This window comes from Xanthomonas sp. WHRI 1810A, assembly GCF_040202885.1.
Lineage (GTDB): Bacteria > Pseudomonadota > Gammaproteobacteria > Pseudomonadales > Pseudomonadaceae > Aquipseudomonas.
In genome coordinates this window covers 115,343-228,231 of the sequence record NZ_JBEGED010000009.1, presented here as the reverse complement: position 1 = coordinate 228,231, position 112,889 = coordinate 115,343, and the positions used below count along the sequence as shown (strand labels likewise).

Below are 112,889 nucleotides of genomic sequence, written 5' to 3'. Positions count from 1 at the left end.
GCTGACCGATCAACGCCCGGGCGGCGGCGACCCTTTGTTGCTGGCCGATGGACAATGAATCGGCGCGTCGAACCAGCATGTCCGGATCTTTCAAACCCAGATGCGCGAGCAGCGTCGTGGCGGCGTTATCGACACTGCCGTGGCGCTGCGTCGCCCGTTGCTGGCGCAGCTTTGAAAAGTGGCAGGGCAGTTCGACGTTCTCGCGCACCGACAGAAACGGCAGCAGGTTGAACTGCTGGAAGATGTAGCCGGTGTGATCGACACGGAAACGGTCGCGGGCGCTGGCGGACAGCTGCGTGAGTGCTTGCCCCAGCAAGCGGATGCTTCCGCGATTGGGCGTCTGTACACCGCCGAGCAAGCCCAGCAGCGTGGTCTTGCCGCTGCCGCTCGGGCCTTTGAGAAACAGCGTCTCACCCGGTTCAAGGCGAAACGCCGGAATGTCCAGCAGCGGCGGGTGACCGGGCCAGCTGAAGCCCAGGTCAGACAGTTCGATGAGTGGTTGAGTCATGGCGGTTCAGAACTTGACCACCGGATTGCTGGCGCGGACTTCGGCGCCCACTTGTCCTTTGGGGGTGATCAGTTGCGCCTGAATCTTCTGGGTCGCGGGGAAGGTCTTGAAGATCTGCGTCAGGTCCAGTCGGGTCAGTACGGCCGGGACGTTGCAGGTGAACTGGTAGTTGCCGTGGATTTCGCTGTGCTCGTGGTCGTGATCATCGCCGTGCTCGTCCGCATCGCCGTCTTCATCCTTGTCGCCAAACAGCGGGCTGGTGATCTTTTGCGAAGTCACGGAACACTGAGCGGCTTCGGGAATGCTGAACAGGCCGTGGGGCTTGAGCAGGGCGGCGCGGGCGTCGGCCAGTTTGGCCTTGTCGGCATCGCTGGTGGCGGCGTGCTCGAAACCGACGATGTTCATGGCCGGGCTGTTGAAGTCCAGCTCCAGCGTCGTGCCTTCCTGAGCGACGTCCAGCCGTGCAACCCCGTGTTCGTGAGCGCCGAGGCTGCCATGCTCATGATCGTGGTCATGCTCATCCGCCGCGTGGGCGATGGTGAAAGGCAGCAGCGCGAGGGGCAGGGCAAGTAGCAGACGACGCATGGGGGAGGGCTCCGGGGTGAGGGTGTTGTTATGTGATCTTATAACAATGCGTCAACGTGGTTCTTAACTTTTTATATTGTAGGAGCGCGCTTGCCCGCGATTGCGGTGGATCAAACACATCACTGGTGTCTGGCACACCGCAATCGCGGGCAAGCGCGCTCCTACAGGATCGCGTTCATCAATATTTTTGTGGGACCATCTCCTGCCGCCCATCAGAGGAAACCAATCATGCTACGCATCCGTGGAACCGTCGGTGATCTGCCGGTGGATTTGACCCTTGAACTGGACGAGGGCGACTGGGCGCACTTGAGTGCTCAGCTTCAGGCGGCGAAGCCGGCGGCTGAAGAAGTGAGCGCGACGCCAGTGCGCCAGGACGACAAGATGTGGGAGATCGCCCTGGAGCTGCTGCAAAAAGCCGGACAGGTCAGCGGACCGGATCTGCTGGAGCAACTGGAAGGACTGACCGGCAGCTCGGCGGCCGGCAAACGCCTATTGGTACGGTTGCGGCATAACCCGAAGGTCAAAGTCGAGAGCGGGGCGGATACGCCGATTTATTGCTGGGTGGGGTGAGGTCGCGGGAGCGCTGATTGCTCCCATTGTAGGAGCGCGCTTGCCCGCGATTGCTATAGACGCCGTAATGGGCGACTGACAAAACGCTATCGCGGGCAAGCGCGCTCCTACAAGAGCGTGGCGATCAATACAACGCAGCAAACAACTTGCGGCGGTAGGTGGTCACCAGCGCGTGGTCGTTACCCAGCAGATCGAATACCTGCAGCAGCGTCTTGTGCGGCTGGCCTTCGTTGTAGCTGCGATTGCGAATGAACAGCTTGAGCAAACCTTCCAGCGCCGCTTCGTACTGCTGGCGCGACAACTGATGCAGCGCCAACTGATGCGCGGCTTCGTCGTCCTGCGGGTTCTGCGCCAGACGGGTCTTCAGGTCCGCGACATCCGGCAGGGCAGCGGCTTCGGCCAGAAAGGTCAACTGCGCCTTGGCGGCTGCGAGGGCGACCTTGTGATCGTCGCTCTTGACCGCATCCAGCACCGTGCCCGCTTCTACCAGTTCGCCACGCTCGGCCAGGCAGCGTGCGTACAGAATCAGCGCCGCCGCGTTGGTATTGTCTTCGGCCAGCAGGGTTTTCAAGATCGCTTCAGCGTCGGCAAAACGGCTCTCAGCAAACAGCGACTGGGCGGTTTCCAACGGATCGGCCTCTGCGTCGATCGGCTCGGGCATTTGCACGTGCGGCTCGAGCAGCGCGCGGATCTGCGGCTCAGGCTGAGCGCCGGAGAAACCGTCCACCGGCTGGCCGTCCTTGAACAACACCACCGTCGGCAGGCTGCGAATGCCGAAGCGCGCCACGATCTCTTCGTTGGCATCGCAGTCGACCTTGGCCAGCAGCAGCTCGCCCTGATACTCCTCGGCGATCTTCTGCAGGATGGGCATCAGCACTTTGCACGGCGCGCACCACTCCGCCCAGAAATCCACCAGCACAGGCTTGTGGAACGAGTTCTCGATCACCAGCTGATCAAAGTCGGCAGTGGTTGCATCGAAGATGTAGGGGGTGTCCTGGCTCATCGCTAGTCTCGGAATTTCCTGAATGGGGCAACTATAAAGCGCTGGGGGGATTGTCGGAAGCGGGGTGTGTTGGATGTAGGACGATTACCTGTAGGCGCGCGCTTGCCCGCGATGGCGTTGTGTCAGACGCCGATGAGGCAACTGATCCAACGCCATCGCGGGCAAGCGCGCCTACATAAGCCCTCAGGGCGCAGTGACGAACTGCATCTGCCCCAGCGCCTGGGTTTCCGGCGTCTGGATCAGCACCGACGGCAAATGCAGGATCAACTGGCCGGACTGGCTGGCGCGGCCACGTAACTCGACCCGGGCGCCCACCGGAAAGGCTTCCGGGTTGAAACGCAACTGAAAGGGCAGCGACTTGCTGTTGCCGACCAGTTTGGTGCTCGCCAGCAGCTTTTGCGGACGATTACGGTCATCGATCACCAGCAGCGCCAGTTCGACTTCCGCACCGGCCGGCACGCCCAGCAACTGACCGCTCAGCTCGCGCTGGTAGGGCAGCAAGGGGCCTGGGCCTTCCGGCAATTTGAGCGGTGCGGTTTTGGTGGCGGTGGCCGCTGGCGCAGGCGTCGGCGGTTCAGTGCTGCTACAGGCGGCCAGCAGGCCGGCAAAGCTGAATACGGCGAGCAATCGTAGCGTCATGAACAACTCCGGCAGAAACAAATACGTGGGGGCGGGCGTGAGGGTACGCAGTATCGCCGACGGCGGCCGCTTTAGCAGCGCCTGATGCGCGTCTGTATACCGCAAACCCCGAGACTTGTCTTGCGGGCGGGATGCGCTACCATGGCCCTCCCTTTTATTGTTGCCTGCCACCATGCACTGTCCCTTTTGCGGTGCCAACGACACCAAAGTCATTGACTCACGCCTGGTTGCCGAGGGCGATCAAGTCCGTCGCCGCCGCGAATGCGTGGCCTGCGGCGAGCGTTTCACGACCTTCGAGACCGCTGAACTGGTCCTCCCCCGGTTGATCAAGCAAGACGGCAGCCGCCAACCGTTCGACGAAGACAAGCTGCGCGCCGGCATGCAGCGTGCGCTGGAAAAGCGCCCCGTCAGCGTTGAACGCCTTGAAGCCGCCATCGCTCATATCAAAAGCAAGCTGCGCGCCACCGGTGAACGCGAGGTCAAGTCATTGATCGTCGGCGAACTGGTGATGGGCGAGCTGCAAAAACTCGACGAAGTGGCGTACATCCGCTTTGCTTCCGTCTATCGGCGGTTCCAGGACCTCAACGAGTTCCGCGAAGAAATCGATCGACTGGCGCGCGAGCCGGTTAAAGAGTGAGCATGTCTTCGACTGAACAAGCAACGCTGGACGCTTTTTACATGGCCCGTGCGCTGGAACTGGCGCGCAAGGGCGTGTACTCGACCCACCCCAATCCTCGGGTCGGGTGCGTCATTGTGCGTGACGGCGTAGTGATCGGTGAAGGCTGGCACGTCCGCGCCGGCGAGCCCCATGCCGAAGTGCATGCCCTGCGTCATGCGGGCGAAAAAGCCCGGGGCGCCACCGCCTACGTCACCCTCGAACCGTGCAGCCATCATGGCCGGACCCCGCCCTGCGCGGACGCCTTGCTTGAAGCGGGCGTCTCGCGGGTGGTGGCCGCCATGCAGGACCCCAACCCTGACGTGGGCGGTCGCGGGCTGTTGCGGCTGATGAACGCTGGGGTCAACGTGCAGAGCGGCGTGCTGCAAAGCGAAGCGCGGGCGATCAACAAGGGCTTTCTCAAGCGCATGGAACACGGCCTTCCGTACGTGCGCGTCAAAATGGCCATGAGTCTGGATGGCCGCACGTCCATGGCCAGCGGCGAAAGCAAGTGGATCACCGGGCCTGACGCCCGTTCAGCCGTGCAGCGATTGCGCGCGCAGTCCAGTGTGGTGCTGACCGGCGCCGACACCGTGCTGTCCGATGATGCCCGCCTGACCGTGCGCCCCGACGAATTGGGCCTGAGTGCCGAACTGACCGCGCTGGCCATGACACGCCCGCCCTTGCGTGTGCTGATTGATGGCCGTTTGCGCGTCCCGCTGGATGCGCCGTTTTTCAAGGCCGGCAGCGCGCTGGTGGTGACCTGCGCCGCCGCTTCGGCCCGCGAGCGATACCACGCCGAAGGCCACGACATGCTGGCGCTGCCCAGCAGTGGCGGGCATGTTGACTTGCGCAAGCTGCTGGTCGAACTGGCGGCGCGCGGCGTCAACGACGTACTGGTCGAAGCAGGCCCGAAACTGGCGGGTGCGTTTACGCGAATGGGCCTGGTCGATGAGTTTCAGATTTTTGTCGCCGGCAAGTTCATGGGCTCAAGTGCCCGCCCGTTGCTGGATCTGCCGCTCGCGCAAATGAGCGAAGCGTTCGAATTGAAGATCGTCGAGATGCGCGCCGTCGGCAATGACTGGAGAGTCATTGCGATACCTGTGCCGCACCCCGGCGTATAATTTCCGGCCACTGCTTAACGCTGGCCCTGTTCTCCTGGAGGACCCATGTTTACCGGCATTATCGAATCCATCGGCAGCATCCGCGCCCTGACCCCTAAAGGCGGCGACGTCCGCGTTTATGTAGAGACCGGCAAACTCGACCTCAGCGACGTCAAGCTCGGCGACAGCATCGCGGTCAATGGCGTCTGCCTGACGGCAGTGGAGTTGCCCGGCGATGGTTTCTGGGCTGACGTCAGCCGCGAAACCCTGGACGTCACGGCGTTTGTCGATCTCAAGGCCGGCAGCCGGGTCAACCTGGAAAAAGCCCTGACACCCACCACTCGCCTGGGCGGTCACCTGGTCAGCGGCCACGTGGATGGCGTCGGCGAGGTCGTGTCCCGGGAAGAAAACGCCCGCGCAATCCAGTTCCGCATGCGCGCCCCGCGTGAGCTGGCCAAGTACATTTCCCACAAGGGCTCGATCACCGTCGACGGCACCAGCCTGACGGTCAACGCAGTCAACGGCGCCGAGTTCGAACTGACCATCGTCCCGCATACCCTGGCTGAAACCATCATGGGCGACTACCGCCCGGGCCGTAAGATCAACCTCGAAGTCGACTTGCTGGCGCGCTACCTCGAGCGTCTGCTGCTGGGCGACAAGGCCGCCGACCCGACGCCCGCCCAGGGCGGCACCATCACCGAAGGCTTTCTCGCCGCCAACGGCTACCTCAAATCCTGATTAAGGGGGTGCCGCGTGGCGCTCAATAGCATCGAAGAACTGGTCGAAGACATTCGCCAAGGCAAGATGGTCATCCTGATGGATGACGAAGACCGCGAGAACGAAGGCGATCTGATCATGGCCTCCGAGTGCGTGCAGGCCGAGCACATCAACTTCATGGCGCGTTGTGCCCGTGGCCTGATCTGCATGCCCATGACCCGCGAGCGCTGCGAAACCCTGAAGCTGCCGCTGATGGCGGCCCGCAACGGTTCTGGTTTCGGCACCAAGTTCACCGTCTCCATCGAAGCCGCAGAAGGCGTGACTACCGGTATTTCCGCTGCCGACCGCGCGCGCACCGTCCAGGCGGCCGCCGCGAAAAACGCTCGCGCCGACGACATTGTCAGCCCCGGCCACATCTTCCCGCTGATGGCGCAAGCCGGTGGCACCCTGTCCCGTGCCGGTCATACCGAGGCGGCGTGCGATCTGGCGCGCATGGCCGGGTTCGAGCCCACCGGGGTGATCTGCGAAGTGATGAACGACGACGGCACCATGTCCCGGCGCGCTGAACTCGAAGCCTTTGCCGCCGAGCACAACATCAAGATCGGCACCATCGCCGACCTGATTCACTACCGCATGATCCACGAGCGTACCGTTCAGCGGATTGCCGAGCAGCCCATGGACAGCGAACTGGGCCAGTTCAATCTGGTGACCTACCGCGATTCGGTCGAAGGCGACGTGCACCTGGCGCTGACGCTGGGCAAGATCTGCGCTGACGAACCGACGCTGGTTCGTGTCCACAACATGGACCCGTTGCGCGACCTGTTGATGGTCAGGCAGCCCGGCCGCTGGAGTCTGCGCGCGGCCATGAAGGCTGTGGCCGACGCGGGCAGCGGCGTGGTGTTGCTGTTGGGGCACCCCCTGGATGGCGACGTGCTGCTGGCGCATATCCGCGACACGGCAGAGCACACCACCATCAAGTCGCCCACCACTTACAGCACCGTGGGCGCCGGCTCGCAGATCCTTCGCGACCTGGGCGTACGCAAAATGCGCCTGATGAGTTCGCCAATGAAGTTCAACGCGATATCCGGTTTCGATCTGGAAGTTGTAGAATACGTGCCCTCCGAATAAAGACCGGCAGAGCGATGCGCGCGGCACCCGTTGTTTCGCGCATTTGCCGCTACCGTCCCGATTCGTGGCCTAACATTCCTGGAAGCGCGCGCCTGATGCGCGCTTGCCTGCTCTTTATACGAGAATACGAGACTCAGCCGAATGACCCTGAAGACCATCGAAGGTACCTTCATCGCCCCGCAAGGCCGCTACGCCCTAGTGGTTGGCCGCTTCAACAGCTTCGTCGTGGAAAGCCTGGTGAGCGGTGCCGTTGATGCCCTGGTTCGCCATGGCGTGAGCGAAGACGACATCACCATCATCCGCGCGCCGGGTGCTTTCGAAATTCCACTGGTCGTGCAGAAGGTCGCTCAACGCAGCGAATTCGCCGCGATCATCGCCCTGGGCGCCGTCATCCGTGGCGGCACCCCGCACTTCGAATACGTCGCGGGCGAATGCGTCAAGGGCCTGTCCCAGGTCTCCATGGAGTTCGGTGTCCCGGTGGCCTTCGGCGTATTGACCGTCGATTCCATTGAACAAGCCATCGAGCGTTCCGGCACCAAAGCCGGCAACAAAGGTGCTGAGGCCGCGCTGTCCGCCGTTGAAATGGTCAGCCTGCTGGCGCAGTTGGAGGCCAAGTGATTAACGACGAAAGCGACCAGTTCAACCCGCGTGATCCACGTGCGGCAGACGCTGGCAAACCCTCTAAGAGCGAAAAACGTCGTGCTGCCCGCCAGATGGCGACGCAAGCCCTGTACCAGCGCCACATGGCCGGTCAGTCGCTGAACGAGATCGAGGCCCAATTTCGCGTCGACAACGACTTCACCGCCGTTGATGCCAGCTATTTCCACGACATCCTGCACGGTGTCCCGGAACAGCAGGACAAGATTGACGCGGCGCTGGCGCCTTGTCTGGACCTGGCCATCGCCGAGCTGGACCCGGTTGAATTGGCTGTTCTGCGTCTGTCGACCTGGGAATTGCTTGAGCGCATCGACGTCCCTTACCGCGTCGTCATCAACGAAGGCATCGAGCTGGCTAAGGTCTACGGGTCCACCGATGGCCACAAGTTCGTCAACGGCGTACTCGACAAACTGGCTCCGCGTCTGCGCGAAGTCGAAGTGAAGGCCCACAAGCGCTAAGGGCCTCCGGGCTTCCCGGGACCTAGTGTTTGACGCCATGGGCGAATTCGAGCTGATCCGCACTTACTTCGCCGCTGCGCCCTGCGCACAGCCGGGCGAAGGTGTTGCGCTGGGGATCGGCGACGATTGCGCCCTGTTGTCGGTGCCGCCCGGCGAACAGCTGGCGATTTCCACCGACACGCTGGTGGTCGGGGTGCATTTCCCCGACGCCTGCGACCCTTTCCTGCTGGGCCAGCGCGCTCTCGGCGTTTCGGCCAGCGATCTGGCGGCCATGGGCGCCACGCCGCTCGCTTTTACCCTTGCTCTGACCTTGCCGGACGTGTCCGCCGACTGGCTGCAGGCGTTCGCCCAGGGTTTGAACCAGATGGCGCAACGCTGCTCGATGCGCTTGATTGGCGGCGACACAACGCGCGGACCGCTGAGCATCACGGTCACGGTGTTCGGCCGTGTGCCCTGCGGTGCGGCCTTGACCCGTAGCGGTGCGAAGGTCGGTGACCTGCTGTGTGTCGGCGGCGATCTGGGCGATGGCGCCGGGGCCTTGCCCCTGGTGTTGAACCCGAGCGGCACCCAGACGTCTACCTCACAGGCATTGCTGGCGCGTTACTGGTCTCCGCAGCCGCAACTGGGGCTGGGACAGGCATTGCGGGGAAGGGCCTCGTCGGCGCTGGATATTTCCGACGGCCTGCTCGCTGATTGCGGGCACATCGCGATGGCCTCCGGCGTTCGGCTGTTGGTGGAGCGGGACAAGGTGCCGATGTCCGACGCCCTGCAGGCCAGTTTCGGACACGATGCGGCGTTACAGGCCGCGCTCAGTGGCGGCGATGACTATATTCTCGCCTTCACACTGCCGTCGTCGTTGTTACCCGAACTGCAGGCCGAGGGTTGGCCCATTACCGTTATCGGTCGAGCAGTAGAAGGGCAGGGCGTATCGCTCGTCTATGGCCAAGGCCAGGACGTCACTCCGATCACTCGGGGCTATCAACATTTTCGGGAGTCACGGTGACAGATCATCCTAATCAGGTTCCGGCGGAAAACGTTCCGCCCTCAGTCTGGACCAATCCCTGGCACTTCCTGGCCTTCGGCTTCGGCTCCGGCACGCTGCCAAAAGCGCCAGGCACCTGGGGCTCCATCGTGGCAGTGCCGTTCATTCCGTTGTGGCAGATGCTGCCGGACTGGGGTTACTGGCTGATGCTCGGCATCACCATGCTGTTCGGTTTCTGGCTGTGCGGCAAAGTGGCCGATGACCTGCGCGTCCACGACCACGAAGGCATCGTCTGGGATGAGATGGTGGGCATGTGGATCACTTTGTGGCTGGTGCCCGAAGGTTGGGGCTGGCTGCTGGTGGGGTTTTTGGTGTTTCGCTTCTTCGACATTCTCAAGCCATGGCCAATTCACTGGATCGACAAGCACGTGCACGGCGGCGTCGGCATCATGCTCGACGACGTTCTGGCCGGGGTCTTTGCCTGGCTGGCGATGCAGGGGCTGGTGTGGGGCTGGGCGAAAATGTGGGCGATGGGGTTTTTCTGAGACACTCAACGCCTCTTTAGGAGCGAATTTATTCGCGAAGCGGTGATATGGCCGGGCGCTTCGCGAATGAATTCGCTCCTGCAGGAATTGCATTGTCCGGAGCGCTCCCATCAAACATCCCGATCTGTTTACGCCACAATTCAGCCTAAGCGTCTGCTGAAAGCTGCTGTTACAATGCCGCCTTTGAATCTCCAGTCGCCATATTGATCAGGAGCACACGGTGCCCGTCGTCTTTGTCGCCGCTTCCAAGCTGCCTACCCCTTTTGCGCAATTCACCATGAACGGTTTCCTCGAAGAGGAAAACGGTCGTGAGCACGTGGTGCTTACCCTCGGCAATGTGTCGGATGGCGCGCCGGTGCTGGGTCGGGTGCATTCGGAATGCCTGACCGGTGATGCGCTGTTCAGTCAGCGCTGTGATTGTGGCTCCCAGCTCGAAGCGGCCCTGCGCGCAATCGCCGCCGAGGGGCGCGGGGTATTGTTGTACCTGCGTCAGGAAGGCCGAGGCATCGGCCTGATGAACAAGATCCGCGCCTATGAATTGCAGGACGGCGGCGCCGACACCGTTGAAGCCAACGAGCGGCTTGGGTTTGCCGCCGATCAACGCGATTACGGCATTTGCCTGCCAATGCTGGATCATCTGGGCATTCATTCGCTGCGCTTGATGACCAACAACCCGCGCAAGGTCAAGGCGCTGACCGAGATGGGCATCACCATCGCCGAGCGCGTGCCGTTGCATACCGGTCACAACCCCCACAACAAGCTGTATCTGGCGACCAAGGCCGGCAAACTCGGCCACATGATGGGCAACGAGCACCAGAGTGAGGTTGATCCCGCGTGACACGGGGCAACGTGTGTCGGCGCCTGGCGATAGCCTGGTGGTGGCAACTGTTGCTGACGTTGGCCCCGCTGTTTGTGGTCAGCGTCTTTTTCGGCACCAACACCCCGGTGATTCCTACGCTGGCCATGCCGTTTTTCATCGCCGGTATCGCGTCGATGTTCGTCAGCCTCAAGCCTTTCGGCGTTTACAAGCGCTCACTGATCGCCACCGAGGCCGCGCTCAACACCCCCGAAGAACCTGCTGCGTGGATCAAGCTGGCGGCTGATCGTCGCGCCGCCTTTCTCGCCGCCGGGTTACCCGCGTGGATTGCCGCGGTATCGGTATTCGTGGGGTTGGAGCCGGTGGCCCAGGCACTGCTGGCCTTGTCGAGCGTGATCCTGCTGTACCTTTACCGCATTCCCCGTCAGCTGGCCTGATCCACCGAAACCGTGAAGTTGCGGCGGATCCCCGTGGGTTTGCGTCAGACCGGCTGAATCTTCTGCAGGCGCTTGCTGATCGAAGCCTCGATTCCTGCCGCATCAAGCCCGCACTCAGCCAGCATTTGCGCAGGCTTGGCATGTTCGACGTACATGTCCGGCAAGCCCAGGTGCAGCACTGACTTGAGAATGTCTTCCCGCGCAAGGAATTCGCTGACGGCGGCACCGGCGCCACCCATGATGGCGTTCTCTTCGAGGGTCACCAGCAGGTCGTGGCCGGCGGCCATTTCCCGAACCAGTGCTTCATCCATCGGTTTGACGAAGCGCATGTCGACGACCGTCGCGTCGAGCTTCTCGGCCACGGTCAGCGCCTCGGCCATTTGCACGCCGAACACCAGCATGGCGACCTTGCTGCCCTGACGGCGCACGATGCCCTTGCCGATTTCCAGCGGCTCGAGGCTGCTGTCGATCACGGCGTTGGGGCCTGTGCCGCGGGGGTAACGCACGGCGGCCGGGCCGTTGAACAGGTGGCCGGTGCTGAGCATCTTGCGCAACTCGTTTTCGTCGCTCGGCGTCATCACCAGCATGCCGGGGATGCAGCGCAGGAAGGACAGGTCAAAACTGCCCGCGTGCGTCGGGCCGTCTTCGCCCACGAGGCCTGCGCGGTCGATGGCGAACAAGACGTCGAGGTTTTGCACCGCGACGTCATGAATCAACTGATCGTAGCCACGCTGCAGGAACGTCGAATAGATCGCCACCACCGGCTTGGCACCCTCGCAGGCCATGCCGGCCGCCAGTGTCACGGCGTGCTGCTCGGCAATCGCCACGTCAAAGTAGCGGTCCGGGAAGCGCTCGCTGAACTCAACCAGGTCCGAGCCTTCTTTCATGGCCGGCGTAATGCCCACCAGACGCGAATCGGCGTCGGCCATGTCGCACAGCCACTGGCCGAACACACCGGAATACTTCGGCCCACTGACGGTTTTTGCGACGGCAGCCGGTGCATCCAGCGGGTCGAGCTTGGTGATGGCGTGATAGCCGATCGGATCGACCTCGGCGGGCGCGAAGCCCTTGCCCTTCTTGGTCACGACGTGCAGAAACTGCGGGCCCTTGAGGTCCCGCATGTTGCGCAAGGTGGCGACCAGTGTCGGCAGGTCGTGGCCGTCGATAGGCCCGATGTAGTTCCAGCCCAGCTCCTCGAACAGGGTGCCGGGGACCAACATGCCTTTGGCGTATTCCTCGGTGCGGCGGGCGATTTCCCACGCGCCCGGCAGACGCGACAGCACTTTCTTGCTGCCCTCGCGCATGCTGGTGTAGGTGCGGCTGGAGAGAATCTTGGCCAGGTAGTTCGACAGCCCGCCCACGTTGCGCGAGATCGACATGTCGTTGTCGTTGAGGATCACGAGCATGTCGGCGGCGACTTCGGGTGCGTGGTTCAACGCTTCGAAGGCCATGCCAGCAGTCAGTGCGCCGTCGCCAATCACAGCGATGGCCTTGCGGTCGCTGCCTTGCAGACGCGAGGCGATGGCCATGCCCAGCGCGGCACTGATCGAAGTGCTGGAGTGGCCGACGCCGAAGGTGTCGTACTCGCTCTCGCTGCGGCGGGGGAAGGCCGCAACGCCGCCCTTCTGGCGCAGCGTCGACATCTTCTGGCGACGTCCGGTGAGGATTTTGTGGGGATACGCTTGATGGCCGACGTCCCAGACCAGCCGGTCGTCGGGGGTATCAAAGACGTAATGCAGGGCGATGGTCAGCTCGATGACGCCAAGACCGGCGCCAAAATGGCCACCCGTCTGGCCAACGGTGTAGAGCAGCTCCAGACGCAGTTCGTCAGCCAGGGCTTCGAGCTCGGCTTCACCTAACCGGCGCAGGCCATCCGGCGTCGCTGCACTGTCGAGCAGAGGCGTGGACGGGCGCTCGCGGGGAATATCTTTGAACGTCGTGGGCATCAGGCGAATCGTTATAAGTAAAAGAGGCGGCAGTTTACCTGATGCATCGCATGCTGCACATGAACTGCAAGCGATGGATGCTCAGATTGAAAAAGCAAGGCATGACACTCGGAGTGTCGAATGCGCAATCGGTTCGACTATTTGAATCTGCAGGAGCCAACTTGTTGGCGAAGCACCGCAATCTGTAGGAGCCAACTTGTTGGCGAATCCCCTCATCAGATGAGAAAGATGGATCGATCGGGTAAACGATCCGCGAACAAGTTCGCTCCTACAGGTCAATCGATCCTCAGCTACGCCGCTCAACGATGTAACGCGCCAGCGCCCGCAGCGGTTCGGCGGCATCGTCGAACCGCTGCAACGCGTCGAGCGCCTGGTCACGCAGTTCAAGGGCGTAATGTTTGGCCTCTTCCAGCCCCAGCAGCGCGGGGTAGGTGGGCTTGTCGCGGGCAATGTCGGCGCCCTGTCGCTTGCCCAACGTCGCGGTGTCGCTCTCGACGTCGAGAATGTCGTCCTGCACCTGAAACGCCAGACCGATGGCGCGGGCGTAGGTTTGCAGGGCGTCGAGCGAATCCTGACTGGCCTTGCCGCTGGCCAGTGCACCGAGCCGAACACTGGCCTCGATCAACGCGCCGGTCTTGTGCCGATGCATGAACGCCAGCGCGGTCTGGTCGAGCTTGAGACCTACCGAGCCCAAGTCGATGGCTTGACCGCCTACCATGCCGGCCGGGCCTGCCGCCTGGGCAAGCGTGCTGACCATGGTCAGGCGGGTGTCGGCGGACTGCGGCGTCAGGCGCGCATCGGTCAGCACGCTGAACGCCAGGCTTTGCAGGCCGTCACCGGCCAGAATGGCGCAGGCTTCGTCGAAGGCTTTGTGGGTGGTGGGCTGGCCGCGACGCAGATCATCGTCGTCCATGGCAGGCAGATCGTCATGCACCAACGAATAAGCATGAATCAACTCAACTGCGCAGGCCGCACCATTGGCTTGGTCGGCAGCACCGCGCAGGGCTTCGCAGGCGGCGTAGACCAGCAGCGGGCGCACACGCTTGCCGCCGTTCATTACGCTGTAGCGCATGGCGTCATAGAGGCGAGTGAGTTCGGGGCTGGGTGCGACAAACAGACTGTCCAGCGCCGCATTGACGCGTGCCGAACTCAGGGCCTGGTAGTCGGAAATCATTCGGGCTGTTCCGCGTCGAAGGGTTCCTCGGCCAGTTCACCGTCGCGTTCGAGCAACACTTGAACCTTCTGTTCGGCCTGGGCCAGCGCGCTTTGGCACTCGCGCGTCAGGCGGATGCCTTGTTCAAAGGCGGTCAACGAATCTTCCAGCGACAGCTCGCCGTTCTCGAGACGCTCAACCAGCGTTTGCAAATCCGTGAGGGACTGTTCGAAATCCAGTGCAGCTTTTTTGCGGGCCATGGCGGCAATCCCGGTAGACGTTAAACGGGCGCGACACTAGCAGAGCGTCGGCAATGGGGCAATGAGAGGCGCTGACCGGCCTGACGCAGGACAGCCCTGCGGGCGTGCGCTTGCCGCGATAACGGTGTGCCAGGCGATAGATTTATCGCAGACGTATCGCAATCGCGGGCAAGCGCGCTCTTACAGGTATTGCGGTCCTGATTTAAGCATCAGAAGCCCTCAAGCACGATCTTGCCCTTGGCCTGATGGCTTTCGATCACCGCGTGTGCGCGACGCAAGTTGGCAGCGTTGATCGTGCCGAAGTGCTCGCCCAGGGTGGTCTTCAGCACCCCTTCGTCGATCAGGTCGGCCACGCGGTTCAGCAGTTCGTGCTGCTTGATCATGTCCGGCGTTTCGAACAGCGAACGGGTGAACATCAGCTCCCAATGCAGCGACAGCGCCTTGCGTTTCATCGGCACCACGTCGAGGGTTTTCGGGTCGTCGATCAACGCCAGTTTGCCTTGTGGGCGCAGCGCTTCGATCAGTTGCGCGAAGTGGCTGTCGGTGTGGGTCAGGCTGGCGACATGGCTCACCTGGCCCACACCGATCTGCTCCAGTTGCTCGACCAGCGGCTTGCTGTGGTCGATCACGTGGTGCGCGCCCAGTTGCTGGACCCAATCCCGGGTTTCAGGACGAGAAGCGGTGCCGATCACGGTCAGCTTGGTCAGTTGACGGGCCAGTTGCACAAGGATCGAGCCGACCCCGCCGGCAGCGCCGACGATCAACAAACTGTCGCCTTCACCGCCGCCTTCCTCAACGCCCAGGCGGTCAAAGAGCAATTCCCAGGCCGTGATCGAGGTCAGCGGTAGCGCAGCAGCATGGCCGGCATCCAGCGATTTCGGCTTGTGACCGACGATGCGCTCGTCCACCAGATGAAACTCGCTGTAGGAACCCGGGCGGACGATAGAGCCGGCGTAGAACACTTCATCGCCCGGTTGAAACAGGGTCACTTCAGGGCCGACTTCACGCACGGTGCCGACGGCGTCCCAACCCACGACCTTCGGTTCGGTGGCGGCGGAACCGGCGCGGATCTTGGTGTCGACCGGGTTCACCGACACCGCGCGAATTTCTACCAGCAGGTCACGCGGACCTGGGGTCGGCTTGGGCAGGTCCATGTCCATCAGCGCCTTCGGGTCGTCGATGGGCAGGCCGTGTTGGGTAAATGCAATGGCTTTCATGGTGGCCTCTTAAAGGTTCAAGACGATTGAATACTCATAACGAGCATTCATTCAAACAGTGACCGCACCGTCGTCACTCAGGGAAATCCGCACCCTCGCTGACGCTGGCCCAGTCCTCGAAATTTTTGCTCAGGGTTTTGAGTTTGCCCTGGGCAACGCCCACCGCGATCTTGCCCAGCAACAGGCGCAACGGCGGGTTGTCCGCGTTCACGGTATCGACGATGGCGGCCGCCGCGCGTTTCGGGTCGCCCGGTTGGTTGCCGCTGTAGCCACGGGTCGCTTCGGTGCGTTTGCCGGACGTTTCCTGATAATCGGCAATCGTATTGCTCGCTTGATTGGCAGAACGACCCGCCCAGTCTGTACGAAACGGGCCAGGCTCTACCAGCAGGACTTTGATGCCCAACGGCTCCACTTCCTGGGAGAGCGATTCGGACAGCGCCTCCACGGCGAACTTGGACGCGTTATAAAAACTCAGCGACGGAAATGCCGCTAGCCCGCCCACGGAGGAAATATTCACCACCGTGCCGGCACGACGCTGACGCATGCCCGGCAAGACGGCCCGGGTCATCTCGGTCAGGCCCCAGACATTGATTTCGAACATCTGGCGCACGTCGCCGATGTCGCTTTCCTCGAACGCGCCGAAGTAGCCTACCCCTGCGTTATTGACCAGCACATCGATCTGGCCGAAACGCTCGGTCGCCGCTTTCACCGCGGCGTTCACTTGCGCCGTGTCAGTGACATCGAGTTTGAGCACCAGCGCGTTGCTTTCGTGGCCCTTGACGATGTCCTCGACCTGCTGCGGATTGCGCGCGGTGACCACGGTCGGGTAACCCAGGCTGAGGGTGTGCAAAGCCAGCTCGCGACCGAAGCCGGTGGAGCAGCCAGTGATGAACCAGACGGGTTTTTGAGTCGATGAAGTCATGCCGGATTTCCTCATTCAGAAGTGAGCTCCAGGGTGCAACGTTACTGAATGCGACAGCCGAACCTGCGCGTGGTGCCCGCTGCCATCGCCCAACGCGATGGCAGGCTCGCCAATGGCTGATATGCCGGTTCAACCCTCACGCCTAACATCGGTCGCAGAAGACCTTCGTTCGCCACGTTTGAGGACTGCACATGAAAAACTTTCGAATCGGCCAAATCGTTCCCAGCTCCAACACCACCATGGAAACCGAAATCCCGGCGATGCTGACCGCGCGGTATTCGCTCTTCCCGGACGAGCGTTTCACGTTTCACTCCTCGCGTATGCGGATGATGAAGGTCAGCCCCGAAGAGCTGAAAAAGATGGACATCGACAGTGACCGCTGCGCGCTGGAACTGAGCGATGCGCGGGTCGATGTCATGGCCTACGCCTGCCTGGTAGCCATCATGTGTCAGGGCGCCGGCTACCACAAAGTCTCCCAGGACCGCCTGAGCAAAACCGTGCAGGACAACCAGGCGCCGACGCCTGTGCTCAGCTCCGCCGGTGCGTTGATCGACAGCTTGAACCTGATGAACTACAAGAAAGTTTCGATCATCACCCCGTACATGAAGCCACTGACGCAACAGGTCATCGACTACATCGAAGCGGCCGGTATCGAGGTGGTGGATTCCATCAGCCTGGAAGTCTCCGACAACCTCGCAGTCGGTCGTCTGGACCCGATGGATCTGGTGGCCCACGCCGACCGGTTGAACATCGGACAGGCCGACGGCGTTGTGCTGTCGTGCTGCGTGCAGATGCCGTCATTGCCCGCGATTCAGGTGGTGCAGGATCGTCTCGACAAGCCCGTGCTGTCGGCCTCGGTGGCGACCGTGTATCAGATCCTCAAAACCCTGGGCCTTGTAGCCAAAGTGCCGAACGCCGGGCATCTCCTGTCAGGCCAGTACTAGCCGCTGACTTGCTCCTACAGGCGAGGGGGGGCGCGGCATGCCAAGGCTGGCGATTCGCGAACACGTTCGCTGCTACAGGGTTGCGACGTTTTTGACGTACTCGGTTAGCCTGATGTAACAGGTCGCCAGGTGGTAAGGCGTGGTGGACGGCATGTCGCTGCGGCTGACCTGGCCGTCGCTCTCCAGGCATTCATTCCACCCGGTGGCGTGCAGAAAGCGCTGTTGCAGCGCAGTCAGCTGTCGAGCCAGCAATGCCTCGCTGTCCGGTCGCAAGGTGAGGGCGCGCAAGTACTCGGCCTGCGCCCAGATCCGCTGCGTGCCGTCCTTCATCGAACCGTCCACTTCCAGCATGGCCGCCACGGCGCCGGTGACGGGGTCGACCCCTTGTGCCTGCGCGTGAACAAACGCGGTGGTCAGCGAGCGATGGAGCGGGCTGCCGCGCAGATGCGCCGACGATTCCAGCAAGTAAAACCATTCGAACTGATGGCCGGGTTCGGACCAGTTATCCACAGCATCCAACGGTTTCTCCAGCATCACCCCGTGCTCGACATCGACGAAGCGCCGTTGCATGCCGTCGATCAAGACCGTTAGCGCGGCCAGGGTGGGGGCGTCATCACGCACCTCCACGGTGACCAGAAACGCCTCGGCCAGGTGCATCAACGGGTTCTGCAGCGGCCCGGCGTCCAGCGATGACCAGTCTTCGCCCAGCACCGCCTCATACAAGCCGTCACCGTCGGCAAAGCGCTCGGCGATCACGTTGAGCGCGGCATTGAGCACCGACTCCACCAGCGGCTCCCGGACCTTGGCCCAGTAATGGGCGCAGGCGAAGACGATGAAGGCGTGGGTGTAGAGGTCTTTGCGCCGATCGAGCGGCGCGCCTTGCGGGTCGATGCTGTAAAACCAGCCGCCGTGCTCGGCATCGTGGAAATGCTGCTGCAGCGAGCGAAACAGTTCGGCGGCGCGGGCACTGGCCTGCGGCACGGAAGGGTCATCGATAAGGCTGGAGAACAGAAACAGTTGTCGCGCACAGGCCATTGCCCGGTAGCGCTGGGGTGGCAGCGGCTGATGATTCGCGTCGACGGCTTCGTAAGGCAGGGCCAGCTCGGCGTTCCAGCCCGAACGCAGCCACATCGGCACGATCACCTGCATGAAATGCTGGCGCACGGCGGTGAACACGGCGTTCAGGGTCGACTTGGCGGAGGGGGAGGCGTCAGGCATTGAGTAGGCGTCACGGCAGCGGCAAATTGCGCGACATGGTAGCAGGCGGCGGGATTTGGAGTCAGATGCAAATCTGGAGTCGACTCCGCCTTCGCTTTTGTAGGAGCTGACGAGCTGCCGAAGGCTGCGATTGCGGTGCGTCAGATGTATCGCATCGCAGCCTTCGGCAGCTCGTCAGCTCCTACAGGATGGTGGTATTCAGCCCGCAAACAACCAGACACCGGTCGCGGCAGCCAGGGCGCCTGCAACGCGGACCACGGGCGCGGCGGCCGCTGGCAGGAAACGGACAACCGCGTAGCCCGCCGCATGCAGCGCAGCCGTAGCGCCGACGAACCCTGCCGCGTAACCCCACGGGCTGGACATGTCAGGCAGTTCCAAACCATGCGCCACGCCGTGGAACATCGAAAACAGCGCCGTCGCTGCCACCGCCATGAACAGCGGAGGACGTACCGCCAGTGCCACCGCCAGTCCCAAGGCAAACACCGACGCCGCGATGCCGCTTTCAAGGCCCGGCAACGCCAGCCCCTCGAAACCCAGCAGGCCGCCGATCAGCATGACACCCACGAACGTGCACGGCAGGGCCCAGCGCGCGGCGCCTTTCTGTTGTGCCGCCCACAACCCGACGGCAATCATCGCCAGCAAGTGATCGAGGCCGCCCAGCGGGTGACTGATACCGGCTACCAAGCCACTTTCATCGTGACCCGGGTGAGCAAAGGCCAGTGCCGGCACCAGCAGCAGGGCCAGGACGCTGGCCGCTTTTTTGTAGTTCATGAAACGCTCCTTGAGGTGGATGATTCAGGCGGCTTCGGTCAGCAGACCCTGACGCTCGATGAAGGCAATGATGGCTTCCAGACCCTGTCCGGTTTTTTGATTGCTGAACACGAACGGCTTTTCGCCGCGCATCTTTCTGGTGTCGCGGTCCATCATCTCCAGCGACGCGCCCACCAGCGGTGCGAGGTCGATTTTGTTGATCACCAGCAAGTCGGATTTGCAGATGCCCGGACCGCCCTTGCGCGGCAGTTTGTCGCCGGCGGAGACGTCGATCACGTAGATGGTCAGGTCCGACAACTCCGGGCTGAACGTCGCGGACAAGTTGTCGCCGCCCGATTCCACAATGATCACGTCCAGACCGGCGAATCGGCGATTGAGTTGGTCAACGGCTTCCAGATTGATCGAAGCGTCTTCACGAATCGCCGTGTGCGGGCAGCCGCCGGTTTCCACGCCGATGATGCGTTCCGGCGCCAGGGCCTCGTTGCGCACCAGAAAATCGGCGTCCTCGCGGGTGTAGATGTCGTTGGTGACCACGGCCAGGTTGTAGCGGTCGCGCAGGGCCAGGCACAGCGCCAGGGTCAGGGCGGTCTTGCCCGACCCGACCGGGCCGCCGATACCGATGCGCAAAGGTTGGCTGTTCATTGTGTGTTCTCCATTGATCTTGTCTGTACGCTGATTGTCTTGGCCATACCGTCAGGACCGAAACAGTCGGCTGTATTGGCGTTCGTGGGCCATGCTCGCCAGAATCAGGCCGAACGGGGCGCTGCCGATGTCGCGCGCATCCTGCGCCGTGGCCTGTTGCTGCGCCCGTTGCAGCAGCGGGACCAGTTCACTGGTGAGCCGTTGTGCCGCCTGCTGACCCAGCGGCAGGGTCTTCATCAGCACCGCCAACTGGTTTTCCAGCCAGCTCCAGAGCCAGGCGGCCAGCGCGTCTTGCGGATTGATGTGCCAGGCATGTGCGGCCAGCGACCAGCACAGGGCCAGATGCGGCTCGTCCGTTTGTTCGAGAAACAGCCGGGCGGACTCATCGAGTTCCGCGAGCCCCAGCAGCAATTGCTTGAGCGAATAGCCCATCTGCCGGCTTTCCAGGTGCAGCTCTCGGGTTTCGCGGCTGGCGCGGTGTTCTTCGCTTAGCTGCAGCAGCGTCGCCCAATCGTCCTCGGCGGCCGCTGTGCAGTGAGCCAGCAGCAGCGGCGCTTCAAAGCGCGCCAGGTTGAGCAGCAGTTGATCACCGATCCAGCGCCCGGCACTCGCTGGGTCGGTGACGATGGCTTGCTCCACCGCCATTTCCAGTCCTTGGGAATAGCTGTAGCCGCCAATGGGCAGCTGCGGGCTGGCCAGGCGCAATAGCGCCCAGGCGCTGTTCATAAGCGCACGCCGAAATGATGAATCTTGGGCGCGTAGTTGAAATCCTCTTCGCCTGCACGGGAGTGATGATGCCCGCCGCCATAGGCCCCGTGTTCAGGGGAGAAGGGCGCGTCGATGGACTGCGTGGTGGCGCCCAGTTGGTCGAGCATCGCCTTGAGCACGTAGTCGTCGAGCAGCCGCAGCCAGCCGTCACCCACTTGCAGCGCTACGTGGCGGTTGCCCAAGTGATAGGCGGCGCGGGTCAGTTCGTAGGCGCTGGCGCAGGTGACGTGCATCAGCGCCTCGGGGCGGGCGCAGACACGGACCACACGGCCGTCTTCGGCCTGCAGGAAATCGCCATCGCGCAACGGCGGTTGGCCACGTTCGAGAAACAACCCGACGTCCTCGCCTTCTGCACTGAAGCAGCGCAGGCGCGTCTTGCTCCGGGCTTCGAAATTCAAATGCAGCTCGGCGGCCCATTCGGCGTGAGGTTCGACTTTTTTGTGAATCACCAGCATCAGGAAGCTTCCAGCCAAGTGCGATGCAATAGCCAGAGCAAGGGGCTTGCCAACAGGGGAGGCTGTAGGAAACTGCCTACATTCGGTGCGTTATGACAAACCTGAGCGCGAACTCGTGATCGGTATTGGTGCGTCATCTGGCAATGCGCACAATGTCAGAGCGCCGAAGAATTTGTAGGAGCGAATTCATTCGCGAAAGGTCATCACGGTTTATACATCTGTAGCGGTTTAACAATCCCGTTCGCGAATAAATTCGCTCCTACAGAAGGTCGCCTGCGTTTATTCCGTACTCCCTAACCCCTGCCAGCGTTTGGCACCGATGAAGATAAAACGTAGCTGCTGCGTAATCTTCGCCCGGGGTGTGAGGTGTTCGGCCAGGGTCGGCGGTGGCGGGTCGATCAATTCCGGGAGCATGGCGAACACACTCTTGACCACCAGGTCCGCCATGACCGCCAGATCGTTGGTGTTGAGGTGACGAAATTTGGGCATCGACGCCAGGTCAGTGGTCAAGTCAGCAATGATCGCTTCGCGCAGTGCCCCCAGCGCCTGACGCACCTTCAGCGAGCCGCCGTATTGCTCGCGGGCCAGAAACAGAAACTGTGAGCGATTGGCCGCCACGTCATCGAGGAAGATGCGCACCGACGCATCAATGATGCCGGTCGCCAGGGAGTCGGTGCGTCTGACCCGGCGAATGGTCTGGCGGAAGGTCTGACCCACTTCGCTGACCAGCGCCAGGCCCAGGTGGTCCATGTCATCGAAGTGACGATAGAAGCCGGTAGGAACGATGCCCGCCGTTTTCGCCACTTCCCGCAGGCTCAGGCTGCCGAACCCTCGGCCGCTGTCCATCAAGCCTCTGGCTGCGTCGAGCAAGGCGTGGCGGGTTTGCTGTTTTTGTTCGGCGCGGGGCAGCATGGGGCGGGTAGCGTTCTGGCTGAGCATTGCGCTGCACTCTAACAAATGCGCTCGCGCTGCGTCGAACCCGGTTTACTGGCCGCGCAAGAGTGAAAGCGCCAAGGGTCAACATGTAAAAGCCCGGCGCAAGGGCCGGGCTTCGTGGAGAAAAACAGCGGGATCAAGACACCCGCTGATATTGCTGAATGACGCGATCTGGCCCGTTGTCGGCCACACGCTGGTATTGCTGAATCAATTTGCCGTCCTGAGCGAGGGTGGGCAGTTCCGCTCGCTGACTGGCTTTCATCTCGCCGAGAAGCGTCTGCTCGTTGGCAGGCATGGCGAACGCGCTCGTGGCGAGGAGGGAAAGTGTCAGGCTAAGCAGCAGTTGGCGTTTCATGAGGGGTACTCCCCGGAAGGGCATTTAAAGAACATGAAGCGAATAATACAGGCGCATTTCCCCTATAAAACTTCATCGTCTTGATGGTCACAATCGACCGAAATGATTCTGCAAGTGGAAAACTTGCAACATCAATCAAACCCCCGGGACATTTGTCAGTCGAAGCGCTTAAGACGTTGCGACGCGCCTCGGACAGCGCGTCGGTATTTGGGGAGAACACGCAATGACGCGTAGCCGTAAGATTTTTGCCTGGACGGGCGCCATTCTGGTGCTGTTGATTGCCATCCTGATCATTGTGATCGCCACCTTCGACTGGAACCGGATCAAGCCGACGCTAAACGAAAAAGTCTCTGAAGCGCTGCATCGGCCCTTTGCAATCAACGGCAATCTGGCGGTGCACTGGAGCCGTGAACCCGATGAAGGCGGCTGGCGGGCCTGGGTGCCATGGCCGCACATGTCGGCTGAAGACATCGCCTTGGGCAACCCGGAGTGGTCGAAGACGCCGCAAATGGTCACCCTCAAACGTGTCGAATTCCGACTCTCGCCTCTGCCGCTGCTGACGCAGACCATCTCCATCCCGCGCATCGACCTGACTGAACCCAATGCCAGGCTCGAGCGCCTGGCAGACGGTCGCGCCAACTGGGTGTTTGATCTGCCGAAAAGCGATCCCAATGCCGAGCCATCCAAATGGGTCATGGACATTGGCTCCATCGGGTTCGATAAAGGTTTGGTGAGCTACAACGACCAGAAGATCAATACCCAGGTCGATGTAGTCATCGATCCACTGGGCAAGCCGATTCCTTTCAGCGACATCGCCGGCAGCGGCGAAGCGAAGAAGGTGCAGGACAAAGGCGGCTCAGCACAGGACTACGCGTTTGGCTTCACGGCCAAGGGTCAGTATCACGGCGAGAAGCTCAATGGCAGCGGCAAGGTCGGTGGTTTGCTCGCACTCAAGGACGCCTCCCAGCCGTTTCCGGTGCAGGCCGACGTCAGCGCCGGCAAAACCCGCGTTGCGATTGCCGGGACAGTCACCGATCCACAGAACCTGGGCGAGCTTGATCTGCACCTGAAACTGGCGGGCGACAGCTTGAGCAATCTCTACCCGCTGACCGGCGTAACGCTGCCGGATTCGCCGCCTTACTCCACCGACGGCCGTCTGATCGCGCATCTGCATGATTCTTCTGGAGCGTCGTTCAAGTATGAAGGCTTCAACGGCAAGATCGGCAACAGTGACATCCACGGTGACTTGAGCTTTGTCGCCAGCCAGCCGCGTCCCAAATTGTCTGGTGCGCTGGTCTCCAACCAATTGCTGATGGCTGACCTCAAGCCGTTGATCGGCGCTGACTCCAATGCCGAGCAAAAGAGCCGTGGCGGCGAAAGCAAACAGCCTGCGGACAAGGTCTTGCCGGTGGAAGAGTTCAAGACTGATCGCTGGAGCGCGATGGACGCCGACGTGGAGTTCACCGGCAAGAAAATCGTCCAGAGCGCCGAGCTGCCGTTTACCGATCTGTACACCCACGTGGTGCTCGACGATGGCCAGCTCAGTTTGCAGCCGCTTCGTTTCGGCGTGGCCGGCGGCAAGCTGGACGCCGACATCCGCTTGAACGGGCACAGCCAGCCCTTGGAAGGGCGAGCGAAGTTGAGCGCGCGTAACTTCAAGCTCAAGCAACTGTTCCCGACCTTCGAGCCGATGAAAACCAGCTTCGGTGAGTTGAACGGCGATGCCGATATCAGCGGCAAGGGCAACTCCATTGCGGCGCTGTTGGGCACGTCCAACGGCGAATTGAAGATGCTGGTCAACGACGGCGCCATCAGCCGCGGCCTGATGGAAATCGCCGGGCTGAACGTTGGTAACTACGTAGTGGGCCGGCTGTTCGGCGACAAGGATGTGAAGATCAACTGTGCGGCGACTGCGCTTGAGATCAAGAACGGCCTGGCAAGCACCAAGCTGTCGGTGTTCGATACCGAGAACGCGATCATCTATATCGACGGCACAGCCAACTTCAAGACTGAACAGCTGGACATGAAGATCACCCCTGAATCCAAGGGCTTCCGCGTGTTTTCGCTGCGTTCGCCGTTGTATGTGCGTGGTCCGTTCGCCAAGCCGGGCGCCGGGGTGCAATCGGGCCCCTTGCTGTTGCGTGGCGCTGGGATGGTGTTGCTGGGTGCGGTGGCCGGGCCTGCGGCCGGGTTGCTGGCCCTGGTGGCGCCAAGCGGCGGTGATGATCAGAACCAGTGCGGGCCCTTGCTGGAACAGATGCGCTCGGGCAAGGCGCCGAAGACGGTCCAGTAACCGCGCTAATGATCGTTCCCCACGCGGAGTGAGGGAACGATCAGCACAAAAAACGCACACAAAAAAAGCCAGGACTCAGGTCCTGGCTTTTTACGTAACGGCGAAGGGGATCAGATGCCGTCGAGCAGGTCAGCCATGTCGTCGGCGTGCTCTTCTTCCTGTTCCAGGATTTCTTCGAATATACGGCGGGTTGTCGGGTCTTTGTCGCCGATGTACTGAATGATTTCACGGTAGCTGTCGATGGCGATGCGCTCGGCCACCAGGTCTTCAGTCACCATCTCTTTCAGCGTGTTGCCTGCCACGTACTGCGCGTGGGAGTTCTTCGACAGCAGGTCCGGGTTGAATTCCGGCGCGCCGCCCAATTGCACGATGCGCTCTGCCAGTTTGTCGGCGTGTTGCGCTTCCTGGGTGGCATGCTCAAGAAATTCTTCAGCCGCGACGTGGGCTTTAACACCCTTGGCCATGAAGTAGTGGCGCTTGTAGCGCAGCACGCAGACCAGTTCCGTGGCCAGCGATTCGTTGAGCAGACGGATAACGGTGTCGATGTCGGCGCTGTAGGACTCGGTCACAGCCCCGTCTTCCACGTTACGACGTGCGCGTTCGCGCAGTTCAGCCACACTCGATAGTTCGGTCATCATCATTCTCCAGGGCTAATCCGGTTTATCCCGTCGCGCTCTGTATGCGTCAGTCGTGGGTGATGACTGACACTCGGCATGATCGGGTCTTAACGTGTGAGTAGCGCGGGAACTGAAAAGTTTTATTCGATTTAACAATGGCGGCGAACGGTGCAGAAAGACGAAACCCGCAGCGTGCGTTGCGGTCCCAGACTTGAGACTGAAAAAATCAATGGAGAGAACCAATGCTGAAGTTTCTTGGTGGCACCGTCGGAATCATTTTCATCATCGGCCTGATCGTGGTTATCGCCCTGTTCAAGCTGGTGTTCTGAATACACCGGATTAACGCCCATGAAAAAGCCCGAGCGATTCGGGCTTTTTTATGCCTGCCGTTCGAGCGTATTACATGGCGCGTTCGTTGGTGTCACGTTGCTCGCAAGTCATGAAGCCCTTGCTGTTGACGCGGCCGTTGTTGTCGAACGTGATGTAGTAAGGCTGCTGATGGCCTTCGCGGTTAAGCACGTAGTTGTTGCACGTGCCAGGGTGCGCTTTGCGCTGCACGGTAGTCGACGGTGTGCCGCCGATGGTCAGGACCTGCTCTTTGGTCATGCCTTCTTCGACTTGCTTGACCAGTGGCTGATTGCGGTAGGTCACGTAGTCCACAGGGTTGGCGGGCGTAGTCGATGAACAACCCGCCAACGCGGCTACCACACACGCTACTGCAAAGGATTGCTTGAACATAAGGTCACTCCAGGGAAAGGGCCATTGATTGGCCCGATGCTGTTATGAGCATCGGAGATATGAAAGAGTTCTACTCAATTGATGGCGATGGGGCATTACGTGTGTTTTCACGTCACACCAAAATTCAGCGGTTGGAACGCGAACAATTGTTGGAGAGAGGCTTGCCCGCGAAGAAGCCGGTGCATCCACCCCAATCCTGCGTCGCAAATAACCCTTCGCGGGCAAGCCTCGCTCCAACAAACGACTTATGAGGAGCCTGTCCATGACCCAGGATCAAGCCACGCGTTACCCCATTGTGCTGGTCCCCGGGCTGTTGGGTTTTGTGAAGCTGGTGGTGTACCCCTATTGGCCCGGTATCGTGCCGGCCTTGCGCAAGACGGGCGCCACGGTGATTCCGGTGATGGTCTCGGCCATGAACTCCTCGGAGGTCCGCGGCGAGCAACTCCTGGCCCGCATCGAGGACATCCGGCGGCAGACCGGTGCGGCGAAGGTCAATCTCATCGGCCACAGCCAGGGCGCGTTGACCATCCGCTATGCCGCCGCCATGCGCCCGGACCTGGTGGCGTCGGTGACTTCCGTTCCCGGGCCCAATCACGGCTCGGAGCTGGCGGACTTTCTGGAATCGCGCTTTCCCCGCCACACCGCACGCGGTCGTCTGCTCAACGCCGCGATGCTGTTGATCGGCTGGACGATGCACCGGCTCGACACCGGTTATCGCGGCACGCGCCTGCCAACCGACCTGGACGCCGCGCATCGTTCGCTGACCACCCAGGGCGTCGCCCGCTTCAACCTCAAATACCCGCAGGGTCTGCCCTCGACCTGGGGCGGTCAGGGGCCGGAACTGGTCAACGGCGTGCGCTATTACTCTTGGTCCGGAACCGTGCAAAAAGGTCGAACTAATCGCGGTGTAAACCTTCTCGACGTTACCAACGTGACCTGTCGAATATTCGCTCGCACGTTCACAAAAGAGCGAGGTCAATCTGATGGCATGGTCGGGCGATTCAGTTCACACCTGGGCACTGTCATCGGTGATGACTACCCGCTCGACCATCTTGATATCGTCAACCAGCGCCTCGGCCTGGTCGGCAAGGGAGCTAATCCTGTCGGGCTGTTCCTTGAACATGCCGAGCGCCTCAAAGCCGCCGGCCTTTAACTTTATAAGCCGAATGTCGTAGTCAGTCGGCGCCAAGATGGTCGTTGAGGAAGTGATGCGATGAGCGATAAAGAACTGTATGAAATCGAGTACACCCTGGCCGGTGAACACCATGTGGACCTGATCGAAGATCTGGATGTACCGATCATCGAAGTGGTCCACGGTCTCGCGCTCAAGCACAACGTGGCCGTGGACGACGATCCACTGGCCTCAGGCTCGCTGCATCTGGACCTGCCGCATGTCGCGGGCATTACCGATGTATCGATCCACAGCGTCGAAGAGTCCGGCAACGCCTGATGTTGCACCTGGTCACACCGGTGCGGACGGTCGCAACGGTGTGGTCCAGCGTTCCGCCAGGATCACGCCCAGCAACGTCAGCGCCCCACCCAGCAGGTGATACATCGCCAACCGCTCACCCAGGGCCAGCGAGGCAATCACCGCCGTCAGCAGCGGAAGCAGGTTGAAAAACAGCGTCGTGCGGCTCGGGCCCAAGAGGCTGATGGATTTCATCCACAGCAAAGGCGCCAGCATCGAAGTCGGAATGCAGGCGTAGAGCACCAGCGGGATGTTGCTCAGCGTGAGCCCGGTTTTCGGCGAATGCAGAAACAGCGGCAGCAACACCACGATGGCCACCAGAATCTGCAGGTACAGTAACTGCAGCGGCGGGATCCCCAGTTTCCATTTCTTCAGCAGCGTGCTGTAGGTCGCGTACGCCACCGTAGCGATCAGCATCATCGCGTCACCCAGGTTCACGCCGTGTGCCATCAGCACCGTCAGGCTGCCCTGCGATACCACGAACAACACCCCCACGAACGATAGAATCGCGCCCAGCAACGCGCCGATGGTCAGGCGATTGCCCAGGGTCAGGATGGACATCGCCAGCGTCACGATCGGCACCAGCGATAGAATGATGCCCATGTTGGTGGCGGTGGTGATGGTCGCGGCGAAGTACGCCAAGCTCTGATAAATGACCATGCCCAGCACGCCGAGGAGCACGACCTTGCCCAGATTGGGCTTGATGATCGGCCAATTGTTGAGCACCGGGCGCAGCAGAAACGGCGTGAACAGCAGGCCGGCCAGCAACCAGCGGTAGAAACCGATCTCGGCGGGAAAGATCCGGCCCGAAGCGGCCTTGGTGATGACGTTGTTGCCCGCCCAGATGAACACGGTCAACAAAGGGTAGAAATACTGCATGGGGGCTGCCGCTGGGAGATGAGCGCGCATTATCCGCTTGTCGCGGTTGGCGTCCATACAACGTTTGGAGTGGCCGTTTGTAGGAGCGCGCTTGCCCGCGATTGCGGTGTGTCAATCGCCACTGATGTTGCGGACAAATCCCAATCGCGGGCAAGCGCGCTCCTACAGTTGAGCGGGCGAAATATGGCGCAACAAATTGTTGACTACACTGGACCGAAAGCCGCCCTCTGAGCGGCGATCCCGGAGATGAGTCGATGAAGATGCTGCGTGTTCCCCTGTTGGTCGTGGGTCTGCTGATGTGCGCCCAAGGTTTTGCCGCCACCGCGCAGCAAAACAAAATGACCACCTGCAACGCCGATGCGAGCGCCAAGTCCCTTAAAGGCGATGAGCGCAAAACCTTCATGAGCACCTGTCTAAAGGCTGCCCCCGCACCGGCCGCGACCCAGCAGGAGAAGATGAAAACCTGCAACGCCACCGCCAGCACCCAGGCCCTCAAAGGCGATGCGCGCAAAACGTTCATGAGTGATTGCCTGAAGAAAAAATAGATTCAGCGCGCCCGTCCTGGCGTCGAAAACCCGAAAGCGGCGGCGTGCTGGCCGCAATGGTTGCCGCTGTTTCGGGGCGCGGTCGTGGCGTCCTGACACGGAACGCGCAATGGCCTTGCGGACTGCTGGTTCTCCACCCGGAACGCTGGCAGACTGCCCACCTCTTAGGGCCGCTCGTTTTGAGGCTGTATGCCAACGTTTTCGCCACGTCACGTTTTCCTGGCCAGCTGGATTCTCGTCTTCGGCGGCTTGTTGCTGGTCCTTCCGCTCAACCTTCTGCCCAGTTTGCTCGCCGGTCTGCTGGTGTACGAACTGGTCGACATGCTCACGCCGCAGCTTCAGCGGCTGATCGCGGGAGAGCGTGCGCGTTGGCTGGCCGTGGCCTTGCTGGGGACGCTGGTGGTGACGGTGCTGGCGCTGCTGTTCGCTGGCGCCATCAGCTTTTTGCTGCACGAAGCCGAAAACCCAGGTGCCTCGCTGGACAAGTTCATGATCCTGGTGGACCGTGCGCGAGGCCAGCTGCCGCCGTTCATCGACAGCTACCTCCCCGCCAGCGCCACCGAGTTTCGCGTTTCGCTGGGGGCCTGGCTGACCAAGCACGTCGGCGAGCTGCAATTGCTGGGCAAAGGCGCGGCGCACATGTTCGTCACCTTGCTGATCGGCATGGTGCTCGGCGCCATCATCGCCCTGCAGCGGGTGCCCGATGTCACCAAGCGCAAACCGCTGGCAGCCGCCCTGTTCGAGCGTCTGCACCTGCTCAGCCAGGCCTTCCGCAACATCGTCTTCGCCCAGATCAAGATTTCCCTGCTCAACACGGCGTTCACCTCGATCTTCCTGGCCGTGGTCCTGCCATTGTGTGGCGTGCACCTGCCGCTGACCAAGACGCTGATCGTCCTGACGTTCCTGCTGGGCCTGTTGCCGGTGGTGGGGAATTTGATGTCGAACACGCTGATCTTCATCGTCGGCATGTCGCTGTCAATCTGGGTGGCGCTGGCGGCGCTGGGTTATCTGATCGTGATCCACAAGGTCGAGTATTTCCTCAACGCGCGGATCGTCGGCGGGCAGATCAGCGCCAAGTCGTGGGAGTTGCTGCTGGCGATGCTGATTTTCGAAGCCGCGTTCGGCCTGCCGGGGGTGGTGGCGGGGCCGATTTATTATGCGTATCTGAAAAGCGAACTGCGGCGGGCTGATTTGGTGTGACCGGCAGATTGGCCTGCCGGCTTTTGGTTCTGGCCGGAGGCCGTGGGAGCTTGGCTTGCCAGCGATGGGCTGCGAAGCAGCCCTGAAGGCAACTACCCGGTTACGTCAGGCAAATTGTATTTAGATGTTTTGCTGCCGGTGCCCGGCAGATCGTCAGCAAGCTGGACTCCCACGCCCTCCGGGCAGAAGCGGAACTTCAAACCTCAGCCATACCGCTTCTTCGCTTCAATCGCCAACCCGCTGCCGATGCTGCCGAAGATGTTGCCTTCCACGTGACGGGCGTTGGGCAGCATGGCGGCGATGCCGTTGCGCAGGGCCGGGATGCCGCTGGAACCGCCAGTGAAAAACACCGTGTCCACGTCGGTTACCGCCGCGCCCGCATCCTTGAGCAGCGCGGTCACGCTGTTGCGCACGCGTTCGAGCAATGCGTCGATGGACGACTCGAACAGTGCCCGCGTCAGGTCGACGCTCAAGCCCGACTCGACCCGATCCATTTCCACCACCCGGTTCTCGGCGTGGGTCAGCAGGATCTTGGTTTCTTCCACTTCCATCGCCAGCCAGTGCCCGGCGCGCTGGTCGATCAGCTTGAACAGCCGGTCAATGCCCTGGGTGTCTTCGACGTCATAGCGCATGCTGCCCAGTGCCAGCTGAGACTTTTGCGAATACACCGAGTTGATGGTGTGCCAGGTGGCCAGGTTGATGTGGGTGCTGGTGGGCATGTAGGCGCCGCTTTTCATCCGGCTGCCATAGCCGAACAGCGGCATCACGCCCTGCAGGCTCAGCTGTTTGTCGAAGTCGGTACCGCCGATGTGCACGCCGCCGGTGGCGAGGATGTCCTCGTGCCGGTCGTCGTAGAAGCGTCGATCCGGCGACAGTCGCACCAGCGAGAAGTCCGAGGTACCGCCGCCGATGTCGACGATCAGCACCAGCTCTTCGCGCGCCAGGGTCGACTCGTAGTCGAACGCCGCCGCGATGGGTTCGTACTGGAATGACACGTCCTTGAAGCCGATCTTGCGCGCTACTTCGGCCAGGGTGTCTTCGGCGTCCTGGTCGGCCATGATGTCGTCGTCGACAAAATGCACCGGACGGCCCAGCACTACTTCTTCAAACTCGCGACCGGCGATGGTTTCGGCGCGCTTTTTCAGCTCACCGATGAACAGCGCCAGCAGGTCCTTGAACGGCATGGCCGTGCCCAGCACGCTGGTGTCATGCTTGATCAGCTTGGAACCCAGCAGGCTCTTGAGCGAGCGCATCAGGCGGCCTTCGTAGCCTTCCAGGTATTCGTGCAGCGCCTGACGACCGTACACCGGGCGACGCTCTTCCATATTGAAGAACACCACGGATGGCAGGGTGATTTTGTCGTCCTCCAGCGCGATCATGGTTTCCATCCCCGGTCGCAACCAGCCGACGGTGGAGTTGGATGTGCCGAAGTCGATACCGCAGGCACGTGCTGGAGTTTGCTTGCTCATGTTCTTTACGTTCCAGTCAAAAAACGGCCGCGCAGTGTATGCGAGTGTGGGAAGGATGCGTAGCGCGGAACGTCGGTTTATACACCGTTACGCGTCTATTTGACCCCTTTGGCTTGAACTGCCGGGATCCGCCCCCATTCTCGTTGGTAATTCTTCCTGTGCACGACCGCTCTGAGCGATGCTTAAAGCCCGTGAGTTCGTGTGCCGATACTATTGCAACATCCAGCGCGCCAGGCGTTCTCAACGCAAAACGCTGCTCGGAACGGGACTGGATAATCCGAATGGGTGATCGTTAGATGGATTTCAAAGACTATTACAAGATTCTTGGCGTCGAGCCGACCGCTGACGACAAGGAACTCAAGACCGCCTACCGCAAGCTGGCGCGCAAGTATCATCCTGACGTCAGTAAAGAGGAGGGCGCCGAGGACAAATTCAAAGAGGCGAACGAAGCCTACGAAGTGCTCAGCAGCCCTGAAAAGCGCGCCGAGTACGACGACATTCGCAAGTACGGCCAGCAAGGCCGTCCGTTCCAGGGACCTCCGGGCTGGCAAAGCCGTGGCGGCGCCGGGGGCGGTGACGCGGGTTTCGACGCCAACGGTGATTTTTCCGAATTCTTCAGCTCGATTTTCGGTGGTCGGGCTCAGCAGGGCGGGCGCGGCTACAGCAGTGGTCGTCGAGGGCAAGACGTGGAAATGGAGCTGCCGGTATTCCTGGAAGAGACCTTGTCGACCGAATCCAAGCAGGTCAGCTTCAAGGGCCCGCAACACAACGCCAGTGGCCAGCGCATGGCCGACATCACCAAGACGCTGAACGTGAAAATCCCGGCCGGTGTCGTCGACGGCGAACGCATTCGCCTCAAGGGCCAGGGCGCGCCGGGTATTGCGGGCGGTGAAAATGGTGACCTGTACCTGACCCTGCGTCTGGCGCCGCATCCGAAGTTCGACGTCGAAGGCCATGATCTGATCATCACCCTGCCGCTGGCCCCGTGGGAAGCAGCGCTGGGCGCGAAAATCGCGGTACCGACCCTGACCGGCAAGATCAACCTGACGATTCGCCCGGACAGTCAGACCGGGCAGCGGCTGCGGGTCAAGGGCAACGGCCTGATGAACAAGCAGGGGCAACGTGGCGATTTGTATGCTCAACTCAAAATTGTCATGCCCAAGTCAACTGATGACGCCGCCAAGGCCCTGTGGGAAAAGCTGGCTGAAACCGCCGCTTTCGACCCGAGGGCCCAATGGAGTAATTGATCATGAGCACCCTGGTTGTAGAGCTGGATATGAAGGAATTCTGTCAGGTGGTCGATATGCCGGCCGCCTACGTGATCAAGATCGTCGAGCACGGCATTCTCGAACCGCAGGGGAAAAAGCCCGACGAATGGCTGTTTGATACCTATTCGTTATCGGTGGCCAAGCGCGCGGCCAAGTTGCATCACGAACTGGCGCTGGAATGGGACGGCGTCGCCCTGGCGCTGGACCTGCTGGATGAACTGGACCACGTGCGCGCAGAAAACCGCATGCTCAAGCAGCGGTTGGGGCGGTTTTTGCTGGAATAAGACGCGCACGGACAACTGTGTAACGTCGGGCATCACCCTTGTGGGAGCGGACCTGTCCGCGAAGACGATGGCTCCGGCGATACATTTTCAGCGGATTTACGAATGCCTTCGCGGACAGGTCCGCTCCCACGAGGAGGAGATCACTCGTGTTTGGGCAACACCACCGTAAACGTCGTGCCATCCCCGAAGTTCGACGTCACCGTTACGCTGCCGCCATGGGCGTTGACCACTTCTTTGACGATGAACAGCCCAAGGCCCAGGCTGGTGGACGGGTTGTGATTGCCGACTTCTTCGTTGGTTCTTCTTACCAGCGGATCGAAGATGCTGCCGATCGCTTCCTCTGCGATGGGCTCACCGTCGTTGTGGACTGACAGCGTCACGTAGTGGTCCCCACCAGACAGCGTCACCTTGATCTGATGCGTCGCAGCGCCGTGCTGCAGCGCGTTGCCGATCAGGTTGCGCAGCAGCTGGTCGATGCGGTTGCGGTCCCATTCGCCCTGAGTGTTGCCGGAAGTGCTAAACATCGCGTTGCACTGGGGGTGGCCCGCCGTAGCCTCTTCGATGGCGTCGCGGCAAGCGCTGGTCATTTCCATCGGCTGACGCACCACCGGCAGCGAGACACCCAGGCGGCTGCGCACGAACTCCAACAGATCCCCGACCATCGTGGCCATCTGCCGGCTGCTGCTGTGGATCCTCTCGGCATAAGCCAGCGAGGCCGCGTCCAGGCCTGTTTTGCGCATCAACACTTCCGACGACATGCTCACCGCTTGCAATGGCGCTCGCAGGTCATGCCCCAGGATCGCGAGGAAAATATCCCGCGAACGGGCGGCGCGCTCGGCGTAGGCGGCCGTGGACTCGGCCAGCGCCTCATCGATGGCTTCGTTAAAGCGAATCATGTCTTGAAACGAGGCCAGGTCGGGCGAATCCAGGCTCTCGACCCAGAAGCGGATCACCGTGGCCCGCAAGTGCCGGAACTCGGAGGTCATCTGCACCAGGTCGAAACCCACGGTGTGCCGCAGCTCGCCATGGCTGGCGGCGGCTTCATCGAGGGTCGGGGTTTTGTTGAGCTCTGCGCCCTGGGCCTTGGCGATTTCCTCGGCTTTGGTCTGCGCTTTGTTCATATCGCTTGCAGCGGCCAGCAGAATGGATTTGGCGTGATCGCGCAGCTCCACGGAGCCCAGCGTGTCGGCGGCAGGGGTCAGCGTACTGGCGAATTTCTCCCACTCATCGACGATGCGGTCGACTTGCTGAACGATGAAGTCGGAAAGACGCATGGACAATTACCTTGCTGGCGCAGCTGTGGGGAGACGCGCATCTTAACGCTTGAAGGTTTTTTTAGGGGAGTACATTTCTATGCAGTGTCAATTGTAGGAGCGCGCTTGCCCGCGATTACGGTATGTCAGCCGATGAAACATTGACAGACACACCGCACATCGCGGGCAAGCGCGCTCCTACAAGGCGTTGTCTTCAGAACAGGAAATACCGCTGCGCCATCGGCAGCTCTTCCGCCGGCTCGCACCACAGCAGCACGCCGTCGGCCTTGACCTGGTAAGTCTGGGGATCGACATCGATGTGGGGCAGGTAGTCGTTGTGGATCAAGTCGGCCTTGGTCACGTTGCGGCAGCCTTTGACCACGGCGATCTGCTTTTTCAGCCCCAGTTGTTCCGGCACGCCGGCGTCCATCGCCGCCTGGCTGATGAAGGTCAGGCTGCTGGCGTGCAACGAGCTGCCGTAGCTGGCAAACATCGGGCGGTAGTGGACCGGTTGCGGAGTCGGGATCGAGGCGTTGGCGTCACCCATCAGGCTGGCGGCGATGGAGCCACCCTTGAGGATAAGCGTCGGTTTCACGCCAAAGAACGCCGGGCGCCAGAGCACCAGGTCCGCCCATTTGCCGACTTCGATGGAGCCCACTTCGTGGCTGATGCCGTGGGTGATTGCCGGGTTGATGGTGTATTTGGCGATGTAGCGCTTGGCGCGGAAGTTATCGTTGCCTTCGCCGTCTTCCGGCAGCGGGCCGCGTTGCTTCTTCATTTTGTCGGCGGTCTGCCAGGTGCGGATGATCACCTCGCCCACGCGGCCCATGGCCTGGCTGTCGGAGCTGAGCATGGAGAACGCCCCCAGGTCATGCAGGATGTCTTCGGCGGCGATGGTCTCGCGGCGGATGCGGCTCTCAGCGAAGGCCACGTCTTCGGCGATGCTCGGGTCCAGGTGATGGCAGACCATCAACATGTCCAGGTGCTCGTCGATGGTGTTGCGGGTGAACGGCCGCGTCGGGTTGGTCGAGCTGGGCAGCACGTTGGGGAAGCCGCAGGCCTTGATGATGTCCGGCGCGTGACCGCCACCGGCACCTTCCGTGTGGTAGGTGTGGATCGTGCGGTTCTTGAACGCGGCCAGCGTGGTTTCGACGAAGCCGGACTCGTTGAGCGTGTCGGTGTGAATCGCCACCTGCACGTCGTATTGGTCGGCGACGTTCAGGCAGTTGTCGATGGCGGCCGGGGTCGTGCCCCAGTCTTCGTGGAGCTTTAAACCGATGGCGCCGGCCTTGACCTGCTCGATCAGCGGCTCCGGCAGGCTGACGTTGCCCTTGCCGGTAAAGCCGATGTTCATCGGGAACGCTTCGGCCGCCTGAAGCATGCGCGCCATGTGCCACGGACCGGGCGTGACGGTGGTGGCATTGGTGCCGGTGGCCGGGCCGGTGCCGCCGCCGATCATGGTGGTCACGCCACTCATCAGCGCTTCTTCGATCTGCTGCGGGCAGATGAAGTGAATGTGGGTGTCGACGCCGCCGGCGGTGAGGATCATGCCTTCGCCGGCGATGATTTCGGTGGCCGCGCCGATGGCGATGGTCACGTCGGGCTGGATGTCCGGGTTGCCCGCCTTGCCGATGGCGGCGATGCGGCCGTTCTTGATGCCGACGTCGGCTTTGACGATGCCCCAGTGATCGACGATCAACGCGTTGGTGATCAACGTGTCGACCACTTCGGCGGCGACGCCCTGGCCCTGGCCCATGCCGTCACGAATGACCTTGCCGCCACCGAACTTCACTTCTTCACCGTAGGTGGTGAAGTCCTTCTCGACCTCGATCCACAGCTCGGTGTCCGCCAGACGCACACGGTCGCCGACGGTGGGGCCGAACATGTCGGCGTAGGCTTGTCTGGAGATCTTCATGGGGATTCCTTGAACTGAAAATAATGTCGTGGGCAACGGCGGACCTGTAGGAGCGCGCTTGCCCGCGATTGCGGTTTGACTGCGCCATCGATAGCGTCTGGCACACCGATATCGCGGGCGGCGCGCTCCTACAAGGAACTCAAGTAGGTCTCGCGCTCAAAGATCACCCATCACCCGCCCGGCAAACCCAAACACCCGACGATTACCCGCCAGGTCCACCAGTTCCACGTCCCGCGACTGCCCCGGCTCGAAGCGCACGGCGGTGCCGGCCGGGATGTTCAGGCGCATGCCTCCGCTGGCGGCGCGGTCGAAGGTCAGGGCGTCGTTGGTTTCGAAAAAGTGATAGTGCGAGCCCACCTGAATCGGCCGGTCGCCGCTGTTGGCGACGTTGAGCGTGACGGTGCGGCGGCCGGCGTTGAGTTCGATGTCGCCGGGCTGGATCTGGTACTGGCCAGGGATCATGCGGTCTTCCTCGACAATAATTTGAAGTAGATGGCGGTGGCTCGGTACTCACCGTCGGGGTTGCAGGCGTAGTCCGGCAGTGTTCCGCAGAGCTGATACCCCAGGGCGCGATAGAAATGCTCGGCGTCCGAGCCGTCCAGCGTGTCCAGGTACAACAGGCCGCGCTTGAGCTGACTGGCCGCCAGTTCCACCGTTTGCATCAGCTGCGACGCCAGGCCGCGACGACGTGCGTCCTGCAGGACCAGCAACTTCTGCACCTCGGCGCGGTTCAAGCCATTGGCCTTCTGACACAGCGCCAACTGCACGGTGGCGAGCACTTGCTCGTCCTCCACCACAACCCACAGCATCAGTTGGCCCTGTTCGATTTCGCCCTTGACGCCGTCACTCCAGGCCAGCGCCTGATCCATGTCCACATCCGCCATGAAGCCCACCGAAGCGCCGTGATGAACCGCGTCCAGCAGCAACCGGGCAAGGCCCTCGCGGTAGTGCGCGAAGCTTTCATTGGTGACGCGGCGAATCTGGGCGGTGTTCATGGTTGGGGCGTCCTTTCAGAAAGTGAAACTCAAGCCGTGTGTGATGCAGCGGGGGCCTGTGACGGCGGGGCACTCGCGCCCGGCGACAGGTCGAGCTGCATGAAAGTCAGGTCCAGCCAGCGACCGAACTTGGTGCCCACCTGCGGCATTTGCCCGGTGATGCTGAAGCCCAGCTTCTGGTGCAGATGAATGGACGCCGCGTTTCCGCTCTCGATGGCGGCGACCATGATGTGTTTGTCGCAGGCCAGCGCCCGCTCCATCAGCGCCGTCATCAGGCGCGGACCCAGGCCGTTGCCGCGCTGGTCGGCACGCACGTACACCGAATGTTCCACGGTGTGGCGGAAGCCTTCGAACGGGCGCCAGTCGCCGAACGAGGCATAACCCACCACCTCGTCAGCGGCATCGACGGCCACCAGAATCGGGTAGCCCTGCGCCGCCCGGGCGTCAAACCACGCCTCTCGGTTGGCGAGGTCCACGGGCTGTTCGTTCCAGATCGCGGTGGTGTTGAGCACCGCGTCGTTGTAGATGGCGAGCACTGCAGGCATGTCGGCCGGCAGTGCGTCACGAATCGAGTCAGTCATGTTCGGTCGGTCTTCTCAGGTGTCAGGCAATCGGCTGATGCACGGTCACAAGCTTGGTGCCGTCGGGGAACGTGGCCTCGACCTGGATTTCAGGGATCATTTCCGGGATGCCGTCCATCACCTGCTCACGGGTCAGCAGCGTGGTGCCGAAATGCATCAGCTCGGCGACCGTGCGGCCATCGCGCGCGCCTTCCAGCAGCGCGGCGGAGATAAACGCCATGGCTTCCGGGTAATTGAGTTTCAAGCCGCGAGCCAGGCGCCGCTCGGCCACCAGGCCTGCGGTGAAGATCAGCATCTTGTCTTTTTCGCGTGGGGTCAGGTCCATGTTCGGGTCCGTTGAATCAATCAAATTATCGGTTCGATGCAGATCCTGTAGGAGCGCGCTTGCCCGCGATATCGGTATGTCTGCGACATCGGGGCGACTGACACACCGATATCGCGGGCAAGCGCGCTCCTACAAAGATCAACAGCGCTAGGTACTCCAAATCCTCGGCGCCACCGCTTCTCGGCCCAACAGCGCCGGGCGCAGCAGCTTCCATAAAGCGATCAGCCAGGCTCGCGCATGCAGCGCTTCTACGGCCAGGCAGCGCGCCACCACCAGGCCCGGCAATTGAGTGACGTCCCCGCGCACCGGCGAATGCTCAGCCAGGGTGCGGCAGGTTTCCATCAGTTGCGCGTCGATTTCGCCGGTGATGATCAGCGTGGCAAATACCGGTTTGCCGTCCAGGCCAATGGGCGAATCCAGCAAACCGTCGCTGCCGACAATGCGCTGCCGCTCGTGCCAGAGCAATTCCCCGTCGCGGCGAATATCCAGATGCGACTGAAAATGCCCGCGCTCAAACCGTTCGCCACTGGCCGGACGACCCAGCGCGACCACGTCCCAATAAAGCAGACGCGCGTCGCCCTGCAACTCGATGGCGGTGCTGAGCTCGGCCCTGGCGTCGCTGAACACGATCGTTTCCTGAGGCAGCCATTCCAGCGTAGCGCCCGGCGCGACCTTCATCGTCAGTTGCTGAAACGCTGGGCCTGCGGCGCGGTACCACTTGGCCGCGCCGGGGCTGGTCAATTGCGCCCAGGCATCCGGACCGACGTGGACGTCGATGTCCAGACGGTCGCCGCCGGCAATGCCACCGGGCGGGTGAACGATGATGTGCTGGCAGACTTGCGGGCCTTCGGGGTACAGGTGTTTCTGTACCCGCAGCGGGCCTTTGTGACGGCGTTCGGTCGGGCGCGTGCTGTCGCCGAAACGCCCATAGCCCAGCGCCAGCTCGGCGTGCCAGCTGGGGGTGAACAGGGCGGTGTGGGCAGGAAGATTCATAGCGCTCTTTTATCGGTTTTCAAGCTGGGCACCTTACCGGATTCGCGTCTCAAATGGTCACCAGACCCCGGACACCCTCGGCTTCCATGTTCTCGCCACGGCCCTGCTGCACGATCTCGCCACGGGACATCACGATGTACTGATCGGCCAGTTCGGCGGCGAAGTCGTAGAACTGCTCGACCAGCAGAATCGCCATGTCACCCCGCGCGGCCAGCTTCTTGATGACCGCGCCGATTTCCTTGATCACCGACGGCTGAATGCCCTCGGTGGGTTCGTCGAGAATCAGCAGGCGAGGGCGGCTGGCCAGCGCGCGGCCGATGGCCAATTGTTGCTGCTGGCCACCGGACAAGTCGCCGCCACGGCGTTGCTTCATTTGCAGCAGCACCGGGAACAGCTCGTAGATGAAAGCCGGGACCTCCCTGGCTTCGGAACCGGGAAATCGCGACAGGCCCATGAGCAGGTTTTCTTCCACCGTCAGACGCCCGAAAATCTCCCGGCCCTGGGGCACGTAAGCGATGCCGGCGTGAACACGCTGATGGGTCTTGAACGTGGTGATCGCCTTGCCTTCCCACTGCACCGCGCCTTCTTTGGAAGGCAGCAGCCCCATGAGCACTTTGAGCAACGTGGTTTTGCCCACGCCGTTACGGCCCAGCAGGCACGTGACTTCGCCGACCTTCACATCAAAAGACAGGCCCCGCAGAATGTGGCTGCCGCCGTAGAACTGGTGAAGCTTTTCGACTTGGAGCATGTTCAGATCCCAGGCAAATAAGTGGTCAACCTGTAGGAGCGAATTTATTCGCGAAGCGGTGTGTCAGGTGCACCGCGTTGTTCGGTTCGCCAACAAGTTGGCTCTTACAGGGGCTGTTTCAGCGCCCCAAATACACCTCAATCACTCTTTCATCCATCTGCACATCTTCCAGCGACCCTTCGGCCAGCACGCTGCCCTGATGCAGCACGGTGACGTGGTCGGCGATGGAGCCGACGAAGCCCATGTCGTGCTCGACCACCATCAGCGAATGCTTGCCCGCCAGGCCCTTGAACAGCTCGGCGGTGAATTCGGTTTCGGCGTCGGTCATGCCCGCTACCGGCTCGTCCAGCAGCAGCAACTGCGGGTCCTGTACCAGCAACATGCCGATCTCCAGAAACTGCTTCTGCCCGTGGGACAACAGCCCGGCCGGGCGCTGCATCGAGCCGGTCAGGCGAATGGTCTCCAGCACGTCGTCGATGCGGTCGCGCTGCTCGCCGTTGAGTCTGGCCCGCAGGCTGGCCCACACCGATTTGTCGGTTTTCTGCGCCAGCTCAAGGTTCTCGAACACGCTCAGCGCCTCGAACACCGTGGGCTTCTGGAACTTGCGACCGATGCCCGCCTGGGCGATCTGCACTTCGCTCATCTGTGTCAGGTCCAGCGTCTCGCCGAACCAGGCCTTGCCGTGGCTGGGGCGAGTCTTGCCGGTGATCACATCCATCAGCGTCGTCTTGCCCGCGCCATTGGGGCCGATGATGCAGCGCAGCTCGCCGACGCTGATGTACAGGTTCAAATTGTTCAGCGCCTTGAAGCCATCGAAACTGACGCTGATGTCTTCCAGCGTCAGGATCGTACCGTGCCGGGTATTGAGCCCCGTGCCCGCCACCTGGCCCAGGCCGATGGCGTCGCGGCTGGTGCCGGCGTCGCTGTTGGGGTCCAGACCGGGCTCCAGCGTCGGATCAAAGGCTGGTGTAGGCGTGACTTTCATTGTTCGCCCCTTTTCTTCAGCAGGCCGATCACGCCCTTGGGCAGGTACAACGTGACCACGATGAACAGCGCGCCCAGAAAGAACAGCCAGTATTCCGGAAACGCCACGGTGAACCAGCTCTTCATGCCATTGACCACGCCTGCGCCCAGCAGCGGGCCGATCAACGTGCCGCGCCCGCCGAGGGCCACCCACACGGCAGCTTCGATGGAGTTGGTCGGGGACATCTCGCTGGGGTTGATGATGCCGACCTGCGGCACATAAAGCGCCCCGGCCAGTCCGCACAGCACCGCACTCAAGACCCAGACAAACAGCTTGAAGCCGCGCGGGTCGTAGCCGCAGAACATCAGGCGGTTCTCGGCGTCGCGCAATGCGGTCAGCACCCGGCCGAACTTGCTTTGCGCCAGACGCCAGCCCACGTACAGGCTGCCCACCAGCAATACCACCGTCAGCAGAAACAGCACCGCGCGAGTGCCCTGCGAGGTGATGCTGAAGCCCAGAATACTGCGGAAGTTGGTGAAGCCGTTGTTGCCGCCGAACCCGGTCTCGTTGCGGAAGAACAGCAGCATCCCGGCGAAGGTCAGGGCCTGGGTCATGATCGAGAAATAAACGCCTTTGATCCGCGAGCGGAAGGCGAAGAACCCGAACACCAGCGCCAGCAAGCCCGGCGCCAACACCACCAGGCACATGGCCCAGAGGAAATGCTGCGTGCCGGCCCAGTACCACGGAATTTCAGTCCAGGACAGGAAGGTCATGAAGGCGGGCAAGCCATCGCCTGCGGCCTCACGCATCAGGTACATGCCCATGGCGTAGCCGCCGAGTGCGAAAAACAGGCCGTGGCCCAGGGACAGCAAACCGGCGTAACCCCACACCAGGTCCAGCGCCAGCGCGACGATGGCGTAACAGAGAATCTTGCCCACCAGGGTCAACGTGTACGCCGAGACCTGCAGGCCGTTGCTTTCCGGCAGCAGCGACAACAGCGGCAGCGCAATCAACACGGCCAGGATGACGACGCCGGCCGAGACCGTGATTCGGGTGCCGACGCGTTGCGCGGCGGTGACCAGCAATGGTTGATTCATCAGTCGATCCCCCGTCCTTTAAGTGCAAAGAGCCCTTGCGGACGTTTCTGGATAAACAGAATGATCAGCGCCAGGATCAGGATCTTGCCCAGTACCGCCCCGATCTGTGGCTCGAGAATCTTGTTGGCGATGCCCAGCCCGAAGGCCGCCATCACGCTGCCGGCCAACTGACCGACACCGCCGAGCACCACCACCAGGAAGGAGTCGATGATGTAGCTCTGGCCCAGGTCGGGTCCGACGTTGCCGATCTGGCTCAGGGCTACGCCGCCGAGCCCGGCAATGCCGGAACCCAGCCCGAAGGCCATCATGTCGATGCGTCCGGTGGGCACGCCGCAGCAGGCGGCCATGTTGCGGTTCTGGGTCACGGCTCGCACGTTCAGGCCCAGACGGGTCTTGTTCAGCAGCAGCCAGGTCAGCACCACCACGAACAGCGCGAAGGCAATGATAAAAATCCGGTTGTAGGGCAGGACCAGATTGGGCAGGACCTGAATGCCGCCGGACAGCCATTCGGGGTTGGCGACTTCAACGTTTTGTGCGCCGAACACCACCCGGATCAACTGGATCAACATCAGGCTGATGCCCCAGGTCGCCAGCAGGGTTTCCAGCGGGCGGCCATACAAATGTCGAATGATCGTGCGCTCCAGCGCCATGCCGATGCAGGCGGTGACGAAGAAGGCGACCGGCAGCGCGATGAGCGGGTAGTACTCGATGGCGCCGGGGGCGTAGCGCTGAAACATCAATTGGACGACGTAGGTCGAGTAGGCGCCGAGCATCAGCATTTCGCCGTGGGCCATGTTGATCACGCCCAGCAAACCGAAGGTGATGGCCAGGCCCAGCGCAGCCAGCAGCAGGATCGAACCCAGCGACATGCCGCTGAAGGCCTGCCCGAGGATTTCACCGACCATCAGTTTGCGTTTTACCTGGGCCAGGCTGGTTTCAGCGGCCAGGCGCACGGTGGCATCGGTTTCTACGGCCGGCTCGAGCAGGGTTTCCAGGCGAGTGCGGGCCAGCGGGTCGCCGGTTTCACCCAGCAAGCGCACGGCGGCCAGGCGCACGGTGGGGCTGGTGTCCACCAGCTGCAGGTTGGCCAGGGCCAGGGTCAGCGCCGAACGCACGGTCTCGTTTTTCTCGCTGGCCAGTTGTTGGGTCAGCAGCGGCAGTTGCGCCGGGCGTGCGCTCTTTTGCAGCTGTTGGGCGGCGGCCAGACGCAGTTTTTCGTCGGCGGCCAGCAATTGGTGACTGGCGAAGGCGGTGTCGACCAGGCCGCGCAGTCGGTTGTTCAGGCGCAGTTTGCGCGGTTCGTCAGGGGCAGGGGCATCGGCAGCGGCAGGTGCGTCGGGGTCCACCGCGACGTAGGTGCCACCGGTTTCGATGAACGCTCGTTTGCTGCTGTCGCCTGCGATACGGCCCTCTTGCAGGGCAATGATCAGCTCGACACGGGCCGGCTCGGGCTTGGCGGCCCAGCCTTCCAGCAGATCGGCCTGTCTGGCGGAGCTGGCCGCCACGAAGTCACCGGCATCGCTGGCGTGTGCCGCAAACGGCAGCAGCAGGGCGATGGCAACAATGAAGCGGTACAAAGATGTGGGCATGTGGGTGTCCTGAAAAACCTGATGCTGATCGTTCCCACGCTTTGCGTGGGAACGCTTTGCTGGACGCTCCGCGTCCGCCGTTGGTGACGCGGAGCGTCACGAGATGCATTCCCACGCGGAGCGTGGGAACGATCAACGTGCAGCGATCAGTTTCTGGCTTAGTTACTCTTCACCGGCGTATCAGGCTTTTTGTCGTTGCCAGGGATATACGGGCTCCACGGTTGAGCGCGGATCGGTTCCTTGGTCTGCCACACGACGTTGAACTGACCGTCGTCCTGGATTTCACCGATCATCACCGGCTTGTGCAGGTGGTGGTTGGTTTTGTCCATGGTCAGGGTGAAGCCCGACGGCGCGGCGAAGGTCTGGCCGGCCAGTGCGTCACGCACTTTATCGACGTCGGTCGACTTGGCTTTTTCAGCAGCCTGCGCCCACATGTGGATGCCGACGTACGTGGCTTCCATCGGGTCGTTGGTCACGGCCTTGTCGGCGCCCGGCAGGTTGTGTTTCTTGGCGTAGGCTTTCCAGTCAGCGACGAACTTGGTGTTGACCGGGTTCTCGACGGACTGGAAGTAGTTCCAGGCGGCCAGGTTGCCCACCAGCGGTTTGGTGTCGATGCCGCGCAGCTCTTCTTCACCGACCGAGAACGCGACAACCGGCACGTCCGTGGCCTTCAGGCCCTGGTTCGCCAGCTCTTTATAAAACGGCACGTTGGAGTCGCCGTTGACGGTGGAGATCACAGCCGTCTTGCCACCGGCGGAGAACTTCTTGATGTTGGCCACGATGGTTTGATAGTCGGCGTGACCGAACGGGGTGTAGACCTCTTCGATGTCGCTGTCCTTCACGCCTTTGGAATGCAGGAACGAGCGCAGAATCTTGTTGGTGGTGCGTGGGTACACGTAGTCGGTGCCCAGCAGGAAGAAGCGCTTGGCCGCGCCGCCGTCTTCGCTCATCAGGTACTCGACCGCAGGAATCGCCTGCTGGTTGGGCGCCGCGCCGGTGTAGAAAACGTTCGGCGACATCTCTTCACCTTCGTACTGCACCGGGTAGAACAGCAGGCCATTCAATTCTTCAAAGACCGGCAACACCGACTTACGCGACACCGAGGTCCAGCAACCGAACACCACGGCGACTTTGTCCTGGGTCAGCAACTGACGGCCTTTCTCGGCGAACAGCGGCCAGTTCGACGCAGGGTCCACGACCACAGGCTCCAGCATTTTGCCGTTGACGCCGCCCTTGGCGTTGATTTCGTCGATGGTCATCAGCGCCATGTCCTTGAGCGACGTCTCGGAGATAGCCATGGTGCCGGACAAAGAATGCAGAATGCCGACCTTGATGGTCTCAGCGGCCTGGACGGTCCAGGTCAGGCCCATGGCGGCGATCGATGCGGACAGGGTGAACGCTTTAATCAAACTGCGACGCTTCATTTGGCTAGCTCCATTTTTTGATTTTTTTAAATGACGGCTGTGTCGGTGCAGGCTTTGCTCTGCTTAGGCTTTAGCAAAGGCTGGGCCAAACGCCGGAAACGCTGCGCGTTGGAAGGAATCCACCGCACGCCGGCCCCCGGGCGCACCATGCTGGCCCGCTCCCCGCAGGTGCGTGCAGGGCGCGCGCCAAGACAGTGCGCCTGAAATATTCGCCGTGGAGTGTGCGGCGGGATTCCTGACCTATCGGTTAGCCCTGATAGAGCGAAGCGCGCGTATAGCGCTCGCCGGTGTAGACGTCGAATATCTCGCCGGCTGCATGGCTTGGGGCGTCGAAGTAAACGAACAGCTTGTCATTTTGAACCTTGAACGCCTGCAATTGCAGCGGCGTGTCCGGGGGCACGCAGACATGATCACCAAGGAACTCGCAAAACAGGTTCTTTTTTTGAATCGACGGCCCAAAGACGAAGAACACAGGTTTGTTGGTCGCTGATGCATGCTGGGAGACGAAGGTTTCCTGGCTCCACTGCTGAGCGTTCATCCGGCTCATCGACGCCGACTGCAGGCCTCTGTCGACAAAGACCGTTCCCAGGTCGCGTTGCAGCATCGGCCAGCAGACATTGCTGACGTGGGTCGCCCGGAACGCTACGCCGCTCCAGTCCCTGAGCTGGAAGAACTCGTTGAGCAACCGGCGTGTCTTCAAATTACTGGCCCCGGCGCGCAGCCATGCGTTGACCTCAGCCGACCCGCCCTCCACGTAACTGAGCACTTCGCCGAACAGCTCGGCGTTAGAGGCCTTGGCCAGCGCCAGGTATTGGGATTGCATGATGCTGCGTTCGGCGCCTGTCAGCAGTGCCACTGAAGTCGGCCAGCCCAGTATCAGTTGGGTCAATTCGGCGCTGGCCCGGCGCTTGAACGCAGGGCCGAGCTTCACGAGGCATGTGCTGACGACCTTCCAGAGATTGTCTTTGCCGCGCACCACGTAGTCGTCTTCATGGATCAGCAGGTTTTCGTCCGAAGGCGCGCGGCGATACAGACGGGACCGTCCAAACATGTTCAATCGGCGCTCGACATAGCCGGCGCTTGTCTCGCCATCGACTTGCACCGCCTTGAAGCGATCGGCATCCCACTGCGCGACTGCGCTGGGCTCCGGCCAATATGGGGCGGTGGCCGGCGACATCAGGTAGCCGATTTGCTGTTCACCGTCGCGACCCAGCCGGCGCACCAGGTGCGCCCGTCTTACCGGCGCCACAGCGGCCGCTCCTGCCTCGGCAGAGGTCGCAAGCGCGCCGATACCGGCGACTGCCAGATAGCCTAGAGCGCTCTGCAATTCGCGGGCAGCGCCTGCCAGGTCACCCTCGTCGATCTTTTGAAAACCGTCCCAGGCTTTGCACAGACTGGCGCCTAACGCCAAGGGGATGGTGATCGGTGGCGGCAGGAACCACAGGGCAATACTGGCGACGAAGTCAAACGCATCGCTGCGATCCTTCGCCGCGCGCGCGGCTGCAAGGCGAGCTTTGATATCGTCGATCAACTGTGCGCTCCTGATCTCCCAGCAGCCGTCGAACAGGTTGGCCTCCTGCACGCAATACGTCACCGGATGAAAGATAAAGTCGGCGATCGGCAAAGGCGTTGGCAGGTACTCGACGATCTTGGGCATGCGCCAATACCTGAGCAAGGCGTTGTACTCCAGCATGCCCCACGCCTGCGCACGTCTGGAGGCAGCCAGTTGCATGGCGAGGTAAGGCTGGAAATGCTTGTTTTCGACGAACCCGAAATCCAGTTGGAACAGGCTGTCGTACCAGCGGAACACAATGTTGTCCGGCGCGGCGAGGGTACAGAGGACCATGGGGCCTTTTGCGAAATCATCTTCCGGAGCCAGCACGAAAACGTTGGGGAGTTTCTGCTTATTGATCTCCAGGCAGTGCACGGCGATGTGTTTGGAGTCCACCGTTTTGCGCGTTGCGGGGTCTGGTCCATCCAGGACCGCCTGGATCCATTGCAGGCCTTTGGCCGAGAAGCGTTGTTGCTTTACTTCCAGCAGCCCCATGCGCAGCTGTGCGTGCACGATTTCGCTCTGCAGCCGTTTCAGTTGCGCGGCGTATTCAGAGGTCTTCAGGTGGTGGTCAAGAAAGTTATCCCACGCCTTTTTGTCCTCCAGGCGGGCGACCAGTTGATTAAAGAATGTTTCGTCCAGCCCCACGATGTCAGCCCCGGCCCGGTCTGTCATCCGAGTACGTACCCCGTAGTTTATGTCGGGGCCAGTGAGCATTAGGTAGCAATATTCCGGCAGCGAAACCTCGCGCGTACCGGCGGGAATATGAATCACCGTTGGCAGTGCCGGGAAACCGGTCAGTGGCAACGACTTGTTGGCCCGAACCAGAATGTCCCGGGCTTTGTGGCGCACGGCTTGCTCTTTCAGCGCCTGGTCAATCGTCTCCTGAATGTGGCGCCTCAGGAATGCATCGCTGGTGAAGTCGTCGCCTTTGAAGTGTTCATCGCTCAGCGTCTTCAAGTCGATGATGTTGCGGGCGAAGGTGTTTGCGTGTCTGAGCCAGTGGTTGCGATGGGTCGTGTCCATCCCCTGCCACCAATCGGGCATATGTCGAGTGACCTGCCGGGCGTCATTGCGTCGCAGCGCCGCATGATTGTCGACGGGCGCACTGGCTTTGATCGAGCGAGTCTGCAACGCGTCAAACGTCTCATCATCGAGCCCCAGCGCTTTGGCCCTCCACGCAGAGTGATCGAATTCAGCCTGTTGGCGTGCCACCATCTGCGAGAACTGCACACCGAGAAACCCTCGCTCCATCATGATGTAGCGGCATTGCAGGGCCGAGGGCTGCGTCACGGTGCCTGCGTCCAGTGCTTCCTGATCCAGCGCTTTGAGATCGCAACGGGCAAGCATCTGTTGGCGCTGGCTGCGGTCGCGTAAGCGCTGGATCAGGCTCTCGGTCAGTTTCCTGAGCGAACCGAAGGCTTCAAGCCCGCTTGTCGGCAGATAGCAAACCACCGAGCCCAGCATTTCATCGTGGCTGTCTGGGACCGCCGTGGTGCGTTGGCTGATCAGCACGAATGCATCGCTGAGGGTTACGGGCGAATTCTCACCGACGAGTACTGAAAGCCCGTACACCCCGTGCCGCTGGGCCCGAGTGTTCGTGTAATCAGCGCCGAAGCCCAACATGGCTTCCAGCATGGTGAATTCCTGACTGGATATGTCGCCCTGTTCCAGGCGCGCGTTCGCCTCAAGCGTCAACGCGGCGACACGGGCGGCGATGAACTGGCTGCGGCGACTTGTTTCACCGGGGGGCGCCGTGTCCCAGTAGTCCTGCATGTCCCGCTTGCAGGCCACGGCAAACCGGTTGCGGAACTGCTCGTACAGATTCACGACCTGCGCGTGGTCCAGCAATGCCTTTGTGAAGGCATCAGGCTCAGTCGCTGGGTCAGGGTGGATACTGATCTGTTCGTAATCGCGCCAGGCCAATGCGCCGGTGAAGTGATCTATCAGGCTGCTGATCAGGCCATATTCCCGGCTGACACCCGTGTCACGCTCAATGCGGTCCTGGCAGACCAGAAGGGCAGTCGCCGTGTCGATCTGCACGTCGGGATAATCGGCGGACACCAGCTCATGAAACAGGCGCGAGGCCACGTGGTCCAGGTCGGGCGAGCAGGTCGTGGGGTGTTGGGCGGTGTTGCTCATGTCTACGTCGGTCTCCATGAAGGGAAGGGTCGCGAAGGGGTCGCGAGTCATTTCATGGAGTCAGAGTGGGCGGCGGGTGTCTGTCAGGAACAGCGGACGAAGGCACTTCCCTCAATGGCCGGGGCCTTGTAGGAAATGCGCAGAGGCAGGGGGTTTTTGTTCATCAAATCTGAAGAGGAGCGGGGCCTGAAACCGTACATGAGGAGGAATTCATCACAAAGCCACTCAATGGTCTCAGGCCCCGCAGGACGCAATCTAAGCTGTTGCGGCTGATTTGGCAAAGCGCGAAAGCACTATCCTATCGAGCACCCACACAATCAGCATCGAAATGCCCACCAACGGGAACGCCACACCCAATGCAATCATGACCACGGTCGCTGTTTTCCAGCGTGGCAGGTCGTGCCGCAGCGGGGGAACACCCAGCCCGTTCCGGGGCCGGCGCTTCCACCAGATCACCAGGCCGCTGACCGAACTGAGCAACACCATCAGGCAGATCAGCAGGATCAACAGCTGGTTGATCCAGCCGAAGAACTTGCCCTCGTGCAGCATCACGCCAAGCTCCGTGGCTTTGGACACGGTGCTGTAGTCGGCGTAACGCACGTCCGCCAGGACGTTGCCGGTGTACTGGTCGATGTGCAGCGTGGCGTCGTTGCGCGGATCGTCGGCAAACACGGAGACGGTGAACACGCCGTCAGCCGTTTTTGGTTGCGTGATGCTGTAGCCCGGCGCGATGTTGCGCGCCTTGGCGATCTCCACCACTTGCTGCAGGGAGATGCCGGGCGCTGCGGGAGCGCTGGACATGTGGGCGTGGTTCATGTGCTCGGCGTGATCGCCGGTGGACACCGGCATCGGTGTGTTTTCCATGGCCCACGGCACGGTTTGCACGCTGGCGTTGTTCAGCGCGCCGGCCTGCTGGTCCGACTTGGGCACCTCATTCCACATGGCGGCCGGAAAGGTGTTCCACAGGTCGGCGTATTGCTTGCCCCACAGGCCGGTCCACGTCATGCCGCTCAGCAGCATGAACAGCAGCAACAGCGCGCCCCAGAAGCCGGTCACCGCATGCAGATCGCGCCACAACACACGGCCGCGTGCCGTCATGCGCGGCCACAGGACACCGGCCGGTGATCGTCCCCGCGGCCACCACAAATACAGACCCGAGACCACCAGCACGATGCCCCAGCCGGCGGCCAGCTCGACCAGCCGGTCGCCAACGGTGCCGATCATCAATTCGCCGTGCAGCTCGCGGGCAATGGCTTGCAGGTTTTGTTTGGCGTCCTGGGTGCCGAGCACGGCGCCGCTGTAGGGGTTGATGAACAGGTTCACCTCGCGCCCCTCCAGGTTCACCACGAACTGCGCACTGCTTTCGGCGTTCAGAGGCGGCAAGTACTTGCTGACAGCGGCGTTGGGGTAGGCGAGCGAGACCAGGCGCTGTTGCTCGTCAGCGCTTAGGGCGTGATGGGCTGGTGTGACCGTCAGCAGGTCGCTGTACATCAGCGCGTCCAGCTGCGGTTTGAACAGATAAATGATGCCGGTCAGCGACAACAGGATCATGAACGGCGCAACGAACAGGCCGGCGTAGAAATGCCAGCGCCACGCCAGGTTATAGAAAGACACGTTAGGTGTAGACACGAAAAGGCTCCCGTCAGGGATGAACACGTCGCAGCGCGCTGGCAGCCGGAAGCGGCCAGCGGTTGCGAATTCTTTTAGGTTGGGTTTCAGGCCAGTGACGAGGGCGGCGGGGCGCGACTGCGCGCATTGGGGAAGACGCTGCGCCGGGCATGGCCCTGTTGCGGCGTGGCGTTGAAGAAGTCATGGGGTTTGGGTGGCGACGGCGTGACGATCGTCAGCGCCTGGGGCAGGGCGGGGCAACTGAACAGCAGCGTGCAATAGCCGCATTTGGCCCACAGCACGTGATCCATGGAGGCACCGTCGACCGGCGCGGTATCGGCCGCCGCACCGTGCTGCATGCCCTCGTGAGCGGCCGGCATGTCGTGGGATGACATGTCCATGGTCGCCGGCATCGCCATACCGGCGTGCTGCTCCATCGGCATCGCCTGGGAAATCAGCGGTCCGATGAAAATCATCAGCATGGCAAACAGGCTCAGCCAGGTGCCCGACGTCTTGCGCGGGGGGCTGGAGGTTCTGTTGCGTGACGCGGTCATGCGGTTCAAGTCAGTTCAGGTTACGCCTGGAGCGGTTCAGTGGGCGTGAGTCGGGGTGGATGCGTCGGGCGCCTGTTTCAGCACCTGGACATCAACGGTGACGTCACCGGCGTGCTCGAAGTGCAGCGTCAACGGAAACTGCTGACCCTCCACCAGCCTGGCGCGGTCTTTAATGTCCAGCAGCATGACGTGATACGCCATCGGCGCAAAGCTCACATCAGCGCCGGCAGCAATCTCAACCGTCTGCACCTGTTGCATCTTCATCAACCCGTCTTTGTGGACGTGCTCGTGCAACTGGGCGGCACCGGCAATCGGGCTGTCCACAGCGATAAGACGGTCTGGCGCATTGCCGTTGTTGTGAATCGAAAAATACGCAGCGACGGTCGGCGCATTAGGCGGCAATTGCAGCGACCACGGACGATCGATCTGCAATGAGCCTGCGCGGTACTCGTCGGCTTGAAGGCTGTAGGCGGGCAGCAGCAGGGCGGCCATCAGCAGAACGTGTTTTAGCATGCGTGGCTCCCGGCCTGCTCACGGTGTGCAGTGGATTTATCAGGTCGTCATTTAGCCTGAACCCGGCCTGGAATGTAAAAAAAGGTGAAAAAAAAGCCCGGCGTTCAGGCCGGGCTAATAGGGTAATGCGTGATGTCAGGGCGCGAGTTCAGCGCGCAGCCCTTTGCGGTCAGGGCGCTTCAGGCGGGGTCGCGCTGCTCATGACCTGCGACTTGTCCGCCTGATCGATGGCGGCCTTGAACATCGGGATCAGCAACGCTGAACCGCGCTCGCTCAAGTGGTTGTCGTCGTAATAGATCGGCAGGCCCGCCACGTCGCCACGGCACTCATCGCCTTTGCACAGATATGGCACGGGATCGAGCAACGTCACGCCACATTGCTGCGCCGCCAGGCCCAGGGTTTCCAGGGCAGCGGCTTCTCGCACGTGGTATTGATCCAGCGTGATCGACACATCGCGCGGCTTGCCCAGAATCATGCCGCGGCCCATGTTCTTCGGCACATCAGTCATCAGTTCCGGCCACGGGCGGATCATGTAGACCGGGCGTGTCTTGGACAGCTCACACGCCGTGGCCAGCACCGCGCCGCGCATTTTCTCGGCGAAACCGTCGTCGCCGAAATCGATGCTGCCGAAGCGGGTTTGATGAGTGGCCAGCGTCAGCGCCGAGGACTCCTCGTTCGGCCCCTTGGCGTACAGGCTGTAGCGGTTGACGATGAAGATCGGGACATTGGCCGGCAGCGATGCGCTCTGTTTAAGCACCCACTCGATGAAGGGGCCGCACCGGTACAAATGGTCCGCACTTTCGATGCCGCGCGCCACCGGACAGCCGTGGACAATCCAGGCCAGGACCTTTTTGTCCGGCATCGCCGCTTCCAGCGCACTGACGGCAGAGGTCGCATGGCTGTCACCGAGGATGATCGCGCCCACGGAAGAACCGACGCCGTATTCACAGGCCGGGATCGGGGTCTCGCCAGGCAGCATCTGGGCGGCCTCGACGGTGCATTCCTTCATCCGCGAGTTTTTGTTCACGGCTTCATCGAACACCGCATCGACGGACGCTTGAAGACGACTGGGTACGCCGTCCTGCACGCGCAACACGACACCGGCCACCACAATGACCAGTGCCGCGCTGGCAATGGCGGCTGCGCCTGTCCAGCGTGGCAGGCGGTTCAGCGAATTACGGGCTGGCGTTTCAATCCAGCGATACGACAGCCAGCCCAGCACCAGCGTCAGCGCGATCCCGCCGGCGATGGCGAAAGTGTTGTTCTGCCATTGCAGGTACGACAGCAGCACCACCAGCGGCCAGTGCCACAGGTACAGCGAATACGAACAGTCGCCCAGCCATTGCGCGACCCGGGTAGCGGTCCACAGCGAATGCTGGCGGGCAGCCAACAGGATCATGACCGTGCCGACCACCGGCATGACCGCGCGCCAGCTTGGCCACAGGGTTTGCGGGTCGTAGAGCGCCAGCGTGGCAATAATCAGCGCAAAGCCGATGAGTTCCAGCGAGCGGCTGATGACTTTCGAATCAGCAGCGCGCTGACCCAGCAGCATGACCAGTCCACCGGCCAGCATTTCCCAGGCGCGCGTGGGCAGCAGGTAAAACGCAGCGCCGGGTTTTGAGGGTGTTATCCAGATGCACAGGGCCAAGGACAGGAGCATCCCGGCAAACATCGTCAATGCCAGAAAGTGACGTGAGGGCTTGAGCTTCCACAGCACGCCGAGCACCACGGGCAGCACGATATAAAACTGCCATTCCACCGACAGCGACCAGGTGTGCAGCAGTAACTTGTCGTGGGAGCTTCCGTCGAAGTAACCGGCTTCTTTCCAGAACACGATGTCCGAGACGAACGTCACCGCGCTCAGGGCGTGCAAGCCCAGCGCTTTATATTCCAGGGGCGAAAACAGGAACCACCCCAACACCAGCACGGCGACACACAACACCAGCAACGCCGGCAGGATGCGTCGCGCTCGGGAGAGGTAAAAGTCGATGATGGAGAATGGGCGACGATTGCCCTTGGAGGCGTCTGGATCAAGGCCCCGGACGATGATGCCGGTCATCAGGAAACCGGAAATCACGAAGAAAATGTCGACGCCGGCAAACCCGCCGGAGAAGCCTGACACGCCGAAGTGGTACAGAACGACGGCCGCTACTGCCCAGGCCCGAAGCCCGTTGATGTCATGTCGAAACGTGCGCGGGTCGATCATTTATTAACAACCAGATAATAAAGAAACTTTGGAATGCCGAGGACGTAGCGGGCAAACAGGCGTTGTGGTTCTCTGGCCAGACGGAACAACCATTCCAGGTTGTATCTGCGCATCACCGGAGGGGCACGTTCAAAGCGCTCGGCCTGAAAGTCGATGATTGCGCCGCCGCACACCACCAGGATCGAGCCCACGGCACTCTCCCGCAGACGCCACGCCAGGTGTTCCTGCTTTGGCATGCCCATGGCCAGAACCACTATGGTCAAGGCTTCCGGACGCGCATTGTTGCGGGCGTACTCGACGTATTCGTCTGGGTGGTGAAAGCCGTGAAGCGTGTGGCAATCACGGCCGCCCATCAGCTTGTGGGTGCCTTCTTCGAGCCACGGGGATTCGGTGCCGAACACGAAGTAATCCACGTCCACGTCGCTGGCGTGGGCCTTTGCGATGAGCGCCGGAATGAAATCAGTGCCGTTGAGGTTCGCGCCAGGCGAGGTCTTGTTCCACTGGCACGCGAACTTGATGCCGATGCCGTCTCTTAACAGGTAATCGATGTTAGAGAAGCTTTCCAGCACCTTGGGGTTTTCGGCCGCCAGGTTGTAGGCATGCTGATTGAGGAACCCCAGAATGTTCTGCGATTTGCTGTTGATCAGTTGGTCGAGGAACAGGTCGAGCTGCTCATCCTCCAGGATATGGAGTTGGTCGATCAGCGCTGATGCTTTTCTTACGGGTGTTTTCGTCGTCATAAAAGATCTCCACTGCTCCTGCTTCAAGGAACACCGTTTCGTTAATCGAGCCGCATGGGGTACCCCGACACCACTGCAAGCCTGGATTGCAGGCCTGGCTGTCGAAGTCACTGCTTCAAAAACCGAACGAAACGCCTGATTGCATCAGAAACCAGACAGCTGCCGACATCGGCCCGGGGGAGGGCAGTGCCTCCGTCCCGCGGGCCAAGGTAAATATCAGTAGGCGTTTTTGTCTCGTCGGATCAGCATCAAGGCGGTCTTGACGATGATCACGATGTCCAGGGAAATGCTCCAGTTCTCGATGTAGAACAGGTCATGCTCGATCCGCTTGTCCAGCTTCTCTTGCGTGTCCGTTTCTCCGCGCCATCCGTTGCATTGCGCCCAACCGGTCACACCGGGTTTGACGCGGTGACGGCTGGCGTAGTCGCTCAACAGGTCGTGCAGCAAATGACCTTCGGAGTGCATGCCGGTGGCATGTGGCCGAGGGCCGACCAAGGACATGTTGCCCAGCAGCACGTTAAAGAGCTGTGGCAGTTCGTCGATGCTGGTTTTACGAATAAAGCGCCCTACACGCGTGACTCGCGGATCGTCCTGCACCGTTTGCTGCGCACCACGCAGATCGCCCCGGTCGGTGTACATCGAGCGGAATTTGAACACCCGAATGGTTTCGTTGTTGAAGCCGAATCGCTCTTGAACAAAGAGGATCGGGCCCTTGGATTCCAGTTTGATTGCCAGGGCAACCAGCGCCAGGATCGGCGAGAACAGGATGATGGCAATCAGCGACAAGGTGAAATCCTTGGCCCGCTTGATCACTGCACTCCATTCGCTGATCGGGCGATCCTGCAGGCTCAGGAAGTACGCACCGCCCATGGTCAACACCGGCCGGTTCGCATACATGAAGCCCAGTTTTTCCGGCGCCAGGTAGACATCGACGCTCCAGGACGAGAACTGGCGGACCAGGGTCTGGATGCGTTCATCGGCCTGCCATGGCATGGCGACGATGACCAGATCGATCCCGTGCTTGCGCACCATCTCTTCGGCGAGGTCAGTCTTGCCCAGCAACATCACCCCGTTCTGGCTTGGCGGCAGGCGTGTGCCGCGGTCATCCAGGTAACCGATCACGTCGATGTTCTGATCGTTGAAGCGGCGCATGTGCTCCACCACTTGCTGGCCCAGCTCACCGGCACCAAGAATCAGCGCGCGACGGCGGAAGATGCTGCCGCGCGTGGCCTGGGAAGGGCGCGCGAAGTACCACACCAACATCAGGCGGCTGATCAGGATGTACATGGAGAAACCGGCGAACCAGCCGATGATCCACAGCCTGGAGAACAGCTCGGTGATCTTGAAGATGAAGCCCAGCAACAGCAGCGCACCGAAGGCGAAGACCAGCCCGCCAAAGGTCACGAAGGGCGCACGCACCTGTTGCTTGAAGCGCTGCCATTCATACTGGCCGCTGGAAAAACCGAAAATGCTGAACGCGATCATCGCCACGACCACCACCATTCCGTAACGGAAATAGGAAGCCGGGCCGTCCTCTACGTAGAACTGCACGCCGAAATAGACCACCAGCGAGGTCAGTGCCATCGCCAGGACATCGGTGAAATACAGAATGTAGTTGGCATAACTCTGCAGTGCGGTTGGAGGTCGCTGAAGCGCTGACCAACCTTCTGGAGGACCGGAGGGAATCGTGTTCATAGCAAGCACCTTGTAGGAGAGGTGGAAGACAGCAGCTGGCGAACGTTGGGTTGGCCCGAGTGAATTGGGTTGCGCAATGACTGAATTGAAAAATGTCGAGTTCTGCGCAAGCCTGCCGATACATTGGGTACCACGCCGAGGGGCAGCGGACGTGCTACCGCCCCAGGATTTTCGGTCAATTCCTGAGGACACTGCCAAAGGCCAGCTGACGCACGGAGACAGTCCGCACGTGTGATGGCGTTGTTAAGAAGGCAAGGCAAAGTATTAAAGCGGGAGCCAATGCTCCTAATTGTTTTAGCGCTGCTCAATGACAGCGTCGTGGCACGCCTCATCTTTTGCCGTGATGACGGAAATAAGACGAGGTTTGAACAGTTTGATTCGTGAGCCGAAGGCGTCATAGTATCCATGCTCCCCGTTGGCGGCAAGCGACAATAAATAGGCAAATTGAAAAAAAGCGCATTGGAAGTTATTGGCTCAATGGAGTGACCAGTTACTTAACAATCGGAAAAAACAGGCGCCAAATAGTTATCGAGATCTCCCCGTCAGCACCTTGGCGCCAACAAAAAATTACTATAAAAATCATTTAGTTAGCCTGATTTATCTCGTTTTTTAATTGGGTCGCCTGTGTTTCCCGTTAAACGAAGTGTTATGTTGCCCTAACACTCCGGGTGGAGAACGGCGTCAATATGGTTTTTTGGAGGCAGTAGATGAAACTTTTGAGACCTGTTGTTATTTTGACGCTCGCGTTGTCCGCATCGTTCAGTGCCTTCGGTATTCAGCCGTCAACAGACGAGTCTGATGCACCGTTGATACATTTGAACGTCGCTGCTGCAGGGTTTAGTCCTGAGACATTGCCAGGCAAGGAAGGAACTAACTATGTGTTCCCGGACAGTACCTATCTGGACAAATGGCAAGCAGGCGGTATTGAAGTCATCCGGTTTTCCATCATATGGGAGCGATTGCAACCTACTCCCAAAGGCATTTTCGATGTGCCGTATGCCAGGGGCATCGATAAGTTTCTGACCCAGGCCGCTGCGCGCAAGATGCGCGTGATCATCGACATCCACAATTACGGGCGTTACTACAACAAAATCATTGGCAGCAAGGATGTGCCGACCCCTGTGTACGCGGACCTGATGAAGCGAGTGGCCAAGCGCTGGGGTGATCACCCTGGCATGTACGGCTATGACTTGATGAACGAGCCCTACGGCGAGGCCGACGTCCGCTGGAAAAACACCGCTCAGGCCGGTATCAACGCGGTTCGCATCTACGACACCAAACACCCCATTTATGTGGAAGGGCGTGCCTGGTCCAACACCGCGATTTTTCCTGATCTGAATGCCGACCTGCTGACACTCGAAGATCCCAGCGACAATCTGGTGTATTCCGCGCACCTTTACCTGGATGAAGGCAGCAGCGGGCAATACGCCGCCAAGATGACTTCATCGAACTGGGACACCATGACCGGGGTCAACCGCGCCAAGCCCTTCGTCGAATGGCTGATCCGCAACAACAAACGCGGCCAGTTCGGCGAGTTCGGCGTGCCGGGCAATGATCCCAAGTGGCTGGCCGGCATGGATAACCTGCTCAGCTACCTGCACGAGAACTGCATACCGCTGGCCTATTGGGCAGCAGGTCCATGGTGGGCGGAATACCCATTGTCGGTCGAGCCGAAGAATGGCGTGATGCCGGCACAGTGGACCGTGCTGTCCAAATGGATCAAGACCCCCAACAAGTGTACGGCCCCTCAGTCCTGATCTGTTACTGGCAGGCGCGCGGTTACTTACCCAGCTGACCGCGCAACAACTTGGTGTGCGTGTGCACGTAATGCAACACGTACAGCAAGCTGGCCTGGGCGCTTGAAATATTCATGTAGCGCTTGCGGATCTCCCTGTCTTCCTTGAGTGCGTCGAAACGACGTACCTGGGAAACACCGGTGGTGTCGAAGTCGCACAGAATGTCCTTGAGCTGCAACACACCCGTGGGGCTGGTCACGCCGGACACGAACTCAATGATCATGCAGTAGTCGGCCGAGAGGGGGTAATCCTCACGAAAGCGGACTTTGCTCAAGCGATCATTCTCGAAATACATGGCCTGGTGGCTGGTGACCATGCCCGTCTTCAAGCGAGCGATCGGCTTGGCTTTCACTTCGCGCAACTCGCCCTGGGCGTTGGACAGGCAGTAGTCGCCGTACACGTATTCAGCTTTGCCCGGATTGGCCGCAATGGCCTTCGCCACTTTTTCCAGGACCGAGGCGTCGTGGAACGTGTCACCGCTGTTGAGGAACAGGGTGTAGCCAGGCTCGGTAATCGCCTTGACCAGACCTTTGTTCATCGCGTCATACAGGCTGCGATCGCGTTCGGAGTTGGACTCGGTGTAGTCGTTGTCCAGCCCCGCCAGCCATTCAACGGCGCCGTCCGTGGAATTGCCGTCCACCACAATCCAGCGGAAATCGCGATACGTCTGTGCCTGAACGCTGTTGTGAGTCTTGATCAGACCCGCCAGGTTATTGCGATTTATAGTGACGATATGAAATCGGGTCATAGGTTGAACGCTCTATTTTGGATTCGACGGGTGCGGACAGTCGGGATACATACAAGAAGATCGCGGCTGCGAGGCCAAGGTTTTCGCCCCCGAACATGATTGAGTTGGACAGGACCATGTTGAACAGCGCGAACCAGAAATCGAGCTGGTAGGCGGCCAGCAAATCGCCTTTGTTCCTGCAGTTACGCATGATGCGGATGAAGCCTGCGTAGAACGCAAAGGCAATGAACGGCGCGAAAAAGCCGAACCGGTAATACACACCGACGATGCCCACGTCCGACAGATAGAACCAGTCGTTGTAGATCCGCGAGAAGCCACCCTGCCACTGCAGCGACAACGCGCCCAGTCCGACAAAGTGATTCTTGGCCACTTCGGCGATGGAAATCGCAATCGTGGTATCGCGTACGCCAGGCCCTTCAGTGGCCTCATCCATCAAGGCGAAGAACTTGTCGTACTGACCGATGATCGCATCGGGCACGATCACATACGCGGCAGCCAGTGCCAGCACCGCCAAACCGGCAATCTGCAGCACCAGCCCCGGACGGTTGCGGAAGATCCACATGCCGGACAGCGCCCAGATGAGCATGATTGTCCGGGTCTGCAGAACGGTCCACAGGTACAGGGCGAAAATGGCCAGCGCCACCAGTTTGAACGCAGTCATGTGGCGCTTGATGCTGTACATGAGCATCAGTGCACACAGGTTCACGTAACCGGCGCCGATCCGGTAACGGTCCGGACGCAGCAGGTTGACGCCGCCGTCCTTTTCGTCCACCGCAAACGCGATATTGCTGTTTTGCGGGATGATCTTGAAGTAATACAGAAAGCCGACAAACACGCAGGCCAGACCCGAAATCAGCATGAACTGCTGGATCTGCTCCTGCGTAGGCTTGGTCTTGACCATCAGGAAATAGGCCGGGAAGAAGATCAGGTAAGCGAAGTTACGCCGTTCCTCCAGCAGCCCGTAGATGATGGGCTGCCCCCAATTGAGCTTGGCCAGAATCGCAGAAAAGACGGGCAACACCATCCCGAACAGTAAGATCCATGCCGCCGCCTTTGAATGGTGGATGTGTTTCCACACCACCATCAAGATCACTGCAGACAGAATGACTCCCGCAAGCCAGGCCTCGCGCAGGAGTGGAATACCGGCAATCTTGTCATCGGTCAGGAAGATGCAGCCCGAGTTGAGCAGCATCAACAACAGCACCAGATTCTGATTGGCTAACAGTTTCTTGATCACGTAAGGGTACCTTGTTCGGCCACTGCGTCAGCCGCGCGCCTGACTCTGGTTTTCGATAAACCAGCGGTAGGCGTCTCTTAGCCCTTGTTCCAGTTCGATCCGCGCGGTCCAGCCCAGCTCTTGCAGGCGAGACACGTCCATCAGTTTGCGCGGCGGGCCGTCAGGCTTGCTGCTGTCGAACGTCAGCGTGCCTTTGTAGCCAGTGACTTTGGCCAGCGTCTCGGCCAGCTCCGCAATGCTGCAATCCACGCCAGTACCGACGTTGATGTGCGACAGCATGGGCTGAGTGAAGCGCTGGTAGGTCGCGACGTCCAGGTTCATCACGTGGATGCTGGCGTCGGCCATGTCGTCGACGTGCAGGAATTCACGCTTGGGCGTGCCGCTGCCCCAGATCGCGACTTCAGGCAGGTTCTGCTCGGTGGCTTCATGCAGGCGACGCAGCAGCGCCGGGATCACATGGCTGTTTTCCGGGTGATAGTTGTCGCCCGGCCCGTACAGGTTGGTCGGCATCACACTGCGATAGTCGCGGCCGTACTGGCGGTTGTAGCTTTCGCACAGTTTGATACCGGCAATCTTGGCCAGGGCGTACGGCTCGTTGGTCGGTTCCAGCACGCCGGTCAGCAGCGCCTGCTCGCGCATCGGCTGTGGCGCCTCTCGCGGGTAAATGCAGGAGGAGCCGAGGAACAACAGGCTGTTGACGTCATTCACGTGGGCGCTGTGAATGATGTTGGCTTCGATCATCAGGTTTTCGTAGATGAACTCGGCCGGGAAGGTGTTGTTGGCGTGAATCCCGCCCACCTTGGCCGAGGCCAGGTACACCTGATCAATGCGCTCGCTGGCGAAAAAATCGCGCACGGCGGCCTGATCCACCAGATCCAGTTCCTGGCGAGTGCGTACAACCAGCTCTACATCGCTTTGGGCGGAAAGCCGACGCACGAGCGCCGACCCCACCATGCCGCGATGCCCAGCCACAAAAATGCGTTGGGTCTTGGCCATGATCAATTCTCCAGGGAGACCGGAAGTTCCAGGCCGTGTTTGCGCAGCAGCGCGTGGCGCTGGGCAATCTTGAAGTCTTCACGGACCATTTCTGCGCACATTTCCTGCACGGTGATTTCCGGTACCCAGCCCAGATCGGCCTTGGCCTTGGATGGGTCACCCAGCAGGGTTTCTACTTCGGCAGGACGGAAATAACGCGGGTCGATGCGCATGATGGTGTCGCCGACTTTCAACGCCGGGGCCATGTCGCCTTCGATGTGCTCGATGATGGCTTGTTCTTCAACGCCGGTGCCTTCGAAACGTAGGCGGATGCCCAGTTCCTGAGCGGCCCAGGTGATGAACTGACGAACCGAATACTGAACGCCGGTCGCGATCACGTAGTCCTTGGCGACGTCCTGTTGCAGCATCATCCACTGCATGCGGACGTAGTCCTTGGCGTGACCCCAGTCGCGCAGCGAATCGATGTTACCCATGTACAGGGTGGTTTCCAGGCCCTGAGCGATGTTGGTCAAGCCACGGGTGATTTTGCGAGTCACGAACGTTTCGCCGCGACGTGGCGATTCGTGGTTGAACAGCACGCCGTTGCACGCGTACATGCCATAGGCTTCGCGGTAGTTGACGGTGATCCAGTAGGCGTACAGCTTTGCCACCGCGTAAGGGGAGCGCGGGTAGAACGGCGTGGTTTCACGCTGCGGCGTTTCCTGCACCAGACCGTACAGCTCGGAAGTGGAAGCCTGGTAGAAACGGGTTTTCTTTTCCAGGCCCAGCAGGCGGATGGCTTCCAGCAGACGCAGGGTGCCCATGCCGTCGATATCGGCGGTGTATTCAGGCGACTCGAAGCTTACGGCCACGTGGGACTGTGCGCCCAGGTTGTAGATTTCGTGCGGCTTGATTTCCTGGACCAGGCGCGTCAGGTTCGACGAATCGCTCAGGTCACCGTAGTGCAGGACCAGGTTCGGCGAATCGACGTGCGGATCCTGGTAGATGTGATCGACGCGTTGGGTGTTGAACGACGAAGCCCGGCGCTTGATGCCGTGAACTTCGTAACCCTTTTCCAACAGCAACTCGGCCAGATAAGAACCGTCTTGGCCGGTGATGCCCGTGATGAGCGCGCGTTTCTGTTCCATGTGAAATACCTTTGGAGAGTCGGAGGTAAAAGTGTGTCGTAGGGTCGATCGGCGCCAGTCAGGAGGCGGCCTTGTGATAGGCCTGCAGCGTCTGTCTGGCGCATTTTTCCCAGGAGAACTGTTTGAGGCGTTCAACCCCTTTGTTCACCAGGTCTTGCAATCGGGTGTCGCTGTAGAGCTCTGTTTCCAGGACATCACGCAGGGCGTCCTGATCTGTCGGGTCAAAGAACGCCGCAGCGTCGCCAATCACCTCGGGCATTGAACTGGTGTTGCTGCTGATCACCGGGCAATGGCGAGCCATCGCCTCCAGCGGGGGAAGGCCGAAGCCCTCGTAGATCGACGGATAAATAAACGCCTTGGCACCGTCGTAGAGACGGCCCAGCACGTCGTCACTGCCGCCGAGCTGACGAACCTGCCCGTCCCTCAAACCGCTGTCGCTGAACAATTGCAGCTCGTCGCGGGAGAAAGCCCCACCGCCGAACGCCACGACGTCGAAATCATTGCGCAAGCGGTCCGACGACGCCACGGCCCCGATGAGCCTGGCAAAATTCTTGTAGCCCGGGCGGTGCCCCACATAAAGCAGATAAGGCCGCACGCCATCGGCTGGTGCCACTTTTGGCTGCGCCTCGATGTGATCCACGCCATGGTGGATCACGCAGATCTTGTCTTCGGGCGTGTTGAACAGTTCGATCAAGTCGCGCTTGGTGTTTTCCGAAATGCAGATCACCACATCGGCCCGTGCCAGGCTGATGCGCTTGAGCTTGGAGGAGCCGTCCAGCACCGAAAACGATTCGGGATAGCGCTCGTGAATCATGTCGTGAACGGTGGTCACCCGAGGCAACTTCGTGCTGCCCGAAGGCTTGGCCGAATAGTAGGTCTCGTGAATGACATCCGGCGCCCAGCGGTTGATCAACCCGTTGGAGGTCACGCGGTTGTACAGGGAGAACAGGCGAGCCGTCCGCGGAGGGAAGGTCTCAAGCTGTCGGCCCTCGAACACCCCGGCAGGCAACTCGTCCACATAACGGTTGCGGTGAAAGGGCGCAAAAATCTTCACCTGCTGTTGATCCGCTGTCAGCTGCTGGGCGAGCCGCACGAAATAGCGCGAAATCCCGCCGTATGTCTGCTGGGTGAAAGTCTGGTAATCGTACGCGATCTTCATCTATCACTGACCTGTGGCTTGGTGGTGCTGAAGCGGGATAACGCCGGGCCCCCGAACGGCGGGTGACCCCATTGAATGTCACGCACGCGCAGCACGAGCGGCAGTGCGCCGATCCCATTTGCGTGCCTGGATGAGTACCAAGCCAATCACCGTCAGATTGATTGCACCATTGACCGCCGCGTAAGTGGTCACCACACCCAGCGGATCCTTGAAAATCAGGCCGCCGAGCACCGCGCCGCCAATGCGCAGCACGGTGCTGGCGATCTCGACGATCAGGTAGCGTCCTTGCAGTTCCAGTGCCGGAATCGCAACCATGCAAGGGCGTGCCATGAAGCCTGCCAATTCAGCCAGCGCCAGCCAGCGCGCATATTCCCCTGCCTCATACCACTGCGCGCCAAATACCAGGCCAAACAGCCAGGGCCCGATGATCGACAGCAAAACGAACGGCACAAAACCAATGGCGGTCAGGCCGGCGATCCCTTTGAGCAACAGCGGAACCAGAGGCTCCTTTTCATGGATCGCCTGGGTGATGCGCGGGTAGTACACGTCCCCGACGGCCTTGCCGATCAGGTTGTTGGGCATGCTCAACACCTGAGCGCACAACGCGAAAAAGCCAGCCGGCACGGCGCCGTACATCGAGGCCAGCACCAGGGTCGGCATGTTCACCGCGATGGCGTTGATCAGGACCTGCGGTGCGCGAAAGATCGGGAAGTCCCGATACCGCTTCGCCACGCTCTGCACCGGCTCTTCTTCGATCCCTTCAGGCTCTGGCACTGGCACGCGTTTTTTGCGTGTCAGCAAAATTCCCACGATCAAGATGCAGCTGTGCACGGCGTAGTACAGCGCGGTCGTGACCACCAGCACCGGCGGTGACGCGGCAATCAGGCCAGCGCCGCTGCGCATGCCGTTATAAAGCAGGGCATGGGTGGTGGCGGCAGTGGCCGTCAGGCGAAATTGGTGCGTGCGGTACAACCACTGCTGGCAGATTTCGAGCACAGCGCCAGTGAACATGGTGAACGGCAGCAGTAACAGAAACGGGATCAAAATCTCGATGTTCAGCGTTTCAGCGATCTGCTTGCCAAACAGCACCAGCAGAACCGTCAGTGACAGCGCGATGCCTGCCGCCACTTTCAACGAGAGGCGAATCAGTTTGTGCGCATCCGCTTCACGACGCGGCAGAACAATCGCGGTGGGGTACGTCAGCGCCGCCACCGTGATCAGAATCATGCTGACGCTCTGGAACGTGCCCAGTACGCCGAACGATTCAGGTCCGTAGATGCGCATGATCACCGGCATCAGGGCCAGGTTGATCAACTGCGCCCCGGCCGTACCCGACACCGCCGTGACGATGTTACGGAACAATTTGCTGTTACGGACACGGCTCAACAGGCTGCGCAACGGCGAGCTCCCGAGTGGCGGACTGATGGGCTGTTCAATCATGAAAAATTCCTGGAATACACGCAGACGCTCGCGCGCCTGATGGGTGTTCGGCATAACTGCAGCAAATGCCTCGGATCACGGGCCAGCGGCCCATGATCCGTGCAGTCATGCTGGCACCCGCCGACGCCTCGGCGTTGAAGGGTGACGGCGTGCATCAATGAATCTGTAAGGTGCCGTAGTTCTGGTAGGCGCCCAGGTAGTTCTGGCCCGGGTTGCGCTGCATATCCACCTGATTGAGCACCACGCCACGCATCGGCGCGCCGCTCTGGATCAGTTGGTTGATGCCTTTCTGTGCTACTTCAACCGGCGTGCTTTGTGATTTGATGACATAAATCACGCTATCGGCCAGCGTACAGATGAGCGCAGCGTCACTGACCGCCTGACTGGCCGGGGTGTCGATGAGGATGCGGTCGTAGTTGCCTTTGACCCAATCCATGAACTTCTCGAACCGTGGCGAAGCCAGCAGCTCCAGCGGGTTTTCCGGCAGCGTGCCCACGGTGAGGATGTCGATGTCGCCGTTGGACTGAATGCAGGCGTCCGGCGTGGCCGTGCCGGCGATCAGGTCGGCCAGGCCCAGCGATGTGCCGGTCAGGCCCAGGTTGCGGGCCAGGACTGGACGGCGCAGGTCAGCCTCGATCAGCAGCACGCGCTCCAGTTTGCCCAGGGCAAACGCCAGGTTGACGACGACAGCACTTTTGCCTTCGCCGGGGACCGAGGACGTGAGCACGACAACCTTGTTCGCGCCGTTCTTGTCATTGAGCATGACGTTGGTGCGCAGCGTACGGATGGCCTCGCAGAACGGACCGTCTTCGTTGGCTTCGAACTGATGACCAATGTTCTGGTTGCGGCGCTTGGTGAGCAACGGCACTACGCCCCAGATCGGCAGGTCGATCTGCTTACGGATGTCATCGCTGGAGCGGAAGGTGTTCTTGACTGCATCACGGATCAGCGCCCAAGCGATACCGGCCAGCAGAGCAACGATTGAGGCAATGAACACGATCAGCGGCTTATTCGGCGCACTTGGCTGCATTGGCGGGATCGCTGGGTCAACCAGCTTGATGTTCTGTTGTTCCACGTCGCCGGTCGCTGCGGTTTCACGCATGTGCGACTGGAACGAGTCATACAGCGCACGGTTGCTGTCGACGTCGCGTTGCAGGTCACGCAGCTGGAACTCCTTGCGGGAGATGTCCTGGATCTGCGACTTGCTGTTGTTCACCGATGCACGCAGCGCATCTTCGTTGGCCTTGGCCAGCTGATACGTACGCTCGATACCGGCAACAACCTGCTGCACTTGCGAGCGCAGGCTCGCCTGGGCCGCATTGAGGTCGGAGCGGGCAGCAACCATCGCCGGATGGCGGTCGCCGTAACGCTTGCTCAACTCATCCACTTTGGCTTGGGCGCGGGCTTCGTCGCCTTTGAATTGCTGCACCAGCGGGTTGGCCAGAACAGCCGGTTCGCTGGACAGACGCTCAAGGCCTGCGCCTTTCATGGCGGCAATCTGGCGGAACTGGCTTTCGGCTTCGGCACGTTGGCGGGTGGCGTCGATCATTCGATCGCTGGTTGCCGCCAGTTCGTTGGACGTAATCGTGGACACGCCACCGGTCGCGCCGCCCACATCCACCAGGCCTTGCGCGTCACGGTATTTCTGCAGCTTGGATTCGGATTCCTGCAGGCTGGCCTTGAGTTCCACCAGACGCTTGTCCATCCAGACGGTGGTGTCACGGGCGCCACCGGCACGGGTTTCCTGCTGGCGAGCCATGTAGTTGCTGGCCAGGGCGTTGGCCGCATCGGACGCCAACTGCGCGTCAGTCATGGTGACCGTAATGCCGACCAGCTGGCTTTTGCCAACAATCGCTACGCGGGTCTGGTCCATGAACTTGCGGGTCGCAGCATTGAACGCCTGAGTTTCGTTGATCGCGGCGCCACCGTCGGAAGGCGCGAGTGCCGGGATCATGCGGCCGATCCAGTTCTGCACTTTGCGCTGCAAAGGCGTGTGTTGGCGCGGGTCAAACTCAGGGTGGTGGTCCAGTCCCAGCTCACGCACGACGCGCTCGGACAGCACACGGCTCTGGATCAACGCCATCTGGGTCAGTACGTAGTCGCTGACCGTGATGGTCGTGCCGTCGGTAACGGTCTGTTTGGCCAGCAACAGCGGATCATCAGGTTGCACCATCAGCACCGACTGAGCCGAGTATTGCGGGGTCATCCGGGTCGCAACGATGGCCGAACCGACGGCCGCAATCACCACCAGGGCGGCGATCAGGTAGCGGCGGCTCCACAGCGAGTTCCAGATCTTGCCGGGCTCGATGAAGTCTGCATCCGGGGCTGACAGCGTCACCGTGGGCTCTCGCCACTGAACGGGGTGCTGCGACTTGGTTTTGAGATTGGACATCAGAAGAACCCCTGCTCGATAGTAATGGTGTCACCGGGCGAAACCGGGTCATCCAGCTTTGCTGGCTGCGGCTCTTTGCTGGCATCTGCTGCACGAATGATGGTGATTCTCCTGTCGGATCCACGATCGGTCTTGCCTTCGGCCAGGGCAATCGCTGCCCGCACGTTCAGGCCAGGCTGATACGGATAACCGCCGGGCTTTTTCACTTCGCCACCGATGTAGAACGGGCGGTAGGCCGCCACGCTGACGGTGACGCGAGGATTTTTGACATAGCCGTCGTTCAGCTTGTCAGTGATCATCTTGCTCACTTCGCTGACGGTGTGGCCTTTGGCTTCAATATCGCCAATCAACGGGAAGGAAAGAATCCCGGTGTCGTTGAGCGAGATTTTTTCAAACGTAAGGTCTGGCTCGTTGAAGACGTTCACGCTGAGCACGTCGCCCGAACCCATCCGGTAGCCGCTGTCCACGGCAGCGAACACGGTCCCGGAAACAAGAAACAAGAAAGCGAGCAATGCATTTTTTACGGTCATGGCAAAGTGTCCTGATATCGCTGACAAGTACTCCCTCAAAGGCTGAAAGTCAGGCCCAAGAGATAGATATTGCGGGTGAATGTTTCGTCGTCTTCGGTCGAATTGTTATGGAAATGCTTGTAGCTGACATCGGCTGCGACCCAGCGGCGTATCTGCCAGGTCACACCTCCGCCCATGCCATTGGTTTTGTCTTCACGGGCAATGCCGCCCTGGTAGTCGCGGTATTCGTGGCGCACGTTGAGGTTAGTGCTGATGCGTGACGTCCATTCGTGGTCCCAGTCGAGCTGGGTACGGGTCAGATGGATGGCATACGCGCTGTCATCACCTTCATCGAACGCTTTGCGCGACTTCAGTGTGAACGTCGAGTAACTCAGAGGTTTCCAGGAGGCATCCACCTGCCAGGTCAGCGACTGATCGTCGTTCGCCGAGCCCTGGTCGAAGTTTTTGTTTTCCTCGCCGACGCGCAGGCTGCCACTGGTGTTGGCGGTGGCATCCCACTTGGCACCCACCAGCGCCACGGTATCAACGTTGTTGCGCGGGTTGCCGGCGGTCAGGTAGTCAAACTTGCTGTGCTTGACCTCGACCAGCGCCCGGGTTTTCTCCGTCAGCGCGTGGTAGAAGGTGCCGCGCAGGGCCGTGGTGTTGCGCTCTTGCTCGTCGTTGATGCCGCCTTCGTTCTGGAAGCGCAACTGCTGATAGTTGGCGTCCACGTCAATCTGGTTCAGGGCGTCGTCCAGGCCGTAGACGTAGCCCACGCCGGCTTCCTTGATGGTGTACTTGTCGTTTTCGGTGCGAACCGTCGAATCGACCGTCGACTGGAGTTTCTGGTAACCCAGGTTCCATTTCAGACGGTTGCGCGAGTCGAATTGCAGGACGTTGTCAAACGCCACACGGTGATCAGTGTGGTCGGCCTCGCGGGCGTCCCAGTAAGTTTGCTTGTCTCCCTCGTACACCAGGCGATAGCCGGCGCTTTCGGTTTCAGCCTGAAGGGTGAACTTCGGGTTGAAAGAGGTAATCCAGGACGACTCGGCCGTACTGTTCGGAAGCGTGCGGAAGTTATCGTCGTAACGATCGCTCAGCTTCAGGGACGGTGCGAAGTCAAACCCGAACACGTCCATGCTGGCAGGTTCCACCGGCGTGGGGGCGGCCAAGAGGTTGAACGACATCGAGCTCAGGACCGTCGCCGTCAGTACAGCCGATCTTTTCATGTTTCTCTTCCGTAGATTAAATCGACCAAGGGGGTACAGGGCGTGCACTTGGGTCATGAGCGCACATCAGCGGGCACCACGGCCCTTGCTTTGAACTTGTTCAACACGCCGGAGGCAGGTTTTTCGTACAGGTAGTACGTCATGATGCCGACGATAACGCTCAGGACCAGGCTCAGCGCAATGAACGCCAATTCACTGCCCAGGCTGTGACCGTTGTAGAAACGCTGGAATATCAGTCGGCACACCACCAACGTGAATACATGAGTGAGGTACAAACTGTAGGACGCGTCTCCGACAACGCGCAGGTAAACAAAATTCCGTACGGTTGCACGGATCTCCATGCAGCACAGTCCGTAAACGATCAGCGCGGCAGGTATTCCAAACGCTACGGCGCGCTGCGGCACCAGATCCGCGTAGTTGGCCAGCAGCATGACGGCCAGCGCCACCAGCGTCAGCACACAGGCCATCGGCCCGTTCAACAGCATCTGGCGTCTCACCAGAATGGCCACGCCGATGCCCATCAGAAATTCGAAGATAATCGGGTTGCTGTAGAACGTCAGCGCCGGGCCGACATCACCCGACAGGCGTCCGATCAGCGTCACTGCAACGAACACCGCGCCGATCAACCACAGGCGCAGGCGCTGCGGGAAAAACAGCACGCCCGCGAAAATCACATAGAAAAAGATCTCGTAGTTGAGCGTCCATCCCGGCACCAGCAGCGGGGTGATGAGCACGGCAGTGTCGGTCGAATCCAGATACGCGGGATTGAGCGCGGGGAAAAATGCCAGCGACGAGATGAAGTGCGTCATGCCGAGCACCGTGTGCTTGAGCAGCGACGGGGCCAGTAACGCAACGGCGCCGGCGACGATGGTCAGCATCCAGTACAGCGGCACGATGCGCATCAGCCGTTTGAGCATGAACGAGCCGGGCGACACGTCCTTGCCCGCCGTCGTGATCCACATCAGAAATCCGCTGAGGACGAAAAACAGGTCCACGCCTGCCTCGCCGACGACCGGCAGCAAGGGCGCTTCTGCGCTGAAATTCTTCAGCTGCATCACCGCATGAAAATACACCACCATCAGCGCAGCAATCCCCCGGAGATATTGGAGATAGATGAAACTGTGCGTGCCTGGGGGGGTTGAAGATTTCAAAACAAACACTCGCTTTCGCTTGAGGTGACTGGCGGCAAACACCGCACAAGGTAAAAGCCGCCAAAAGAGCTAAGGTTTAAAAACAACGCCAAGAATGAACAATCATGAAGACAATTGTCCTACAAGATCGGCGCACTAAAAAAGTGCAAACTTTGATTTTAAATATTCAAAGTGTCCACGTAATTGGCGTCATATATCCGTCTTAATACAGTTTGCCTTTCAACAGGCCTGGCTACCGCAGGGATTTATTGCATCCCGGCCGGTAAGACTGAACTTTGCAGAAAGCGTGCGCCTAAAAATTGACGCTTTCTGCGGGGTGCTTGGGCCGGGCGTGAGTCTATGCGACCGCGGCTGTTCCCTTCAAGCAATAGCTATGCCTGAAATATACAGCTTGAAACCCTTACAAACCGGGCTTTACACATTATTTACCGGTGGTCGGGTAAACCTTTGAGAATTGACCCGCCAGACGGTATAGAATTTTGACGGTTTGTCGGGTGTATTAGTGGCATATTGCCCGCTTATGGATAGAATGTCCTCCTTTTTTACGCATATTCTTTGTTTTCGAGCATTGATCCGAGGTCTCACTGGGGCTGTCTCGCCCACAGTTTGGTCACGGCAACCCACTGTGTAACGCCGTTGCTGGCCCATTTACTGTAAGGACGAGATGCATGAAAAGGTTTGCGGTGCTTGATAGCTTTCGAGGTTGTTGCGCGATCGCCGTCATGATCTACCACTCTCATGCCATGTTTACGTTTACGGAAACTCGCTTTTTTCGAAGTGCTGACTATTTCGTCGAGTTTTTCTTTATTCTCAGCGGCTTTGTTCTGACCCATACGTATACCCAGCGTTTGAAGTCGACAGGCCAGTTGCGGGACTTCATCGTCAGTCGTTTCTTCCGGCTATACCCTTTGCATGCGCTGATGCTCGTGGTGTTTATCGGGCTTGAAGCGTTGAAAATGGTCGCCGAGCGCCATGGCGTCTTTTTCGCCAATGCCAGCTTCACGGGTGCGCGCGCCCCGTCCGAGATCATCCCCAACCTGCTGCTGATCCAGTCCTGGTGGCCGGGCTTTAACGCGATGTCGTTCAACTTCCCCGCGTGGTCGATCAGCGTCGAGTTCTACCTCTACCTGCTGTTTGGCGCGACCACGCTCTGGCTCCCGGGCCGGACCCGCTGGGTGGCGCTGAGTATTCTTGCCCTGTCGCTGCTCGCCCTGATCACGCACAACACCGAGATCACGGTGTACAGCCTCAAAGGCTTGAGCGGTTTCTTCGCCGGGCAACTGGCCTACCTGATCTATCAGCGCCTGCAGGCGATGAAGATGAGCTATTGGCTGGCGACCCTGCTGGAAGTGAGCGCGCTGGCCGCCATCTACTGCGTGATGACCTACCTGGGAGGCAGTCGCGATCTGGTGCTGCTCCCGCTGTTCTGCCTGACGGTATTCATCTACGCCTTCGAGGCCGGTGCGCTTTCGGTGTGGTTGCGGCACGCAGTGTTCGAGCGGCTCGGGACGCTATCGTTTTCCATCTACATGATTCACGCGTCGGTGCTGTTCGTCATCCCGGTGGTGTTGAGCGTCTATGCCCAACGCTACGGCGTGAACCTGCTGACCGACCAGGTGGAAGTCGCCTCCGGCACCCTGTTCCGCTACATCGACACCGGCAGCGTGGCGCTCAATACCCTGCTGGTGGTGATTCCGATGTTCATCACCCTCGGGTTGGCCGAACTCAGCTACCGATTCGTCGAACTGCCCGGTATTGCCGTGGGCAAGCGGCTGGGTCGCTCCCGCCGTCAAGCCGCGGCCGTGGCCGACCCGATATTGCCGGAGTCGCGCTTGGGCAAGTGATACTTTGAGACATTGACGCTCCTGACCCTACAATGGCGCGTCACCCTCCAGGATCACCCGATGCTCAAATTCGACACGCCGCTGACGAAGATGAAAGCCATTGCCTCCGGATTATTGTTGCTGGCGGCGTTGCTGTACGTGGTGGCCCTGCTGCTGACGCCGACCCACCCGACCCTCGGCGGTTACCTGGGCGCGTTTTCCGAGGCCGCGATGGTGGGCGCGATCGCTGACTGGTTTGCGGTCACTGCGCTGTTCCGTCATCCCTTGGGTCTGCCCATCCCTCATACGGCGATCATTCCCCGCAACAAGGCGCGGATCGGCGCCAACCTCGGCGACTTCATCTGCACGCACTTCCTGTCCCGGGAACAGGTGCTGCACAAGGTCCAGGAATTCGACGCGGCCAAGCGCCTGGCCGACTGGTTGTCCCGGGAAGAAAACGCGACCGCGTTATCGGGGCTGGCGATCAAGCTGGCCAGCCATGGCGTGGGCGCGCTGCGCGATGAGCGGGTCCGTCATTTCGTGCGCGGCACGGCGGTGGACCGGCTGGGCCAGGTGGATCTGGCACGCATCAGCGGGCAATTGCTGGAAGTCTTCACCGACGACGGTCGCGCACAGGAAGTGCTCGATGAGCTGCTGGCGCACATCGATGTCTGGATGCAGGGCGATGAAACCCAGCAGCGCATCGCCAAGGTCATCTCCAGCGAGCTGGACGTGCTGCGCTTCAGCTTCTTCGGTAAAGAGCTGCCGCTGCACAATCTGGCGGGCAACTGGTCATCGCGAAAACTGGTGAAGCGCCTTTCCGAGGTGATCACCGAAGTGAACCAGGACCCTGATCACCCGCTGCGCAAGCACTTCGATGAGCAGTTGGTGAACCTGATTCACAAGCTCAAGGAAGAGCCGGCCTTTCGTTTGCGCGCCGATCAGCTCCGCGCGCAGCTGATCCAGCACCCGGCGCTTCACGCCTATCTCACCGGGTTGGTCGACGACGTCGTGAACTGGTTCGAAGCTGACATCGCCCAGGAACACTCCGAACTGCGCACACACCTGGGCAAAGGGACGCGCAAGCTGGGTGAGGCCTTGAGCGAAGACCTGCCGATGCAAGCCTGGATCAACGACCAGATCCTCGCGCTGGCCGGCCCCTTGGTGGAGCGGTACCGCTCAGAGATTGGACGCTACATCGCCGAACGCATCGAGGCCTGGAATGATGAAGAACTGGTGGAGCAGCTTGAGTCGCAGGTCGGCAAGGACCTTCAGTTCATCCGCATCAATGGGACGCTGGTGGGGGGGTTGGTGGGGGTGTTGATTCATTTGGCGACTGAGTTGGCGATGGGGTGGTGAGAATTGTGTCAGCACTGCTGACACTAATATCCTGGGATTTTAATTCAGACCGCTGCGGTTCTTTAGTCGCGGAGCCTTGCTTAATTTGCTGCGCACCAAGCGCCATTTCCATGAGGTTTATCGCGCCGAGGCAAAAGTCTCACCGCTGCTGAGACAATTACGGGGGGGGGGCGCATAACCTGAGTCTTAACCGCCAGTAAGTAATCGCGATACCAGCTGCGGCGCGTGATCTATTAGCGAACGGCGTCATTGGTTAATCCACAGGCCAGTAGATTCTCACCAGCGGCACAAGCGCGCGGCCTTCTAGGTCGAAGCTCTCGTAATGGCTGACAATCAAGTCAGCCAAGTCATCCAGGTCGACCAGAGTGAGCGGGAATGTGGACCGCTCGGCTTCATAACGCGCCTCGCGGGTGAAGCCTCCGGTGCTTATGAACAACCCGGAGTCGCCTTCTCGCAGAGCACCGATAAACCCACGAATAGCGGGAGCGCCCATCGCGCCGTTGCGGTGCTTTACTTCTGCCTTGATTCGCGGCTTCAAGAGCCCCAAACCGTCGGGCGAAGCAATCACGTCTACGCCCCTGTCTGGCCCCTTGGGCGATACTTTCGCTTTGTAGCCCATCGCACGAAGAATACTCGCGACTAATTCTTCCATTTGGTCCGGGAGCAGAGCAGCGATTTTGTCTTTGATCAGTTCATGGCTTTGGGCGACGGTTTCGTCTTTGAGCTGTTCCACTTCCAGGTCTGCGGTGTCGGTGTCATCGGTTAACAGGATGGGAGACTTGGCCTCCAGGATCGCAATGAGGGCGTCGATGATTTCCTGGCTAACAGAAAAGAGCGTCAGGGTGGAACCCAGTGAGTTCTTCGCCTTCTGAGGCAACTGATCGCGACTCACCTTGCCCAGCCACTGAACCTTGCGCAGGTTGGCATAGGCACCCACTGTGCCGGGCTGGTATAGATATTCACCCTTATCAACACCCACCAGGTATTCGCGTGTCTCGGGGTTGTAACTGACGATGTGATCACCGGCGCGGATCTGATCCCGGAATTTGAGGATCATCGCGATCGCGTTGGCTATGGCGGCGGGCTTATCGTTGCCATAAACCTCCACGTATTTTCTTCGCAGACTGGCGTGGTCCGGGTACTGAGCAAGATTGCCCAACTCCGACCAGCCAATGGCGGCGTAGCCTTTCAAGAATTCTTCAATGTAAATCCCGCCGCGTCCGGCCCGGACCATCCATGTGTTCTTCATTTGCCGCATCCTGCCTTGTGGTGCATGAGAGTTGTGAGCTGCCTGACTCTAAAAGGCCATCAGCCGATTTTCAAGGGTTACCTCGTGCACTCCTGCAGGCGAGCTTTGCCACCCGCCATCTGCGGCCTGTCAGTTTCATGTCGCCGCTAAAAAATGGCTTTCAAAAAGGCATTAAAAAGCCGGCTTGTGGGCGGCGTTGTTAGTGATTTTTAGGTTGTTTTTGCTGGGTGAAAGTGATGCTAAAGCTTTTGTCCCCCCATTTGTCCCCCCATTAACGTATCGAGTGAGTTTCACCTTAATGCTTTGATAGGGACGCATGCGCTGGGCAACACTTCAATCTGTTGATAGCTTATGGTTATCGATTTTTGATTTCTAATAGATCTCAAGGTTCTCAATCTCGTTCGGCATAGTGAAGACCATAGGGTGCGAACGAGCGGGGTCAAGAAAAAGCGCTGAACATCTTCTGTGTCTGTGTATTTATACAGTACTATGGCTACCTTATCAGACTGGTGACTCCATCCAGTCTGGGATAGTATTGGTGCCTATGATCATATTACGCCCTAACCAACGACCCCAATTCTCGGGTCACGAGACCTTCCCCCTTCGTCAGCTTTGGCTACGCAAGGCTTATGATGCTGTTGCCTATTATAGGAATCTAGGGCTTACCGCGCCCAAGACCGTATTTTCGGAGGATTCCGCCATCGCTCGGTTCGGGGTGGGGAAAAATATGGTCACGTCTATAAGGTTTTGGGCTACAGCCTGTCACATCATCGAGGAGTCAGATGGTGGATTCGTGCCAACTGAATTGGCAGACATGCTGTTTGATCCAGAAACCGGGCTTGACCCATTTGCTGAGCAACCTGCAACCACTTGGCTCATGCATTGGTTTCTCGCAAGTAGCCCGGAGAAGACCACGACATGGTATTTCATCTATAACCATGTAGTTCAGCAGGTATTTAAGCGAGAGAGCATTGTCGATGCCTTGTCGGGAATGATTTCCGAACACAATCTACGTATTTCACTTGCAACTCTTAAAAGAGATGTCGAGTGTTGTATTAGAAGCTATGTCCCAAAGCTTGGGGGCGATTCTCCTGAGGAAATAAGTGAGCCTCTTCTTGGTGAATTGGGTTTGATTCAGCAAAACACCAAAGATAGTTTCGAATTTCGGCGTGGCGCCAAACGATCATTACCTGATGGGGTATTTGCGTATGCCCTACTTGATTATTGGGAGAATTTGGGTCAGTCCGGTTCAGTTATGGCCTTTGATCGCGTGGCTCACGACTATGGTTCTCCTGGAAGGGTTTTCAAACTGGATGAGCATGCCGTAGCTGATCGCCTGATGGGGCTTGAACAGCTAAGTAAAGGCCAGCTTCTGTGGACGGAACAAGCTGGTATCCGGCAAGTTACTCGACAGGGGAATGCCTTGAACGATATTAAAAAAGCAAAGAGCACATTTTTGAAGGCCGCCTATGCCAAAGCTTAAGCAGAATGCAGAGCCGAACGTCAATAAGCTTTCGGATGTAGTTCATATTTCTCGGCAATTTCTTCGTTCTGTTAGGCTTGATGCCGATCTAGGTCGCGATGACGCATTGTCTGGGTATGTATGCCAAGGGACTGCGCGTGCATTGCTGGAAAATATGGCTCGCCAAATTACTGAAACAAAGCAAAGAGCATTTACGTGGACAGGTCCGTATGGAGGAGGTAAGTCTTCCCTCGCTCTAATGCTTTGTTCCTTGGTAGGCTCAAACCAGCTAGTTAGGGCAAAAGCGAAAAGCATCTTAGATCTTCCTACCGATAACGTTGTTTACAGAGCTTTTGACGCCCGTGAAGACGGTTGGGTGGTTGTGCCTATCGTAGGCAAGAGAGCTAGTATTGTGAGCGAACTTTCAAATGCCTTGGCGAAGGCCAAGGGAGAGGCGCCACCTAAGAAAAAAGCTATTGATGTGGTAGGTGAGATTGTCTCTACAGCAGAACTCCATCCTCAAGGAGTTCTTTTAGTAATTGATGAGTTGGGTAAGTTGCTAGAAGCGGCGGCCCAAGATGGCGATGATATTTACATATTTCAGGAGCTTGCCGAGGCTGCGAGCCGCAGTAACGGAAAGTTGATAATTGTAGGTATTTTGCATCAGGCTTTTGATGCATATGCTTCCAGGTTGGGCAGGCAGTCGCAAGATGATTGGGCTAAGGTTCAAGGTCGATTTGTTGATATTCCGTTAGTTTCGGCTACGGATGAAGTCGTTGAACTTATCGGCAAAGCTATCGAGGTGTCGACGGTTGAACATTTGGTTGATGCTCGCGCTCAGTCGGATGTCATCGCTAAGTCCATAAAAGCCAGGAGGCCAAGTACTCCACTTGGAATGGGCGCAGGACTGGTAAAATGCTGGCCACTTCATCCGATTACCGCTGCACTTCTGGGGCCGATATCAAAACGACGTTTTGGCCAAAATGAGAGAAGCACTTTTGGTTTTTTAGCTTCTCGTGAACCGCTTGGCTTTCTTGAGTTTTTAGAAGGAACCAATTGCTCTGAGCATTTAACATACGGGCCAGCGCGCTATTGGGATTATTTAAAGGCCAACCTCGAGCCAGCTATAATTGCTTCTACCGATGGTCATCGATGGGCCGTTGCTTGTGATGCAGTTGAGCGAGCAGAGGCTAAGGGCGATAGCCTGCATGTTGAGTTGACAAAGGTTGTTGCTCTGATTGAGATGTTTAGAAATGGTTCAGGAATCGTGCCGGAAGAGAAAGTGCTTTCGGTTTCAATTCCTGGAGTTTCCTCTGTTGATATACATAAAACGCTAATAAATCTAGTTAATTGGAAGATTTTGATTGAGCGTAAGCACCTAGGCGCTTATGGAGTTTATGCTGGAAGTGATTTTGATATTGAGGCTGCAGTTAATCAAGCTAGATATGAAATAGGTACATATGCGCTTTCCCAAGTTTCAGCTTTAAGTGATCTTCAGCCAGTATTGGCGAAAAGACTCTATCAAGAAACTGGAACAATGCGATGGTTTAGTCGGCAGATAATCCGTTTGTCTGAGGCGGGTGAGTATCTGAAGAAGCTGAAGCCAGAAAGAAGTAGTGTTGGCGCATTTCTTCTTTGTTTGCCTGAAGTCGGGCAGTCGGCAAATGCTGCTGACTCACAAGCCAAGAAACTAAGCTCGGAAAATATCGAGCGTGCACTACTTTTTGGTGTGCCGGCTAACGCAGAAAAAATCGCTGATTTAAGTCTTGAATTGGCTGCCTCGGAAAGAGTAATGCGTACTAGGCCGGAGCTTGAAGGTGACTCTGTCGCGAAGCGGGAGTTGAACGGGCGAGTAGCAGCAATTAGATCCTCGCTTGAGGAAGAGTTGACTGATGCCTTTAGTCTATCGAGATGGTATTACAAAGGTGTCGTTCAGGTGAGAGCTAGAACTGCATCTCTTTCAGTAATAGCCTCGGGGATTGCCAAGGATATATATTATAAAGCTCCTAGGATACTTAGCGAGTTAATAAATAGAGAAGAGCTATCTAGCAATTCAAGTAAGGCCCGAAAAGACCTGCTGTATCGGATGATAGCTTATACTTTTGAACCCGAGTTAGGTTATCAGAGTCATCCTGCTGATGCTGGTCTCTATTATACCGTTCTTCACAGCACGGGACTGCACGCTGAAAGAGGAGAGGGTTGGGCTTTTGGTGAGCCACTAGAAGGGTACAAGTACAATGACATGAGCTCTTTATGGTGGGATACAGAGAGCTACCTGTTGCAACCCAAGAGCACGGTGTCGCTAGCTGACTTATATGAATTCTGGGCTGCTCCGCCTTATGGCATTCGCTCGGGCTTGATGCCGGTCTTGGCCTTAGCCTTTTTTCTATCAAATCGTTCCGCGCTGGCAATGTATATTGACGGTGGCTTTACTCCGGATATCACAGAGGCCGCAATAGATGAATGGCTTCAAGACCCAAAAAGGGTTAAATTTCAATTTGTTGAAGCTTCTAAGGATAAAGTAAAGCTTGTGTCGGCAATTGCTGAGACTGTTTCAATATTTTCTCAGAATGGAGCTGATGTTGAACCTTTGGATGCTGCCCGTGGCTTAGTAAGTATGGTGGTTGGTTTGCCTGCTTGGACTAGGCGCACATCCACGGTCTCCCAGATGGCTCAAGATGTTAGGGCTATGCTTCTAAAAGCTAATGATCCTCACAAAGTGATATTTGCCGACTTGCCAACAGTGCTTGGTGCTCTTGATTCAGATGATCTTATTGCTAAATTGAAACTAGTAACTGATGAGCTGTTTTCGGCCTATCCTGCGATGTTGGCTCGGGTTAAGGAAAAGCTTTTCGCGGCATTGGATCATACTGGGCGAGACGTTGAGGCATTACAAAAGCGGGCTGCTGGGGTTAAGGGTATTACCGGAGATTTTTTGCTGGATGCTTTCGCCACAAGATTAGAAACTTATGTGGATGATACTGAAAGCATTGAAAAAATAATTAGCCTCGCAACTAGTAAGCCGCCTGCTCAATGGGTGGATCGTGATATTGACGCTGCTTTGTCGCAAATTGGCTCATGGTCAATAGAAATTAGAAAAGAGGAAGCCATGGCTCCTCTCCACGGCCGGCCAGCATCCCGTAGGGTCATTGGCGTGGTTTTTGGTGCGAAGCATGGTCAGGATGCGACAGGTTCTATTGATATCGCCGAAAGCGATGTTGTAGCTGTTGATGAAGTAGTAAAGCGTTTGCTCGCGATGACCCAAAGCGAGAGTCGAGAAATCGTTATTGCCGCACTGGCTGAAGCGGGAGCTCTCCTTATGAGTCAGCGAGTTCAGGAGAACTCAAAATGACTGAGCATCATGTTTTAGGGTTGTCTGGCGGTAAGGATAGTGCTGCACTAGCTGTATACATGAGTCAGCATTATCCCGATCTAAATATTAAGTATTTCTTTACGGATACGGGAAAAGAACTTCCTGAGGTGTACGAGTTTTTAGGGCGCTTGGAGGGGTTTCTTGGTAAGCCAATCGAGCGTCTTAATCCACATAGGGATTTTGATTTTTGGCTTCGTCAATACAATAATTTTTTACCATCGGCCAACACTCGGTGGTGTACAAGAAAGCTGAAATTAGATCCTTTTAAACAGTGGATTCATCCCTGGTTAAAGGCGGGAGACAGAGTCTACAGCTACGTAGCAATCCGCGCCGACGAGGAACACCGTGAAGGTATGATTGCGAGGGAAGACAATCTCGTGGTCAAGCTACCATTCAGAGAAGGTGGCGTAGATAAGCCAGGAGTAATTGATATTTTGGAAGCGTCAGGTTTGGGCTTACCAAAGTATTATGATTGGCGATCTAGGAGCGGATGTACCTTTTGTTTTTTTCAGCAAAAAATTGAATGGGTGAATCTTAAGCAGAATCATCCAGATCGCTTTGAAGAAGCAAAAGAATATGAAAAAAACGCTGTCGATAGTGGCTCACCCTTTACCTGGAGTCAGGGTGAATCATTAAATGATTTAGAGAAGCCAGAGCGTGTGGCACAAATAAAACAGGATTTTGCAGTTCGAAAAGCGCGAGATTTAGCACGAAGAAAGCCTAACCCATTGCGAGTCGCGGATGGGGAGCCTACAGATATAGATGATTTGTATTTCTTAGATGAAGGCGGTGGTGCCTGTCTAGTTTGCCATAAATAACCTATTAGGAGTGTTTTAAATGCCAATGGAAGCAAAGGATATTTTTGAGGCAAATTCAAAGACAGTTCGCGAGCTGTTGAGTGAGCGTGGCTTAGGTTTGTATGTGCCTCCGTATCAGCGTCCTTATGGTTGGGACGCCGATAAAGTGAGTAAGTTGGTTGAGGATACACTTCATGGTTACGCTATGCTGGTCGGGAGTGATGAAAGCTTTACTTTTCTCGGTACGGTTATCACGATACACGATATAAATTACACAACAGTCCAGCCTATAGTTCGCCAAGATGTGCCGGGTAAACTGCTGACAGTTATAGATGGGCAGCAGCGTTTAACTACCTTATTATTAGTTTGTTTGGCTCTGCACAACAACATTGGTCTGGCCCATAGCAAACTTTTAAAGTCTAATAAGTCCCTGGCGCCCAGTGAGTGGCCTGCCGCACTCTTGTGGTTAGACGGTCAGGCTCGCAGAGTAATGGAGGAGCTAGCGGCAACTTTTCATGAGCGGCAAGCGTTCGGAGACTCACCTCTTTATCCTCGAATGATTAGGTCGTTTGATGATCAGTGGTCGCGAAGTGCTCATCTTGCAAAATACGAGTCCCCCATCGCCAATCTGATTGCCAAATATATAGCTACCTTGGGTGGTGATAAAGTACTTGAGTTCAAACCTCAGAAAAGAGAAAGTCGCATCGAAGGCGAGGACGCATTAGTTGAACGATATATTCAGCTGTCGAAGATTTTCAAGCCTATAGCTACGGGTGGTGTAAGAAGAGAAGAGCTCGAAGAGTTGCCAACGACTAAAGAGGTTCTTGCAGCAAAACCTCTTCAGCAGGCATTGCTTAATCATGAATTTCCGCAGGAAGTAATTGATGAGTTGGAATCTGCCGAGGTTTCTCAAGAATATACTGGTCTTTTGCATCTGATACTTTTAGCAGGTTACTTGCTTAATAGAGTTGCCGTGACTGTGGTGAGAGGTAAGAATGAGGATTATGCCTTTACAGTCTTTGAGTCTCTGAATACCACGGGAGAGCCACTCACGGCCTATGAAACATTTAAGCCTCGGGTTGTAAGTGCTGAGACGTTGGCTAAGTTTGAGCAGTCTGAATCTCGACGTTGTTTGAACGTTGTATCTGATTATCTATCTGGTTTTAAAGTTGGTGATAGGCTACAAGCTGCAACTTCGGATTTATTAATTTATTTTGCCGCAGCAGAAACTGGTAAGAAGCTTTCAAAGCGTTTGGCGGATCAGCGGCGATATTTAAAGGAAGAATTTGAAAGGTATGAGTCTGATAAAGAGAAAAGGGTACAGTTTGTAGCACACTTGCGAGATGTAGCCACTTTTATTCAGCACTCATGGGAGTTCAATGATAAAACTCCTTCTTTAGCAAATCTCCCTGTTGATGCTACTACAGATTTTGTAAAGCTGTGCCTTAGCTATTTTCGAGAGTTGAAGCATACTGTCGTCCTCGCTCCTCTTGTAAGATTTTATTCGGTTGCCATCTCTGCTTCAGATAATGAAAGAGCTCAGAAGATATCTGATTTTGAAGAGGCTATTAAGGCCATGGCGGCTTTTTCTGTTCTGTGGCGAGCGTCCCACCGGGGTACTGCGAACATAGACCAGGAGTATCGAGAGGTCTTAACATCTGTAAGCTCGCTAACGGGGCTCCCGCCACTTGCACGGAAGAACCGCTCAGGAAACACAGATTCGCCTGAGCCGATTGTTGATGTTGCAAAATTAAAGCAAGAGCTACGTGCACGCTTAACTCATCCTAATCATGGCGGAATGGTTGATCGAGAGAGATTTGTTAGCGATGCATCTCAAATTCCCGCGTATCAGAACAGTCGGGCCACTGCAAGATTTATTCTCCTGGCAGCTTATCACGACGCTATAGCTGATCCAGCAGGAAATGGGCTGATAGTTTTGGGTAAACAGTTTTCGTCGCCCTGCCTCACTTATGAAGGCTATATAAACGACCGTCATTTGTCTCTCGAACACGTCTCCCCGCAAACGTCTGCGGAAGGCTGGGATAAAAATAATTACGTGAATAGAGAGGCTGTTCATCGGATTGGTAATCTGGTGCTTGTTCAGTCTGATGCCAACAGTTCATTAGGCAATCGACCGTGGAGTGAAAAGCGAGTTCTCTACAAAGCTTTAGGGGCTCCATCTCACCAAGAAGCAGAGTCTATACTGGCTGCTGCTTCCGATGCGGGGATTAGTCTTCCCGACTCAACTCAGCAACTTGCTCAGATGTCATCACATATGCCGCATTTAACGGCACTTGGAGCATATTCGCAAGAATGGAGCGTAGAGTTTATAGACGAAAGATCAAGAAGACTACTCGGTCTGGCGTGGGATCGCTTAATGCCGTGGCTGCATTAAGAGGTCGATACTGGTTGTGATAAAAAAACAGGCACGGATACCCGTGCCTGTTTTTAATGAATTCCGACCGGCCTATCATGCTTGTCATAGCAAATCGGATGCTCGCAGTAGCCACCGGCGTTTAATACCTCCATTTCGTAGATCTCAGGTAGGTACTGTTTAAGATCTGCCTTGGGCACCTTTTGATCATTTATCGTACATTCATCGTCAGCCCGAGGGTTACACCAGGCTTTTGCGACAACTACATTTTTGGTGGGTTTGGTGAGCTGCTGATCGGAAGATTCTGGGGTGTCATCAACTGTGGCGTCACCGAGCGCCTGCGTATCTAGGTCGTATTTGTCGATCATGTCTTTTACGGTGCTCTGGTTTATACCTCGGTCCAGCAAAAAATCTTGGAGAATTGTTTTCGCTTCCGAGTAAGTAACTGTTCTTTCATTCTTGTCAGGGCCGCCGCTTAATAGGTATGCAATTGGGTAGCCGTCTTTGCTTTCGTAGATGTAATAATAGATAGAGAGGCTAAAGTTGATATCTTGGTTATAGATGCCATAGATCCCAGACTCGTTTGCGACGAAACACTTCCCTCTTCTGCAATTGCCGCTAAGCTGGTTGCTAAATGTAACGTTTCGCTCTTGTTGTGCATTCCATTGAGTAATGTTTCTTGGTAGCGTAAACCAAGTGCATCGATAAAAATCCGCTCCGTACTGATTCTTGGCCTTAGCGCAAGGTATAGCGTAGGGTAGGCCTTCCATGCTCATTTCGTTGGGCAGGTTCGGGGAATACATGCTTCCGTAATCTACTTGTGCACTTGCTGTAGTCCATTTAAAAAATATCGATATAGCAATTAATACTTTTCGTAGATGGCTTGTCATAGCCGTTTCCTTTTGAAGGTCGGGTATTTACGTAGATGATTGTTCGGGCAGGGTTCGATGAAGTGAGACGGACTACTTCTTGTAGCGGACAATCAGCTTCTTGTTAATGTAGTCCTTGAGGATCTCGTAATCAGGGTTGTAAGTCGACAGAGCATGGCCTACGCAAGCTGCCGTGCCGATTACGCCAGCGGCTATCGTCACAGGGGCAGACAATATGCCTAGTACCGCACCAAACGCACCACCTTGAGCTAAGGCGCTTTTGGTATCGCTTTTTACTCGGCATTTCATTCCCAGACTTTCAATTTTAGTCTCGACCATCTTGATGCCTGCCTTGAAATTACCCCTAAGGCCAATGACCTCAAAAGTGGCCTGGGACCTTACAAGGCCCTCGACAGCCGCTTCATCCAGACCGCTTACGACATTCATATTTAGAGCTCCCTGCGGGTAGAAAGAGGTACTAGAAGGTCGGCAATCAACCTTTAGGGTTGAGTCTCGGTTTTATAGGTCCTTCATGTCAATAGGTTGATGCCCAACCATCCAGGTCGGACTGGAGGGTGGCATGACGACAACCGAATCAAAGCAGCTGAGGACGCGTGTGGGGCAGGCGATTGCGCGCCAGCGAATTCATTGTGAGTTGAAGCAGGAGCAAGTAGCCGAGGCGCTTGGGATTGGCGTTGAGGCGGTCTCCCGAATCGAACGTGGAGTCGTAATGCCGAATATTGAACGTTTGGTCGAGCTCTCGGACGTGTTCGGTTGTGAAGCGGCTGATCTACTGACTGAAGGGAGCTCGCGACCTGAGGACCAGGCACGGCGTGTTTACGGCTTGCTCGCGAGGATTGGAGAGCAGGATCGTGAGCTTGTTGTGGGCATTATCGAGCAGCTAGTAGGACGGCTCAGCGGCAGGTAGTCATAAGCTTCCTGGTAACGCTAAGGTCTCAGTGGCTCTGTTTGGTGCTGATCTGATCAGGCGTAGCGCTGTGTGAGCGTTCTGGGGATCACTCAACGGATTGGCTTTCATGAAATAAAGACACCCGGTCAGCTTTATAGCTGGCCGGGCGCTATGCACTTGAGGCTTTAATGTCACGCAGCAAGCTGAATGGCCTGATCTAGGGCGCGTTGTTTTATCTGCGCGCCTTGGCCAAACCATGCAGAGTCCATTCGGTATTCGGTGCTGCGTGCTCGACGCTCGTGATCGACAAACTCCGTGACTGCATTGAGTAGGCCCCATGCAGTACCTCGCGCAGATGCGAGCTGGCTGCCTCGACCACGGCCCTCGTAAAGTTCCTGTACCTTACGCAGCGCTCGTTCGTTGGGCAGTTGCCCTGGGAGGTTGTCGCTTGGTGACGTGTCGCACAGCACGCTCATGAAGTAGCCCAGAGCTTCATGCCACTGAACTTTGCGTTCAGCGAGATGGCGCATGCGGTACATGAATTCGTCCCAGCCTGATACTGCTATGCCGAGCTGCTTTTTCACTGTATCGGGGTCAAAGCGGGTGTTGTGAGGCACTTTGATTGCGTGCGTATTGCCATCCAGCGCGATGGCCAGCGTGTTATTGCATACTACGCGAACGGTGGTCGGCGTTGCTGTGGTCGCCAGTGTACCGTCACAGGAAGTGGCCAGAAGCAAGTAGCCGTTGACCCGATCATTGTCCTGTAGTGCTGTACCCTGACCGGTACGTGCTAGTGCCCAAAACTTGCGACCACCCTTCAATACGCCAGCGGTTTCCAGCTCGTAGCCGGAGACCTCGGTGAGATCACGGTAAAACTCCAGAACATCCCTAGGTTGTACCGTGTGATAACGCTGCGAGACGACTGACAGAGGCGCTTTTGTGTCGGAGCGATATAGCACCTTTTGTTCTGGGAAGCTGTGGATGGCGCTCAGGTGGCCGATAGCATCTGATTTGAAATGAACTGCGCTTTCTTGGATCTGCCAGTCCATTCCGGCTTCGCGTTGCCAGACTTCGATTGGTTGCTTTGGGGAGAGCTGATTACCCAAGCCATGCCACGGGGTGGCGCCAGCGTAGGCCATTGTTTCTATGAGATGAGCCATGGTTCAAATTCCTAAAGGCGTGAGGCGGCATAAAGTGCTGCGCTCTGCGCAGCATCAACGGGTGTGTTTGTTAGCGGAGTGGGCGGGGCGAAGAGGTTGGGAGGTTGAAGCGGTGCCCGCAGATCAGGCAGAGGTTATTTGCCAAAACGTGACGATCCAGTTTTTCACCTAGCTGGGCGCCTAGCGCACATCCACCTACGCCACCCACCAGGCCACCCAGGATTACGCCCGAGAAAGCGCCTAACGCCAACCCCAGCGGTCCTAGGGTTGAGCCCATGGCGGCGCCGAATTGGCCACCAGCTAAAGCGGCGCTGGCTCCTCGTGCTATGCCGCCAACTGCCCCGGCGGTTGCGCCGATTTTCATTGCGGTTTTAAGTGATGCGATTTTGGTTGAATTGCATGCTGGGCATTGCGATGACATCGGTAAGCTCCTAGTGGGATTTGTCAAAGCAATGATGTGAGTTTCTAAAAGTTTCGAATCGAAGATTGTTATTTCCTTGGCATTGCCATAAAGCATGTTTTTTAGATTGAAACGGCTTATGGTCGCTTTTTTTTGATATGACCTGGCATGGTTTAAATGTTGGTTCTCTAAGCAAAAGGAACCAACATTCCTCTAACGGGAACCAACTTTTCAAGGCGCCGCGCGTGCGCACACAGGCGCGTGATACGCTACTAATTAATCCTTGTCTATACCATGTCGAGATATATTTCGTGGGTTAAAAACGCTCGAAGTTTAACGGTGAAGTCGAGCAGCTGCCGCTTTCTTGCTGGTGTCCCCATGTGGATATTGCTTGCTGGGTTGAGCGTGACGAACCCGAAGTGATTCCGTCATGCTAGTAGCCTCCCCAAAACCAGCGTTTGCAGGGAATTTTTTACCAGAAGTAAACGTAATGACTGTGGGCTTGAGAGAACGTACGTTACGTCACAAGACGAAGTTACGAGGTATCGGATATGCAGGAATATTCTAGTATGGGCGTAAAAGTCCTCCGGATGAAGCAATTGTGCGCCTGCTTGGGCCTCTCTCGCTCTACTATCTACGACCGTATTAATCCTGAGTCGAAGCGTTACGACGAGACATTCCCTAAACCATTCAAAATGGGAGGGAGCGCTGTGGGGTGGTTGGAAGCGGATGTGCAAAAATGGTTAAGTGACTGGTTGAGCAAATAGCTGAGGTTGGAGAGCTAGCGGGGATCTAACTTATATTATCAGCTTGTCTAGATTGCCCGTGTTTCCTTAGGTGTCGCGACATTGTTGCCCGTAAATTACGCTGTTTTGGCGATGCTTGAGTATTGGTATCTATGTTATTAAGGAAGTGTTTGTAAGGCTTAAATATGATTGCTTATGCCTAAGAGATGGTTGAATGGCAGGTGCTCTTAAGTCTGTTAGAGTGGGTGATAGTTATGGAGTTTGATGTGGATCTGAGCCTTGAGCAGATGCTTGAATATGAGGCTTTCATTTATGCTGAAAACGATGGTGTACCGGTGCACATCGTCACTGATCACGGGGAGCATAGCGCTGATCTAAGACGTATCGTTAATGTGATTGAGTCTGTGGTGAGGTATGGAAAGCCGTTATTCCTGCCGCGCCTCTCAACGGTGAAGAAAAGCGCACGGTGTGCTGCGTTGGAAGCGGCAGTGCTGAGCGTGACTGGAATAGATCCAGGCCTTGTGAAGAGCGTATTCCCACATCATCAGTTTAATCCGGTGGTGAATGCTTTTTTTAAAGTAGAAAAGGGAGTTGTTGAACAGCTCAGTACGCGCTGCTATGTTGATTTATCCAAAGATGACAACGCCATCCTGCATGAGTTTGTTGAGAATCTAATCGCTGAAGTAAAGGGCGAATCCGTTCAAATGAAATTGAATGGTTTCAAGCGTTCGGCTAACAAGGCTTATAAAGGGCTGCGAGATCTTATCGACGCTCTTTATGTTCGGTACTCAAGGCTGTTGGTCGTTCGTCTGGATCTGGGGTATAGAAATAAATATTGCGCTCCTGCGGGATTGCTTAGCGTTGGTTACGAGGAGGCTAAAAAGCATAGAGAGGACTTGCTAAAATATTTTAGGCTGAAGATGTCCCCTGCTATCGTGGGCTATGCTTGGAAGCTTGAGTATGGGCTGGATAAAACCTATCATTATCATTTTTTGCTGTTTTTTGATGGTGCTAAGAGTCATCAAGATATAGTCATCGCTAAGGCTGTAGGGGATCATTGGTCTAACTGTATCACTGATGGGAAAGGAATTTACTATAATTGTAATGCCAACAAGGCTGAGTATAAGGCGCGTGGCATTCTAGGTATTGGAATGATCGGTCACGATGAATTGGACTTGAGGAATGGCTTAACCACTGCAGCGGCATATCTTACTAAGGTCGATTTATTTGTGCGAATGGTGATCTCGGAGGGGGGGCGATGTTTCGGTAAAAGCGGAAAGCCCAAACCTAAGAAGGTCTCAGGCGGGCGCCCGCGTCGAAATTCACCAAAGTGTCGCGTTCAGTCTGAGTCCTTAACGTAGGTGCCTAGGAAGGCGTCTCTCACGACAGAGCCGTCTTCTTTCATCCAGTCTGTAATCAGATTGCCTAGTCGCGATTTTGTTAATTTCATTTCAAGCTTTTTGTTAAGGCTGATTACTTCCTCTAGAATAGAGTTTGCTGCATCTCGTTCGGTTTTCCAGCCGTCTACAGGTCTGCTTCCGGAGATGAGATTAGCAACCTGAAGTTTCTTCCATTGGCTTTTCTCTGAGCGACCTCTGGCTGCTGCTACCACTCTAGGCTCCTCTCTACCGTCCGTTAGGCCAATGAAATAGCTACTTTTGCACAAAAATTTCCACGCATCAGCTAAGTTTTCCGCGTCTCGCTGCTTTACTGCAAGATACCAATATGTCAAGGCAGTAAGGCAGCTCTGCTGGCGTATAGGGAGTCGTTTGACTTCATCTGTGAACAAACCTGTAGGAGTGCCGAAATCAACGATCACGCACTTGTTAACCTTGTCCTGTAGGTCGTGCACGATTGTATTTGGAAAGTCTCCGAAATGAACTGCAATCATACCGGCTATTGTTTCTTCTATCTCGGTTATCTCGATAGTTAACTGATTGCTCATTTTTGTGTCTCATCAGATTTTGTGTATTCAAGTAGGGGGGGTCTAACCGCCTCCTTTCTCGTCTGAATTACGAACCCTGCCCACTCACTCATTAACAAGCGGCGCTTGTCCAAATAATCCGAACGGGAATATGCCCCCTCAGTCTGGTCTCGCTCATCATGTGCGAGGGCCATTTCACAAACTTCACGTGCGTAATGCGTACACTCGCCTGCCCAATCCCGAAAGGATGATCTGAATCCGTGTCGGGTGACGTGTTCGTACTCCATACCGTGCAAAAGCGTGCGTATCGCATTTGCATGCGTAACCCCTGTCTTACCTTGTCCTGGGAACAGATACGGGCTGCCTGTCACTCTCGGAATGCTACGAACCAGGTCTAAAACTCCCTTCGCTAACGGAATGGTGAAAGCGACCCTCATTTTCATCCGCTCGGCTGGCAGACACCATATTGCTGCATCTAGATCAAGTTCATCCCATCGGGCAAATCTAACCATGTGTGCGCGCGCACTGGTCAGGATAAGCAGTTGAGCAGCCTTAGATGGTGCGGTGTCAATTCCTCTGAGCTTCGTCATGAGTAATGGGACGTCCCGCCAATGAAGCGCCTCAAAATGCTCACGCTTGCGTGCTTTCTTCTTCTCGGCCCGGCTCAAGAGATTTTCAAGATGTCCACGCCATCGAGCAGGGTTTTCGCCCGTTCTCAGTCCCCGAGATTTAGCGGCATCTAAGACTTGCTCGATCTGCCCACGGACTTCATCAGCGGTTCGGGTCTTGATTCCCCAGATGGGTTGCAGCACCTTGAGAATTTGAGCTGTGTCGATGTGTTCAGTTGCGAGTTTGCCGATATGACCAAACGCATACAGCTCCAGCTTACGAAGCCAGCCCTTGCGCCATTTATCAGACCATGCGGCACCGTGAGCATCGCGATACTCAGTCGCAAGCATCTCAAATGTGAGTTTTTTTGCTTCGCTGGCGCGCTGTGCTTCGCGTTGCGTTGCGCGCTCAATGTCGCGAGCTGCGAGCGGATCGATGCCATCGCTTAGTTGGGTGCGTTTAGCACTGGCATCGAGCCTGGCTTTCTTGAGGCTGACTTCGGGGAATGCGCCGAGCCCCATTTCCCGTCGACGACCTGCCAGTTGGAAACGCAGTAGCCACGATTTTCGTCCTGTTGCTTTCACAACAAGGCGCAATCCGTCGCCGTCTTCGTAGGTGCCAGGTTCGGTCAGGTTTTCGACCTGTTTCGGATTAAGCTTACCCATGTTCTTCTCCTGTAGACGCCCGCTGTCCCCCCACCTGTCCCCCCACGTAATTGTCGGATGAAGTCGAATCTGATCGAGCAGCATCGGACAAAGGAATAGCGGAAACCCCCCGCGTAGCTAAGCTATCAGGAGATCTAAAAGACAAGGTAGGATTATTTCGGACAATTAAAAAGCCGGCTTGTGGCCGGCTTCTCGTGGGCAAGTTTGGTTAGTTTTTGGCTAGCCGCACCTGCCTGCAAAAGTGCGCTGCAGGAGAGCGCGTGTGAGTTAACCGAGGCGGGCGCGGGGCCGGTGCCTGGTTTGTCATCCCGTCGCGGGTAGCGGTGGGGTGATGAAACGAAGGCGCACAGGATACTGATGTCGACCTGGAATTCCCAGCGTGGATTTTTCCCGTAAGCCCTATGCCATTCCGGGTCACAGCACGGTCGCCGGATGTCGACGGTTGTTGAGGGTGGACCACCAGAATATCCAGCCCAGCACCTGGAGGTGTTGGTCCTGGATTTGCTCGGCGGTGAAGAGTTCGTCGGGGTATTCGGCGGCGTTGTGGCTGCGCAGTCGCAAGCCGCCGCCCGGGAGGCGGTAGAGGTATTTCACGCGCAGCATGCCGTCGTGTTCGAGGGCGTAGATTTCGCCGTCGATGATGTGGGTTTTGCCTCGGTCGACGCCGAGCAGGGAGCCGTCCTGAATCTTGTCGGCCATGCTGCTGCCGACCATGGCGATGCAGATGGCGTTGTGCAATTCGACGTCCATGGCGTCGAGCACGCGGCGGGACAGGCGAATCTTGTGGTTGGGCATTTCCCGCACGGCGGTTCGACGAGCGTTTTGGTTGTGCTGCTCGTTGTAGACCGGGAGGTCAAGTTGATCCCGCGCGCTGCTGCGCTCGCCGCGTGGTCGCTCGGCGTGCTGGATTCTGGCGCGGGCTTCTTCGGGGTGTTTGGGGCCTTCGCCGGTTCGCAGCCAGCGAACGTTGACGCTGAGCAGTTCGGCCACTTCTTCCATGCGGGCCAGGGGAACGCCGCGTTTGAACCAGTTGTTCACGTGCTGAGGCGTGACCTTGCGGTTGACGGCGAAGTCCGTGGCGGAGAGATGGCACTCCCGCAATAGCATGCGTAATCGATCACCTGATGTATTCATGCGGCGAAGTTTACGGCGGGATCACGTTTGTTTAAATAAACGAAGTGTTCAAATGCGTGCCGCTTCAATGTTCTGAATAAGCGTTTGAATATCAGTTTTAGATTGAAGTTGTAGGACGGTTCTGTAGTTGTATCTTATTGAGTCAACAACGCTGAAAGGCCCGGATGTACTGCGTCATACGGCTCGCGAATGCTACGCCATTGATATAAAAGGTAGTTTTCAGTGTGGTACGAAGTTGTAGCGGCTTTTGAAGTGGCAGGAAATGCCTGGAAGTTGCGCTAGATAAACATTTTGTTTGCAGGAAGGGATGTTTAAACATTTACACAGATATTTTCTGTGCTGCCGCGCTTATTAAGCTGCGACCTGCAGCACACCCGAGGCTGGGTGAGCTGCAGATAGCAAATCGGGATCAGCCTTTGTAGGCGGCAACCGATTTCATGATCTCGGTGCGGGCGGCTTCTGCATCGCCCCAACCTTCGATTTTGACCCATTTGCCTTTCTCGAGATCTTTGTAGTTCTCGAAGAAGTGCTTGATCTGCTCCAGCAGCAACGGCGGCAGATCGGTGTATTCCTTCACATCGACGTACAGCTGGGACAGCTTGTCGTGCGGGACTGCGATGACTTTGGCGTCGCCGCCGCCGTCGTCGGTCATGTGCAGGATGCCGACCGGGCGAGCGCGGATGACTGAGCCTGGGGTGACCGGGTAAGGGGTCACGACCAACACATCGAGCGGGTCGCCGTCGTCAGCCAGGGTGTTGGGGATGAAACCGTAGTTGGCCGGGTAGAACATGGGGGTGGCCATGAAGCGGTCAACAAACAGGCAGTCGCTGTCTTTGTCGATTTCGTATTTGATCGGGGCGTGGTTAGCCGGGATTTCGATGGCGACGTAGATGTCATTCGGCAGGTCTTTGCCAGCCGGAATCTTGCTATAGCTCATTGGGCAGTGCCCCCTTTGTTGACCAGTCAGAATCTGGCGATGAACGCCAAAAAGTGGGCCGGATTATAGGCATATTCCAGAAGGGTTGCCATGTGGCACGGCGGCTTCTAGAGGTGGGTATGAGCCTGATAGACCGGGTTTTCGCGTTGAAGTGCCATCAGCCGGGCGAGGGTGTCCTGGCGATAGAAGGCTTTCAGTTGTTCATAGACAGCGGGGTAGGCCTGAGCCAGCAAGTCCGGGGCGCTGAAGAAATATTCGCTGGTGACCGCGAAGAACTCGGCCGGGTCTTCAGCGGCATACGGGTCGATGGCGGTATCTGCGTCGGGATCGGCGTCCAGTTGGCGGTTGAGGTCGTCGTAGGCGCGTTGCATCGCGTCAGTCCAGTCCGCGACGTTCATCCCTTTGTGGAGCGGCGGCATGCCGTTGGCGTCGCCGTTGAGCATGTCCAGCTTGTGCGCCAGCTCGTGGATCACCAGGTTATAAGCGTCACAGCCGCCACTGGACAGCACGCCGGCCCACGCCAGAATCACCGGCCCCTGCGCCCACGCCTCGCCGCTGTGCTCGCCGTCCCACTCGTGTTCGATACCGCTGGCATCGCGATGCCGTTGCGGGCTGATGAAGTCGTCGGGGTACAGGATGATTTCGTGAAAACCCTGATACCAATTCAAGTCGTCCAGCGCCAGTAGCGGCAGTTGCGCCTGCGCGGCCAGATAGAGGCGCGACTCGTCGTCCAGCGCGACGCCCTCCAGTGCGGTCAGGGTTTTGCTTTGCAGGAACAGAACGCAGTTGTCCAGCAGCCGGCGGTGCTCTTCAGCGCTCAAGCCGTCGAGGATCGGCAGTCGCTGGCGAACCCGGTCCCAGAGCTCGGCGGGGAGCGGGTGACGCGCCAGGGTGCGTCGTTTGAGCCAGCCGCCGAGCGACCACATGGCTCAGCGAGCGTCGGCGGACCGGCCCGTGCGGCCGCGCACCAGACCGACAATCATCGGCGCCAGCGAAATCAGGATGATCGCCAGTACCAGCAGGGTGAGGTTTTTCTTGATGAACGGAATGTTGCCGAAGTAGTAACCCAGCGCCACCAGACTGCCGACCCACAACACCGAGCCCAGGGCGCTGAAGCCGAGGAAACGCGGGTAATGCATCTTGCCGACGCCCGCCACGAACGGCGCGAAGGTACGGATGATGGGCAGGAAGCGGGCGAGGGTGACGGTTTTGCCGCCATGGCGATCGTAGAATTCGTGGGTGCGGGTCAGGTAATCGCGGCGGAAGATTTTCGAGTTCGGGTTGCTGAACAGCTTGTCGCCGACCGTGCGCCCGATGATGTAGTTGGTGCTGTCACCCAGAATGGCCGCGGCCATCAGCAAGCCTGCCAGCAGCACCGGGTCCATGCCCCCGCCTGCCGCGACTGCGCCGGCGATAAACAGCAGCGAATCGCCCGGCAGAAACGGCATCACCACCAGGCCCGTTTCGCAGAAGATCACCAGGAAAAGAATGGCGTAAACCCAGGTGCCGTAGTTGGTAACCAGTAAATCCAGATAAACATCGAGGTGAAGAATAAGGTCGAGCGGGTTGAAATCCATGTACGGCACCTGGGTGGTGAGACCCCGACGAGGGTCACGTGCGGGTCGGAGGGGCAAGCGATGTGGGCGGCATTATAGGGGCAAGCAACGCGGTGGCGCTGGCCGGGTGTCGACATTGAAACATTTGGTCGCAGTCGGTTGCCTTAGCCGCGCACCGTTGTAGGAGCGCGCTTGCCTGCGAAAGGTTTATGCCTGTGACAACTATTTTGTAGAAGGCAAAGTTATCGCGGGCAAGCGCGCTCCTACGGTTACTCTTCCAGCGCCCTTGCTGACCGGCAAAATCATTCAATTGCCTGAACGGTTTGAGGAAAGGCAAACCCACCTGTGATCAGTCTTTCGGGCCTGCGAGCAGGAAGTTTTCCGCGGTCTTGAGCGGCTCGTCCGACTCAATGGTTTGCAGTTCGGCTTCGTCCTTGAGGCTCACGCCTGACAACTGCCGACGACACGCCTCACGCATCAGGTACAGCAACCGGTGCGCCGCCATCCCGTAGCTCAAGCCCTCAAGCCGTACATTGGAAATGCAATTGCGGCTGGCATCGGTCAGGCCGACCTTCGGTGCGTAAGTGAAGTACAGACCCAGGCTGTCGGGGGAGCTGAGGCCCGGGCGCTCGCCGATGAGGATGACCACCATCTTCGCACCCAGGCGCTGGGCAATGTCGTCGGCCACGGCAACCCGGCCCTGTTCCACCAATACCACCGGTGACAGCGTCCAGCCTTCCGCACGGGCTTGCTCTTCCATGCGCTCAAGAAACGGCAACGTGTGGCGATGCACCGCCAGTGAAGACAAACCATCGGCCACCACCACCGCCAGATCGACCCCGCCGGGATGGGCCTGGGCGTACTCGGTCAGTGTCTGAACAGATGCATCATCGAGCTTGCGCCCCAGATCCGGCCGTTGCAGGTACGCGTCGCGGTCCACGGCGGCGCTGTGCAGGAGCAGTGTTTCCCGGCCTTTGGCGGTCAGCGATTCGATGATGGCGGCGTGTTCGAACGGCAGATGCACGGCATCGCGGGCCTGGGCGTGGGCGGCCTGAAAATCCAGCTGGGCCGAGGTCGGAATGCTGGTGCCGGTGCGCCCCAGGGCGATGCGCGCCGGCGTCAGGCGCCGCAGGTCCAGCCAGGGGTTTTCTGAGGTTGGCGTCAGATCGGTCGTTTTATCCACGGGTCCGGTACTCATGCCAGGTGCGCCAACGCCTGACGGAACGCCGGTGGCAGCGCATCGCCGAACCGCACATGCCCGTCGGCCTGAGTGAAGATGCCCATTTTCTCCAGCCACGCTTCGTACTCCGGGGATGCACGCAGGCCCAGGGTTTGCCGCGCGTACAGCGCATCGTGGAACGAGGTGGTCTGGTAATTGAGCATGATGTCGTCGGAACCGGGGATGCCCATGATGAAGTTAATCCCGGCCACGCCCAGCAACGTCAGCAGCGTGTCCATGTCGTCCTGATCGGCTTCGGCGTGGTTGGTGTAGCAAATGTCGCAGCCCATGGGCACACCCAGCAGCTTGCCGCAGAAGTGATCTTCCAGGCCGGCGCGGATGATCTGTTTGCCGTTGTACAAGTACTCGGGACCGATGAAGCCCACCACCGTGTTCACCAGAAACGGATTGAAATGGCGCGCCACCGCGTAGGCTCGGGCCTCGCAGGTCTGTTGATCGATGCCGTGGTGGGCGTTGGCCGACAGGGCGCTGCCCTGGCCAGTCTCGAAATACATCAGGTTTTGCCCCAGCGTCCCGCGGTTCTGGCTCAAGCCTGCGTCGTAGCCTTCCTGCAGCAGGTTCAGATTGATCCCGAAGCTGCTGTTGGCCGCTTCGGTGCCGGTGATTGACTGAAACACAAGATCCACTGGCACCCCACGATTGATGACCTCGATGGAGGTGGTGACGTGGGTCAGCACGCAGGCCTGGGTCGGGATGTCGTAGCGCTGGATGATCGCGTTGAGCATTTCCAGCAGCGCGACGATGGACGAGGTGCTGTCGGTGGCCGGGTTGATGCCGATCATGGCATCGCCGTTGCCATACAGCAGGCCGTCGAGAATGCTGGCCGCGATGCCGGACGGCTCATCGGTGGGGTGATTGGGTTGCAGCCGGGTCGACAAGCGACCGCGCAGGCCGACGGTGTTGCGGAACCGGGTCACGACGCGGATTTTCTGCGCCACCAGGATCAGGTCCTGCACGCGCATGATCTTGGACACCGCCGCGGCCATCTCCGGCGTCAGGCCGGGGGCCAGGGCTTGCAGGGTGGTTTCGTTGGCGTGATCGCTGAGCAGCCAGTCGCGAAAACCACCCACGGTCAGGTGGCTGACCGGGGCGAAGGCGAGGGTGTCATGGGTATCGACGATGAGCCGGGTGACCTCATCGCTTTCGTACGGAATCAGGGCTTCTTCAAGGAAGTGCTTGAGCGGGATGTCGGCCAGCGCCATCTGCGCGGCGACGCGTTCGGCGTCATTGGTGGCCGCCACGCCCGCCAGAAAATCCCCGGAACGCGCCGGGCTGGCCTTGGCCATGACGTCCTTGAGGCTGTCGAAGCAATACGTCTGGACGCCGACAGAGTGGGAAAAGCTTGCCATACCGTTTCTCCGTGCCGCCGGATACGGGTGATCCGGGCGTGGTGTCCCCGGCGCTGACCATGGCCGTGGACTGTGGGAAGCCATGCAAGCAATTAATACTCCATCGTGGCGGGGAGCGCCAATTGTTGGGGTTCAAGCGCGTTCTTTGTTCCATGTTGGGTGCCTAACGTTCCAACATGGCGCACCGAGGACCTTGTAGGAGCTGACGAGCAGCGCGAGGCTGCGATCGCGGTGCATCAGACAAAACTCGGTTAAATGACACACCGCATCGCAGCCTCGCGGAGCTCGTCAGCTCCTACAGGAAAGCGTGAATTCCAAAAACACCAACGGCCTCCGAAGAGGCCGTTGGCGGTCCATCACTCAAGCCGCTGGCTTAAAAAAAGCCCAACGGATTGATGTCGTAGCTCACCAGCAGGTTCTTGGTCTGTTGGTAATGCTCAAGCGCGACCTTGTGGGTTTCGCGGCCGACGCCGGATTTCTTGTACCCACCGAACGCCGCATGGGCGGGGTACAGGTGATAGCAGTTGGTCCAGACGCGACCGGCCTTGATCGCGCGTCCCACGCGGTAGGCGCGGTTGATGTCCCGGGTCCAGATGCCGGCGCCCAGGCCGAATTCGGTGTCGTTGGCGATGGCCACGGCTTCGGCTTCATCCCGGAACGTGGTGACGCTGACCACCGGCCCGAAGATCTCCTCCTGGAACACCCGCATCTTGTTGTTGCCTTTAAGCAGCGTCGGCTGGATGTAGTAGCCGGTGGACAAATCGCCCTGCATCTTCTCCACTTTCCCACCGGTCAACAGCTCGGCGCCTTCGCCCTGTGCGATATCGAGGTAGGACAGGATCTTGTCGAACTGCTGCTGCGAGGCCTGCGCGCCGACCATGGTGTCGGTGTCCAGCGGGTCGCCGCGTTTGATCTTCAGCACCTTCTGCATCACCACCTCCATGAACTGCGGGTAGATCGATTCCTGAACCAGGCAGCGCGAAGGGCAGGTGCAGACTTCGCCCTGGTTGAAGAACGCCAGCACCACGCCTTCGGCGGCCTTGTCGATGAACTCGGGCTCGGCGCTCATGATGTCTTCGAAAAAGATGTTCGGCGATTTGCCGCCCAGCTCAACCGTGGATGGAATAATGCTGTCGGCAGCGAGCTTCATGATGTGCGAGCCGACCGGGGTCGACCCGGTGAAGGCAATTTTGGCGATGCGCTTGCTGCTGGCCAGGGCTTCACCGGCTTCGCGGCCATAACCTTGCACCACGTTCAGCACGCCTTTGGGCAACAGATCGCCGATCAATTCCATCAGCACCGTAATGCCCAGTGGCGTTTGCTCGGCGGGTTTGAGCACGATGCAGTTGCCAGCCGCCAGCGCTGGCGCGAGCTTCCAGGCGGCCATCAGGATCGGGAAGTTCCACGGGATGATCTGGCCGACCACGCCCAGCGGCTCGTGGATGTGATACGCCACGGTGTTGCCGTCGATCTCGGCGGCGCTGCCTTCCTGGGCGCGCAGGACGCCTGCGAAATAACGAAAGTGATCGACTGCCAGCGGGATGTCGGCGTTGAGGGTTTCGCGTACGGCCTTGCCGTTGTCCCAGGTTTCAGTGATCGCCAGCAGTTCGAGGTTCTGCTCGATGCGGTCGGCGATTTTCAGCAGGGTCAGGGAGCGCTCCTGCACGGAGGTTTTACCCCAAGCATCGGCTGCAGCGTGCGCGGCGTCGAGGGCTTTGTCGATGTCTTCGGCAGTCGAGCGAGGAAACTCAGCGATCAGCTTGCCGGTGATAGGGGAGGTGTTCTCGAAATACTGGCCTTTGACCGGCGGGACGAATTCTCCACCGATGTAGTTGCCGTATTGGGTTTTGAAGGTGACGAGGGCGCCTTCAGTGCCGGGGTGGGCGTAAAGCATGGTGAATATCTCCGGGTTTTTGTTGTGGGGGAGAGCTGACGTGAACAGTCGCTCGACGATCTTGCGCTTTTTCAAGCGTAGAGCAAAGGGAGCGGCTTTGCGTCGCACCCGCACGGGCGCCAACTAGAAGGTGCCATTTGAACCTCCCTACGCTAACCTGCGCCCATGGTTTAAGAGGTCGGTCATGCACATTCATATTCTCGGTATTTGCGGCACGTTCATGGGCTCGTTGGCGGTCCTCGCCAAGGAATTGGGCCATAAGGTCACGGGCTCCGATGCCAACGTCTACCCCCCGATGAGCACGCAGTTGCTGGCACAGGGCATCGAGCTGACCCAGGGTTACGACCCCGCGCAGCTTGATCCGGCGCCGGACGTGGTGGTCATCGGCAACGCCTTGTCGCGGGGCAACCCGGCCGTCGAGTACGTCCTGAACAAAGGCTTGCCGTATGTCTCCGGCCCGCAATGGCTGGCCGATCACGTGCTGCAGGGCCGCTGGGTACTGGCCGTCGCCGGCACCCACGGCAAGACCACCACCAGCAGCATGCTGGCTTGGGTCCTGGAACACGCCGGCATGGCGCCGGGCTTTTTGATCGGGGGCGTACCACAGAACTTCGCGGTCTCGGCGCGCCTGGGCGATACGCCGTTCTTTGTGGTCGAGGCCGATGAATACGACAGCGCCTTTTTCGACAAGCGCTCCAAGTTCGTTCACTACCGGCCGCGCACGGCGATCCTCAACAATCTTGAGTTCGATCACGCCGACATCTTCCCCGATCTGCCCGCCATCGAGCGTCAGTTCCACCACTTGGTGCGCACCATCCCGAGTGAAGGGCTGGTTATTCACCCGACCACCGAGCCTGCATTGCAGCGTGTGATCGAGATGGGTTGCTGGACGCCGGTGCAGACCACCGGGCAAGACGGCCAGTGGCAGGCGAAATTGCTGAGCGAAGACGGCTCGAAGTTCGAGGTGATCTTCGACGGCGTGGCCCAAGGCACGGTTGATTGGGACATGACCGGACAGCACAACGTCGCCAACGCCCTGGCAACCCTGGCGGCCGCCCGGCATGTGGGCGTCGTGCCCAAGCAGGGCGTCGAAGCCTTGAGCGCCTTCAAAAGCGTGAAGCGCCGCATGGAGAAGGTCGCCGACGTGCGCGGCATCACGATCTACGACGACTTCGCCCACCACCCGACCGCCATCGCCACCACGCTGGACGGCCTGCGCAAAAAGGTCGGTGACGCGCCGATCATTGCCATCATTGAGCCGCGCTCCAATTCCATGAAGCTCGGCGCGCACCGTGACGGTCTGCCGGAAAGCGTTACCCAGGCCGATCAGGTCATCTGGTACGCCCCGGCCAACCTGGGCTGGGACCTGGCGGCCACCGCTGCACTGTGCTCTGTGCCGTCCCTGGTCTGCGATTCGCTGGACGCCATCATCGAGCGCGTGAAAACCCTGGCCCAGCCCGGCACCCATGTGGTGATCATGAGCAACGGCGGCTTCGGCGGCCTGCATGGCAAGCTGGCCGAGGCGCTGACATGAGCGGCCCGGAACGCATCACCGTGGCAATGACTGGCGCGTCTGGCGCGCAATACGGGCTGCGTCTGCTCGATTGTCTGGTGCGCGAAGACCGTGAAGTGCATTTCCTGATTTCCAAGGCGGCGCAGTTGGTCCTGGCCACGGAAACCGACGTGTCGCTGCCGCCTAAGCCTGCGATGATGCAGGCGTTTCTCACCGAGTACACCGGCGCCGAAGCCGGGCAGATTCGGGTGTATGGCAAGGAAGACTGGATGTCCCCCGTGGCGTCCGGCTCCGGTGCGCCAAGCGCGATGGTGGTGGTGCCCTGTTCGACCGGGACCCTGTCGGCCATTGCCATGGGCGCGTGCAATAACCTGATCGAGCGCGCGGCGGACGTCACGCTCAAGGAGCGTCGCCAGTTGATCCTCGTCCCTCGTGAGGCGCCGTTTTCCAGTATTCACCTGGAGAACATGCTCAAGCTGTCGAACATGGGTGCCGTGATCCTGCCGGCGTCGCCCGGGTTTTATAACCAGCCACAGACCATCGACGACCTGATCGATTTCGTCGTGGCGCGGATCCTGAATCTGCTTAACATCCCGCAGGACATGCTGCCGCGCTGGGGGGAGCATCATTTTGGCGCGGATGAATAAGCGGCTGGTGTTCACCGCGCTGGGGCTGCTGTTGACCAGTGGCTGCGCGACCGTCAGTACCCTGGACGCCAATCAGCCCGGCGCGCCGGTGGTGTACGCGGGTACACGACTGGATTTGTACGCGATGGAAGGGGGTTGCTGTGCCAAGGACCGCTTCGGCACCGAAGCCCCGAAATACCCGGGGCTGGACCTGCCGGGCAGTGCGCTGCTGGACACGCTGTTGCTGCCGTTGTCATTGCTGACCGCGATTGGCGTGGGCTTTCAGGCGACGGGTGGGTTGTAGGTTCGTTCGTAACGACAATGTGGGAGCGGACCTGTCCGCGAAGAGAGCAGTACAGTCGATAAAGATCTATCGGCTGTACTGACGCATTCGCGGACAGGTCCGCTCCCACAATGGTTTCTAGGCGTTAGAAAGTTCGTGTGAGGCCCGCGGATCGTTATTTGCCCAACCGCCTCAACTCATCCGACTCAATCACCCGCACGCCATCCTGCTCCTCAAGCGCCAACCGCCATAGCGCGCGGGCCAGGGTCAGGGCTTCGATGCCGCCGTATTTCCCCGGAATCAGTTTGGACAGCGGCGCGGCCAGCTGCTCCACCAGGCGCTGATCCTGACGCTCGCCGATCAGCAGCGACGGCCGGGCGATGGTCAATTGCGGCCAGTCCTGCGCTTTGAGCGCTTCTTCCATTTCACCTTTGATGCGGCTGTAGAAGATGCTGGATTCGGGGTCGGCATTGACTGCGCTGATCACCAGCAGATGACGGGCGCCGAGTTCACGGGCGCGCGCGCCGAAGGCCACCACCATGTCCTTGTCCACGGCGACAAAGGCGTCCTGCGAACCGGCCTGTTTGATCGTGGTGCCCAGGCAGCAGTAGGCGATATCGACCTGACCGCCGAGTGCGGGCAGCAGGGCATTGAATTCGCCAACGGGGTTTTCGAGATGGGGGTGTTCGGCCAGCGGCCGACGGCTTGGGGCCAGCACGCGGCTGACGGTGGGTTCGTTGAGCAGGCGATCCAGCAAATGCTCGCCCGTCAGTCCGGTCGCCCCGGCCAGCAGGATGTGTTGCGGCGTCAAGTACATGGTCATTCTCCCTTGATACGTCACAGCTTAGGCGATCCGGCCACATTGCCAGCGGGCGTCATCATGAAACATGACTCGCCCGTCGATATGAACAGATCGCCTGCCGCAGTTTGTGCGCCGTTAATGCGCAGTGGCGGCTCTGGCTTCCTTGCGCACCGAAACGGTGTTCAGCGCCCGTTCCGCCTGGCTTTTACGAAGCTGCTGCCAGTGCGCAACGACGCCCTTGGGCGCCCACATCTGTGGCTCCGAGGCTTCGAAGCCTTCGGCGATCTCACGCTGGGCAACCCACTGGCGGGCCTCGTTGAAGGCCTGCTGCAAGTCATCGGTTTCGACTAACGCCTTGGCGAATAGTGCCTCGCCGAAGTAGGTGAAATCCGCTTCCTCGGAACAGCCGAAAGACACTCGATCTTCGCGGGATGCCGTGATGACCATGGTTTTTTCATCCTTGATCGCCGGGATGAACCCTCCGGAGTAACAGGCTGAAATCACCACCACCTTGTCGCGGTTCTTCAAGGGCAGCAGGGCGGTGGCCAGCTCGTCGGGCGGCAGATCGGACAGCTCCAGGCGCGGCTGATCGAGCACCAGTTCGTGATCGTGCGTTCCGTGACTGGTCAGATAAATGAAGATCAGGTCCTCCGGGCCGCTGCGTTGGGCCAGGGTCTGGATCGCGCGGCTGATGGTTTCCCGCGTCGCCAGTGGACGGTCTGCCATGTGGTCGCGGTGGTTGACCAGGCTGATCTGCCCGTAAGCGCCAAAGCGGATGGAAAGCAGATTGCCGACGAAATCGGCTTCGCGCATAAATACGCTTTGCTTGCCGTCGCCGCCCACTACGAGGCTGTAAAGCTCGGTGGCGGGGGTGGAGGCCGGTACTGATGCGAGGGCTTTTTCAAGCAGGGGGCCTTGAGCGAGCAGGCCGGTCTCCAGTGGGTCGGGCAACAGTTTGCCCTTGGCATCGCGCACCCGCTGGCCGTTGGCCCAGACGCCGCTTTGCACGCTGCCATCGGCCAAGATCAGAACGCCACGGCCTTCGTAGTTATCATTAGCGAACTGGCCGATAAACAGACTGCCGTCGGCCATGGTCAGGCGACCGTCGCCGGCGTAGCGCCAGTTGCGGAACATGCCCTGATAGTGGCTGCCGTCGGAGCCGATCAGCTCGCCCTTGCCGGTGAACGCGCCGTCCTTGAACTCGCCGACCCACACGTCGCCGTCACTGTTTTCGTAGCGGCCGCGCCCGTTCAGCTGGTTGTCGCGGAAGCCGCCCACGTACTGGTCGCCGTCGGCGCTGGTGAAATTGCCAATCCCTTCGAGCTGGCCGTTGACGAATTTACCGCTGAACTGGTTGCCGCTGGCATCGCTGCGCTGGCCTTCGCCGCTGGGTTTGCCCTTGGCAAACTGTCCTTGATACTCGCTGCCATCGGCCAGTTCGAGGCGCCCGAGGCCTTCGTACTGATCGGCTTTAAACGCGCCGCGATACGTCATGCCGCGCTCTTTGAGGGTGCCTTCGCCTTCGCGGCGCCCCAGTTTGTAGCCGCCGACGTAGCTGCCGCCGCCAGGGCTTGTCAGGGTGCCTTGCCCATCGAACAGGCCGTTCTGGAACCCGCCTTTATAGACGTCGCCATTGCTGGCATGCCACTCGCCCTGGCCGCTCCATTGACCGTTCTTGAAGTCGCCGGCGTACCAGCTGCCGTTGGGGTAGTCGATCCGGCCCGGGCCTTGCAAAAGGCCGTTCACCACCTCGCCGCGATAGCGACCGCCGTCGGGCAGGCGAGCATCCGGGGGCGACAGGGATTCACCGTCACCGCAGGCAGTCAGCAATAAAATCAGGGCGAGTGGAGCAAGGGCGCGCATGGTAAATCCCGAAAATTGGACGTTTCGGCGTGATCCGCGCGCAGTTGAGCAGCGTCGCAGGCCCACGGCCGCAGCGAGTATGCCGCAGCCGGGAACGCTCAGAAACACTCTGATACGACTGTTTCGTGATTCAGGGGCGTTACACGAAGCACAGCGACAGGGGTTCGGCAATAAAGGCAGGTTTTTCCTCGTCCTCTATCCCCAGTGTGGCCGTGGCTTTGAGCAGCCATTGGCCGGGTTTCCTCTCGGTGGCCTCGGTCAGCGCGACTTTTAGACGAACGCGCGAGTCAACGTTGAACGGCTCAATGGAACCGAACGGGGTTTGTACGGCCCTGAGCTTAAAGAGCAGCACACATTCACGGCGGGTCCAGAACCCGCCATCGGACGAATATCCCTTAATAGCCACCGAAAGGGCGTGCGTATAATCGCGCCGCGTATTAGCTGGAGTTGTTTATGTTGCTCAGAGGCCTGACCTGGCTGGTGCTGTTCCAATTGGTCGGAACCGCGCTCAATCACCTGATCCTGTCGATGCTGCCGGGCCCGATCATCGGCCTGGTGTTGTTGTTGATCTACCTCATGACCCGTGGCGAAGTCAGCGAACCCGTCAGCCTGGCCGCCAGCAGTCTGTTGCGTTATCTGCCGCTGCTGCTGGTCCCGCCAGCGGTAGGCGTGATGGTCTACGCCAACCAGATCGCCGAGGATTTCTGGGCGATTGTCGGCTCGCTGATGATCTCGGTGCTGGTCTCCCTGACCTTCGCCGGGTGGCTGATGCAGAAACTCATCGATCGCCAGGCGCGTCGCGGAGACCCGTCATGAGTCCGGACTGGCAAGGCGCGTGGCTGTCCGTCATTCATCATCCGCTGTTCGGCATCGCCATCACCCTCGGTGCCTACCAGGTGGTGCTCGCCGGCTACGAGAAAACCCGATGGGTCTTTCTGCAGCCGGTGCTGGTGTCGATGCTGGTGGTCATTTGCGTGCTGGTGTTCTGCGGCGTGGACTACGCGGAGTATCGCAAGAGCACCGAAATCCTCAGCGTCCTGCTGGGCCCGGCCACGGTGGCGCTGGCGGTGCCGCTTTATTTGAACCTGCGCCGGATTCGGCAGTTGTTCTGGCCGGTCTTGACTACGCTGGTAATTGGCGGGGTGCTGGCAACCGGTCTGTGCGTGGCATTGGGCTGGGCGTTGGGCGCCAATCACATGATCCTGATGACCATGGCGCCCAAGTCGGTAACGTCGCCGATTGCCATGCTGGTGGCGGAGCAGATCGGCGGCGTGGCCGCGCTGGCCGCCGTGTTCGTTTTGATTACTGGTGTGATTGGGGGTATTTTCGGCCCCGGTCTGTTGAGCCTTGCCGGCGTGGAAAACCCTGCGGCTCGCGGCATGGCACTGGGTTTGACGGCCCACGCGGTGGGCACGTCCGCTGCCCTGCAGGAAGGTGAGGAATGCGGCGCCTTTGCGGCGCTGGCAATGAGTTTGATGGGGGTCGCCACGGCGTTGTTCTTGCCGCTGGCGGTGTCTCTGGTCGCTTGAGGAAGGTGTCTATGTCGCTGCCGCTGTTTGCTCTGAATGCTGTGCTGTTTCCGGGATGTGTGCTCGATCTGCAGATATTCGAGGCGCGTTACCTGGACATGATCGGCCGCTGCATGAAACAGGGCCAAGGCTTCGGCGTGGTCTGCATCACCGAAGGCAGCGAGGTGGGTGACGTTCCTGACAGCGTCTCGCCCATCGGCTGCGAGGCGCTGGTGACCGATTTCCAGCAGCAGGACAACGGTTTGCTGGGCATCCGCGTCGTCGGTGGCCGGCGTTTTCGCGTGCTCAGCACCGAGATCCAGAAAGACCAGCTGCTGACGGCCCAGGTGCAATGGCTCGAAGAGCCGGTGGACAACCCGCTTCAGGAAGAAGACGACGATCTGGTTGCACTGCTCGCTGCACTGGCCGAGCACCCGATGGTCGCCGCCCTGAACATGGGCCTGACTGCCAATGGACAGCAGTCACTCTCCAATCAACTGGCGTACCTGCTGCCGTTTACTGAAGAAGCCAAGATCGAATTGCTGGAAATCGACGACGCTGAAGAGCGCCTCGACGCGATTCAGGAACTGCTCGATGAAATGCAGGGGGATATGCAGGTTTAATCCTCGACGGCGCTGGCCCGTGTAGGAGCTGACGAGCCCGTGCGAGGCTGCGATTGCGGTGTATCAGGTGTACCGCATCGCAGCCTCGCACGGGCTAGTCAGCTCCTACAGAAGCACGTATTTCGGCGTAAATCTCCCGGGTGTCACTGCTCGTACTGATACCGAATCACGCCATCGGCAAAGGTGTGCAGCGTCAGTGCGCCGAACAACGCCACCAACAGCGGCAGTAGCAACCACCATACTTTCAGCGGCAGCGCCGGCAAGGGCTTCTTGTTCTGCACGAACGCGAGGCTGACGGAGCAGGTGAAAAAGGCCAGCAGCATGCCCGCCAGGACATCGGTCGGCCAATGCACGCCCAGGTACACCCGGGACATGGCAATCAGCGTCGCCGGGATCCCGCCCAACAGCAACCACGTCAAACGCAGTCGCACCGAATGGGCACGCCCCGCCAGCACCGCCATCGTCATGAAAAAAGCGAAGGACGCCGAAGAGTGTCCGCTGGGCATGCTGAAAGTAGTCAGCGGCTCAAGCAATACTTCCGGCCGTGCCCGGGCGAACGTGTACTTCATGCTCTGGTTGACCAGCGCCGCGCCCAGCGTCGCGCCCACCACAAAGATCGCGTGGCGCCATTGGCGCGTGACCAGCAGCACGATCAGCAACAGGGCGGCGGCATAGAACTGCGTCCTGAAATCGCCCAGGCCGGTGACCAGAATCACGTAATTCTGGGCAATGTCGTAACGGTGCGCCTGGACCAGGGCCATGAGGCCCTGGTCCAGGTGGGCCAGATAAGGCCAGCCCTCAAACACCGCGATCAACAGGACGAAGCTGGTCAGCGCAATCAGTTTGGTGGCGTAGCGTTTGCCGCGAACGCTGCTCTGGATTGCGACCCCAAGCAGCAGCGCCAGGCCTGCGGCGACGGCGGCAGCTTCCGGCCAAAAGCCGTCCGGCAGTGGCAAGCGCATGGCCGCCCCCGCCGCCCAGCCCGGCATGATGTAAGCGACTGACCAGCCGGCCGCCGCAATGATACTGACGCCCGCGAAACGTACGACGGGCATGTCGAACATGCCGGCCACCATGGGCAGCATCGGCCGTAGGGGACCGATGAATCGTCCTACCAGCAGGCTTGCGATGCCGTACCGATGAAAGTACGTTTCAGCGCTGCCGATCCATTCCGGGTGGTGGCGCAGGAACGGCAGGCGGCGAATGTTCTGATGAAATCGTCGGCCAAGAAAATACGACACCGCATCGCCGAGCAATCCGCCGAGAAACCCCAGCAACAGGGCCTCGCCCAGGGGCAGGATGCCGCTGCCGGCCAACGCCGCAATCGCGAACAGCACCACGGTGCCGGGGACGACAATGCCGGCGATGGCCAGGCATTCGATGAACGCCACCAGAAAAATCGCCACGCTCAGCCAGGATGGGTTGGCGGTCAGCCAAGTGGTGATGCTGTCGAGCCATGAGCCCATGGATCAGTTTCCTTACTCGATGAGAATGTAGTCACGGCCTTCGACCTGGCCGCGCCTGAGCGGGTTTCGTGTGCAGAAGCGTGCGTAGACCGCGTCGACGAAGCGATACATCAGGTGATCGTCGCGGCCTGTAGGGATGCCCAGTCGTGTGGTTTGGATGATGCGCGGCGGGGTTTGTCCCACGTCTTCGACAAACAAAATCTCGTGGTCGAAACGTTTGGCGTCCCACATCGGCACTTTCAGGCCCAGCGCTTTGCACAGCAGGGTCTGGCCAGCGCACAGGCGTTCCGGGGTGCGCAACGTGCCGTCGGGTTTGGGATTGTTCAGCAGCATCTGGGCGAGGCTGTTTTCGTTGGAAAGGCCATCGACCCAGGGATAGGCCGATTTGATCAGCACCGCGTTGCCCGGGCCTTCGGCGCTGAAGTTCAGCGAGTCACCACCCCGTGCGTAGTACATATAGATGTGGCCGCCGTCGAGAAACAGCGCCTTGCGTTTTTCGGTGTAGCCCAGCGAGGCGTGGCTGCCTTTCTCATCGAAGTAATACGCTTCGGTTTCAATGATCCGCGCGGACAGCCAGAACTCACCGACCTTGTGCCGTATGACTTTGCCCAGCAGGTCTTTGGCGAGGGTTTGCGCGTCGCGGTGGAAGAAGCTGTCAGGAAGAGCTGTAGGAAGTTCGTCGAGCATGAAGGGCAGGCTGGCCGTGGGATGTGAGCGCGATGATAGCAACATCAGCCTTAATTGAGGCTGAACGGCGAACCGCCCCTGTAGGCGCGAACTTGTTCGCGAAGCTTTATGGCCGGACACCACGTGAATTGCTTCGCCTGTAGGAGCGCGCTTGCCCGCGAAACGCCCTCATCTGCAACATCGTAGGCGCCAGATCCAATGCCATCGCGGGCAAGCGCGCTCCTACAGCGCCAGGTCGGCCTGTGAAAAACACGTTTCACCCAACGTTTACAGCTTATATCGACCATCCGCCCGTGACCGCTGTCGCTGGGGACGCCCGACAGCTATAATCCGCCGCTTTCCTCTTTGCCAAGACCTCTGAGACCATGACTGAGTCCGTTCTTGACTACATGACCCGCTTGGGTCGCGCCGCTCGCGAGGCATCTCGCGTCATCGGCCGTGCCAGCACCGCGCAGAAAAACCGGGCCCTGCAGGCCACTGCGGCAGCGCTGGATGCGGCACGCGAAGAACTGACCGCCGCCAACGAACGCGATCTGGCGGCCGGCCGCGCCAATGGCCTGGAGCCAGCCCTGCTTGAACGCCTCGCCCTGACCCCCGCACGCATCGACAGCATGATCGTCGGGTTGCGTCAGGTAATGACGCTGCCAGACCCCATCGGCACCCTGCGCGACATGAGTTTTCAACCCTCGGGTATCCAGGTTGGCAAGATGCGCGTGCCGCTCGGCGTCGTAGGCATCATCTACGAATCGCGTCCGAACGTGACCATCGACGCCGCCAGCCTGTGCCTCAAGTCCGGCAATGCCACCATTCTGCGTGGCGGCTCCGAAGCCATCCATTCCAACCGTGCCATCGCTGCGTGCATCCAGCGCGGTCTGGCCGAGGCCGGTTTGCCGGCAGCGGTGGTGCAAGTGGTCGAGACCACTGACCGCGCCGCCGTTGGTGCCTTGATCACCATGCCCGAGTACGTGGACGTCATCGTTCCGCGTGGCGGCAAAGGCTTGATCGAGCGGGTCAGCCGCGACGCCAGGGTGCCGGTTATCAAGCACCTGGACGGCATTTGCCACGTCTACGTGAGCGCCCATGCCGACCTGGCCGCTGCCCAGCGCATCTGCTTCAATGCCAAAACCTATCGCTACGGCATCTGCGGCGCCATGGAGACCTTGCTGGTCGACCAGGCTGTTGCCGCTGACTTCCTGCCGCCAATGGCTGCGCAGTTGCGTGAGAAAGGTGTCGAGCTGCGCGGTTGCGACCGCACCCGCGACCTGATCGACGCCATTCCCGCTACTGAAGACGACTGGCACACCGAGTACCTGGCACCGATCCTGTCGATTCGCATCGTCGACAGTCTTGATCAGGCCATCGAACACATTAACCACTATGGTTCGCACCACAGCGACGCCATCGTCTCCGATCATCAGGGTCAGACCCGCCGTTTCATGGCTGAAGTCGACTCAAGTTCGGTGATGGTCAACGCGCCCACCAGTTTTGCCGATGGATTTGAATACGGATTGGGTGCCGAGATCGGGATTTCTACTGATAAGATCCACGCCCGCGGTCCGGTGGGGCTCGAAGGCCTGACCTGCGAGAAGTACATCGTGATCGGCGACGGTCACCAATTGCGCGGCCAGGAGCCTGCCTGACTTGGCCCAGCACCGACAGCCCGCTGCCGACGGTGCGGATGCTGTGGTCGACCCCGCCCGGGTGGTGACACCCGGTGTGGGCAAGCCGAAACGCATCGGCATGCTCGGCGGGACGTTCGACCCGGTGCATATCGGTCATTTGCGCGGCGCGCTGGAAGTCGCCGCGCAGCTTGAACTCGATGAGTTACGTCTGACGCCCAGCGCCAGGCCGCCTCATCGCGATACACCGCATGTGTCTGCTCAGGACCGTCTGGCGATGGTCGAGTGCGCGGTGGCGGGGGTGTCGCCGCTGACAGTGGACGACCGCGAACTGAAGCGGGACAAGCCGTCGTACACCATTGACACGCTGGAGTCGATGCGCGCTGAACTGGCCGCCGACGACCAGTTATTCCTGTTGCTGGGCTGGGACGCGTTTTGCGGGCTACCCTCCTGGCATCGGTGGGAAGAGTTGCTGGAGCACTGCCATATCGTGGTGCTGCAACGCCCGGACGCTGACAGCGAGTCACCGGACGCCATGCGAAACTTGCTGGCGGGACGCGCCGTCAGCGATCCGAAGGCCCTCAAGGGGCCGGGCGGAAACATTACATTCGTCTGGCAGACGCCGCTTTCGGTGTCTGCCACCCAGATCCGCCAACTGCTGGCCAGCGGGAAGTCGGTACGTTTTCTGGTGCCAGACGCCGTACTGGCCTACATCGAGGCGCACGGGCTTTACCGTGCGCCCAATTGAACTGAATGAGTTTTATATGACAAAGCAAAAAATCACGATTTCCGGCGAAGAACTGGTTGAACTGACCAAGGCCGCGCTGGAGGACGTCAAGGCCCAGGACATTCTGGTCATCGACGTCAAGGACAAGCACAGCCTGACCGACTACATGGTCATCGCCACCGGTACCTCCAACCGCCAGATCAACGCGATGCTCGACAAGGTTCGCGAGAGCGTCAAGGCCAAGGGTGCACAGCCTCTGGGTGAAGAAGGCAAGGGCGAAAGCGATTGGGTGCTGTTGGACCTGGGCGACGTCATCGTCCACATGATGACCGCCGCTGCCCGCCAGTTCTATGACCTGGAGCGTCTGTGGCAGGGCGCCGAGCAGAGCCGCGCCGCCAGCGCTGCACACCACAGCCCGGAAACACCCCACGAGCACTTCGACAAGCTGAACAAAGAACAGGGCTAAGGGTCCGTCGTGCGTCTGCGTTTGATTGCCGTTGGTTCGCGCATGCCCAAGTGGGTGGAAGAGGGTTGGCATGAGTATGCCAAGCGTCTGCCATCCGAACTGGCCCTCGATCTGGTGGAAATTCCGCTCAATACCCGTGGCAAAAACGCCGATGTGGCGCGCCTGATCCGTCAGGAAGGCGAGGCCATGCTGGCGAAAGTGCAGCCGGGCGAGCGGATTGTCACCCTCGAAGTGCAGGGCAAGCCGTGGAGTACCGAGCAGTTGGCGGTGGAGCTTGACCGCTGGCGCCTCGATTCGCGCACGGTCAATCTGATGGTGGGTGGCCCGGAAGGGCTGGCGCCGGAGGTGTGCGCCCGTGCCGAGCAACGCTGGTCGTTATCGCCGCTGACGCTGCCGCACCCTTTGGTGCGCATCCTCATTGGCGAGCAGATCTATCGCGCCTGGACCGTCCTGTCCGGGCACCCTTATCACAAGTAGCGTTGCCGCCATTCACTGTGAACACGCCCTAAATGTCTCAGCCGATTCGCCTGAAAGATCACGAGAAGGACGCACGCCTTGTGCGCAGCCGAGTCGTGGTCGGTGCAGTGGCGGTGATCGTGCTGATCTGCGTGTTGGTGGCCCGGCTGTATTTCCTGCAGGTCATTCAGTACGACTACCACTCGACCCTGTCGGAGAACAACCGCGTTCACGTTCAGCCGATTCCGCCGAGTCGCGGCCTGATCTACGACCGCAACGGCCTGGTGGTGGCGGACAACCGTCCCAGCTTCAGTCTGAGCATGACCCGCGAGCGTTCGGGTGACTGGGCGCAGATCCTCGACACCATCGTCGAGGTGCTGGAACTGACGCCGGACGACCGCATCATCTTCGAAAAGCGCATCAAGCAGGGCCGTCGCCCCTTTGAACCGGTGCCGATCCTGTTCGAGCTGACCGAAGAGCAGATCGCGCGGGTCGCGGTGAACCAGTTCCGTCTGCCCGGGGTGGAAGTGGTCGCCCAACTGGTGCGCCACTACCCTCAGGGCGCGCACTTCGCGCACTCGGTCGGGTACATGGGGCGCATCAACGAGAAAGAGCTCAAGACCCTCGATCCGGTCAACTACAGCGGCACCCACCACATCGGCAAGACCGGCATCGAGCGCTTCTATGAGCCCGAGCTGCACGGTCAGGTGGGCTATGAAGAAGTCGAGACCAACGCCCGTGGCCGCGTGTTGCGTGTGCTCAAGCGGACCGATCCGGTGCCGGGCAAAGACATCGTCCTGAGCCTCGACATCCAGCTGCAGGAAGCCGCTGAAGCGGCACTGGCCGGGCGTCGCGGTGCGGTAGTCGCCCTGGACCCGAACACCGGCGAAGTCCTGGCGATGGTCAGCCAGCCGAGCTTCGACCCCAATCTGTTCGTCACCGGCATCAGCTTCAAGGCCTACGCCGAGCTGCGCGATTCGGTAGACCGGCCGCTGTTCAACCGCATCCTGCGCGGCTTGTATCCGCCCGGGTCGACCATCAAGCCTGCGGTGGCGATCACCGGACTGGACACGGGTGTGGTGACGGCAGGCTCGCGGGTGTTCGACCCCGGTTATTACCAGTTGCCCAACTACGACCACAAATACCGTAACTGGAACCGCACGGGTGACGGCTGGGTCGACCTCGACACCGCGATCATGCGGTCCAATGACACCTACTTCTACGATCTGGCGCACAAGGTCGGCATTGATCGCCTGTCGACGTACCTGAACAAGTTCGGCATCGGTCAGAAAGTGTCACTGGATATGTTTGAAGAGTCGCCCGGCCTGATGCCGTCTCGCGACTGGAAACGCATCACCCGGCGTCAAGCGTGGTTCCCCGGAGAGACGCTGATTCTGGGCATCGGCCAGGGTTACATGCAGGCCACGCCGCTGCAATTGGCCCAGGCCACCGCGCTGGTGGCGAACAAGGGCAAATGGAACCGGCCGCACCTGGCCAGGACCATCGAGGGGCAAAAACCGGTCGATCCGAACCCGATGCCTGATATTGTGCTGCGCGATCCGTCGGACTGGGGCAAGGTCAATCACGGCATGCAGCAGGTGATGCACGGCGCACGCGGCACGGCCCGTAAAGCCGCCATCGGGGCGCAGTACCGGATTGCCGGCAAGAGCGGGACCGCCCAGGTGGTCGCGATTCGCCAGGGCGAAAAATACGACCGCACCAAGATTCAGGAACGCCACCGCGACCACGCCTTGTTCGTCGGCTTTGCTCCGGCAGACAACCCCAAGATCGTCGTGGCGGTGATGGTCGAGAACGGTGAATCCGGTTCCGGTGTGGCCGCGCCGGTGGTTCGTCAGGTGATGGACGCCTGGCTGCTGGATCCGCAAGGCCGTCTGAAGCCCGAATACGTCAGTACTACCCAGCCTCCGGAGACCGCGGCCCGTGAAGAGTAATTTCGACCGCATCCTGTCCAGCGAAGACGTGATGCGCCGCCGCGCCACCTTTCTGCAAAAGATCCACATCGACGGCCCGCTGTTGATCCTGCTCCTGACCCTCGCGGCCGGCAGCCTGTTCGTGCTGTATTCAGCCAGCGGTAAAAGCTGGGACCTGCTGATCAAGCAAGCCACCTCGTTCGGCATCGGGCTGGTGTCGATGTTTGTCATTGCCCAGTTGGAGCCGCGCTTCATGGCGCGCTGGGTGCCGGTGGCCTATGTGCTGGGCGTCCTGTTGCTGGTGGTGGTGGACGTCATGGGCCACAACGCGATGGGCGCCACGCGCTGGATCAACATCCCGGGCGTCATCCGTTTCCAGCCTTCTGAATTCATGAAAATCATCATGCCGGCCACCATCGCCTGGTATCTGTCCAAGCGCACGCTGCCACCCCATCTCAAGCATGTGGCGCTGAGTCTGGCGCTGATCGGGATTCCGTTCGTGCTGATCGTGCGCCAGCCGGACCTGGGCACGTCGCTGCTGATTCTGGCGTCGGGGACGTTCGTGCTGTTCATGGCCGGCCTGCGCTGGCGCTGGATCATCAGTGTGGTTGCGGCGGCGGTGCCGGTGGCGGTGGCCATGTGGTTCTTCTTCATGCACG

General features: G+C 59.2%; 110 protein-coding genes (2 of these 110 running past the window's edge). 41 read left to right on the top strand and 69 right to left on the bottom strand.

What is annotated here, in order from left to right; all coding sequences use genetic code 11:
- Positions 1-508 carry the 5' portion of an ABC transporter ATP-binding protein gene (locus ABQX22_RS15625; protein WP_349800752.1) on the bottom strand. It extends 203 nt beyond the left edge of the window, so only the first 508 of its 711 coding nucleotides appear in the window; the start codon lies at positions 506-508; the stop codon falls past the left edge of the window.
- Positions 509-514: 6 nt separating this feature from the next.
- Positions 515-1,093, bottom strand: a complete 579-nt coding sequence (locus ABQX22_RS15620) for a DUF2796 domain-containing protein (protein ID WP_349800751.1) — start codon at positions 1,091-1,093, stop codon at positions 515-517.
- A gap of 228 nt (positions 1,094-1,321) precedes the next feature.
- Here ABQX22_RS15620 and ABQX22_RS15615 point away from each other — a divergent pair, with 228 nt between their 5' ends.
- Positions 1,322-1,663, top strand: coding sequence for a hypothetical protein (locus ABQX22_RS15615; protein ID WP_349800750.1), 342 nt, complete (start codon positions 1,322-1,324; stop codon positions 1,661-1,663).
- A 124-nt stretch (positions 1,664-1,787) separates the two neighbouring features.
- On the opposite strand, the gene trxA is transcribed toward ABQX22_RS15615, so the two are convergent.
- A complete protein-coding gene (gene trxA, locus ABQX22_RS15610; protein ID WP_349800749.1) occupies positions 1,788-2,666 on the bottom strand; it encodes a thioredoxin in 879 nt (292 codons plus the stop codon).
- A gap of 183 nt (positions 2,667-2,849) precedes the next feature.
- A complete protein-coding gene (locus ABQX22_RS15605; protein WP_349800748.1) occupies positions 2,850-3,305 on the bottom strand; it encodes a YbaY family lipoprotein in 456 nt (151 codons plus the stop codon).
- Between the two features lie 172 nt (positions 3,306-3,477).
- Between ABQX22_RS15605 and nrdR the strand changes: the two genes are divergently transcribed.
- The 10 genes from nrdR (at position 3,478) to ABQX22_RS15555 (ending at position 10,804) form a co-directional block, all read left to right on the top strand.
- A complete protein-coding gene (gene nrdR / locus ABQX22_RS15600; RefSeq protein WP_268798185.1) occupies positions 3,478-3,942 on the top strand; it encodes a transcriptional regulator NrdR in 465 nt (154 codons plus the stop codon).
- Positions 3,943-3,944: 2 nt separating this feature from the next.
- Positions 3,945-5,084, top strand: coding sequence for a bifunctional diaminohydroxyphosphoribosylaminopyrimidine deaminase/5-amino-6-(5-phosphoribosylamino)uracil reductase RibD (gene ribD / locus ABQX22_RS15595; RefSeq protein ID WP_349800747.1), 1,140 nt, complete (start codon positions 3,945-3,947; stop codon positions 5,082-5,084).
- Between the two features lie 45 nt (positions 5,085-5,129).
- Positions 5,130-5,801 (top strand): riboflavin synthase, encoded by a 672-nt coding sequence (locus tag ABQX22_RS15590; RefSeq protein ID WP_349800746.1) that lies wholly within the window; start codon positions 5,130-5,132, stop codon positions 5,799-5,801.
- A gap of 15 nt (positions 5,802-5,816) precedes the next feature.
- A complete protein-coding gene (gene ribBA, locus ABQX22_RS15585; RefSeq protein ID WP_349800745.1) occupies positions 5,817-6,908 on the top strand; it encodes a bifunctional 3,4-dihydroxy-2-butanone-4-phosphate synthase/GTP cyclohydrolase II in 1,092 nt (363 codons plus the stop codon).
- Positions 6,909-7,055: 147 nt separating this feature from the next.
- On the top strand, positions 7,056-7,526 hold the full coding sequence (gene ribH, locus ABQX22_RS15580) for a 6,7-dimethyl-8-ribityllumazine synthase (RefSeq protein WP_441005298.1): 471 nt from the start codon (positions 7,056-7,058) through the stop codon (positions 7,524-7,526).
- On the top strand, positions 7,523-8,023 hold the full coding sequence (gene nusB, locus ABQX22_RS15575) for a transcription antitermination factor NusB (RefSeq protein ID WP_349800743.1): 501 nt from the start codon (positions 7,523-7,525) through the stop codon (positions 8,021-8,023). Before ribH ends, nusB begins: the two co-directional genes overlap by 4 nt.
- Before the next feature lie 37 nt (positions 8,024-8,060).
- Positions 8,061-9,026: a thiamine-phosphate kinase gene (gene thiL, locus ABQX22_RS15570; protein ID WP_349800742.1), complete on the top strand. Its 966-nt coding sequence runs from the start codon at positions 8,061-8,063 to the stop codon at positions 9,024-9,026.
- The gene (locus ABQX22_RS15565; RefSeq protein ID WP_349800741.1) at positions 9,023-9,550 is read left to right on the top strand and encodes a phosphatidylglycerophosphatase A family protein; all 528 of its coding nucleotides are present in this window, start codon (positions 9,023-9,025) and stop codon (positions 9,548-9,550) included. The genes thiL and ABQX22_RS15565 overlap by 4 nt, the downstream gene beginning before the upstream one ends.
- Before the next feature lie 220 nt (positions 9,551-9,770).
- A complete protein-coding gene (gene ribA / locus ABQX22_RS15560) occupies positions 9,771-10,388 on the top strand; it encodes a GTP cyclohydrolase II (RefSeq protein WP_349800740.1) in 618 nt (205 codons plus the stop codon).
- Complete coding sequence (locus ABQX22_RS15555) at positions 10,385-10,804, top strand: hypothetical protein (RefSeq protein WP_349800739.1); 420 nt, start codon at positions 10,385-10,387, stop codon at positions 10,802-10,804. The genes ribA and ABQX22_RS15555 overlap by 4 nt, the downstream gene beginning before the upstream one ends.
- Positions 10,805-10,848: 44 nt before the next feature.
- On the opposite strand, the gene dxs is transcribed toward ABQX22_RS15555, so the two are convergent.
- The 5 genes from dxs to ABQX22_RS15530 form a co-directional block, all read right to left on the bottom strand.
- Positions 10,849-12,750 carry a 1-deoxy-D-xylulose-5-phosphate synthase gene (gene dxs / locus ABQX22_RS15550; protein ID WP_349800738.1) on the bottom strand — a complete coding sequence of 634 codons (1,902 nt, stop codon included), beginning with the start codon at positions 12,748-12,750 and terminating at the stop codon, positions 10,849-10,851.
- A gap of 286 nt (positions 12,751-13,036) precedes the next feature.
- Entirely contained in the window at positions 13,037-13,924 is an 888-nt protein-coding gene (gene ispA / locus ABQX22_RS15545) for a (2E,6E)-farnesyl diphosphate synthase (protein WP_349800737.1), read from the bottom strand.
- On the bottom strand, positions 13,921-14,163 hold the full coding sequence (locus ABQX22_RS15540) for an exodeoxyribonuclease VII small subunit (RefSeq protein WP_062384761.1): 243 nt from the start codon (positions 14,161-14,163) through the stop codon (positions 13,921-13,923). The genes ispA and ABQX22_RS15540 overlap by 4 nt, the downstream gene beginning before the upstream one ends.
- A gap of 209 nt (positions 14,164-14,372) precedes the next feature.
- Positions 14,373-15,380, bottom strand: coding sequence for a zinc-binding alcohol dehydrogenase family protein (locus ABQX22_RS15535; protein WP_349800736.1), 1,008 nt, complete (start codon positions 15,378-15,380; stop codon positions 14,373-14,375).
- Positions 15,381-15,453: 73 nt separating this feature from the next.
- Complete coding sequence (locus ABQX22_RS15530) at positions 15,454-16,302, bottom strand: oxidoreductase (RefSeq protein WP_349800735.1); 849 nt, start codon at positions 16,300-16,302, stop codon at positions 15,454-15,456.
- A gap of 191 nt (positions 16,303-16,493) precedes the next feature.
- On the opposite strand from ABQX22_RS15530, the gene ABQX22_RS15525 reads away from it, so the two are divergent.
- The gene (locus tag ABQX22_RS15525) at positions 16,494-17,246 is read left to right on the top strand and encodes a maleate cis-trans isomerase family protein (protein WP_349800734.1); all 753 of its coding nucleotides are present in this window, start codon (positions 16,494-16,496) and stop codon (positions 17,244-17,246) included.
- Positions 17,247-17,318: 72 nt separating this feature from the next.
- Here the strand turns inward: ABQX22_RS15525 and ABQX22_RS15520 are convergent, their stop codons facing one another.
- The 7 genes from ABQX22_RS15520 to ABQX22_RS15490 all read right to left on the bottom strand — a co-directional run bounded on the left by ABQX22_RS15520 (position 17,319) and on the right by ABQX22_RS15490 (position 22,391).
- Positions 17,319-18,464, bottom strand: coding sequence for an AGE family epimerase/isomerase (locus tag ABQX22_RS15520; protein ID WP_349800733.1), 1,146 nt, complete (start codon positions 18,462-18,464; stop codon positions 17,319-17,321).
- Between the two features lie 198 nt (positions 18,465-18,662).
- On the bottom strand, positions 18,663-19,235 hold the full coding sequence (locus ABQX22_RS15515; protein ID WP_349800732.1) for a HupE/UreJ family protein: 573 nt from the start codon (positions 19,233-19,235) through the stop codon (positions 18,663-18,665).
- A 24-nt stretch (positions 19,236-19,259) separates the two neighbouring features.
- Positions 19,260-19,877, bottom strand: coding sequence for an urease accessory protein UreG (gene ureG, locus ABQX22_RS15510; RefSeq protein WP_349800731.1), 618 nt, complete (start codon positions 19,875-19,877; stop codon positions 19,260-19,262).
- Between the two features lie 51 nt (positions 19,878-19,928).
- Positions 19,929-20,603: an urease accessory protein UreF gene (locus ABQX22_RS15505; RefSeq protein ID WP_349800730.1), complete on the bottom strand. Its 675-nt coding sequence runs from the start codon at positions 20,601-20,603 to the stop codon at positions 19,929-19,931.
- Positions 20,600-21,100: an urease accessory protein UreE gene (gene ureE / locus ABQX22_RS15500; protein ID WP_349800729.1), complete on the bottom strand. Its 501-nt coding sequence runs from the start codon at positions 21,098-21,100 to the stop codon at positions 20,600-20,602. Before ureE ends, ABQX22_RS15505 begins: the two co-directional genes overlap by 4 nt.
- Positions 21,101-21,379: 279 nt before the next feature.
- A complete protein-coding gene (locus ABQX22_RS15495) occupies positions 21,380-22,039 on the bottom strand; it encodes a TetR family transcriptional regulator (protein WP_441005296.1) in 660 nt (219 codons plus the stop codon).
- 133 nt (positions 22,040-22,172) lie between these two features.
- Positions 22,173-22,391: a hypothetical protein gene (locus tag ABQX22_RS15490; RefSeq protein WP_349800728.1), complete on the bottom strand. Its 219-nt coding sequence runs from the start codon at positions 22,389-22,391 to the stop codon at positions 22,173-22,175.
- 223 nt (positions 22,392-22,614) lie between these two features.
- Between ABQX22_RS15490 and ABQX22_RS15485 the strand changes: the two genes are divergently transcribed.
- Positions 22,615-24,684: an AsmA family protein gene (locus ABQX22_RS15485; protein ID WP_349800727.1), complete on the top strand. Its 2,070-nt coding sequence runs from the start codon at positions 22,615-22,617 to the stop codon at positions 24,682-24,684.
- Between the two features lie 110 nt (positions 24,685-24,794).
- Here the strand turns inward: ABQX22_RS15485 and ABQX22_RS15480 are convergent, their stop codons facing one another.
- The 3 genes from ABQX22_RS15480 to osmE all read right to left on the bottom strand — a co-directional run bounded on the left by ABQX22_RS15480 (position 24,795) and on the right by osmE (position 26,039).
- Complete coding sequence (locus ABQX22_RS15480; protein WP_349800726.1) at positions 24,795-25,319, bottom strand: ferritin-like domain-containing protein; 525 nt, start codon at positions 25,317-25,319, stop codon at positions 24,795-24,797.
- A 131-nt stretch (positions 25,320-25,450) separates the two neighbouring features.
- The gene (locus ABQX22_RS15475; protein WP_349800725.1) at positions 25,451-25,651 is read right to left on the bottom strand and encodes a hypothetical protein; all 201 of its coding nucleotides are present in this window, start codon (positions 25,649-25,651) and stop codon (positions 25,451-25,453) included.
- A gap of 49 nt (positions 25,652-25,700) precedes the next feature.
- Complete coding sequence (gene osmE / locus ABQX22_RS15470; RefSeq protein ID WP_349800724.1) at positions 25,701-26,039, bottom strand: osmotically-inducible lipoprotein OsmE; 339 nt, start codon at positions 26,037-26,039, stop codon at positions 25,701-25,703.
- 262 nt (positions 26,040-26,301) lie between these two features.
- Here osmE and ABQX22_RS15465 point away from each other — a divergent pair, with 262 nt between their 5' ends.
- Entirely contained in the window at positions 26,302-27,192 is an 891-nt protein-coding gene (locus ABQX22_RS15465) for an esterase/lipase family protein (RefSeq protein WP_349800723.1), read from the top strand.
- Positions 27,193-27,252: 60 nt separating this feature from the next.
- Positions 27,253-27,489 carry a hypothetical protein gene (locus ABQX22_RS15460; RefSeq protein ID WP_349800722.1) on the top strand — a complete coding sequence of 79 codons (237 nt, stop codon included), beginning with the start codon at positions 27,253-27,255 and terminating at the stop codon, positions 27,487-27,489.
- Positions 27,490-27,501: 12 nt separating this feature from the next.
- Here the strand turns inward: ABQX22_RS15460 and ABQX22_RS15455 are convergent, their stop codons facing one another.
- The gene (locus ABQX22_RS15455; protein ID WP_349800721.1) at positions 27,502-28,386 is read right to left on the bottom strand and encodes a DMT family transporter; all 885 of its coding nucleotides are present in this window, start codon (positions 28,384-28,386) and stop codon (positions 27,502-27,504) included.
- A 260-nt stretch (positions 28,387-28,646) separates the two neighbouring features.
- Here ABQX22_RS15455 and ABQX22_RS15450 point away from each other — a divergent pair, with 260 nt between their 5' ends.
- Together ABQX22_RS15450 and ABQX22_RS15445 are read left to right on the top strand one after the other, a co-directional pair.
- A complete protein-coding gene (locus ABQX22_RS15450; RefSeq protein ID WP_349800777.1) occupies positions 28,647-28,931 on the top strand; it encodes a PsiF family protein in 285 nt (94 codons plus the stop codon).
- A 189-nt stretch (positions 28,932-29,120) separates the two neighbouring features.
- On the top strand, positions 29,121-30,131 hold the full coding sequence (locus ABQX22_RS15445) for an AI-2E family transporter (protein WP_349800720.1): 1,011 nt from the start codon (positions 29,121-29,123) through the stop codon (positions 30,129-30,131).
- Positions 30,132-30,334: 203 nt separating this feature from the next.
- Here ABQX22_RS15445 and ABQX22_RS15440 read toward each other — a convergent pair whose 3' ends face one another.
- Positions 30,335-31,600, bottom strand: a complete 1,266-nt coding sequence (locus ABQX22_RS15440; protein WP_349800719.1) for an Hsp70 family protein — start codon at positions 31,598-31,600, stop codon at positions 30,335-30,337.
- 296 nt (positions 31,601-31,896) lie between these two features.
- On the opposite strand from ABQX22_RS15440, the gene cbpA reads away from it, so the two are divergent.
- Both cbpA and ABQX22_RS15430 read left to right on the top strand, forming a co-directional pair.
- Complete coding sequence (gene cbpA / locus ABQX22_RS15435) at positions 31,897-32,847, top strand: curved DNA-binding protein (RefSeq protein WP_349800718.1); 951 nt, start codon at positions 31,897-31,899, stop codon at positions 32,845-32,847.
- 2 nt (positions 32,848-32,849) lie between these two features.
- A complete protein-coding gene (locus ABQX22_RS15430) occupies positions 32,850-33,152 on the top strand; it encodes a chaperone modulator CbpM (protein WP_349800717.1) in 303 nt (100 codons plus the stop codon).
- 140 nt (positions 33,153-33,292) lie between these two features.
- Here the strand turns inward: ABQX22_RS15430 and ABQX22_RS15425 are convergent, their stop codons facing one another.
- The 19 genes from ABQX22_RS15425 to ABQX22_RS15335 form a co-directional block, all read right to left on the bottom strand.
- Positions 33,293-34,426 carry a sensor histidine kinase gene (locus tag ABQX22_RS15425; protein ID WP_349800716.1) on the bottom strand — a complete coding sequence of 378 codons (1,134 nt, stop codon included), beginning with the start codon at positions 34,424-34,426 and terminating at the stop codon, positions 33,293-33,295.
- A gap of 193 nt (positions 34,427-34,619) precedes the next feature.
- Positions 34,620-36,320, bottom strand: coding sequence for an urease subunit alpha (gene ureC / locus ABQX22_RS15420; protein ID WP_349800715.1), 1,701 nt, complete (start codon positions 36,318-36,320; stop codon positions 34,620-34,622).
- 156 nt (positions 36,321-36,476) lie between these two features.
- Positions 36,477-36,782 carry an urease subunit beta gene (locus tag ABQX22_RS15415; protein ID WP_349800714.1) on the bottom strand — a complete coding sequence of 102 codons (306 nt, stop codon included), beginning with the start codon at positions 36,780-36,782 and terminating at the stop codon, positions 36,477-36,479.
- The gene (locus ABQX22_RS15410; protein ID WP_349800713.1) at positions 36,779-37,315 is read right to left on the bottom strand and encodes a GNAT family N-acetyltransferase; all 537 of its coding nucleotides are present in this window, start codon (positions 37,313-37,315) and stop codon (positions 36,779-36,781) included. Before ABQX22_RS15410 ends, ABQX22_RS15415 begins: the two co-directional genes overlap by 4 nt.
- A 29-nt stretch (positions 37,316-37,344) precedes the next feature.
- Entirely contained in the window at positions 37,345-37,896 is a 552-nt protein-coding gene (locus ABQX22_RS15405) for a GNAT family N-acetyltransferase (RefSeq protein WP_349800712.1), read from the bottom strand.
- A gap of 22 nt (positions 37,897-37,918) precedes the next feature.
- Positions 37,919-38,221, bottom strand: a complete 303-nt coding sequence (locus tag ABQX22_RS15400) for an urease subunit gamma (RefSeq protein WP_349800711.1) — start codon at positions 38,219-38,221, stop codon at positions 37,919-37,921.
- Between the two features lie 147 nt (positions 38,222-38,368).
- Positions 38,369-39,214 (bottom strand): urease accessory protein UreD, encoded by an 846-nt coding sequence (locus ABQX22_RS15395; protein ID WP_349800710.1) that lies wholly within the window; start codon positions 39,212-39,214, stop codon positions 38,369-38,371.
- 49 nt (positions 39,215-39,263) lie between these two features.
- Complete coding sequence (urtE, locus tag ABQX22_RS15390) at positions 39,264-39,962, bottom strand: urea ABC transporter ATP-binding subunit UrtE (protein WP_349800709.1); 699 nt, start codon at positions 39,960-39,962, stop codon at positions 39,264-39,266.
- 118 nt (positions 39,963-40,080) lie between these two features.
- Positions 40,081-40,947, bottom strand: a complete 867-nt coding sequence (gene urtD, locus ABQX22_RS15385) for an urea ABC transporter ATP-binding protein UrtD (RefSeq protein ID WP_349800708.1) — start codon at positions 40,945-40,947, stop codon at positions 40,081-40,083.
- Positions 40,944-42,023 (bottom strand): urea ABC transporter permease subunit UrtC, encoded by a 1,080-nt coding sequence (gene urtC, locus ABQX22_RS15380; protein ID WP_349800707.1) that lies wholly within the window; start codon positions 42,021-42,023, stop codon positions 40,944-40,946. Before urtC ends, urtD begins: the two co-directional genes overlap by 4 nt.
- Positions 42,023-43,612 (bottom strand): urea ABC transporter permease subunit UrtB, encoded by a 1,590-nt coding sequence (gene urtB, locus ABQX22_RS15375; RefSeq protein ID WP_349800706.1) that lies wholly within the window; start codon positions 43,610-43,612, stop codon positions 42,023-42,025. Before urtB ends, urtC begins: the two co-directional genes overlap by 1 nt.
- A gap of 158 nt (positions 43,613-43,770) precedes the next feature.
- Positions 43,771-45,036 (bottom strand): urea ABC transporter substrate-binding protein, encoded by a 1,266-nt coding sequence (gene urtA / locus ABQX22_RS15370; RefSeq protein WP_349800705.1) that lies wholly within the window; start codon positions 45,034-45,036, stop codon positions 43,771-43,773.
- A 247-nt stretch (positions 45,037-45,283) separates the two neighbouring features.
- Positions 45,284-48,781, bottom strand: coding sequence for a dermonecrotic toxin domain-containing protein (locus tag ABQX22_RS15365; protein ID WP_349800704.1), 3,498 nt, complete (start codon positions 48,779-48,781; stop codon positions 45,284-45,286).
- 204 nt (positions 48,782-48,985) lie between these two features.
- A complete protein-coding gene (locus ABQX22_RS15360) occupies positions 48,986-50,359 on the bottom strand; it encodes a PepSY-associated TM helix domain-containing protein (protein ID WP_349800703.1) in 1,374 nt (457 codons plus the stop codon).
- A gap of 86 nt (positions 50,360-50,445) precedes the next feature.
- On the bottom strand, positions 50,446-50,892 hold the full coding sequence (locus tag ABQX22_RS15355) for a DUF2946 domain-containing protein (protein ID WP_349800702.1): 447 nt from the start codon (positions 50,890-50,892) through the stop codon (positions 50,446-50,448).
- 36 nt (positions 50,893-50,928) lie between these two features.
- Complete coding sequence (locus ABQX22_RS15350) at positions 50,929-51,405, bottom strand: copper chaperone PCu(A)C (protein WP_349800701.1); 477 nt, start codon at positions 51,403-51,405, stop codon at positions 50,929-50,931.
- 169 nt (positions 51,406-51,574) lie between these two features.
- A complete protein-coding gene (locus ABQX22_RS15345; protein ID WP_349800700.1) occupies positions 51,575-53,611 on the bottom strand; it encodes an acyltransferase family protein in 2,037 nt (678 codons plus the stop codon).
- A complete protein-coding gene (locus tag ABQX22_RS15340) occupies positions 53,608-54,351 on the bottom strand; it encodes a WecB/TagA/CpsF family glycosyltransferase (protein ID WP_349800699.1) in 744 nt (247 codons plus the stop codon). Before ABQX22_RS15340 ends, ABQX22_RS15345 begins: the two co-directional genes overlap by 4 nt.
- 216 nt (positions 54,352-54,567) lie before the next feature.
- Positions 54,568-56,046: an undecaprenyl-phosphate glucose phosphotransferase gene (locus ABQX22_RS15335; protein ID WP_349800698.1), complete on the bottom strand. Its 1,479-nt coding sequence runs from the start codon at positions 56,044-56,046 to the stop codon at positions 54,568-54,570.
- Between the two features lie 878 nt (positions 56,047-56,924).
- Here ABQX22_RS15335 and ABQX22_RS15330 point away from each other — a divergent pair.
- Positions 56,925-57,803, top strand: coding sequence for a glycoside hydrolase family 5 protein (locus ABQX22_RS15330; RefSeq protein ID WP_349800697.1), 879 nt, complete (start codon positions 56,925-56,927; stop codon positions 57,801-57,803).
- Positions 57,804-57,825: 22 nt separating this feature from the next.
- Here ABQX22_RS15330 and ABQX22_RS15325 read toward each other — a convergent pair whose 3' ends face one another.
- The 11 genes from ABQX22_RS15325 to ABQX22_RS15275 form a co-directional block, all read right to left on the bottom strand.
- Entirely contained in the window at positions 57,826-58,590 is a 765-nt protein-coding gene (locus ABQX22_RS15325; RefSeq protein ID WP_349800696.1) for a glycosyltransferase, read from the bottom strand.
- Entirely contained in the window at positions 58,553-59,827 is a 1,275-nt protein-coding gene (locus tag ABQX22_RS15320; protein WP_349800695.1) for a hypothetical protein, read from the bottom strand. The genes ABQX22_RS15325 and ABQX22_RS15320 overlap by 38 nt, the downstream gene beginning before the upstream one ends.
- A 27-nt stretch (positions 59,828-59,854) precedes the next feature.
- Positions 59,855-60,823 (bottom strand): GDP-L-fucose synthase, encoded by a 969-nt coding sequence (gene fcl, locus ABQX22_RS15315; protein WP_349800694.1) that lies wholly within the window; start codon positions 60,821-60,823, stop codon positions 59,855-59,857.
- A gap of 2 nt (positions 60,824-60,825) precedes the next feature.
- Entirely contained in the window at positions 60,826-61,950 is a 1,125-nt protein-coding gene (gmd, locus tag ABQX22_RS15310; protein ID WP_349800693.1) for a GDP-mannose 4,6-dehydratase, read from the bottom strand.
- A gap of 58 nt (positions 61,951-62,008) precedes the next feature.
- On the bottom strand, positions 62,009-63,109 hold the full coding sequence (locus ABQX22_RS15305; protein ID WP_349800692.1) for a glycosyltransferase family 4 protein: 1,101 nt from the start codon (positions 63,107-63,109) through the stop codon (positions 62,009-62,011).
- A gap of 78 nt (positions 63,110-63,187) precedes the next feature.
- Complete coding sequence (locus ABQX22_RS15300; RefSeq protein WP_349800691.1) at positions 63,188-64,549, bottom strand: lipopolysaccharide biosynthesis protein; 1,362 nt, start codon at positions 64,547-64,549, stop codon at positions 63,188-63,190.
- A gap of 154 nt (positions 64,550-64,703) precedes the next feature.
- Positions 64,704-66,941 (bottom strand): GumC family protein, encoded by a 2,238-nt coding sequence (locus ABQX22_RS15295; protein WP_349800690.1) that lies wholly within the window; start codon positions 66,939-66,941, stop codon positions 64,704-64,706.
- Positions 66,941-67,498, bottom strand: a complete 558-nt coding sequence (locus ABQX22_RS15290; protein ID WP_349800689.1) for a polysaccharide biosynthesis/export family protein — start codon at positions 67,496-67,498, stop codon at positions 66,941-66,943. Before ABQX22_RS15290 ends, ABQX22_RS15295 begins: the two co-directional genes overlap by 1 nt.
- 8 nt (positions 67,499-67,506) lie before the next feature.
- Positions 67,507-68,679 carry an outer membrane beta-barrel protein gene (locus ABQX22_RS15285; RefSeq protein WP_349800688.1) on the bottom strand — a complete coding sequence of 391 codons (1,173 nt, stop codon included), beginning with the start codon at positions 68,677-68,679 and terminating at the stop codon, positions 67,507-67,509.
- 53 nt (positions 68,680-68,732) lie between these two features.
- The gene (locus tag ABQX22_RS15280; RefSeq protein ID WP_349800687.1) at positions 68,733-69,830 is read right to left on the bottom strand and encodes an acyltransferase family protein; all 1,098 of its coding nucleotides are present in this window, start codon (positions 69,828-69,830) and stop codon (positions 68,733-68,735) included.
- Between the two features lie 581 nt (positions 69,831-70,411).
- The gene (locus ABQX22_RS15275) at positions 70,412-70,663 is read right to left on the bottom strand and encodes a hypothetical protein (protein WP_349800780.1); all 252 of its coding nucleotides are present in this window, start codon (positions 70,661-70,663) and stop codon (positions 70,412-70,414) included.
- Between ABQX22_RS15275 and ABQX22_RS15270 the strand changes: the two genes are divergently transcribed.
- Positions 70,553-71,674 (top strand): acyltransferase family protein, encoded by a 1,122-nt coding sequence (locus ABQX22_RS15270; protein ID WP_349800686.1) that lies wholly within the window; start codon positions 70,553-70,555, stop codon positions 71,672-71,674. The two genes, ABQX22_RS15275 and ABQX22_RS15270, sit on opposite strands and share 111 nt — an antisense overlap.
- Before the next feature lie 60 nt (positions 71,675-71,734).
- Positions 71,735-73,012 (top strand): DUF445 domain-containing protein, encoded by a 1,278-nt coding sequence (locus ABQX22_RS15265; protein WP_349800685.1) that lies wholly within the window; start codon positions 71,735-71,737, stop codon positions 73,010-73,012.
- A gap of 253 nt (positions 73,013-73,265) precedes the next feature.
- On the opposite strand, the gene ABQX22_RS15260 is transcribed toward ABQX22_RS15265, so the two are convergent.
- The gene (locus tag ABQX22_RS15260) at positions 73,266-74,261 is read right to left on the bottom strand and encodes a restriction endonuclease (RefSeq protein ID WP_349800684.1); all 996 of its coding nucleotides are present in this window, start codon (positions 74,259-74,261) and stop codon (positions 73,266-73,268) included.
- 544 nt (positions 74,262-74,805) lie between these two features.
- Between ABQX22_RS15260 and ABQX22_RS15255 the strand changes: the two genes are divergently transcribed.
- From ABQX22_RS15255 to ABQX22_RS15240, 4 genes are read left to right on the top strand one after another with little or no spacing between them, the layout of a single operon-like run.
- A complete protein-coding gene (locus ABQX22_RS15255) occupies positions 74,806-75,744 on the top strand; it encodes a DUF4007 family protein (protein WP_024668982.1) in 939 nt (312 codons plus the stop codon).
- Positions 75,731-79,075: an ATP-binding protein gene (locus tag ABQX22_RS15250; protein WP_236534493.1), complete on the top strand. Its 3,345-nt coding sequence runs from the start codon at positions 75,731-75,733 to the stop codon at positions 79,073-79,075. The genes ABQX22_RS15255 and ABQX22_RS15250 overlap by 14 nt, the downstream gene beginning before the upstream one ends.
- The gene (locus ABQX22_RS15245; protein ID WP_024668980.1) at positions 79,072-79,914 is read left to right on the top strand and encodes a phosphoadenosine phosphosulfate reductase family protein; all 843 of its coding nucleotides are present in this window, start codon (positions 79,072-79,074) and stop codon (positions 79,912-79,914) included. Before ABQX22_RS15250 ends, ABQX22_RS15245 begins: the two co-directional genes overlap by 4 nt.
- Before the next feature lie 19 nt (positions 79,915-79,933).
- Complete coding sequence (locus ABQX22_RS15240) at positions 79,934-82,288, top strand: DUF262 domain-containing protein (RefSeq protein ID WP_236534495.1); 2,355 nt, start codon at positions 79,934-79,936, stop codon at positions 82,286-82,288.
- 53 nt (positions 82,289-82,341) lie between these two features.
- Here the strand turns inward: ABQX22_RS15240 and ABQX22_RS15235 are convergent, their stop codons facing one another.
- Both ABQX22_RS15235 and ABQX22_RS15230 read right to left on the bottom strand, forming a co-directional pair.
- On the bottom strand, positions 82,342-83,157 hold the full coding sequence (locus tag ABQX22_RS15235) for a hypothetical protein (RefSeq protein ID WP_349800683.1): 816 nt from the start codon (positions 83,155-83,157) through the stop codon (positions 82,342-82,344).
- 72 nt (positions 83,158-83,229) lie between these two features.
- The gene (locus ABQX22_RS15230; RefSeq protein ID WP_236534497.1) at positions 83,230-83,583 is read right to left on the bottom strand and encodes a hypothetical protein; all 354 of its coding nucleotides are present in this window, start codon (positions 83,581-83,583) and stop codon (positions 83,230-83,232) included.
- Between the two features lie 133 nt (positions 83,584-83,716).
- On the opposite strand from ABQX22_RS15230, the gene ABQX22_RS15225 reads away from it, so the two are divergent.
- Entirely contained in the window at positions 83,717-84,064 is a 348-nt protein-coding gene (locus tag ABQX22_RS15225) for a helix-turn-helix domain-containing protein (protein WP_236534498.1), read from the top strand.
- A 173-nt stretch (positions 84,065-84,237) separates the two neighbouring features.
- On the opposite strand, the gene ABQX22_RS15220 is transcribed toward ABQX22_RS15225, so the two are convergent.
- Positions 84,238-85,206 (bottom strand): DUF932 domain-containing protein, encoded by a 969-nt coding sequence (locus tag ABQX22_RS15220; protein WP_236534499.1) that lies wholly within the window; start codon positions 85,204-85,206, stop codon positions 84,238-84,240.
- A 951-nt stretch (positions 85,207-86,157) separates the two neighbouring features.
- Between ABQX22_RS15220 and ABQX22_RS26960 the strand changes: the two genes are divergently transcribed.
- A complete protein-coding gene (locus ABQX22_RS26960; protein WP_441005295.1) occupies positions 86,158-86,373 on the top strand; it encodes a helix-turn-helix transcriptional regulator in 216 nt (71 codons plus the stop codon).
- Positions 86,374-86,606: 233 nt separating this feature from the next.
- On the top strand, positions 86,607-87,713 hold the full coding sequence (locus ABQX22_RS15215) for a YagK/YfjJ domain-containing protein (protein WP_236534500.1): 1,107 nt from the start codon (positions 86,607-86,609) through the stop codon (positions 87,711-87,713).
- On the opposite strand, the gene ABQX22_RS15210 is transcribed toward ABQX22_RS15215, so the two are convergent.
- The 9 genes from ABQX22_RS15210 to exaC form a co-directional block, all read right to left on the bottom strand.
- Positions 87,692-88,297, bottom strand: coding sequence for a hypothetical protein (locus ABQX22_RS15210; RefSeq protein WP_236534501.1), 606 nt, complete (start codon positions 88,295-88,297; stop codon positions 87,692-87,694). The two genes, ABQX22_RS15215 and ABQX22_RS15210, sit on opposite strands and share 22 nt — an antisense overlap.
- Positions 88,294-89,550: a tyrosine-type recombinase/integrase gene (locus ABQX22_RS15205; protein WP_349800682.1), complete on the bottom strand. Its 1,257-nt coding sequence runs from the start codon at positions 89,548-89,550 to the stop codon at positions 88,294-88,296. The genes ABQX22_RS15210 and ABQX22_RS15205 overlap by 4 nt, the downstream gene beginning before the upstream one ends.
- Positions 89,551-89,964: 414 nt before the next feature.
- The gene (locus ABQX22_RS15200) at positions 89,965-90,657 is read right to left on the bottom strand and encodes a S24 family peptidase (RefSeq protein ID WP_349800681.1); all 693 of its coding nucleotides are present in this window, start codon (positions 90,655-90,657) and stop codon (positions 89,965-89,967) included.
- 436 nt (positions 90,658-91,093) lie between these two features.
- Entirely contained in the window at positions 91,094-91,621 is a 528-nt protein-coding gene (ppa, locus tag ABQX22_RS15195; RefSeq protein ID WP_282379152.1) for an inorganic diphosphatase, read from the bottom strand.
- A gap of 107 nt (positions 91,622-91,728) precedes the next feature.
- Entirely contained in the window at positions 91,729-92,547 is an 819-nt protein-coding gene (locus ABQX22_RS15190) for a zinc-dependent peptidase (RefSeq protein WP_349800680.1), read from the bottom strand.
- 3 nt (positions 92,548-92,550) lie between these two features.
- Entirely contained in the window at positions 92,551-93,198 is a 648-nt protein-coding gene (locus ABQX22_RS15185) for a DedA family protein (protein WP_349800679.1), read from the bottom strand.
- A gap of 328 nt (positions 93,199-93,526) precedes the next feature.
- Positions 93,527-94,375, bottom strand: coding sequence for an ethanolamine ammonia-lyase subunit EutC (eutC, locus tag ABQX22_RS15180; protein ID WP_349800678.1), 849 nt, complete (start codon positions 94,373-94,375; stop codon positions 93,527-93,529).
- Entirely contained in the window at positions 94,372-95,766 is a 1,395-nt protein-coding gene (locus ABQX22_RS15175) for an ethanolamine ammonia-lyase subunit EutB (RefSeq protein WP_349800677.1), read from the bottom strand. The genes eutC and ABQX22_RS15175 overlap by 4 nt, the downstream gene beginning before the upstream one ends.
- A gap of 373 nt (positions 95,767-96,139) precedes the next feature.
- On the bottom strand, positions 96,140-97,660 hold the full coding sequence (exaC, locus tag ABQX22_RS15170; protein ID WP_349800676.1) for an acetaldehyde dehydrogenase ExaC: 1,521 nt from the start codon (positions 97,658-97,660) through the stop codon (positions 96,140-96,142).
- A gap of 184 nt (positions 97,661-97,844) precedes the next feature.
- On the opposite strand from exaC, the gene mpl reads away from it, so the two are divergent.
- Genes mpl through ABQX22_RS15155 form a run of 3 tightly spaced genes read left to right on the top strand, consistent with a single transcriptional unit; the run spans position 97,845 to position 100,103 of the window.
- On the top strand, positions 97,845-99,194 hold the full coding sequence (mpl, locus tag ABQX22_RS15165; protein ID WP_349800675.1) for a UDP-N-acetylmuramate:L-alanyl-gamma-D-glutamyl-meso-diaminopimelate ligase: 1,350 nt from the start codon (positions 97,845-97,847) through the stop codon (positions 99,192-99,194).
- Complete coding sequence (gene ubiX, locus ABQX22_RS15160; RefSeq protein WP_349800674.1) at positions 99,191-99,820, top strand: flavin prenyltransferase UbiX; 630 nt, start codon at positions 99,191-99,193, stop codon at positions 99,818-99,820. The genes mpl and ubiX overlap by 4 nt, the downstream gene beginning before the upstream one ends.
- Positions 99,813-100,103, top strand: a complete 291-nt coding sequence (locus ABQX22_RS15155; RefSeq protein WP_349800776.1) for a YceK/YidQ family lipoprotein — start codon at positions 99,813-99,815, stop codon at positions 100,101-100,103. Before ubiX ends, ABQX22_RS15155 begins: the two co-directional genes overlap by 8 nt.
- A 154-nt stretch (positions 100,104-100,257) precedes the next feature.
- Here the strand turns inward: ABQX22_RS15155 and ABQX22_RS15150 are convergent, their stop codons facing one another.
- The 3 genes from ABQX22_RS15150 to ABQX22_RS26955 form a co-directional block, all read right to left on the bottom strand.
- On the bottom strand, positions 100,258-100,899 hold the full coding sequence (locus ABQX22_RS15150) for an NAD(P)H-binding protein (RefSeq protein WP_349800673.1): 642 nt from the start codon (positions 100,897-100,899) through the stop codon (positions 100,258-100,260).
- Between the two features lie 120 nt (positions 100,900-101,019).
- Positions 101,020-102,747 (bottom strand): C13 family peptidase, encoded by a 1,728-nt coding sequence (locus tag ABQX22_RS15145; protein ID WP_349800672.1) that lies wholly within the window; start codon positions 102,745-102,747, stop codon positions 101,020-101,022.
- A 139-nt stretch (positions 102,748-102,886) separates the two neighbouring features.
- Entirely contained in the window at positions 102,887-103,153 is a 267-nt protein-coding gene (locus tag ABQX22_RS26955) for a hypothetical protein (protein WP_441005294.1), read from the bottom strand.
- A gap of 47 nt (positions 103,154-103,200) precedes the next feature.
- Between ABQX22_RS26955 and ABQX22_RS15135 the strand changes: the two genes are divergently transcribed.
- Genes ABQX22_RS15135 through ABQX22_RS15125 form a run of 3 tightly spaced genes read left to right on the top strand, consistent with a single transcriptional unit; the run spans position 103,201 to position 104,878 of the window.
- Positions 103,201-103,563, top strand: a complete 363-nt coding sequence (locus ABQX22_RS15135) for a CidA/LrgA family protein (RefSeq protein ID WP_349800671.1) — start codon at positions 103,201-103,203, stop codon at positions 103,561-103,563.
- Entirely contained in the window at positions 103,560-104,276 is a 717-nt protein-coding gene (locus tag ABQX22_RS15130; protein WP_349800670.1) for an LrgB family protein, read from the top strand. Before ABQX22_RS15135 ends, ABQX22_RS15130 begins: the two co-directional genes overlap by 4 nt.
- Positions 104,277-104,287: 11 nt before the next feature.
- On the top strand, positions 104,288-104,878 hold the full coding sequence (locus tag ABQX22_RS15125) for an LON peptidase substrate-binding domain-containing protein (RefSeq protein ID WP_349800669.1): 591 nt from the start codon (positions 104,288-104,290) through the stop codon (positions 104,876-104,878).
- Between the two features lie 143 nt (positions 104,879-105,021).
- On the opposite strand, the gene ABQX22_RS15120 is transcribed toward ABQX22_RS15125, so the two are convergent.
- Positions 105,022-106,344 (bottom strand): bifunctional DedA family/phosphatase PAP2 family protein, encoded by a 1,323-nt coding sequence (locus ABQX22_RS15120; RefSeq protein ID WP_349800668.1) that lies wholly within the window; start codon positions 106,342-106,344, stop codon positions 105,022-105,024.
- A gap of 12 nt (positions 106,345-106,356) precedes the next feature.
- Positions 106,357-107,031, bottom strand: coding sequence for a DNA-3-methyladenine glycosylase (locus tag ABQX22_RS15115; RefSeq protein ID WP_349800667.1), 675 nt, complete (start codon positions 107,029-107,031; stop codon positions 106,357-106,359).
- Positions 107,032-107,396: 365 nt separating this feature from the next.
- On the opposite strand from ABQX22_RS15115, the gene ABQX22_RS15110 reads away from it, so the two are divergent.
- The 6 genes in view from ABQX22_RS15110 to rodA are tightly spaced (at most 32 nt apart) and all read left to right on the top strand, a layout consistent with a single transcriptional unit that may run on beyond the window.
- Complete coding sequence (locus ABQX22_RS15110; protein ID WP_349800666.1) at positions 107,397-108,671, top strand: glutamate-5-semialdehyde dehydrogenase; 1,275 nt, start codon at positions 107,397-107,399, stop codon at positions 108,669-108,671.
- Position 108,672: 1 nt separating this feature from the next.
- Positions 108,673-109,398: a nicotinate-nucleotide adenylyltransferase gene (gene nadD / locus ABQX22_RS15105; RefSeq protein WP_441005293.1), complete on the top strand. Its 726-nt coding sequence runs from the start codon at positions 108,673-108,675 to the stop codon at positions 109,396-109,398.
- Positions 109,399-109,414: 16 nt separating this feature from the next.
- The gene (rsfS, locus tag ABQX22_RS15100) at positions 109,415-109,843 is read left to right on the top strand and encodes a ribosome silencing factor (RefSeq protein ID WP_349800665.1); all 429 of its coding nucleotides are present in this window, start codon (positions 109,415-109,417) and stop codon (positions 109,841-109,843) included.
- A 9-nt stretch (positions 109,844-109,852) separates the two neighbouring features.
- The gene (gene rlmH, locus ABQX22_RS15095) at positions 109,853-110,320 is read left to right on the top strand and encodes a 23S rRNA (pseudouridine(1915)-N(3))-methyltransferase RlmH (protein ID WP_349800664.1); all 468 of its coding nucleotides are present in this window, start codon (positions 109,853-109,855) and stop codon (positions 110,318-110,320) included.
- 32 nt (positions 110,321-110,352) lie between these two features.
- Entirely contained in the window at positions 110,353-112,251 is a 1,899-nt protein-coding gene (gene mrdA / locus ABQX22_RS15090) for a penicillin-binding protein 2 (protein ID WP_349800663.1), read from the top strand.
- Positions 112,241-112,889, top strand: partial view of a rod shape-determining protein RodA gene (gene rodA, locus ABQX22_RS15085; RefSeq protein ID WP_349800662.1) — the 5' portion only. 497 nt of this gene lie beyond the right edge of the window; 649 of the gene's 1,146 nt are visible here — the first part of the coding sequence; the start codon lies at positions 112,241-112,243; its stop codon lies off the right edge, out of view. Before mrdA ends, rodA begins: the two co-directional genes overlap by 11 nt.

Bases quoted from the DNA above. Each gene is read 5' to 3' on its own strand.
- ABQX22_RS15240 (WP_236534495.1), top strand. From the start codon at position 79,934: ATGCCAATGGAAGCAAAGGATATTTTTGAGGCAAATTCAAAGACAGTT.
- ABQX22_RS15205 (WP_349800682.1), bottom strand. From the start codon at position 89,550: ATGGGTAAGCTTAATCCGAAACAGGTCGAAAACCTGACCGAACCTGGC.
- ABQX22_RS15520 (WP_349800733.1), bottom strand. From the start codon at position 18,464: ATGCCTGACGCCTCCCCCTCCGCCAAGTCGACCCTGAACGCCGTGTTC.
- eutC (WP_349800678.1), bottom strand. From the start codon at position 94,375: ATGAGTACCGGACCCGTGGATAAAACGACCGATCTGACGCCAACCTCA.
- ABQX22_RS15350 (WP_349800701.1), bottom strand. From the start codon at position 51,405: ATGCTAAAACACGTTCTGCTGATGGCCGCCCTGCTGCTGCCCGCCTAC.
- ureG (WP_349800731.1), bottom strand. From the start codon at position 19,877: ATGAACAGCCAACCTTTGCGCATCGGTATCGGCGGCCCGGTCGGGTCG.
- ABQX22_RS15355 (WP_349800702.1), bottom strand. From the start codon at position 50,892: ATGACCGCGTCACGCAACAGAACCTCCAGCCCCCCGCGCAAGACGTCG.
- ABQX22_RS15490 (WP_349800728.1), bottom strand. From the start codon at position 22,391: ATGAAACGCCAACTGCTGCTTAGCCTGACACTTTCCCTCCTCGCCACG.
- ABQX22_RS15275 (WP_349800780.1), bottom strand. From the start codon at position 70,663: ATGGGTCAGAACAAAGCCGCTGAGAATAAAGAAAAACTCGACGAAATA.
- ABQX22_RS15305 (WP_349800692.1), bottom strand. From the start codon at position 63,109: ATGAAGATCGCGTACGATTACCAGACTTTCACCCAGCAGACATACGGC.
- thiL (WP_349800742.1), top strand. From the start codon at position 8,061: ATGGGCGAATTCGAGCTGATCCGCACTTACTTCGCCGCTGCGCCCTGC.
- ABQX22_RS15270 (WP_349800686.1), top strand. From the start codon at position 70,553: ATGATCTACCACTCTCATGCCATGTTTACGTTTACGGAAACTCGCTTT.
- ureE (WP_349800729.1), bottom strand. From the start codon at position 21,100: ATGCTGGTGATTCACAAAAAAGTCGAACCTCACGCCGAATGGGCCGCC.
- trxA (WP_349800749.1), bottom strand. From the start codon at position 2,666: ATGAGCCAGGACACCCCCTACATCTTCGATGCAACCACTGCCGACTTT.
- ABQX22_RS15250 (WP_236534493.1), top strand. From the start codon at position 75,731: ATGCCAAAGCTTAAGCAGAATGCAGAGCCGAACGTCAATAAGCTTTCG.
- rsfS (WP_349800665.1), top strand. From the start codon at position 109,415: ATGACAAAGCAAAAAATCACGATTTCCGGCGAAGAACTGGTTGAACTG.
- ppa (WP_282379152.1), bottom strand. From the start codon at position 91,621: ATGAGCTATAGCAAGATTCCGGCTGGCAAAGACCTGCCGAATGACATC.
- ispA (WP_349800737.1), bottom strand. From the start codon at position 13,924: ATGATTTCCGACTACCAGGCCCTGAGTTCGGCACGCGTCAATGCGGCG.
- ribD (WP_349800747.1), top strand. From the start codon at position 3,945: ATGTCTTCGACTGAACAAGCAACGCTGGACGCTTTTTACATGGCCCGT.
- ABQX22_RS15455 (WP_349800721.1), bottom strand. From the start codon at position 28,386: ATGCAGTATTTCTACCCTTTGTTGACCGTGTTCATCTGGGCGGGCAAC.
- exaC (WP_349800676.1), bottom strand. From the start codon at position 97,660: ATGCTTTACGCCCACCCCGGCACTGAAGGCGCCCTCGTCACCTTCAAA.
- ABQX22_RS15450 (WP_349800777.1), top strand. From the start codon at position 28,647: ATGCTGCGTGTTCCCCTGTTGGTCGTGGGTCTGCTGATGTGCGCCCAA.
- ABQX22_RS15495 (WP_441005296.1), bottom strand. From the start codon at position 22,039: ATGCTCAGCCAGAACGCTACCCGCCCCATGCTGCCCCGCGCCGAACAA.
- ABQX22_RS15345 (WP_349800700.1), bottom strand. From the start codon at position 53,611: ATGATCGACCCGCGCACGTTTCGACATGACATCAACGGGCTTCGGGCC.
- urtC (WP_349800707.1), bottom strand. From the start codon at position 42,023: ATGAATCAACCATTGCTGGTCACCGCCGCGCAACGCGTCGGCACCCGA.
- ABQX22_RS15540 (WP_062384761.1), bottom strand. From the start codon at position 14,163: ATGGCCCGCAAAAAAGCTGCACTGGATTTCGAACAGTCCCTCACGGAT.
- ABQX22_RS15445 (WP_349800720.1), top strand. From the start codon at position 29,121: ATGCCAACGTTTTCGCCACGTCACGTTTTCCTGGCCAGCTGGATTCTC.
- urtE (WP_349800709.1), bottom strand. From the start codon at position 39,962: ATGCTCCAAGTCGAAAAGCTTCACCAGTTCTACGGCGGCAGCCACATT.
- ABQX22_RS15260 (WP_349800684.1), bottom strand. From the start codon at position 74,261: ATGAAGAACACATGGATGGTCCGGGCCGGACGCGGCGGGATTTACATT.
- urtA (WP_349800705.1), bottom strand. From the start codon at position 45,036: ATGAAGCGTCGCAGTTTGATTAAAGCGTTCACCCTGTCCGCATCGATC.
- ubiX (WP_349800674.1), top strand. From the start codon at position 99,191: ATGAGCGGCCCGGAACGCATCACCGTGGCAATGACTGGCGCGTCTGGC.
- ABQX22_RS15225 (WP_236534498.1), top strand. From the start codon at position 83,717: ATGACGACAACCGAATCAAAGCAGCTGAGGACGCGTGTGGGGCAGGCG.
- ABQX22_RS15185 (WP_349800679.1), bottom strand. From the start codon at position 93,198: ATGGATTTCAACCCGCTCGACCTTATTCTTCACCTCGATGTTTATCTG.
- ABQX22_RS15155 (WP_349800776.1), top strand. From the start codon at position 99,813: ATGAATAAGCGGCTGGTGTTCACCGCGCTGGGGCTGCTGTTGACCAGT.
- ABQX22_RS15215 (WP_236534500.1), top strand. From the start codon at position 86,607: ATGGAGTTTGATGTGGATCTGAGCCTTGAGCAGATGCTTGAATATGAG.
- ABQX22_RS15400 (WP_349800711.1), bottom strand. From the start codon at position 38,221: ATGGACCTGACCCCACGCGAAAAAGACAAGATGCTGATCTTCACCGCA.
- ABQX22_RS15620 (WP_349800751.1), bottom strand. From the start codon at position 1,093: ATGCGTCGTCTGCTACTTGCCCTGCCCCTCGCGCTGCTGCCTTTCACC.
- ABQX22_RS15130 (WP_349800670.1), top strand. From the start codon at position 103,560: ATGAGTCCGGACTGGCAAGGCGCGTGGCTGTCCGTCATTCATCATCCG.
- nrdR (WP_268798185.1), top strand. From the start codon at position 3,478: ATGCACTGTCCCTTTTGCGGTGCCAACGACACCAAAGTCATTGACTCA.
- ABQX22_RS15255 (WP_024668982.1), top strand. From the start codon at position 74,806: ATGATCATATTACGCCCTAACCAACGACCCCAATTCTCGGGTCACGAG.
- mpl (WP_349800675.1), top strand. From the start codon at position 97,845: ATGCACATTCATATTCTCGGTATTTGCGGCACGTTCATGGGCTCGTTG.
- ABQX22_RS15480 (WP_349800726.1), bottom strand. From the start codon at position 25,319: ATGACCGAACTATCGAGTGTGGCTGAACTGCGCGAACGCGCACGTCGT.
- ABQX22_RS15335 (WP_349800698.1), bottom strand. From the start codon at position 56,046: ATGAACACGATTCCCTCCGGTCCTCCAGAAGGTTGGTCAGCGCTTCAG.
- ABQX22_RS15200 (WP_349800681.1), bottom strand. From the start codon at position 90,657: ATGCTATTGCGGGAGTGCCATCTCTCCGCCACGGACTTCGCCGTCAAC.
- ABQX22_RS15125 (WP_349800669.1), top strand. From the start codon at position 104,288: ATGTCGCTGCCGCTGTTTGCTCTGAATGCTGTGCTGTTTCCGGGATGT.
- ABQX22_RS15120 (WP_349800668.1), bottom strand. From the start codon at position 106,344: ATGGGCTCATGGCTCGACAGCATCACCACTTGGCTGACCGCCAACCCA.
- ABQX22_RS15440 (WP_349800719.1), bottom strand. From the start codon at position 31,600: ATGAGCAAGCAAACTCCAGCACGTGCCTGCGGTATCGACTTCGGCACA.
- ABQX22_RS15525 (WP_349800734.1), top strand. From the start codon at position 16,494: ATGAAAAACTTTCGAATCGGCCAAATCGTTCCCAGCTCCAACACCACC.
- fcl (WP_349800694.1), bottom strand. From the start codon at position 60,823: ATGGCCAAGACCCAACGCATTTTTGTGGCTGGGCATCGCGGCATGGTG.
- ABQX22_RS15210 (WP_236534501.1), bottom strand. From the start codon at position 88,297: ATGAGCAATCAGTTAACTATCGAGATAACCGAGATAGAAGAAACAATA.
- ABQX22_RS15285 (WP_349800688.1), bottom strand. From the start codon at position 68,679: ATGAAAAGATCGGCTGTACTGACGGCGACGGTCCTGAGCTCGATGTCG.
- ABQX22_RS15175 (WP_349800677.1), bottom strand. From the start codon at position 95,766: ATGGCAAGCTTTTCCCACTCTGTCGGCGTCCAGACGTATTGCTTCGAC.
- ABQX22_RS15230 (WP_236534497.1), bottom strand. From the start codon at position 83,583: ATGAATGTCGTAAGCGGTCTGGATGAAGCGGCTGTCGAGGGCCTTGTA.
- ABQX22_RS15110 (WP_349800666.1), top strand. From the start codon at position 107,397: ATGACTGAGTCCGTTCTTGACTACATGACCCGCTTGGGTCGCGCCGCT.
- ABQX22_RS15405 (WP_349800712.1), bottom strand. From the start codon at position 37,896: ATGACTGACTCGATTCGTGACGCACTGCCGGCCGACATGCCTGCAGTG.
- ABQX22_RS15265 (WP_349800685.1), top strand. From the start codon at position 71,735: ATGCTCAAATTCGACACGCCGCTGACGAAGATGAAAGCCATTGCCTCC.
- ABQX22_RS26960 (WP_441005295.1), top strand. From the start codon at position 86,158: ATGCAGGAATATTCTAGTATGGGCGTAAAAGTCCTCCGGATGAAGCAA.
- ABQX22_RS15430 (WP_349800717.1), top strand. From the start codon at position 32,850: ATGAGCACCCTGGTTGTAGAGCTGGATATGAAGGAATTCTGTCAGGTG.
- ABQX22_RS15460 (WP_349800722.1), top strand. From the start codon at position 27,253: ATGAGCGATAAAGAACTGTATGAAATCGAGTACACCCTGGCCGGTGAA.
- ABQX22_RS15145 (WP_349800672.1), bottom strand. From the start codon at position 102,747: ATGCGCGCCCTTGCTCCACTCGCCCTGATTTTATTGCTGACTGCCTGC.
- mrdA (WP_349800663.1), top strand. From the start codon at position 110,353: ATGTCTCAGCCGATTCGCCTGAAAGATCACGAGAAGGACGCACGCCTT.
- ABQX22_RS15340 (WP_349800699.1), bottom strand. From the start codon at position 54,351: ATGACGACGAAAACACCCGTAAGAAAAGCATCAGCGCTGATCGACCAA.
- ABQX22_RS15325 (WP_349800696.1), bottom strand. From the start codon at position 58,590: ATGACCCGATTTCATATCGTCACTATAAATCGCAATAACCTGGCGGGT.
- ABQX22_RS15245 (WP_024668980.1), top strand. From the start codon at position 79,072: ATGACTGAGCATCATGTTTTAGGGTTGTCTGGCGGTAAGGATAGTGCT.
- gmd (WP_349800693.1), bottom strand. From the start codon at position 61,950: ATGGAACAGAAACGCGCGCTCATCACGGGCATCACCGGCCAAGACGGT.
- ABQX22_RS15615 (WP_349800750.1), top strand. From the start codon at position 1,322: ATGCTACGCATCCGTGGAACCGTCGGTGATCTGCCGGTGGATTTGACC.
- urtD (WP_349800708.1), bottom strand. From the start codon at position 40,947: ATGAAAGTCACGCCTACACCAGCCTTTGATCCGACGCTGGAGCCCGGT.
- ABQX22_RS15535 (WP_349800736.1), bottom strand. From the start codon at position 15,380: ATGAAAGCCATTGCATTTACCCAACACGGCCTGCCCATCGACGACCCG.
- ABQX22_RS15295 (WP_349800690.1), bottom strand. From the start codon at position 66,941: ATGTCCAATCTCAAAACCAAGTCGCAGCACCCCGTTCAGTGGCGAGAG.
- ABQX22_RS15485 (WP_349800727.1), top strand. From the start codon at position 22,615: ATGACGCGTAGCCGTAAGATTTTTGCCTGGACGGGCGCCATTCTGGTG.
- ABQX22_RS15135 (WP_349800671.1), top strand. From the start codon at position 103,201: ATGTTGCTCAGAGGCCTGACCTGGCTGGTGCTGTTCCAATTGGTCGGA.
- osmE (WP_349800724.1), bottom strand. From the start codon at position 26,039: ATGTTCAAGCAATCCTTTGCAGTAGCGTGTGTGGTAGCCGCGTTGGCG.
- ABQX22_RS15475 (WP_349800725.1), bottom strand. From the start codon at position 25,651: ATGGGCGTTAATCCGGTGTATTCAGAACACCAGCTTGAACAGGGCGAT.
- ABQX22_RS15605 (WP_349800748.1), bottom strand. From the start codon at position 3,305: ATGACGCTACGATTGCTCGCCGTATTCAGCTTTGCCGGCCTGCTGGCC.
- ABQX22_RS15415 (WP_349800714.1), bottom strand. From the start codon at position 36,782: ATGATCCCTGGCCAGTACCAGATCCAGCCCGGCGACATCGAACTCAAC.
- ABQX22_RS15190 (WP_349800680.1), bottom strand. From the start codon at position 92,547: ATGTGGTCGCTCGGCGGCTGGCTCAAACGACGCACCCTGGCGCGTCAC.
- ABQX22_RS15515 (WP_349800732.1), bottom strand. From the start codon at position 19,235: ATGAACTACAAAAAAGCGGCCAGCGTCCTGGCCCTGCTGCTGGTGCCG.
- ABQX22_RS15220 (WP_236534499.1), bottom strand. From the start codon at position 85,206: ATGGCTCATCTCATAGAAACAATGGCCTACGCTGGCGCCACCCCGTGG.
- dxs (WP_349800738.1), bottom strand. From the start codon at position 12,750: ATGCCCACGACGTTCAAAGATATTCCCCGCGAGCGCCCGTCCACGCCT.
- ABQX22_RS15115 (WP_349800667.1), bottom strand. From the start codon at position 107,031: ATGCTCGACGAACTTCCTACAGCTCTTCCTGACAGCTTCTTCCACCGC.
- ABQX22_RS15300 (WP_349800691.1), bottom strand. From the start codon at position 64,549: ATGATTGAACAGCCCATCAGTCCGCCACTCGGGAGCTCGCCGTTGCGC.
- ABQX22_RS15530 (WP_349800735.1), bottom strand. From the start codon at position 16,302: ATGACTTCATCGACTCAAAAACCCGTCTGGTTCATCACTGGCTGCTCC.
- ABQX22_RS15425 (WP_349800716.1), bottom strand. From the start codon at position 34,426: ATGCGTCTTTCCGACTTCATCGTTCAGCAAGTCGACCGCATCGTCGAT.
- ABQX22_RS15365 (WP_349800704.1), bottom strand. From the start codon at position 48,781: ATGACTCGCGACCCCTTCGCGACCCTTCCCTTCATGGAGACCGACGTA.
- ABQX22_RS15395 (WP_349800710.1), bottom strand. From the start codon at position 39,214: ATGAATCTTCCTGCCCACACCGCCCTGTTCACCCCCAGCTGGCACGCC.
- ABQX22_RS15505 (WP_349800730.1), bottom strand. From the start codon at position 20,603: ATGAACAGCGCCTGGGCGCTATTGCGCCTGGCCAGCCCGCAGCTGCCC.
- ABQX22_RS15590 (WP_349800746.1), top strand. From the start codon at position 5,130: ATGTTTACCGGCATTATCGAATCCATCGGCAGCATCCGCGCCCTGACC.
- ureC (WP_349800715.1), bottom strand. From the start codon at position 36,320: ATGAAGATCTCCAGACAAGCCTACGCCGACATGTTCGGCCCCACCGTC.
- ABQX22_RS15150 (WP_349800673.1), bottom strand. From the start codon at position 100,899: ATGTACTTGACGCCGCAACACATCCTGCTGGCCGGGGCGACCGGACTG.
- ABQX22_RS15410 (WP_349800713.1), bottom strand. From the start codon at position 37,315: ATGAACACCGCCCAGATTCGCCGCGTCACCAATGAAAGCTTCGCGCAC.
- cbpA (WP_349800718.1), top strand. From the start codon at position 31,897: ATGGATTTCAAAGACTATTACAAGATTCTTGGCGTCGAGCCGACCGCT.
- ABQX22_RS15235 (WP_349800683.1), bottom strand. From the start codon at position 83,157: ATGACAAGCCATCTACGAAAAGTATTAATTGCTATATCGATATTTTTT.
- urtB (WP_349800706.1), bottom strand. From the start codon at position 43,612: ATGCCCACATCTTTGTACCGCTTCATTGTTGCCATCGCCCTGCTGCTG.
- ABQX22_RS15465 (WP_349800723.1), top strand. From the start codon at position 26,302: ATGACCCAGGATCAAGCCACGCGTTACCCCATTGTGCTGGTCCCCGGG.